Below are 115,343 nucleotides of genomic sequence, written 5' to 3'. Positions count from 1 at the left end.
AATCGCCCATTGGGCCGCCAATAACAAAACGTCCGGTTGGGTTAATGAAGTACTTCGTGTCTTTATTTAACCATTCCGCAGGTAATACAGGTTTAATAATGACTTCTTGTACCGCTTCGATTAAGTCTTTCTGGTTCACTGAGTCGCAGTGCTGAGTAGACAATACAACGGCATCAATACCAACAGGTTTACCGTTTTCGTAGGCAAACGTGACTTGGCTTTTGGCATCAGGCCGAAGCCAAGGTAAAGTGCCATTTTTACGAACTTCAGCTTGGCGTTTCACCAATTTGTGCGAATAAGTAATTGGAGCAGGCATCAGCTCTTGAGTTTCGTTGCTCGCGTAGCCAAACATTAAACCTTGGTCGCCGGCGCCTTGTGAGCGCGGGTCATCGCGATCAACACCTTGTGCAATATCAGGAGATTGTTTACCAATCGCGTTTAACACTGCGCATGAATCTGCGTCGAAGCCCATATCTGAATGGGTATATCCAATTTCACGAACCGTTTTACGAGCAAGCTCTTCAATATCGACCCAAGCTTCGGTAGTAATCTCGCCGCCAACCATCACCATGCCGGTCTTTACATAAGTTTCACAAGCTACGCGAGCTTTCGGATCTTGCTGAATAATAGCGTCGAGTACGGCATCAGAAATTTGATCGGCTATCTTATCCGGATGTCCTTCAGAAACTGATTCTGAGGTGAACAAGTGTTTTGCCATGAGTATGCATCCCAATAATTAGAAGTTTATACGTATTTACGTCTAGACGTCTATTCTAGTTATATCCTCCCTAAATTACTAGGTGTTTATCATTTGGTAAATATCAAAGGACATTGATACTCAAGCGCTTGGTTTTAAAGGTTGAAGTGTTGTTTTGTAACGAATTAATGACGACTGGTCTGATGCCTATATTGAGAGTTTGCAGCAAGGCTGTTGCACTTTATTATATAGCGCGGGTTGATTTATAATGTTTAACCCCAAGATTAGTAAGCAAATTAACATTTGATCCGAACCAAAGTGTGATACATCTCTGATGTAAATCAATTACGATTTTGTTCATTTGTAACATAATGCCGCCGTTAGCCATAAGATCTCGTATTACGAGAGCAAATATTTTCACTGCGCTGTCATCTGGTTCTACTAGACTAAGCTCTTTAAGTTGAACTCGGCGCAATAAAAAGGTGCAGCATTGATGCGCCAATACTTGATTTGAACCGCTTAGGTTCGCCCCCATAACGAAGCAATTCTAGAGGAACCATCATGTCCGTATTGAAAATGAGTGACTTGGATTTGGCAGGCAAGCGTCTGTTTATCCGTGCTGACCTAAACGTGCCAGTAAAAGACGGCAAGGTCACATCTGACGCACGTATCCGTGCATCAATTCCGACAATTCAAATTGCGTTAGACGCAGGTGCAAAAGTTATGGTGACGTCGCACTTGGGTCGCCCTACCGAAGGCGAGTACGCAGATGAGTTCTCTTTGCAGCCTGTGGTTGATTACTTAAATGAAGCGTTAGATGTTCCAGTGCGTCTGGAAAAAGACTATGTGAATGGTGTTGAACTTAACACTGGCGAAGTTGTTGTTTTAGAAAATGTTCGCTTCAATAAAGGCGAAAAGAAAAACGACGAAGCATTGTCTAAGCAGTATGCTGCATTGTGTGACATTTTCGTCATGGACGCATTCGGTACGGCTCACCGTGCACAAGCGTCAACTCACGGTGTTGGCATGAATGCACCAGTTGCTTGTGCTGGCCCACTATTATCAGGTGAGTTAGAAGCACTTGGCAAAGCAATGGACAATCCAGCGCGCCCAATGGTTGCAGTTGTTGGCGGTTCAAAAGTATCGACTAAACTTACAGTACTCGATTCATTATCTAAAATTGCGGATCAACTCGTGGTAGGTGGTGGTATCTCGAATACCTTCGTTGCAGCCAAAGGTCATAACGTAGGTAAATCGCTGTACGAAGCAGACTTGATTCCTGAAGCTCAACGCTTAATGGCAAGCTGTGATATTCCAGTTGCAACAGATGTTCGTACGGGTACAGAGTTCTCTGAGACTGCGCCGGCAACAGTGAAGTCAGCGAGTGAAGTTCAAGATAACGAAGAAATCATGGACTTAGGCGATGATTCAGCACAAGCAATGGCTGATATTTTAAAAAATGCTAAGACGATCATTTGGAATGGTCCAGTAGGTGTTTTTGAATTTCCTAACTTCCGTAAAGGTACTGAAGTGGTTGCTCGCGCAATTGCTGAGTCTGACGCTTTCTCAATTGCTGGCGGTGGAGATACGCTCGCAGCAATTGATATATTTGGTATTGAAGATCAAATTTCTTACATTTCTACCGGTGGCGGTGCTTTCTTAGAGTTTGTAGAAGGCAAAACGTTACCAGCAGTAGCGATGTTAGAAGAAAGAGCAAAAGGTTAACTGCTTCTGATTGAACGGGAGCTTGACTCCCGTTTTTCTATTTTAGAGGTTGAAAGTAGCGCTCTAAAATAGAAAGCTAAGCAAATTATAAGTAGTGAGCTGTGCAAATCGTTATGCAAAAACTTCAAGGTTCTCAGCGTGGATTTACGTTGATTGAACTAGTCGTTGTCGTCGTTATCTTGGGGATCTTGGCAGTGGTTGCTGCCCCACGCTTTATCAATATTCAAGATGATGCCACTTTATCTACGCTGGAAGGGTTTAAAGGAGCCATTAATGGCGCTAACTCTCTCGTATTTGGTAAAGCCGTGTTTGCAGGGTTAGAAACAAATCCGAATACACCCATTGATATCGATGGCACAACGATTGAAGTCCGATATGGTTTTCTTGAGGCTGAAGTCGAAGAAATGACATTCGCGTTGAACATCAATGAAGACGATTGGATTATGGAAGAGGACTTCCCGAATAACGATAGCATCACTATTTGGCCAGCAGGGCAGGACAAGAACACGTCGAATTGCAGTTTGACGTACATTCAAGTGACTACTCTGGGCGGAATACCTGAAATTGAAATTAACGCTGATGACGCGTCCGATTGTTGATTATTCAGCACTTTCGGTCACAATATTGACTGAATACGTCACTGTGATTTAGTTGATTTAAAGGTTATCGCAGTATGATCAAGAACACGATATTGGTTTGGCTCAAAGAAGTTTAGGTTTTACTGAAAGCTTTCGACTAAACTAGTTTCAAAAATACACAATTTATATTTATCAACCCAACAGGATAAACATCATGTCACAGAACATTTTTGATGTTGTTAAACCAGGCGTATTAACTGGTGATGACGTAAGTAAAGTCTTCGCAATAGCAAAAGAAAAAGGTTTCGCACTACCAGCAGTGAACTGCATTGGTACAGATTCAGTTAACGCAGTATTAGAAGCTGCCGCAAAAGTTAAGTCTCCTGTTGTGGTTCAGTTCTCAAACGGCGGCGCTGCGTTCTTTGCTGGCAAAGGTTTTAAAGGTGAAGGCCAACAAGCGGCGATCTTGGGTGCTATCTCAGGCGCTAAGCATGTTCACAATATGGCTGAAGCGTATGGTGTACCAGTTATCTTGCACACCGACCACGCGGCTAAGAAATTATTGCCTTGGATTGACGGTATGCTTGACGCGGGTGAAAAACACTTTGCAGAAACAGGCAAGCCATTGTTCAGCTCTCACATGATCGACCTTTCAGAAGAAAGCCTTGAAGAGAACATTGAAACATGTGCTAAATACCTCGCTCGCATGAGCAAAATGGGTATGACACTAGAAATCGAACTCGGTTGTACTGGTGGTGAAGAAGACGGTGTTGATAACACAGATATGGATGAGTCTAAACTTTACACTCAACCATCTGAAGTTGCTTATGCATATGAAACATTGAATGCGGTTAGCCCTAACTTCACGATTGCTGCATCTTTCGGTAACGTTCACGGCGTTTACAAGCCAGGTAACGTGAAACTGACTCCTACTATTCTTCGTGATTCACAAACTTATGTGTCTGAGAAGTATGGTCTTGAGAAGAATGCATTGAACTTCGTATTCCACGGTGGTTCAGGTTCTTCACAAGAAGAAATTCAAGAGTCTATCGGTTACGGTGTGATAAAAATGAACATCGATACAGATACTCAGTGGGCTTGTTGGAACGGTATTCGTGAATACTACATCGACAAAGAAGCATTCTTGCAAGGTCAAATCGGCAGCCCAGATGGCGATGATTCACCGAACAAGAAATACTATGATCCACGCGTTTGGTTGCGCCATGCTCAAGTATCAATGGTGACTCGCTTAGAGCAAGCATTCTCAGATTTGAACGCTGTAGACGTACTGTAATCATATGTGTAGGGCTGACATAGCCCTCTAAAAATACTGAGTGAGCCTCGCCATTTCGGCGGGGCTTTTTTATGGGTGCTTGGGAAGGGGAGGTAGATGAGGGTATGGCGCTAATTTAGCCTCTGCTCTTGAGTCAAAGACAAAATTAAGGCCTGGCAGGTTTGTTGTTTGGCTTGAGATAACAAGATTGGATGAAGCCACAACTGCGGTATCAGGATTTTTTAAATGCAGTAAGTTGTTCTTACCATCGCGCTCTAGAATGATGATGTTGTCACGCATTTTGATTGTGTTTAATGAGTATTTTTTACCCTCTAGCCCGTAACCAATCGCCGTTTCATTGACTGAACGTGGGCCCTGTTCAAGTATCGATTCCAAAATAAACAACTCGCCACCATTTGGAATATCAATTAATCGACTGTCGAACCCTGATAGCGATGCAATAATGCTTCGTTGAATCAGAGTACGTGATGCGCGTGACTTGATTTCATGGCCTTGATCTTTGGCACCTAAAAATACCGAGTCAGAAATATAGAGCTCCGTATCGCTACCCACGTAAATACCATGTGCTCTTCCACTCTTTCCAAGGTTAATAAACCAACTGTCTTCAATGATGATCTTACCGGCTTTATTTGATGTCAGAAGGCCTTGTTGGCCACTATGAAAGTAAACATGCTCTAACGATAAATTTTTACCGTGAAACCGAACACAAGCGCCATTTTGTGCTTTTGCTTTAATATTTCGGCATTCGATATTTCGGATAGTGAGATTGTTAGCTTTGGAAACAATTGCGCCTTTTCCATCAACGATGGCTGATTCCAAAACAACATGTCCGAGCCCCTCAATTGTGACGTTATTTGCTTTGACAATAAATGCCTGTTGATATGTGCCTTGGCTGATCTGGAGAGTATCGCCACTTGATAATGCATTTGAAGCGGCTTGGAGTGACTTAAATTGATCGGAACGAATGATGTTGGACGATGTTGGAAGCGCGGGTTTTGGGCTCCATTGATCAAATCCAAGTTGTTTTAGATCATCCTTAAGTGAATAGCGGATGACTTCTCCAAAGATAACATTGGCTACTGGGGGAGCGGTCTTACGTAGATTTTTTTCAACGGACTTTTGTAGACCCCAGTAAAAATCAGGCTTAGCGAATACAACCCACAATAGTGAGATGTTAATCAGAATGCCTGTGACGACTAAGTACTTCTTGATAAAACCTGCCACGCTAAGAACTCTCTTCCTTGAAGGTGTTTGCCACTGTTTGATGTTTGCCATGAAAGCTGTTGCTCAACATAGCATAAATTCGATGTTGTTCCTTTCAGGAAATGCAGCTTAGCCGCGTGCTTTAGACACAAAAAAGCCGCCATAAAGGCGGCTTTTTCAGAGAGACTAAGTAGAGTCAGGAATTAAGCTTTACGACGACGAGCTGCGCCAGCAAAACCTAAAAGACCTAAACCTAACAAAGCGATAGAAGCTGGCTCTGGAATAGATTGGCCAGAGAAGCTACCAGTACCTTCAGAAACAACTACACCACCAGTCACGCTGTTGTTAGGGAAAGCAACTGTTGTTTGAAGATCAGAACCGTCAAACTGAGTATCAGTGTCGAAGTTGCTTGCAGCCAAGCCGCCAACTACGTCTAAGATACCGCGACCCAACAAGAAGATTGGGTTACCGTTGATTGTAGCCAAGTCGCCGATGAAAGAACCCATCACGCCTGCAAAACCTAAGTCAGTCAAGTCAGTTGAGTGACCAGCAAGTTCCAACCAAAGGTCGCCGTCTTCTGATTTAGAAGAATCACCTGCAGAGAAGTTTTCTGCATAATCAACGTAAACTTTCAGGCTGAAAGAAGCATATGCGTTTGAAACATTACCGCCGTCTACTTTAGTGCCAACAACGTTAGCGCCGCCTGCAGCAGATGCAACGAAAGTTAGTTCACAACCAACACAGTTATAATCAGTTTCGTCAATCAAACCCCAAGTAGTGAAAGAACCATCTGGATTCAATTCTTGGAATACTTGACCTGATGAAATGTTGTTGCCGCTTGGTTCAAACTCAACGCCACCAATGTTGATCACGCTTGCTGATGCTGTAGCGCTTACTGCTAAAGCGAATGCTGCTGTCATTATTTTCCGTAACATAATTTACTCCACTATCTTTTTAGTCAGTTCGAGAAGCAGTGACTGCTTCTTCAAGAAATTTGTTAATGCTCGGTTAACTTAAAGCATTGTGCGTGCCAAGTTTTTAATGTGTTGTTTATTAAGGGTAAATTGTATTCTTCTGGTTTTTGGTCGTGAGCTGCGTATAAAACTTGTAAAATATTTTGACATCGAATAGTGATCGAATTCTGCGAGTGCTACAGTTAATTAACAATGTTATTAAGTATTTAACATTTATGAGCTCAATTACATGCCACAATATATGAAACATAAGGAAGTAGGAGTCATCAGGTAGATGAATAAAAAGCTCAAGCGGTACGCGGCCATGCCCATCATCGGACCATTGGTTAACATTGCGATTAAAGTTATGATTAATCGTGAAGGTACCCGAATAGCAAAGCACTTTTCAGAATTTCTCTTACCCCAAGTCGCTTATAGAAAAGATACAGTGTCGGCTGTATACCGTATTCGGCATCAAGTTTACTGTGAGGAGCTCGAATTTGAGGCTCCTAGAGATGATGCTAAAGAATCGGATGAATTCGACAAGTACAGCCGCTATTGTTTGATGCAGCACAGGTCATCAAAAGATTATGCTGGAACGGTACGGGTGGTTGCTCCGCAAGAAGAAGATGAGTTGCTGCCGATTGAGAAGTATTGTGCTCATGCTTTTGAGGGGGCCGATTTAAAGCCAAGCGACTTTGCGCGTAAAGATATCTGTGAAATATCCCGATTGGCAGTACCTGCTCAATTTAGGCGTCGTAATACCGACCGCTTCAAGGGCGCAGCTACCGGTGCTATTAACGAAACAAGCTACTCTGCTGAAGAGTTGCGCTGTTTTCCATTCTTAGCGATTGGTTTATATCTGGCAGCTGGATCATTGGCGATTCACAGTGAACATAAACATGCTTTTGTAATGATGGAACCTCGTCTGGCACGGAGTATGGCTTTCATTGGTGTTAAATTTCGCCAACTGGGGCCTGCCATCGAGTATCACGGTAAGCGTGCACCTTATTACATTAATGCTGAAATGCTGCATCGTTCCTTGCCTGATGGGTTTAAGAAGTTGTATGCCGTGATCGATAAGCATATTGAAAAAGATGGTCGGGAGGCGCGCCTTAGTGTCAAGCTGGACTCGGACGATGTAGATGCTCGGCAGGTACGCTTATTTAAATAAAAATGCAAAGACCACAAAAAAGCCGCTTGGAAAGCGGCTTTTTTGTGGTCTTAAGAATGTGTCACAGCTTATAGCTGGCTCATTAATTCCGCTTTAAGCGTTTCCAGTGCTTCTGTAGGAGGAGTCGTGGTGCTTAGAACCTGCTTGGCTTGAGTTTTTTGGCTGTTAGCAACTAGAGCCGCAGCATAGTGGATGGCAATTTCTTGGTTACTGCTATCTGCTTCATATGCTGTTTGTAAAACTTCCAATGCTTTTGCACTGTTGCCCGTCTTAAGCAATGCAAAGCCATATGTATCAGCAATTGCGGGGTGTTTCCCTGCCGCTTTATAAGCTCGTTCAGAATATTCTTTGGCAGGGCCAAATTGACCTTCCTCTAAGTGCAGCCAAGCCAAGTTATTCAGTGCCATGACGTTACCAGGGTTTTCGGCTAACACCGCTTCATAGTGTTGTGCTGATTTTGCGCTATCAGTCCCCATGTACAAATGGGCTAACTTCAAGTGAGATGGGGTGGTATTTGTAAAGTTCCCCATATCTGCTTCGATCACTTCAATGGCTTTTTCTGAGTTGCCTGTAAGTTCATAAACATCCGCCAGAGACGTCAAATTACGAACCGTAGGACGCATTTCGTAATATTGTCTCCAAAGCTCAATACCCTTGTCGAAATCTTTTTGATGAAGCGCAATACGAGCTTGTAAGCGCACTGCAACTGGGTGCTGTGCAGTCTCATCATCCATGTCTTCAATCGCAAGGCGAGAAGCACGAACTTGATCGTTCTCAAACAGCATGGTTGCCAGTATCAACTGAAATGATGAGTCAGCAGGAAATTCTCGAATTGCGGCTTTTGCATTTTGTAGCGCGTCAGAATAGTCGTGCTGTAATTCATTTGATGCAATCAAGCGTTGGTGTGCCTGTTTACTATCTGGGTTGAGCTCCACCCATGTTTTGTAAACATCTTCGGCTTTAATTAGCTGGTTGGTTTGAATATACAAATCACCTAGTAACTGACGTGTTGGCGGAATTTGTTTTTCTTCTGGAACGGATGTTAACAATTCGATGGCTTGTTCTTTTTGGTTGCTTGCTGCAAGTCCAACACCGTATGCCCATAGTAGATTCGCGTTGTTGGAGTCTGCATCATAGAGTTGCTTCACCCACTCGGTAGCTTCGGCACCACGGTCGAGTTGTCCCGCTGCAGCCATAAAGTTGCGAACAACATAGGAGCGTTCTGCGTTGTACTGGATGTTTTGCTTTGCAATGGCAAAAGCTTCTTCGGTTTTGTCTTGCTCCATGTAAACGTTAGATTTACTCAGTAAGGCAATCGGATCATTGGCAGAAATTTCGAGCGCCTGGTCCAGTAAGGCAATCGCTTGATCACCATTTCCTTGTAACTTCTCGACTAAGCCTTTGAGTGTGTAACCTCTAGAGTCGTCCGGATGTAATTGGATTAAATCATCGGCCGCTTTGCGAGCTTCATCGGGCTTGTTTTGGTTGAGTAAGCTATATACCAAAGCTAAGCGAGCTTCGATTAGGTCAGGGTTGGTATTCAGCGCACTTTCGAGCTCTGTAATACCCGACGAATCTTGATTGGCTAATTTCAAGATACCCAACTTCACCGTATTCGCACCGGTTTCATCCAATGAGGCCGCTTTCTCTGCGTATGAGAGGGCTTTTTTCTCTTTACCGGCTTTAGTGAGCTCTGACGTTGCTGTTGCGAACAGCATGGCATCGGAGTCTTGCAAGTCTGTTAGACGATCGAGTGTTTCGGTGGCTTGATCAACGTAGCCCAACTGTAATTGAAGATAGGCATACAAGCGATTGATCATGTGGTCGTCTGGCAAGCTGCCTTGAACGCGAGACAAGTAGCGATAAGCTTGCTCATACTGGTTGTCTTTCATCGATGAAATACCAGCAATAACAAATGCCGTCATGTTGGTACTGCCATTCTGCACCGCCATTTCTGATGCGGCTTTGGCTTCGCTAAAGTCTTGGCGCGCGTATGCAATACGAGCTTTGAATTCGTTGATGAGAGGGTGTTGAGGCGACAACTTCAACAACTTGTCGACATAGGGTTCGGCTTCATCAAATTTATTTTGTTTGATGAGACTTTGTGCCAAGTAGAGCTGGTTTTGTACCGCTTCTGGAACAAGTTCAACCACTGTTTCAAATGATGTTTGTGCACCTGCAAAATCGGCTTTCGCCATTTTGAGGTGGCCAGCAATGAGGTTTGCTTCAACATTGCTTGGTTCCACTGCCAAAACTTCATTCACAGTATTAATTGCTATATCGACGCGTTGCTCACGATCTTCTTTTGAAGATGTTGAAGCCTGCAGAGCGGCTTGGCCAAGCTTGGTATAAATGTTCTCAGATTGTTGTTGCTCGGCGATTAACAGCGCATCTTCTGCTTTTTCGACATCGCCACGGTTAAAGTAGCTTAATGCGTGAATCGCAGAAAGAGTGGCACTTGGGCCTGTATCTAGTCGAGGCGTGTCTTGGATAAGGTTATCCAATTCTTTATTTTTACCGAGTTTGTAAAAAGTGAGCGCCAGTTTGGGAGCTAGTTCGTTTGAGTCTGCCTCGTCAGTTAAGGCTTTACGGTATTCTTTTTCCGCTGCGAGATAAGAACCTTGGGCATAGTAGATATCGCCCAAAATAGTTCGCGCTTCTACGTTTTCCGGTGATTGCTTTACCGCATTTTTCAATTCGATGACCGCTGCTGCGGTGTTGTCTGACGCAAGGTAGCTGTTGGCGCTTGCCAAGTACTCTTCCGTTGATTTTTCTGCACCACAGCCAGCAAGGCCAATGAGTACTGCTGCTGCGATGGGTTTGATTAGTCCTTTCATGACCTTGCCTCAATATTTCCTAATTTGCACAACGCGTTCGACGTTAAGAAGTCTATTATGCACTTAATTAAAGATTGTTTAAAAATTGTATTCGAGAATGTATGGTCAGCGTTTTCAAAAGTTGTCACGCTCACATTCTCGGGCTGAGTATCGAGCCAGCTTTGAAGCTGGTTTTTTGCTTGTGTCGCAGTAAAGTCGTTGCCGCTAAAACCCAGTAAACATGGGTTCGAAAAGCGAGCCATGGCTTCCAATATTTGAACGGTTTGAGGGTTAGTGGTGCCGCGTTTGGACGAGCACCATTGTTGTATCAACCCTAAAATTTTACCGGGGAGTCGCCATGGGTGTTTCAAATGGCTCATCAGAGCCTCTTTGTTGGCTAATTGAGGTAAATAATGCTGATTCAACACGGCTTTGGCGTGTTCTGATTCATCCCTAAAATATGGGTTCAACAGAATTGCGCCAGCAACTGGCAAGTCTTTCATAGCGAAAATGCTCGCTGTGGCACCATCACATAGCCCAAAAAACACAATAGGGATCTTGCTGGGGTGAGTCTCCACTAGCCAACGATGAATGGCTTGGATGGAATCGCCAATGTTGGAATATGCTTTTGCTTCGCCTGTGCTATCACCCCAGCCTGCAATATCGAATCGAATCGAAGAGACACCAATATCGGCAAGTTGGCGGGCTATATGAACAAAAAGCCGGTGAGGACCGACTTTAGTCTGAGGCTGCCCAGCAATAAAAACAACGGAGCAGCTAGGGTTATCAACGGCGTGATGAATCCCTGCTAAGTTAGCCTTGCCGCACCGTATAGATACGGCGATTTCCTTCGCCGTAACTGCCATTAACCAAAAATACCTCGGGTATCAATGACCATCGCTTGCTTGGTGTCGGCAGCTTGAAGCTTCTTAAATTCACGGTGATCAACCAAAACGGCTAAAACATTACATGATTGTAAGGCTTCATCAAGCGACACTAAACGAGCGCCTGCATCGACTAAGCTTGCAGGAAGCTCAGTGATGTTAGGCTCTACAATCAGCACTTCGCCAGCGCCACTTGCAGTGAGTTCTTCTGCAATTGCTTTTGCTGGGCTTTCGCGCAAGTCATCAATATCTGCTTTGAAAGCGATGCCAAGGCAAGCAATCACGGGGCGCTTAAATTCGTCGGCTGCAGATTTGATTTGATGCATCACATAGTGCGGTTTGTGATCGTTAATCTCACGAGCTGTGCGGATCATACGTGCCGTTTTAGGGCTTGAATCAACAATGAACCAAGGGTCCACCGCTATACAGTGGCCGCCCACGCCAGGGCCTGGGTTGAGAATGTTGACTCGTGGGTGACGGTTCGCTAAACGAATCAATTCCCACACGTTGATATCAAGCTCATCACAAATCATTGAGAGTTCATTGGCAAATGCAATGCTGACGTCCCGAGAAGAGTTTTCGGTCAGCTTCGCCATTTCTGCGGTGCGCGCATTAGTCACGATGCAGTCACCGCGTACGAATGTTTTATATAATTCAATTGCGCGTTCAGCACAGTGGGTAGTGATCCCGCCAATAATGCGATCATTACTCACTAATTCTTGTAGCACTTTGCCTGGCAATACACGCTCTGGGCAGTGGGCAACTTGGATGTCGGCTTGTTCGCCTTTATCGGTTGGGAAGCTCAAGTCTGGGCGTTCTTTTTGCAACCACTGACATAACTTTTCAGTGGCGCCAACAGGTGAAGTTGATTCCAAAATCACCAAGTTGTCTTTTTCCAACACAGGAGCGATGGCTTGAGCCGCCTTTTCGATATAGGTCAGATCTGGCTCTTTATTGCCTTTAAATGGAGTTGGAACAGCAATCATAAACGCATCAGCTGGCTCTGGAGTCAACGTCGCGCGCAGTTTACCAGTGGTTACAGCGGCTTGAACCACCATGTCCAAATCCGGCTCTACAATATGGATCTTCCCTTGATTAATGGTGTTGACTGCATTTTCTGATACATCAACGCCAATGACTTCCATGCCACGAGAGGCGATTACTGCTGCGGTTGGCAATCCAATGTAGCCTAACCCAATTACTGAAATACGTTTGAATACCATATCGTTCGCTTCTTTCTTATTTATTGTTTTTAAGTGCCGCTGCAATGCGTTCGCACGCATGGCCGTCCCCATAAGGATTGTGAGCAAAGCTCATGCTGTTGTAAATTTCTTCGTTATCCAATAAAGCCGTGGTTTGGTTCACGATGACATCGGTGTCTGTACCCACTAACGCAACAGTACCGGCCGCAACCGCTTCTGGGCGCTCAGTCGTATCTCGCATTACCAGTACGGGCTTGCCGAGTGATGGTGCTTCTTCTTGAATGCCGCCCGAGTCAGTCAAAATAATGTGCGACTGATTCATCAGGTATACAAACGGTAAGTAATCTTGAGGCTCTAGCAAATGAACATTGCTCAAACCAGATAGGTAGCGATTCACCGGCTCTTGAACATTAGGGTTCAAGTGGACGGGGTACACGATCTCAACATCATCACGTTGCGCCAACGTTTGTAGTGCTTTGCAGATGCGCTCAAAACCACCACCAAAGCTCTCTCTGCGATGTCCGGTGACCAGAATCATTTTCTTACTGGAGTCGAGCATCTTAAAGCGAGACGCCAGTTCGAGGTTAAGGGCTTTGTCTTCATCAATTTTTTGTTTCACAACCAGCAGAGCATCGATCACAGTATTCCCTGTGACGGTAATATCTGGATCCGCCACATTTTCACGCGTTAGGTTTTGTTTAGCAGTATCTGTGGGGGCAAAATGATATTTGGTAATTGCGCCGGTAAGTTTTCGGTTGCCTTCTTCAGGCCAAGGGCTATAAATATTGCCCGTACGCAAGCCTGCCTCAACATGTCCCACTGGAATTTGATGATAAAAAGCAGCCAGGCTGCCACAAAATGTAGTCGATGTATCCCCGTGAACTAACACACAATCAGGCTTAGCTTGCGCCATCACATCGTACAAGCCTTGCATGGCTCGGCTGGTGAGTTCAGGTAGTGACTGACCTGGTTTCATGATGTTCATATCGAAATCAGGTGTGATATCGAATAACTCCAGCACCTGATCAAGCATTTCTCGATGTTGTGCAGTGACACATACCTGGCAATCGATGTCTGCATCATTTTCTAGGACTTTGACCAAAGGTGCCATTTTAATGGCTTCAGGGCGAGTGCCGAATACAACGAGTACTTTTATCATGAGTTTGTTGACGTTCCTGTTCTTAATCGTTCCTATCATACACAGCTTATTTAACATTTTGTGATCAAAAATGCAGCGCTACATCACTGATATGATGTGAGATGTGTAATTGTTTGTTCAATCCAAGCGGTATAGTCGCGATCTTCTAATTCTTGGTGTACCCAAAATGGTGACGTATGTACCTGAATAGAGCCTAATGTGTCGGAGTTTTGGGGAGCTAAATCATCAATGTAAAATGTGTGCTGAGCATCGACATCTGCGGTTTTATCAAGTTTTGACATCGACTCTAACAATGCTTTTGGGATGGCGTACCCAGCATATTCAAGACACTGCTTTTCTGCGTCTTGCTGGCTGAGTAGTGCCGCTGTTCGCTGGATTGGTTTTGCCCAATGCCTGCCTTTGAGAATCGGATGCCATGCCCAAATTTGACTGTTGTTAGGCAGCGACGACGGCGCGAGCAATGCGCCAGCTCTAAGAGCAATAAAATGGATTGGAGCGACTGATTGCGTCTGCGCGTACGCAGAGATATCGGTGATATTTTGTTGCCAAAGTTCGAGCGTAGCGTCTTGCAAGTCTCCGGAACTATCGCCAGTGCCAAATAAATCAAATTGAATGCAATGCAGGCCGTGAGAAGCTAGCTCTAATGCAGCAAGGCTAGACAAATGCCGGCTGGCATTCATTTCCTCCAATAGTGCAGGAATGAAAATTACGGTGCCTAGAGTGTTGGAACTCGAGAGCGTTTCACTCATATACAAGGAGGCTTCGCCCGACGAAATAAACGAAAATTTGCGAGTCGGGCTGCTGGTCATGTTAGGCGTCCAGTAGTCGACGGGTGTATTGCTTTAGGCTACCCCAGGTCGCAAAGTCATCAAGCGACAACGCACTTTCGTCAATCTCCACATTGAAGACATCTTCAATCGATGTGAGTAAGTTGGTTAATGTCATGGAATCAAACTCAGCAATGTCGCCAATTAAGCCCGTGTCATCTTGCCATTGAGCGATGGCATGCGACGGCAGTAGTTGCTGCAAAATCGCTTCTAAACGTTGCTGTTGAGTTTGCTCAAGTGTTGTCATCTTAGTAATCGCTGCTTTAGTCTTGGTAAAATATCGTATCGAATTCGCGCAAGTGTGCCAAAAAAGCTGCGATTATTAAAGGCTGTTACCGTATAACACTGTTCAGAGATGTTCATCCAATCTTGTTTATAGGGCTCGTCGCCCATGCCAAAATCAACCCATTTCACGCTATCTTGCTCTAAAACGTGGCGCATTAGGAACTCTGTTAATAAAGTTCCGGCCGAATAATTTTTAAATTTCGGGTGATAAGCCAGCTTGAAAATATTGGTCTTACCCTGATAGTTGAACCAAATTTGCGCGGCTGCCGGTTCATTATCAATATAGAGCAACGCCATCCGCAGCCAGCCTCGCTCGGCCGCTAGTTTTGAAAACTCTTTGATGAACGATATGTTTTCTTCAACAGGTTTCCAGCTGGCATCATAAATGCTTTTGTAGTCCGCAAACCCCCGCTCAAAACTTTCAACGCTGGACACAAGCTGGCAGTGCCATTGCCTCTGTTCACGGAGGAGCTTGTTCTTTTTCCGCTTGAGCGTATTTTTCAGTTGGGAAGGGCGTTGGGCAAAGTATTCTTCTGGGCTGACATCGAGGCGCAGTTGCCAGTTGGTAAATTGTGGTTCTAACTTAAATGGGATGCGTTGCGCTTTTAAGTAGCTTTGAATCTGCTGAATGAACTCATTGTTTTTGCTGGCTAAACCAATGGTTGCCATATGCCAAGGCTGTTCCAATAATGAATTGAACAGGGGCATTGTTTGAGAAGGTGAGAGTGGGGTTCGCGGTGCTGCATGGGTGACAAAATAGTTTCGCAACGGTGCTATTCGCTTTAAACCACTGTTTGATATGGAGCGAACGTAGGCATAACGCGTCTCTTTGTCTCCCGTAAAGCTTCTCGCATAGTGCAGCACTTGCGAAGGTGAAAAGCAGTGCTTATAAAGGCACTGTTGCCACGCATCGGTAAGTTCTATGTTGGTTGCTTCTGAGGCGTTAGTGTCCAGCATGTTCACCTTACATTGGCTTGATTAAACGGCCAGCGCTCCAGTTTTTGCTCTGATATGCCCAAGTCAGTGAGCACCGAATGTAGCAATTGCATGCTCTTGGGCTGGGTATAAATGAGCCACAAACAATAGGAAAGTACGCCAACAGCAACTTTTACGCACAACATGATGAAGTCATTTACATTGAGCCAAGTGTTGAGCGCAAATTCAATCCCCATAATTGCCACTGCCATTGCCAGACATGCACTCACAGGCGCGGCTAGGTGCTGCGCATATTGGCGCATGGATAATGCATAATAGCGGCGCGTGATCAAAAGAAGCACAACCATTAATACCGGGTAAGTGATAGCCAGTGCAGCTGAAGCACCGACGATATCCCAGTTCACCGCACCGATATAAACACCTAATGGAATCATCACCGCACACAACGTGGTATAGCGTGCTGTAATGTCGGCGCGGCCAATCGAAATTAGGGCTTGTGTCAGCAAGGGGTCGATGGACTTACACGCGCTCATGACACATAGCAATTGCAGTGGCAGCGTTACTTCTGACCAATCTGGCCCCAACAATACAGAGACTAATTCATCGGCGGTTAACACCATGCCCATTAACACTGGGAAAGCGATTAAAGCCAGTCCTGATGTTAGTTTTAAAATTGCTGCGTTAAGCGACTTGGTATCCTCCTGTAAGCGAGCAAATAGTGGCGAAGCCACTTGAATCACCAGTGTTGTGATGTGTTGGGACGGCAGGAACGCAAGCGTTTGAGCCATAGTAAAAACACCAGTGGCGCGATCGCCACTGACTTTACCTAGAATCAATGTTTGCGCATTGCTATAGATGTACCAAGTAATCCGCGAATAAGTCACTGTGGCGCCAAATTTCATGAGATCAATAGCTTCCGATAGTTTACCACCGTTGGTGGGCAGCCACCTCGACGCAGCGAACATGGCGATCGTTCGAAATAATTCACCTGCCAACATGCCGTACACCAACGACCATGTTTCCCAACCCATGAGCGCTAAGGCCAAGGTGGTGCCGCAGTGAATCAGAATCGACACAAACTCAATGGCCGAAATGTGCATGAATTTCATTTCTCGGCGCAACAGTGCTTCGGGCACCGTTTTAACCGCACCTAAGATGAATCCTAAAGCAATGACTTGTAGTAAAGCGCCCACTTTATCGTTGTCATACAAGTCATTGGCCAACGGTGCCGCCCAATAGGTTGCAAAGTAAAGCAGTACACTAATGACCATCGCTATGTAAAAGCAGCCGACTAATTGAACTTGGCTGACTTGTTTGCGCTGAACAATAGCGCTGCCCAAGCCTATTTCATTGAAAAAGGCGACAAAGCCCGACACCACCATTGCCATCGCCATGAGACCGTAGTCTTCAGGTGACAGGATTCGCGCAAGAACCAGAGTGTTTACAAATGAGATGATACGTCCAAAGCTTTTTCCCGCACCTAAAAATGCGATGCCTTTGACCGTTTTCTGTTTTAAATCAGACATGTTCTTAATTACTCAATTGTTGTCGCGAAGGCTGACAACATTAGATGAACCTGGGTGCGGTATTACCCCCATCACTAGCTCAGCCAGTGCTTCAGATAAAATTTAGTCAGATGAAATGCGCTAATCGATGTAGGAAGCTCAATCCGTTTGAGCATAAATTGGTCGCGCCCATCGAGTTTAGATATTCCATAATTTGCGCTCACCGCATGTTCATAACCCGCTTCTTCCACAAAGCCTTTGTGAAGATCTAAGAAATCTCGGTTGTGCCAGCCATTGGGATAGGCAAAAGAACGAGGAGAGCGCCCCAGGATCTTAGCTAAACGTTGCTGGTCGCTTATAATTTGTTGGTGTGCGTCTTCGGCTGATTCTTGCGCCAAAATCGGGTGGCTTACTGTGTGTCCACCCACTTCCATGCCGAGTTGGTGGAGTGCGCGAATCTCATCGGTATTAAGCAGTTCAATGGCCGAACGCAGCTCGAGTGTGCGAGTATCGTCACTGAGCCCAAATTGTTGTTGAAACGATTGGATAAGACCTGCTCGTTGTTTGAATGGACGGTACTTAATGGCGCGTTCAAGCGCCTTAAGAAATTCAGGCTGATGCGAACTGGTCTGTTTGAATTCAATTTGGTAACGGCTGAGAAAGTCTTTTGCCAATGTGGGCGTGAGTTGTTTGTTGTGAAGGCAGCTCACCAGAATTTGATCATTCCACATCAACTGCTTGTCTGATGATAAACCGGTACACACGTAAAATGAGGCTTGTGCATCCATATCAACCAATATGGGCGCAATATCTTTCAAATAAGACTGATAACCATCATCAAAGCTAATAGCGATGGCGCGGCGGTCACCGTTTTGGCAACGGTTCAAGGCCTCAGATACTGTGCATATATCGTAGCGTTTCGATAAGCGTTTAATAAATAGACGAAAACCTTCGAGCACCTCATCTTTGGAAAGGCCTGCTAAAAGTCCATCGCGTACCAAATTATGGTACTTAAGAATCGGTAAAGTCGCTGTTCGCGTCATGCTCAAATACTCTAGATAACCGCTCTGAGCAGAATCCTTGATCACTCAGTCCTAAATAATCAGTGCTTAGTTCCAGCTTGCCACAAAAATTAGGCAATGCTTTGGAAAACTCAATGGTTTGAGCATTAGCGCTGTGCTTCCCTTCGTTTGAAGTTGAAAAATCAAGCTGACTCGCAGACTCGATCGCCTCAAATGAATAATCTTTGGCCGTGACGGTACTCAGCTTGCGAATTAAATTCGCTGAGGCGTCGAAGTGACCTCCATCGCGAGAGAGAATTCTACCCGTGATGATATTGTTTCGAAACAGTGCAGAACTTACGGCATAACGAACGTCGATACCACTAGAACTGAGTACGATGTTGTTGGCAAGCGTTATGTCTTGGCCTTTATTAATGTAAATGCCTACATCTGTTGTGCAATTTAACACCAGATTGTGATTCATCACAGTGTCTTTATATTCATACCCACGCGAACCTTGGCGCCGGTATTCTTTACCCGTTCCGCCGCCGCCAATAGACAGACCGATTTGAACACCTTTGCTCTTGTTCTTTGCATCACAGACCACAAGGTTGCCGCTGATATTTGAGCCTTGACCGCCCCCTTTGACGAACAAGCCGTAACTCGTGCCATTGCTGCCCACTTTGTGAAAATCGAAAATCGTATTGTTGGAGATATCCCATTCGTTTGCTGCAACGATATCAATGGGAGTCACCGAGCGTTTCGAACGCCGAACCGTCGTGTTGAAAATGATGTTCTCAGAAATAATGCCTTGATCAGGATACTGCTTGCCCAGCCCGTTCACTTTGATCGCGGCATTTGCATTCACCAGTACATTATTATGAAGCACGGTGTGTTTGGCTTTTCCAACCACGTGGAAGATATGGTCGCAATAATCTGATTTACACACACCTTCAATGCGAAACCCAGAAAAGTTAATGTGGGGAGAGCTAATGTAAATGCCCTCTTCACTGAGAAGGCGGATCACGGCATCGCCACCCGCTTGAATGATGCGATGACTGCCAGCCACTTTAATGACTCGTTTTTTCAGCGTGTAGGTGCCGGGTAGTACAATTGTATTCTTGCAGTGTGGTTTCTTTTCTAAAGTTTCGAGAAGCTTTTTACCTGAGTCAACGAAGCAAGCACCTGCCGTATTCATGGCTTTGCTTTGTACGGGCATAATATTGGTGCGAGGCGTTAGCGGTATGGTTTGATCAAGGCGCGTGTTTGCCAGTGCCTTCAATGCGGGTTTTAAAGCTTGCTCGACAACCGTGCTACTTTTTTCCATATGCCGTAGTTTTTGTTCTGCAAGAATAGAAAGTGGCACGCCTGTATCTAGCACAGTACTGGTGCTTTTATATGCCCAAATACCAATAGCGGCATGCACGATGACACTGCATGCAATCAAATAGCCTATAAGTATTTTCTTACTGAGCATTGCTTCTCAAGTCCCTCGAGTGTGTTGGGTATCCCTCTTTGCTGCATTATGATGCCACAATTCAATGCCTATAAAAGCTTGGTGTTAAGGTTTTGCTGAAACTTTGTTAGGTTAAGCTTCGCGTTTAAATAAATGATCGGTATCATAACGCCATCGTGCTTTATCTGTTTAGAGCTTACTTTACCTATATCAGGGACGTCGCTAGGTATGATTGAATCGCTGTTGTTTCTCGTTGAAGTTGCGGCCATGTGCTATGTCGCCTTTCTGTACGACCAGCATGAACGTACTCAGAAGAAAGAGAAGAAATAATGCGCGACCCGATTTTCTTAGCGGCATTCATTTATCTATTATATCTTGGCCTTAAACACCCCTCTGTAGCCGTTTCTACTTGGCTTTGGGTTGCTATGGTGATGCCTAAAAATGCGCTGTATGGCTTCGGCTCCAGCATGCGCTTTAATGCTTTTATTGCACTGGCTACTATTGCAACCACCGTCCTAAACAATAAAAAAGTGAAAGGTTGCTTTGATGCCATTTCCTTCATGGCCGTTGCCTTCTTTGTACAGATGACCCTATCGTCTATTTTCGCAGAAAATGACCCCAAACCGGTGTGGGTCGCATACGACAAAGCGGTTAAAATTTTACTGCTCTATTTCTTCGCGACGGCATTGATTAATACTCGAAAACAGCTCGAATTGTTTGTATTGGCCATGCTGATTGGCTTGTCTTATCACGGTGTGATTGAAGGGCTTAAGTTTGCAGCCAGTGGGGGGGGGCACCGAATTCACACTGGATTCATGGGCGACAACAACATGTTGGCCTTAGCGTTATGCATGGCCATGCCACTGTTTGGATATTTCATGGCTCAGGCCCCTAACAAAATCTATCGCTGGGCGGCAGCGGGGTGCATGCTGCTATTCGCACTGTCGATTATGGGGACCAATTCCCGAGGTGGTTTTGTCGGAATGGCTTTTTTGCTGCTGATGAATTTTGTCTTTGCTAAAAAGAAGTTAGGCCTAGGTGTTATTTACACCATCGGGATTATTTTCGCGGTCTCGTTAATGCAAGATCAGTATATTGATCGACTAAATACCATTGATAACGCAGCCGAAAGTGATGGGAGTTTCATGGGGCGGCTGGTGGCTTGGAAGGTCGCAACCTTGCTTGCTCTGGAACACCCCTTTTTGGGCGTGGGATTTTATGGGTTGCAAAATCATGGCTTGTTCTTTGGTCAGGCTGAAAACTATGACAACCTGAGCTTCATTCCCGCGCCAGATATCTATTTTGCTACCTTTGCAAAGGCCGCTCATTCCATTTATTTTCAGGTGTTGAGTGATCATGGATTTGTTGGCTTCTTTATTTATTTTGGCATGATCGGGATTGCCATTATAAAGGCTATGAATCTGATGATGTCGGCGACTTCTGAAGAATGGATGCGCAACCTTGCTAAGTATGTGCTGGTGGCCTTGATGGTGTTCTGTTTAAGTGGAGCAGCCTTAAGCTTTGCCTATAACGATGTAAGTTTTGCCTTACTGGCCATGGTGACCATTATGGGTAAAATCAAACGCACTCAACAACAAGAGCAGCATAAAATTAAAATGCGCGAACGCGAATTGCGATTAGCAGGGAAATTGTAATTTTATGGCCATTCAACAAAAGCCAAGCCTATTAATGATTGCCCTTGAAGTACCACCGTGCAGAAGTGCCGGCGTGCAACGCACGTTGAAGTTTGCTGAATACTTGGTGCAAAAAGGGTGGCGGCCCATTATTTTGACCGTTGAGAGCGACATCTACAAAAATACCGATGCCGAGCCTTATCAATGGCCTGAAGGGGTTGAAGTGGTGCGAACCAAGGCGCTAGACAGCTCTAAAGCCTTTTCAATAAAAGGTAAGTATTTTGCTTGGTCGGCCATTCCTGATAAATGGTGGACATGGTTATTTAGTGCCATTCCTGCTGGCAAGCGTCTGATCCAACAGCATAACCCTGCGTTAATTTGGTCGACGTATCCGGTTTCAACTGCTCACTTTATTGCTTGGCGTTTATCGAAAGCATCGGGCTTACCTTGGGTCGCCGACTATCGAGACCCATTGCAAGTGCGTTATGACCCCGCGGTGGAACGTTACTCGACGATTGCCAAGTGGATCGAGCGTAAAGTTATGCTCAATGCCACTCGCGTGGTATGTACGGCTGACAAGTCAAAGCAGCTCTATCAATCTATTTACCCTCAATTGCCCGACAACAAATATGAGGTGATTCAGAACGGTTTTGATGAAGGTAACTTTAATCAGTTAACGACTCGCGATCCATCGGTCAATCACGGTAAATTCGTGTTTTTGTATAGCGGAGCCTTGTACCCACGCGGACGAGATCCCGTGCCTTTATTTAAGGCGATTCAAGCGCTTAAAAAGAGCGGGGTTGTTTGTTCTGAGCAGGTTGAATTTAGATTCCGAGGGGCAGGTGATGGTGCTGGCTATCAAACCGTGATGCAGCAACTTGATGTGGCTGATTGTGTGCGCTTTATGCCACCGGTGAGTTATCAAGAATCCTTGCAGGAAATGCTCAATAGTGACGCCTTATTATTGATCCAAGGTGAGCTGTTTAATAATCAAATCCCCGGAAAACTGTACGAATACATTCGCGTAGGGCAGCCAATTTTGGCGCTAACACCTGAACAAAGCGCCACCGCACAAGTGGTGCAAGACAGCCAACGAGGTCTTGTTGCAGAAAATGCTGAAGGCTTAGAGCAGGCGATATCCGCTATATTAGCGGGCTTTGATGTTCCTGATTTAAACGCCTTTGACTATAGCCGAGAGCAAAGAGCCGATGAGCTCGATCAGCTATTTACAGGTATCATCAAAGGCACACATTAAGCGAACCCGAAGCGATTCGCTTGAAGAACACTTCATGACAATGACATGAAGTTGTTATAACTTACGTACATTATTTTAATAAAATACTGATTTCCATCTTACGGATTATATTGCTGGTAACGGAAAACTAATGAAACTGATTGTTCAAATCCCATGTTATAACGAGGCAGAAACTCTGCCGGAGACTTATGCGGATATTCCTAAAGAAATTCCTGGCATTGATAAAGTTGAAGTGCTGATTGTTGATGATGGAAGCACCGATGGCACTTCAGAAGTGGCGAAAGAGCTCGGCATTGAGCACATCATTCGCAATAAAAATAATAAAGGCTTGGCTCGCACATTCCGCATAGCGTTGGAAGAGTCCATCAAACGTGGCGCAGATATTATCGTCAATACCGATGGTGACAACCAATATGCAGGTGCTGATATAGCGAAGCTTGTGGTGCCTATTCTAGCGGGTGAAGCTGACATCGTCGTGGGCGACCGCGAAACTCATAAAATTCAGCACTTTTCCAAATTTAAGAAATTACTGCAATATGTAGGCAGTGCCGTGGTTCGCAAATTATCGGGCACACGAGTGCCAGATGCGGTCTCAGGGTTTAGAGCCATCAGCCGAGAGGCCGCAATAAAAACCAATATTGTGTCGCCTTTTAGCTACACCATTGAGACTATTATTCAGGCGGGTAAAAAGCATTTAGCCATCAGCTCAGTGCCTGTCGATACCAACCCAAAAACACGGGAAAGTCGTCTTTTTACGAATATTCCAAAATTCGTTCAGCGCCAACTGTCGGCTATGGTGCGGATGTATGCCATGTATCAGCCGATGCGTTTTTTCTTCTACATTGGCATTGTGATGGGGTTGATTGGTGCAATTCCAGTGATTCGATTCCTATTTAAATACATGATGGGCAATGGTGATGGCCACATTCAATCTCTTGTTTTAGGTGGCACATTCCTACTGATGGGATTTTTAGCCTTCCTCGTGGGATTACTGTCTGATTTGATTTCGCACAATCGCCAACTGCTCGAAACAACGTTGGAAAAGACCCGCAATCTTGAGCTTGAGTTGCTCAAGTACAAAAACAAAGAAGATTAAATGAAAACCGCAGCGTGTCTGCGGTTTTTTATGTCAGAGAGTTCCAAGGAGTAAGTATGCGATCCATAAATCACCTCGTGTGGTTGTCGTTACTTTTGGCGAGCTGTACTTCCACTGCTCCGCCTGCTCCTGCTGAGTCCTCTGTTTCGAATCCAACCATTGCAGCACCGACTCAGCCAGTAGAAGCGCCTGCTGAGCCTTTCCCCGCACCCGTTGATATCATGCCCGGAGCCACTGCTGCGCAGCTTCGTACTCAAATTGAAGCACAACAAATTGAACTTGATATATTGCTGGTGGATTACACCGAACATCACCCTTCCGCTCGAATTGTGGCAAAACGTTTAGCAGCTTTAAAAGCTCAATTATCGCGCATGTCGCCAGAACAGGTTGCAGATGCTGCGGGGTGGGTTCCCAAAATACTCCAACAACATGAAGTATACCTGCCAGATTTTTCATTTGCGGGCTATCAATGGGGAGAGATCACCCCCAAAACCAATGCCACGCAGATTATTGATGTCACTGATTTCGGTGCCATTGCGAATGACCGGCAAGATGATAGCGACGCGATTATCGCCGCGCTCGATTATGCTGACACTGTACCTGGCGCTGTGATTGTTAGCTTTCCATCAGGCTTGTTTACGGTGAATCGTATTATTGCGATTGAGCGCAGTCATATCGTGCTGCGTGGGCAAGGCAGTTCAGGCCAATCTGCGACCACGTTGTACATGCCTCAAGCGCTGAGGGACTTGGCGCAAAGCGAACAAGAGCAGCATAACGTACCGAATCTGATCAGCAATAATCTACGCGCAACTGACAACAATACATCGCCGGTGTCGTGGAAGGGCGGGTTTATTTGGACTCGAACCGATACTTTGGCACACCACTCCCCCCTGCAAGGGCAAGCGATAAAGGGCGAACAAGGCGGTCACTCGCTACACATTGAGGGAGCCGCAGGGTTTTCTATAGGACAAACCATTATGCTGAATTGGTGTGATACCGGATGCGAACGCGCCAGTTTTACACACCACCTTATGGGCAATACGAATACTCCGCTCGGCACTGCGTTTGCTAATCATCATGGGCTAGTGAAGCAATACCTCACCATCACGCAGGTCAATGGCACAAGTATTCAGGTCAAAGAGCCGCTTTTGCATGATGTGAAGCCGCAGTGGAAAGTGTCATTCTCACAACCGCAATTTCTAACAGAAGTGGGTTTTGAAGACTTTCGCGTTGAATTCCCAACTTTGCCTTACGCAGGGCATCATAAAGAACGAGGCTATAACGGCCTGTTCCTAACCGAATTAAAGCATTCTTGGGTGAAAAATGTGACTGTCGTTAACGCTGACAGCGCCTTTCTTGTCGATAAATCGGCAAACGTGACACTCGATGAAATTAGGGCAAGCGGTCGTCAAGGTCACTACTCAATGACCATTACCAATTCTAACTATGTGTTGGCGCAGCGTTTTTCATTCACTGCCCCTTCTCTGCATACCCCCGCGGTAGGCTGGAATGCTGAACTCAATGTGTACTCTGGTGGCACTGTGCGCAGTGCTAAATTTAACCTGCACAGAGGCTTAAATCAGCAAAACTTATTTGACAATATTGCAGTGCAGCTGAGCGGCATCAACGATCTATTTACCGGTGCGGGCAATCCGGCCTCTGGCCCCCTCGCAGCGGCTTACACTACTTATTGGAACATTCGAACTCAGGGCAATCCGCGAGGTATGATTGACGTTGAATCGCCGGAAATGAGGCTGGTGGGATTAACAAATTCAGCCCCCATTGGTTTGGCTTTCAACTTCAAAGCATATGTAGAAGGGTTAAACCAAGAAGGGGTAGAACCAAGCTCTTTGTATCGATATCAGTTAGCGCAACGAAAGCACTGACCGAGACATAAGCGCACGCGCTAGGTACAATGGGCTCAGTATGAGTGAATATGAGAATAATTCGATTTCACACTGCTGTTCGTTAGGATAATGAAATAAACAGGGACGATACTCGTGAAATTGCTGTTGGTCACTTCAAATTACCCTCGCTGGAAAGGGGATTCCACAACCCCTTTTGTTCACAATCTGGCCAAAGATTTGGTGGCAAAAGGCCATGAAGTAACCGTACTTGCCCCGCATTTTGTGGGAGCCGAGCGCCGTGAAGTGATGGACGGCGTGACGGTGAAACGCTTCTACTATTGTTTTCCGCTAAGTGCTCAAACCGTGTGCTACCAAGGTGGCGCACTGGTGAATTTGCGTAAGAAACCACATGAGAAATTAAAGCTGCCTATTTTTGTTTTGGCAGAGTGCTTTGCAGTGTTTAAAGAGCTCGTCTTGAACCGATACGATGTGATCAATGCGCACTGGATTGTACCGCAAGGGTTTGCCAGTGTTGTTGCCTCATGCTTTTTCAAAACGCCCGTTGTAACCACTGTTCATGGCGGTGATATTTTTTCACTCAAAGGCAAATTCATGGTGAAACTCAAGCGTTGGGTGCTTCGCCATACGCGAGCCGTGAGCGTGAACTCATCATTTACAGAAGCCGCTGTGAAAGACATCATGGCTTGCCAACCAACCTCGGATCATGTTGAACGGATCCCGATGGGCGTGAAAGTCGGCTCATTACCTCCTGCACATGAAGTGGCTGAAATTAGAGCCAAGTTCGTTGATTCTCCAACGCAAAAGCTAGCCGTATTCGTGGGGCGCGTGATCGACGAAAAAGGAATCTTTGAGGCGGTTGATGCAATCCGAGCGTTGCGTGAATCTAAAGTGGACGTGAAGTTGCTGGTGATTGGCGAAGGGCAAGACAAAGCCGAGCTCGAAGCGCGCATTAAACTGCACAAACTCGAAGCCTACATTAACCCCGTTGGTTGGGTCGATCACGACATGGTGCAGCATTATATGGCTGCAGCAGATGCCTTTGTCGGCCCTTCTAAAGAGTCCGACACTGGGTGGGTTGAAGCGCAAGGATTGACCTTTCTTGAAGCCATGGCTGCAGGCGCAATTGTGGTAGGAAGTCGCTCTGGAGGCATTGTCGATTCGATTGTGGACGGAGAATCAGGTTTTCTGTGTGAACCTGCTAATAGTCAGAGCCTTGCTCAAACGCTTGAACAAGCATTTGCTTTAAGTGATTCAGACCGTGAACAAATGACACTCCATGCGCGCGAACGAGTGCAGCAAATATTCTCGCGTGAAATATCGGCCAACTCATTTGAGGCCTTGTTTCAAAAGCTCAAGGAACAGCGTTAATGGTTCTAAATGCATTGCAAACGCCACTTGTCAGCGTTTATATACCCACAAAAAACCGGCCTGAATTATTGCAACGCGCGATTAATTCGGTCCTTGCTCAAAGCTACCCAAATGTAGAAATCCTTGTTAGTGATGACGGCTCTACCGATAACACCCCTGAGTTAATCGCGCAATGGCAAAGCAAGCACAGCAACATCGTGTATTTGCGAGAAGAGACTTCCAAAGGCGCTTGTCATGCTCGCAACAAAGCGATTCGTGTGGCCAAAGGCGAGTTTATTACCGGGCTGGATGATGATGATCGGTTTGCGCCAAACAGAATCGAAGACTTTGTGGCGGCTTGGAAAGGCGATGCTTCATTTCTATGCTCATTAAAATACGACTTTGATGGCAAGCGAAATCGACCAAGCCACTACTATCAGCGCACCATAAGATTTGATGATCTCGTGCGTCGAAATTATGTGGGTACCCAAATATTTGCCCACCGGCAGACATTGCTCGATCACGACTTACTATTCGATGAACGTTATCCCGCCTGGCAAGACTACGACTTCTTCACCAATATTTTGCATACGCTTGGCCCAGCTAAGCGGGTGTATAACCGCTCGTACATTCAACACATCGACCACGAGCAAAACCGCATTACCAATCCGTTACGAATTTTACGCGGATACCGTTTGTATGTGACTAAGTACAAAGCTCATATGTCGCCTTCTCAAAGGCTTTCGTTGTTAGTGAACGCCAACATACTGCGGCAGCATCAAATGGGCGACCGAGTGCTTAAATTGTGTTGGAAGCATTTAAACCTGTGGGATTTATTCCGTATCTATAAAAAGCAGCGGATGAAGTAGAGTTGGCTATGAAAGTTTTAATTGTGGGCAATCGCTATTCGTCCAATATGGATGTGCTTAACAATCCTGAGTATCGAACATTTAAGATCGCACAGGCTTTTAAAGACAATGGCATTGATTGCCAAACTTGGCTGATTAATTACAAAAGCGCAGGCGATGAAGAATGCCCAGAAGGTCAGTACTTTTCGCCATCAGCGCGCACACTTAACCTTCCAAAAGTTCGGCAGCAGCTCAATCGGCGTTTGCAGCAATTTCAACCCACACATGTATGGTTTACTAATGGCCCTATTGTGGGATTAGTCGCACGTATTTTGTGCCCTGCATTGTTAAAAACACGAGTCATTTATGAAGTGCTCGACAACTATGCGACCTATTATCCACAATGGCTGGTGCCGTTCAGTGCATTTGATCGTCATATTCGTCGCAATAGCGAGTTGTGCTTGTACGTCACACAAGAACTGCTTGACGCTGACAGCATCGCCCAAAAAGCGCAATTCGTGTTCCCCAATGGCTATGAACCCGCGCTATTTAAACCGCAGGATCAGCAGGTATGTCGGCAGCGCTTGAACCTAAAATCGAACGCCTACTGTGTTGGGTACACAGGGTCGCTAGATGTGCGAGTGAATGATAACTTATCGCACATATTAAACCATGCAAAAGAGACCAACATTGAATTTGTAGTGGCATCGAACAGCGAGCCGCCAGAGTGGCTGTTGAACAATAAAAAAGTCACATGGTTAGGCGGCAAAAAGATTAGTGAAGTGCCAGAAGTGATCAATGCATGTGATTTAATGCTGATCCCCAATCGCCAAGATGATTTCACCCAATTTTGTTTTCCAAGCAAACTGTTGGAATACATGGGCTGTGGCAAACCATTTCTCATTACGCCCATCAACCAATTAAACGGCATGGTGCCTGCGCACTTTATTTCGAGTTTCGACATGAGCCAATACACCCAAGACATATTGGCCGCCGAAAAAGCCAGCTATTGTGCAGTAGATTGCTCTCAATACACTTGGAAAGGCATGGTTGAAGGCGTGATCACACGGTTGAAGAAAATATCATGAATACATACACCTCGACTGCTCGAATGCACTTAGGAGTCTAACTGTGAAGCTTTCTGTCATTATCCCCACGTATCGTGATTGGACTCGCCTCACGCTTTGTTTGAATGCCTTGGCTCAACAAACCTTCGACAACAGTCAGTTCGAAGTGATTGTGGCGAACAACGATCCAAGTGATATGCCGCCTGCCGACTTTCTGACTGCGTATGCATTCGATTGCCAAATTGTAGAGGCCCATCAAAAAGGATCGTATGCCGCCAGAAATGTGGGGGCCGCAATCGCAAAAGCGCCGGTGCTGTGTTTTACCGATGCCGATTGTGTACCCGATTCCAAATGGCTTGAGCGATCGTTTACGCAATTTTCTCAGCCGAACAGCAATACCTTGCTGTTGTCGGGCGATGTGGTCATGTTTAGTGAGTATAGGCCTGACTACCAATACAATTTTGCCGAATCATACGACTTCTTTTTTGGCATCAACCAAAAAGAATATGCCGCACGCAAAGTCGCTTGTACTGCAAACCTCATCATGCATATGGATGTATTTAATCGTGTTGATGGATTTAATGCCGAGTTGTTTTCAGGAGGCGATGTCGACTTTTGCTCACGAGCCGTGAATGCCGGTGCACGCTTTGAATTTGATGACACCTGTTTTGTGAAGCACCCGCTGCGCGATACATTTAAAGCGCTTACCATTAAATCACGCCGCGTGATTGGCGCGCGTATTAAGCGCCAAGGCTACGCCAAAAGCATCGGTACTTTGCTGCCACCCTTGTATCGCATTTATAAAATTTCCGGGGTCTCTACGGTACCGTGGAGCCTCCGATTAAAAGGCATTGCGAGTACATTTGTGATTAAAGTGGCACAAATCTCCGAATACTTAGCCCTGTTGTTTGGGCTTAAAAAAGCAGAAAACCGCTAACGTCTCGCGGTTTTTCAGCGGTAAATGAATTCAATTCGGGCGCTAACTTCGCTCAGCGTGTTTCACTAAACCTAAGTGGCAGCGAATTTTTTGCCAAGCAGCATATGCATTCACGTAGTAGTAATAGCCAATGGCTTTAATGCGTGTGGATGCACTCAATTCAGCAAAGCGTTGCCAAATGACTTGGCCTTTGCGAATTGGAGGCATTAGTCCCATTAAAATGCCCGACCAACCTACAAATTTTGCCGTGTTCGGATCCGTTTTACGTCGCGCATAAGCGCCATGAGCCACGCGTCTAGCCTTGGTTTCATGTTCTGCCAGCGAGGCACGGGCTGGGTGCAGTACTTTGGCCGTATCGCTATAAATTAATTGTCCGCCAGCGGCATGCAAGCGTCGACACCACTCTTTATCGCCCCCCGACTTGAGTGCGTCATTAAACCAACCCGTCATATCAAATGCGTGTTGTGTCATGACTAAATTTGCCGTGACTGCATAGTGCTGAGTTTCAACATAAGTACGTTGCGGAAACGCTTTAATGACATCTAGTATTTCAATGGGTTGAGGTTGCTTGGGATCTGCACAGAAAATACCAACAGCGCCACCCACGGCGTCGATTGAAGAATGAACCAAACCAGCCAAGGCATGCTCTAACCACTGAGGCTCAGGAATACAGTCAGCATCAGTAAATGCGTAAATGTCGGCTTTAATAAAGCTTAACGCCTTATTACGTGCGCTATACGACCCGGGCTTAGACTCATGTAACAGAGTGAAGTTAGGGTATCGCCCTTCTAAATGTGTTGGAGGCGTTTCAGAACCGTTGTCTACCGCCACAATATGAAAACGATGGGGAGCAAGAGTTTGTTGTTGCAGCGCGTTTAAACAGAGCTCGAGGCGATCGCCATCGTTGTATACCGGAATAATGACTGCAATTTCTGAGGTGATCTCTGCAGTACAGTGCCCATGACTCATTGTCGTTTCATCCCTGTCGAACATTGGTTACATACTGTGGAAGCGCCAGTGTATCAAAAAATCAGACCGATGAATGATCCCCTCACATTCATAAACAAAGTGACGAAGAAGAAACGGCTAAAACAGCGGAATAGTACATTCCGGTATCTTGCAGGTATTTGTTAGCGCATTGTTAGAAAGTACTGTATGAGACACGAAAACGATGGTAATTTGAGCGCAAATACACATTGAAGTGAGAAACGTTTCGTTTCGCGCCTCTTTCATGGATGGACCAAGTGGTGGTTAAACCTACGAGTAAGCAATACTTGCTGATTTGGCTTAGCGTGTTTTCGCTATTACTCGCATCGATGATGAGCCTTAATTGGCTAATGGATCCCTTTCATTTATTTCAAACCGACTCAGTGACTAAATCAGCAGAAGGCTTTTTGCGTGAATCCAAACCGTGGCAAATCGTTGAGCGAAAGCCTGATGTGGTTTTAATTGGAAATTCTAGAAACTTTTATGCAACAGATGTCAGTCAGATGACTGCAACGCACGCTTATAATTTTTCGTTGCGAGGAGCGAACATCGGGGCTTTATCTGTTGCTTTTGAGCACGCAAGGTATCACGCGAAACCTCGAAGGGTATTGCTGGCTGTAGATTCTATTTGTGATGCACCGGCAAATGGAAATATGGATTTTTTCTCAAGTAATACTCAGCAAGAAATAGAAGCACACTTCAAACGATGGACTTACCTCAGCTCGTTTTCAACATTAAAGAAATCGATCAAGTTAATTGTCGATTCAACGTCTAAATCTCAGCTTTTGTACAACGAACTGGGTCAGCGAACAGAATACCCATATAGCCAATACGGAAAACTACTGAGCCAACGCGTTGATAAAAAAGAATCAGAAAAGATTAAACGTTTGCCTTCAATCCCCCGGAGTAACAATGGCCAAGGGTGCCGGACTACGGTACTAGAAAAAATTCTACTCAATGCATATGAAAGTAATATCGAGCTCATTCTCTTTTTTAATCCGCTGCATCTTCGTTACGTTGAAATCGATTACTTATCCAAGGGAGTCATTCTCAATGAGAAGGTGAAGCGAAAAGCGGTTGAATTAGTACACCAAGTGGCGAGTGATTTAGGAAAAGAGCCTTTCACCATTTGGGATTTTTTAATCGTCAATGAAATAACCGCTGAGCTGTTCGGTAGCCCCGATGCGGCTGAAGCACAATATTGGTGGGAGCCATCACATCACAAACCAGTTGTGAGCGACAGAATGCTTGCTGTGATGTCATCGGTCAACAAAGACACATCGATCGGTGTGTCTATTGATTTAAATAATTTTGAAGCGCATGCGCTTGAACAGCGTCAAAGCTATTTGAATTGGCGAACGCAATACCCAAGCTCATCATTAGAGATCGCAGCCAAGCTTGCCGAGGCAGGTGCTTTCTTTCACCGTCACAAGGAGCCGATCGCGAAGTAGTTTGTCGATCGATAGTAAGGAAGGTTAGCCATGTTGTTTAATTCATACGAATTCATATTCTTCTTTTTACCAATGTGCTTGTCGCTTTATTTTATTATTGGGCGATACAGCGCGCGCGCGGCCATCTGTATGTTGGTGGTGGCATCTTTGGGCTTTTATGGCTGGTGGAAGGCAAGCTATTTGGTGCTCATCGTTGGTTCCATGGTGGGTAACTTTTGCATTGGGCGGTTCATTGAACAAGCGTTGAAGCGGTCGGGCAGTTCGGCAAAATTGGTGCTGACGGTGGGTGTCACACTTAATCTAGCGTTGCTCGGATACTACAAATATTTCAACTTCTTTGTTGATCAAATTAACCTGCTCACAGGCAGCAATATTTACATTGCCAAAATAGCTTTGCCACTGGCTATCTCATTCTTTACTTTCCAACAAATTGCTTATTTAGTCGACACCTACCGTAAAGAAATCGAAGAGCACAGCTTTTTGCAGTATTGCTTGTTTGTCACTTTCTTTCCCCAGCTTATTGCGGGCCCCATTGTTCACCACAAAGAAATGTTGCCGCAATTTGCCAAAGCAGAAACATTTCGGTTTAACTGCTTTCATGTGTCGGCTGGGCTCACTCTATTTAGTATCGGTTTATTCAAAAAAGTAGTGTTGGCGGATGGTGTCGCCGTGTATGCAAGCCCAGTATTCGGCGCGGCCGACGCGGGGCAAACGCTCACCATGTTCGAAGCATGGACCGGCACCTTGGCATATACGCTTCAGCTTTACTTTGATTTCTCTGGGTATTCAGACATGGCGCTAGGTTTGGCGCGACTATTCGGTATTCGCCTGCCTGAAAACTTTAATTCTCCCTACAAAGCAACCAGCATCGTCGATTTTTGGCGGCGTTGGCACATGACGCTCAGCCGCTTCTTGCGCGACTATTTATACATTGCTTTAGGCGGTAACCGCAAAGGCCCTAAACGACGCTATGTGAACTTAATGCTGACGATGGTGTTGGGCGGTCTTTGGCACGGGGCAGGATGGAATTTTATTATTTGGGGCTTCTTACATGGCACATATTTAGGAGTGAATCACGCTTGGAGCGGTTTACGTAAGCGTGTGACAGAGCACCCAATCGGTAAGTTTGAAACGAGCTGTTATTGGTTAGTGACCATTGTGGCTGTCATGGTGTCTTGGGTATTTTTCCGAGCTGAAACTACAGAAGGGGCGGTGAGTATGTTGGCATCAATGACCGATGTTAGCTCAATGCTCCAACTCGATACCAAACTCGTGTCGGCGAATTGGGCCATGCTATGGTGTGCAAGCCTTATATTGATTGCTGTATTCGTGCCCAACTCGATGCAAATTACGCGTTACTTAGAAGGGAAGTTAGCCGCCTCCAACGAGAGCGGACAACTGCAATGGCCTTTGCCTGCAATGTCGGTGATTTCTGGTGCTGCAGCTTTATTTGCCATTAGTCAGATTGGCCAGTTTTCTGAATTTTTGTATTTTAACTTCTAGGTTGTGGGCAACGTATGTCTGTTTTTAAACAATACATCATTGTAATGGCGGGGGCGTTTGTCGGACTTGCATCAATGCTAATGGCTTTTAACTACCACCATGACATTCACTTTCTTTACCACTTTGGTGAAGTGAGTTCTTACAATCGAGGCTATGAGCGAGAATTCAAGCCTTGGCATGTTCGGAATGCTAAGCCAGAAGTTGTGGTGATTGGTAATTCAAGGCCCTTGTATAGCTTTGATACCACACGAATATCCAAAAAAAATTCATATAATTTCGCTATCGCGGGGGCCAACACATGGGAAACGGTTCGAAACTTTGAGCATATCCTATATACATCAGCTCCCAAACTAGTTTTTCTAAGTGTGGATAACGTGTGTTCCAATATTGCAGATAAAACTAATGTGCATGTGATGGGGAATGCCCTAAGAGAAATGCGCGCTCACTATTATAGAATATTGGCACTTCTCAACACTGAAGCATTTAATGCATGGTTGACCGACAAATTACCTAGTAACGATGAACTGTATGATAGGTCTGGAAGGAGGACTAGGTTTGAGAGCAATCGAACCATGGCTGAGGGCTTTCGGTTCAGAGAAAATAATAAAATTAAAAATAGATTTAAATCTCAATGGAGTGAGTCGTGCAATGTAAGAGCTATAACCCGCTTGTTAACACTAGCTCACGAAAACAATGTAGATTTGAAAATGTTCATTAACCCCATTCATATCCGTTACATCGAAGTAGATCATCAATTTAAATACACAGAGCAATTATTAAATATCCGTAAGAAACGCTTTGTGGAGCTGAATGAGCTGGTGGCGCAGCAGTTCGGGAAGAAGCCTTTCACAATCTATGATTTTTTAGAGATTAACGATGTGACGACTGAATTTGTTGACTTATCAAGCACTGATTTTCCCAAATATTGGTATGAATCGTCTCATTATAAAAAGAATGTTGGAGACATGATGATCGACCGGATGATGTCCAATCGTCCTGAAGGAGGTACGGCATTCGGTACTGAAATAAACACCTCTAACATCGATGCACACATACAGCAACAATGGGCCTTGTTGTCGGAGTGGCGCACCAAGTCACCGCACGTAGTGAACGATATTCGTCAAAGTATGGAACGCATAGGACAGGAGCTTGGAAAGCAAGTACCTCAAAAGCCAAATTAAAATAATGTTAGAAATTAATAGCGCGTCAAAACCAAGATTACCTGCTTTGGCAGGAAAATAATGCTGATATTGTTGACGCAATTTCGAGTAAAATGCTGCAAGCCAAACGTTCACTTCAGCAGTGAGCGTGATAATACCAAGGAGCTTAGGTGTGCCAAAAGTCTCAGTCGTGATCCCCGTTTTTAATGATCGAAGTGCCATAGAACAAACGATGGGGAAGTTGCGAGCACAAACGTGTTGCGCTGAAGATTTCGACGTTTTTGTAATCGACAATGGCTCCACTGACGGTTCAATTGCTTGGTTAGAGCAGCAGTCAGATCTTACTTTAATTAAAGAGCACCAACACTTAGGCAGCCCTTACTCGTGCCGAAATCGCGGCATTGAACAATCATGCAGTGCCGTTATTGCTTTGCTGGATTCTACCTGTATTCCCGACGAAACTTGGATTGAAAAGGGCCTCGCTTACTTAGACTCTCAACCAGAATGTGATTTATTTGGTGGGCAAGTATTGTTCAACTATGAAGATAAAATCACCGCAGGCAAGTTTTACGATTCGGTCACCAACGTCCAAATGGAAAGTGCAATTAGAGGCCGCCAAGCCGCTAAAACAGCAAACTTGTGGGTCAGGCGTACAGTATTTGATCGCATTGGAATGTTTGAAGAAAGTGTGCGCTCAGGCGAAGATATGCGCTGGACCGGTTTTTGTTCAGAGCAAGGACTCCGGTTAGATTACTGTGAGACTTGCACCGTGTATAAATACGCGCGCCCAACCATGGAGCTACTGAAAAAGCAGGTTCGTGTGGGCAAAGGCCAAATACGACTGTGGCGTGAACAAAACAAAGTAAAGCCGATGGTATTGAATGCGTTAAAGCGCGTATTTCCGGCAAAACAAAAGAACATTCGCAAGCTGGTGGCTAAAAATAAACAAGTTGAATGCACTGGTAACCTGTATTTTCGAGTTTATTGTGTGGCCTATTTCAGCGGTCTTGCAACGTTATTCGGTAACCTCCTTGGGTTATTCAAAAAGTAAAAGGATTTAAGTCATGATGGATTCCATCCTTCATCAAGTGGCAGACAAAGCATTAGACCAATTAAGTGCTCAGGGCTACGTCGAAGGCGGCCACAACGGTCCCTACTTCGACCCAGAAACCCCGGTACGTAATACCGCGCACTGGGCCACTACATTTGCCGTGTTGTTTAAGAAACAAGGTGACGAGCGTTATCGTAAAGCGGTTGAGCAATGTATTACATATCTAAAATCTAATGCCGCTCGGCCTATGCAGTCGGCTTTTTTTTGCCGCACTAGTGTGCGTAAAGACTTTTCCAATGGCACTATTGGCCAGGCGTGGGCAATTGAAGGTTTGGTGTCGGGTTACCAAGTCACAGGCGATGAAAACTGTTTAGAATTGGCCAAACAAACTTTTTTGTTACACGTGTTTGATGAGCGCCTTAACATCTGGAAAATTCGCAATGTGGACGGCAGCGTCCGTGGCTTTGACATGACATTCAATCACCAATTGTGGTTAGCCGCTGCGGGTTATGTGTTGTTGTCGGTGGTGGATGATACTGAAATTCGACGCCAATGCGATGCCTTTATGAGCGCCTTACCCGAACGTTTGCGAGTCTATTCCAATGGGCTGATCAAACATGATTTGGTCAACACGCCTACAACCATTAAAAAAATTCGAGCGGTGGTCGATCAGGTGCAGCAAAGTTACCGCCTCAAGAAAGCTGGGAAAACCAAACAATACAAAGAGAATGGGTATCACCTCTTTAATATTTACGCGTTTGCCTTAATTAAGGAATTTGGCGGCAATGTAGAGTTTATGAAGTTACCTGCATTTCAAAAAGCGCTGGCTTATTGTGGATCCGATGAACTCTACGCGTGGCAAGAAGAATCCAACCGCAAAATTGATTACAACAACATGAAAGGTGTCTCACACGATACCATTAATATATATGGTTATTCATACAATGCGCCGGGCTTCGAATTGCCTTACATTGCGAAAGTGTTTGCCACTGAGCTACCCGCTCAGAATGACCGAATTAAAACCATTATAGAAAAACAAATCGAGTGGACTTACGATGCCGAAAAGGCATCTTTTAGTCGCAACACCGAGGATGAAAACACGCTCAACGCGCGACTTTATGAATACGTGCGAGCACTATAAAAAGGCTGACCAACCTGAAGTGTAGGTAAGTAGTAGGCAGCTGTTGAATTTGTTAAGGACTACAAAGGAAGCAGACTATGTTGCCAGACATAATTGTGATTGGAGCGATGAAATGTGGAACGTCTAGCCTTCATCGCTATTTAGATGTTCACCCAGATATTTCAATGTCTAAAAAGAAAGAAGTCGACTTCTTTATCGACCGAAAAAATTGGACGAAAGGGCTGTGTTGGTACCAAAACCAATTTCACGGAGAAGCCAAGCTGTATGGTGAAAGCTCTCCGAACTACACCATGTACCCCACATTTCAGGGGGTACCAGAGCGCATGCACAGCGTGGTACCCAATGCCAAATTGATTTACGTGGTACGCGACCCCATCGAACGATTAGTGTCGCATTATCAGCACCAATGGTATGACGGTCGTAAGAGTCAAACGTTGGAGCAAACGTTGAATAGCAAAGAACGGAATCACTATTTAGCAACCTGCAGCTACTACAACCAGATTGAACAGTTTTTAAAGTTTTATCCGGCATCGCAGTTGTTGGTGTTGTCAGTGGAACAATTAAAGTTAGATCGCGACCTAACGATGCATCAAGTGTTTGAGTTTTTGGGCGTAGACCCAAATGTCACCTTGGATAATTTGGAGTCGGAGTACCACAAAACATCCGACAAAGTTCGTGTGACGGGGCCATTGAGCTTCCTGCAATCGAAGTCAGGCGCAGGGCAAGTGTTTCGCAAAACCGTTCGTGCCATTGTGCCGAGCAGTATGTTGAAAAAAGCAGGCCAAATACTGACTAAAAAGCCCGATGTGGCACTAAGCGAAACCACATTGCAAAGCTTGAAAGACGAGCTAAAGCCCGACGTGGAAAAGCTCAGAGCTTATTCAGGACTATCGCTTGATAAATGGAGTGTCTGAGCTTGGAGAACACCAAGTGAAAGGCAAAATGACTCACTTGAGATTTGAGACTGAATTATGTTGATGTTGGGAACCGTAAAATGGAAGCTGCGCAGGTGGATGCTCAACCATGGAGATTTGTTTCCCTATCGCCGTTATATGACGCAGCACTCATGCATATTTGTGCATGTACCTAAAGCAGCGGGAACTAGCGTTTTAACTGCCTTAAGCAAGCCTGGGCAACAAATTCGACGGGATCATTGCACAGCAATCGACTTTCTAAGAGCAGATCGAAAGGCGTTTGAAGCATCGTATAAATTCGCTTTTGTTCGGCATCCGGTATCGCGGCTTTATTCTGCCTTTCAATACTTACTGACTGGCGGAAATGGCACAACAGATGCTCAAATAGCCAAAACTCTCAACGACCAATATCCAACATTTGAATTGTTTGTAATTCAGTATTTAACACCACAAATGCTTCATAGCCATTTGTTGTTACGGCCTCAATTTGCTTTTTTGTGTGATGAAAACTTAAACATCATGGTGGATTACATTGGGAAGTTTGAGCGTCTCAGTGGCGATTTTGAAGTGATTCAAAAGCGACTCAAGCTTTCACAGGGTGTGCCTCACGTGAATAAAGGCAAAGCGGATAAGTCAAAGGAAACAATTTCGCCTGAAGTTATTCAACGAATTCAGACCCTTTACCAATTGGACTTTGAGATTTTTGATTACGCGATGGAGGGCTAATATGGCAACGGCTAGTTTTTCACGTACGCCAATCAAGTGGATTTTTGGTATTGCTAGCTTGTTTGTTGTGTTCGCTATCGGAGCGATTATTTATAAGGTGATTAATGAGGGGCTTGGACAGCAACTCGTTGAGCGAGAATCTCGCTTGTTCATCAAATATTTCTGGACCAATACGTTTGGAAGTTGGCAGCTATACGCGGCATTTGCGATCGTGTTTTTGGTCCAAAAAATTATTCCTGTGCAGAAGGGAGAGCTTTTTGGACGTCACATGAAAATGGATCTGTGCTGGACCTTAGTTTGGGTCGCAAACATGTGTATTTTGATTCCGATCTATTGGTACGGGTTACAGAAAGTGTTTCATCCTTTGGGTGTTTGGTTTGCATCTTTGGAGATCGGTTTGAGCGGTTGGATTGCCATCGTGTTGGGCTTCTTGGCGGCTGATTTTATGGGGTGGCTGCATCATCTTATTCGACATAAAGTGCGAGCATTTTGGGAGTTTCACAAAATTCATCACTCGCAAACCTATATGAATCCATTGACGACCACGCGTGTTCACCCTATTGATCAAGTGGTGGCTCGGACTATTAAAATCATTCCAACACTATTTTTTGAAAACGGCTTAGGTATTGCCTTAGGGTACTTGGCATTTCATGAATTGCATGATCGCTTAGTCCACTCCAATATCAAAACGAACTTAGGACCCCTGAAGTACGTATTTGTGACTCCTCAAAGTCATCGCGTGCATCATTCGGGAGAAAAAGAATACTATGATATGAATTTTGGAGTGTCGCTCAGTGTTTGGGATCACCTATTTGGTACTCAGTGTCGTAATTATGATGTTTATCCGACGACCGGCATCCCAGATCCCAATTTCCCGTGTGAAAGCAAATCCGAAAAGCCGTTATACAAACTTCTTTGGCAACAATTTGTCTATCCATTCAGCGGTAAAACAGAAAAGCTCAACTGAAGAGCCTAATTGACAGTTGATTTCCTGCTTTTGATATAGCGCCGCACTTTTTCTACAGGATGATCAATACCGTAGATTAAGAATAGGCTTACAAAACATAGCGGAATAAGCGAAATGGCCATTAGCTCTATACTCGGCCGAGCGAGAAGAATATCGAATTGTGATGCTATGTAAACTACAGCAAGCCCAACTTGGTAATGAGTTAAGTAAATCGGGTAACTAAAGTCTCCCATGACTTTATCGATCTTCGGACGGATGCCTTTGATTGATTTTCTGTCCACTAATGACAGGAGCATCAGAAAACAGAGCCAGAAATTCGTACCAAAAAATAGCCCCTTTTGGTCGTTCATTAGAAAGCCCAATAGCCAGTTCACCAAGATACCGGTGAAAATCAAATGAGGAGCATATGTTGCCTTGAATAGCGGTTTAAAAAGGTCAATGGAGCTGAATTTGCGCTTGGTATGATAAATAAGTGCACCGGCTGAGAATGGCAATGAAGCCGCAAAAATTGAAAAGTAGCGATGCTCCCATGACCAATTGTTCACATATGCGATCACGTGATAAATAAGGCTCAGTACGAACCAGGCATAAACGATTCGCTTAGAGCGAGACAAGCCTAGACCAATCAAAATATAAAAGAATATTTCAACTGTTAGAGCCCATGCTGGCGGCGTGAGCCTTGGTGCCTCTTGAAAAGGGAAAAACAAAAAGATATTTCTAAACCAATCGGCTGCATTGCCTGGCATATCAAGAGATTTTAGGTAATTCGTGCTGAACTCGTTACCCACAATAGCGATCAAAGCGATAGACAGAGCGACGGAAAACCAATAACTAGGAAAGATCCTTAAAAACCGGTTGGCTGCGTATTTGCGAACCCCTTGGATTGAGTAGCCGTATGACTCTTGCATGATCAATGTCATCAAGTAACCGCTGAGCATGTAAAAGCCAAAAACAGCGTAACCGCCCATCACTTTAAATCCGCCCAAGTGAAGAGCGACTACCATCAATGCGAGAAGAGTTCTGTAGGTTCCAAACATACTTTTACTGGCTCACTTCGTTATATAGTTTTTGAATCAACTGACCCGTTCGTTCCATATTATTCAAACCTAAGACGGTGTCACGAAATGCCATGAAATCTTGTTCAGAGTAATCTTCCTGATGGTGTAGCCATTGTTGAATCGATTCTGCTAAGGCCTTTGGAGATTTTTCTTGGACAACTTGAGCAAATTGGGGGTGCGGTGAAGGAATGATTTCTTTCATACCTCCGGCGTTTGTCATGATGACCGGAAGACCAATTGCGATAGCCTCCAAAATAGCAACTCCAAACGTTTCGGCTTGCCCATTCTTCCCCGTTGAGGAAGGGTGTACATATAAATCGGTTTTGCGCAGTGTTGATGCTACCTTTTGATGTGAGACAAGACCTAAGAATCGAACCCGATCAGAAATTTGTAATTCTTGAGCGAGATTTTTCATTGAATTAAATGCCTCACCATCTCCAATGAGTTGCAAGTACACATTACTGACTCCGACTTTATCAAGCTCGCTGATTGCTCGGATTAAGTCTTCTTGGCCTTTCCAGTTTTCAAATCGACCTACGTGAGTGATGACAATTTGATTTGAGTCCAGAGCCTTGTTTGTGCGTAGTTGAAATAATTCGGGGTTAAATCCATTGGGAACCACTCGGACTTGAGATTCAGGTAAAGAAAACACTTTGATAGCATGTCGGGCCAAATAATTACTAGGGCAGGTAAACAACGTCTTTGCTTTGGCGAGGGTTTGAATTGTTGTGATGTAGTCGGGTGCTATTTTATTCGCTAAGAAGACATCGTAACCATGGAAAGAAACCAGCGTTGGAATTGATAGGTTATGCGCATCTAGGAACTTTTGATGGAAGTATGCTGAATTACCGAAATGGCAATGTACGACGTCTGGTTTACGTTCGGAGATTGTTTTGAGCCAATGGCCAAAATGCAAGTTAGGGGCTCTGCCGCGCAACTTACTGATGTAATTTTGAATTTTTCTGCGCCATACGGGGAGACCTGTCAGCGATACCTGTTTTATTGGAATATTTGTTTTATCCGCGTTGCCCATTAGACCGTGAGTTACGATCAATGACTCATCTAAACGCTTATCTAAATATTCGGTTAAATCGAAGATAAAGGTTTGAGAAGGCGGTAAATACTTCGCTGTGTGGTGTATGACTCGCATGTGCAATACCTTAGAAAGAGTAGTCGAAATGCTTCAAGTCGTCTTGATACATTGTGCTGACCAACTCTTGCAACTCACTATCGTAAAATTCTTGATAGCTTATTTTTTTTGCCTTCTGTTGCATGCCCAAACTGCTTTTTACTTGCAGCCAAATAGATTTTTGTTTGGCTTTGGATTTATTGTTATGAGGCAACTCTAATGAAGGTAAGTTAAGCGCACTACATACCTTTGAGAAATCACTTTGAATGCTTTCAAACTTACCCACAAAATCAACAAGACAGTTTCCTTCTGAGTCATATACATAACGTGACTGTGGAACAATATGCCTAAAGTCATTGGTCATTTCACCTGCAGGTAAGTGCTTCAATACAAAATCTTTGAAATTGTATTGTGAATCTAAGTTACGGTATCTGTATTCCGATACGAGGCGATCAAAAGGATTTCTAACAAAGGCGAACTTGTAGTATTGGTCAAATGCGTCTTGCTCCATGTAATCAAACTTTACGTACTCATCAGCATATAAATGTGCGAGTCTCTCAGGCCCTTTGCTCAAATCGTCATTGGGTCTAAGCAACAGGGGTGCGCGGCCTTCCCACGTCAGTCCGTTTTGCTCTAAAAATACATGTTCAACACTTTGTCCTGCGGTTTTAGGAATGTGAACAAATACGCACTTGTGTTTGTGACTGATCATGGAATGACTCCGTTCATTGGATCGCGTTTTTTAGTGAGTTCGCGGTTTGAGTAATAGGGTTTGATGTTTTTAGAGCAATGCCTAATATGCCAATCCAGATAATCGCCAAGCCCGTAGCTTGAAACCCAATGTGAGTTGGCAACAGCCATAACGCGAGCAATGCAACAGCGCTTAGCACGACGCAAGGAACGACTAAAGACGCAATTAGTCGTGTGACTGAAACTGGAATAATGCGACGGACAAGCATCACTTGAGAAAGTGGAAATAGTATTGCTTGAAGCGCTATTAAGCTAACGCACACCGTAAAAATTCCGTATTGAGATGAAATTGTCATGACCACTGCACTTAAAGGCAGTAGGCAGGCGTTCCATACAAAACCGTACTTGGTGCGGCCAGATGACTGAGTGACAGGGCCAATGAGTGTGGCTCCAGCAACTCGAATTAACCAGAATGTTGCGAGCAAAGATAGAATCATGTGGTGATCGACATACTTGTCGCCATATACCACCGAAACAATCGGCTCTGCAGCGATAATTAGAGGTATATATACAACTGCTAGTGTTGCTGAAAGTAGCAGGAAAAATCCCTCATACATGGCTTTCGACTGCTGAATCGAATCTCGCACATGTCCTAATGCAGGCAGCGCAATGCGATTGATGATCGGCTGAATTGATTTCGCTGGACGAGAAGCTAACTGTTTGATGACGTGGTAGATTCCAAAATCAGAAATCGATAAGGTGCCTGCTAAAATGATGCTGTCGAGTTGACGACGAGTAATGTTCATCATTTGTCCGCCAACGGCATATACACCATAGCGTGCGGCGTCTTTGCCAATGGTGCCGTCCCACGTCGCGGTAAAGTTAGCTTTTCTACTGAATAGTATTAAGCATCCCAGAAAGCGCAGCAGAGAATAAGTTAAAGCCGATACTACGAGACAATACAAGCCGAGCTTAATGGTCATCATAGCGACGCTGAAGGCAATGATGCGGCAAGCAATTTCGAGCTTTGCGAGCACAGCATGTTCAAAATTCTTTAATGCAATAGCTTGGTACTGTGACGAAATTGCAGATGTAATGAATAGTATACTCATGATGAGCAGTGGTTGACCAAGCTCGGGGTAACCGTACAATTTCAGTAGCACAGGGCTCAAAAGATTGAATAGCAAAAAGCAGCCAACACCAAATAAAGCGGCTAGCCAAAATACAGTGCTTCTCTGCTCGGCTGTGAGGTCTTTGCGGTAAATGAGGTAACTCGAAATACCACCCGTGGCAAATGCGGTAAAAATCTCTACGAAGAGGTTAATGACGGCAAATTGGCCAAAAATTTCAGATTCAAAAAAACGCGTCAGGATTGAAAGCTGAAGTAACACGAGCCCCGAATTGATAATTGTTGAAATGGTGGTCCATTTCGTTGAGCGGCCAAGCTTACTGCTCATACAACCTCTTTGCATGCGCAACAATGCGTTCAGCGTTTGAATCCCATGTGAGCTTTTTCTCAGTAATGGTCTCGGCTGCTCGGATTGCGAGTTGTTCGCGCAGTGTGGCGTCCTCGCATAACTTGGCGAGTCCTTCACCGAATGATGCTGGCGTTTCTATATCAAACAGCAATGCATTGTCTTCATGCGTCAGCAGTTCTTTAATATTGGGCGAGTTGGGAGCAAGAATAACTTTTCCCATAGCTAGATACTCAATCATTTTTAAAGGTGAAGCGTACGCGACTACATCGGGCTGCAAGGCAATTTCGATGGTATTGAGGTATTTGGGCATATCAGCACGTGATACCAAGCCTGTTGCATGCATTTGATCCGACAGCCCCAAAGCTTGAGCTTGTTGTTTTAACGGCTCGATGGCGGGACCATCGCCAATCACAATGAATACTAAATTCGGGTTGTTCATGGCTGCCATTGTGTCCAACACGCGATCTAGACCATGCCACTCGCGGCAAAACCCAACAAACCCAATGACCAGCTTGCCTGCTAAGTTGATGGGCAGATTAGGGGCCGCTGTGACTTCGCCAAAGGAGTCTAAATTGATACCGTTGGCTATCACATCAATTCTGTGTTCGGGAACATTCACTTCGCGGAGACTGTCGGCCAGTACGTTGGTCACCGGCAACGTGATGTCGGCTTGGTTCCAACAGTATTGTTGCGTCCATTTAGCCAATGCATCGAGACTGATGCCGTTGAATTTCTTACGCTCTTGATATAAGGGTGCGTTTACTTCCAAAATCAGTGGCACTTTGAACAATTTGCTGGCCCAAATGCCAGACGGCAAGAACAGGTTATAGCGTTCGTAAATAACGTCGGGCTTGTGTTTGATAATGGCGGCTGCGAGTTTGAAAAAGTCGTAAAACGCATATGCGAATTCGAGTAGCTCGTATACAAAACCGGGTAACTTGGCTTTTAAATCGTCGACCCAACCGCCACTACTACCGAAGTCAGAGCCTTCAGCAACTTCCGGTGCGACCATAACAATGTCATGCCCCTGCTTGGTGAGAGAATTGATGATCTCTTCAATATGCACGTATTGCCCATCTTTAGAGGCAATACGATGGTGGTAGAGAATCTTCAATGCGTTCATGCTTACAGGGTCCTTGTTCATTCTGCGGGTGTTGCGTCGAGGTACGTGAGGCGGTCGGTATGTTCGCGGTTCACATCAATTAACAACATATCTTCGGGGTCGAGTGCTTCATCGGCGGTATGCACTACTTTTTGCCCAATATAATTTTGCTCAAGCCCTAGCAGTATCACAACTTGTTTAATGGTATTGAGAATACCGTAGCTGATCGATGATGCAGGGTTGGCCACCAGTATTTGCTTGTCGCCATTGATGGCCATACTTTCAAGCGTAGGATACTGAACCTTGTAACGGCGGTTGTGATAAAGGTATCGGTTTTTGTGGATGAGCGCGTAGCCACCTGCCCATATGAAATCGGGATTCACCTTGGAGCGGCCCGACTGCATATTGTGATGCACGATGGGTTGTACACTGAGGTGTTCCAGTTCACCAAACTGCTGTACAGAGCGAAGGTAGGTGTACGTGGCTCTATCGGTATACACCACTTTGATATCGGGTTGGTCAGAGAGTTTCTTAACCGCTTGCTGGTATGTGAGTCCCACTTCGTTGCCAATATCGTTCAGTGGTAAAAACGCCACCATCGAAAGTACGAGTATGGCTTGCGGAAAATATTGTTTGAACTTACTGCTGTAGCTGATTTGAGCTAGAAAGTACGCCACAAAAATAGAGCAAAATGGCGCAATCATGATTAAGTAACGCGCCAGTTGAGATTTGTTGTTGAGCTTGCCGGTGGTGAGGAATTTAATCAGCCCTTTGGGACTTGTACCAAACTGTAGCCACCCATAAAAAATAGCCGAAGACACCAATGCGATGATAATCACAGCAGGCAATTTTTTCTTTTGCAGCAGCAAGCCAATCACTGCCGCAACAACAAAGTAGAAATACAGGCCAAAGTTATAGAAGGTGACAAACATCGCCTTCAGATATGTCCATAACTCGGCATGACCGTAGGCTTTATTGACCGCCATTTTAGTTGATTTGGCGGTGACCATATCGGCGCGGTTAAAGAACTTACCCGTTTCTGAGTAGTACACCAATATGTCTTCGTATAGGAAGAACAACAGTACGAATAACAACACCCAGGCCATGTCTTTCCAGCGTTTCAATAAGGCGAACGCAAAGGCATAACCAAAACAAATAAACACAGCTTCAATTTTCACCATATAGGCAAAAAACAAGCTCATAAACAACAAGCCCAAGATTAGGGGGGAAAGGCTATTACGGTCTTTGTTATGAATGGCGCAGACTAAAATAAAGAAAGATACGGCCACCCAAAAAGCAAAGTAAATTTCTGGGTAGTTACTGGCTCCGTATTGAACAAACACCGGCATTAGGGTGGTCATTGCTGCGGCAAATAGGGCGAATGAGAGACTTAGTCCTATTCTGCGAGCGGTGAGATAACACACGGTGGTAATACCCACGGATAGCGCAATGGGTAGAAGCGATATTTGTTGTAAGCCAATGCCAAATACGGAAAAGACGCCAGCGATAGGCATAATCATGCCAAACCGCGCATTGTAGTGGCCCGTAGGAAGATACATGCCTTCATTCAAAAGTCGAATCGCATTGGTGATGATGACGGCATCGTCTGAACCGGCAAAGCCTAGCGCATAGGTTGAGCGGAGCACAATGCAGAGCAATGCAAGTCCGAGCAGGGCAAACCAGTCGTTTCGACCTAGGCTGAGCGACTGAGCGCTAAGAATGTTGGGCGTTGTCATAGTTAATCCATTAAGAAACAGTTTTTTTGCCGCTGGCAATGGTGTTCTCGAACACGCCTTTGAGCAAGTCTACGGTTGCTTGCCATGAAAATTTTTCAGCGTGTTGACGATAATAAGCGCGATTAGACGGAGCACTGAGACGTTGTTGAATGGCGTGGCCAAGGGCGTCGCTTGAGCGAGGCGCTAAATATTGTTGATCGGACTCGGGTAAAACCTCGGGCGTTCCCCAAATATTGGTGGCGACCACCGGTGTGCCGCAGGCCATTGCTTCGAGCAATACGTTGGCCCAACCTTCTCGGCTTGAGGCTAGTACCAAGCAATCAGCCGATTGATAGTATTGAATCATCTCAGGTTGGGTCATTTCACCCAGTAACTTGACTTTGTGCTCCAAGCCTAGCTTTTTGATTTGTTGTTCAAGCGAATTTCTCATTTCGCCTGCCCCTAAAATCCAAAGCTCACAATCGTCAATGTGTTGCATGGCGTCAACAATCAGGTGATGCCCCTTGCGCTCAACGAGGTGACCTACCGACAAAATCATCTTGCTAGATTTGAGCCCCAACTTTTGTTGCTGCGCTGTTTGCTGATTCTCATCGGCGTAGGCAAATAGCTCTAAATCAACGCCATTGCGAGCCACCACAGCATTGTGTTTTGGCGCACCTAAGTCGTCTTGCATGGTGTCCATCAGCGCTTTGCAAACCGCCAGATTATGAGTGGTTTTTTGCAATACGAGTTCGATTTTTTGACGTGCAGCGGGAGACTGCTCTGGAATGAAATTGATATCAGTGCCACGGGCTGTCACGTTAAAAGGTACTTTAAGTGTGCGGCACGCGCGTTCGAGAGCAACGCCGTCGGGGTAGTAGTAGTGGCCGTCGATCATTTCAAAATCAAAACCGTCTGCTTTGATTTGTTCAGCAGTGGTTCGTATGGCGCGGGCAAAGCTTAAAGGCGTCAGCTGCATTCCTACCTTAGGTACCACCAAATATCGAGGATGATAGACCTCGATTCCGTCAATGACTTCAAATGCAGCTGCTTTGGCAAAGCGGCCGTACTCGCCAAACGTATCAGATGCGATTGGAAACCATGGTACAGGTGCAATGACTTTAATCTCAATCTCGGGATAGTGTGCCCGGAGTTGTTTCATGCGGTGATGCACAAAGATGCCATGTTTTAAATTAGCGTTGTTCGGATAGAGTGAGCTGACGACCAAGACTTTCATGATTAATCTGCCTTCTGACGAAGGAAACCTTCAAACATGTAAAGTTGCCAAAGCATGGTTTCGTTATTGGCGACTCCTGATTGGTGGTCGGCAATGGCTTTTTTAATGGTGTCGGCTTGGAAGTGACCGCTATCGAGCATTCTTTCGGATAGTAGGCGCTTACTTAGTTCGCCCTTTAATTCATTTCTAAACCATTTAGAAACCGGCACACTAAAGCCCATTTTCTTACGATACAAAGTGTCGTGAGGTACGTGAGGTTCAAGCTGCTTTTTGAACAAGGCTTTGCCTTCGCCGTCTTTTAAGTTCATCGATGAGGGAATGCGCCATGCCCATTCAATCAATTTATGGTCTAGCAGCGGTACCCTAACTTCTAATGCGTGCGCCATGCTTGCGCGGTCAACTTTTGTGAGAATGTCATCGACCAACCACGTTTTGAGATCTAAGTACTGCACCATTTTCAACGGGTCATCGGTGGGCGCTTGCTCAGCATACTTCGTGAAATGCGAGCTCATGTGGTGACCATTTAATTTGTTTTTCAATGATTGTGAGTACAGCTTACTGCGGTTAGCGTCTGATATTTTCGACACGCTATGGCAATACGCGGATGCGCTGTCCATGGCTAACGACTGAAACGTGGTTTTTGCGCGGAATATTTGCGGTGCCCAATCGGCTTTTGGATAGAGTTTGCCGAGCGGTCCAAATACGGCTTTGCGAAAGCTATATGGCATTTTCGAGCGTAGCTTTTCTTCTGCCATATGAAATTTATGGCGTCGATAACCCGCAAAAATTTCATCACCACCATCGCCAGACAAAGCCACAGTGACGTGTTTACGAGCAAGTTCACACACGCGATAAGTGGGGAGAGCTGAAATATCGCCATAGGGTTCGTCGTACAAGTCGATTAGCCGATCGATGATCGAGAAGTCGTTTGAGTCGACCACTTGCACATGGTGGTCGGTTTTATAGCGATCTGCGACTTGCTGAGCAAATTCTGTTTCGTTGAATTCAGGTGAATCAAAGCCAATTGAGCACGTTGTAATTGGCGCATCCTGACTTTGCGCCATCATCGCAACGACTGCACTGGAGTCTACGCCTCCCGACAGGAATGACCCAAGTGGCACATCTGCAACCATTCTAATTTGAACGGCTTCTTTGATGCGCTCCATGATTTCTTCTTGTGCTTCTTTTTCGCTCAGTTCAGGATCGGAGCTTGGCACGTCCCAATACTGGCTTATGCGAGGGCGCTTATCGGCTTGCAAGAACATGGTGTGTCCTGCAGGCAATTTGTGCACGTTTTTGAAAATAGTGTCGGGCTCTGGAATATAACCAAGACCAAAAAAGTCTTCGATAGCGCTAGGGCGAATTTCTTTATCAAGTTCTGGGTGCGCCAAAATGACTTTAAGCTCAGACGCAAAATACAATTGACCGTTACTCAATTGGGTATAGAACAAAGGCTTGATACCTAGGCGATCACGGGCAATGAATAAGGTCTTTTTGAGCTTGTCCCATACGGCAAAGGTGAACATGCCTCTAAAGCGCTCCACGCATGACTCACCCCAGGCAAGCCATGCATAAACGATGACTTCGGTATCGGATGAGGTGACAAAGCGAAAGCCATACTGCTCTTGCAGTTCAGTGCGTAGTTCTCGGTAGTTGTATATTTCACCATTGAATACGGTGACAATATTGCCGTCTTGGCTGAAGATCGGCTGGTGGCCACCGGCCAAATCAATGACAGAAAGTCTGCGGTGGGCTAAGCCGATATTCGGAGCGACGAAGAAACCTTCATCGTCTGGGCCACGGTGTGATTGTTCGCGTGTCATTTTGGCAAGCAGATCTTGATCAATGACAGGATCGCGACGACTATCTAGTTGGAATACTCCGGCAATACCGCACATAATTCATTGCTCTCCATGATAAATTTTTTGATACGCGCCAATCATTGCGATTTCGCTGAAATCGCGAACAACTCGTTCTCGGCTATGCTGCCCTGCGGCCAAGCGATCTTGATGATTCTCAAGCAGGTTCAGCCAAGCGTTTGCTAACGCTTGTGGATCTTGAACTGGTACCAGTGTACCGTTGTTTGATACCAGCTCGGGCAGCCCTCCAACGTGGGTTGCAACAATGGGTAAACCTGACGCCATTGCTTCTAGTACCGTCATTGGAATGCCTTCGGCTAACGACGACAAGGTGAATATGTCGAAGCTATGATAATGCGGCCGCATGTCTGTTTGATGACCTAAAAATACCACATCATCAGTAATATTTAACTGCGCAGCTTGTTGTCGTAGCGCGGGCATTAACTCGCCGTCCCCTGCAATATTCAATTGAGGTTTGAGCTGTTCACTTGGCCATTGCTCTAGCAATAAAGCAAAGGCGTTGAGCATGCTCGCTTGGTCTTTAATGGGTGACAATCGAGCTACACTGCCAATGACTAAAGGCAAATGGTTTTCGGCTTGGGGTGCAAAATGGTCGGTATCGATTCCGTTGTATACCAGCCTTACTTTTGAAGCCGGTAGCTTTACAACATGCAACAGCCATTGGTTGAGTTCATCTGATACGGCAACCACTCGGTGCACAAATGGCGTGATGAGGCGCCTGAGCCACTGATATTTCTTGTTAGTACCTTGTGGATCATAAATGTCGCGGCCATGCTCAACATGAATACGCTTTTTTACGCCCGCCATCATCGCTGCTGGATGATATTCCATGGTCGCTAAGTTGTAACTGTGCAAAACATCGGGCTTGCACTGACGTAGCAGTTGATAGAGCTTTTTATGTGACGACAAGTCTTTGCCGGCTGCTTTATGTAGGGCAAACGTGTCGACGTTGGCTGGCAACTGCTGGGCAAATTCGCCAATGTCAGTGAGAGCAATAATACTATGACGATAGTCGGACTCGGGCAGCTTCTGCACGCAATTCAATAGTACCCGCTCTAATCCACCGACATCGAAGCGATAGACTAAATGACAAATATGCAGTTGTTTTGACTCAACCACCGTGCCACGCCTCATCAATATTTCGGATGGCGGTAGCGGCTTGTGTCAGAGCCGACTGACTCTCATTTGAGTGCGGTGTTGCGAGAATGACCACCATGCCTGAATTGGATTCAGAGCGAAGTGTGCGTATTGCTTGCTCGATTTTAATTTTACTTTTCGCTGGCGACGCAAGTCCGTCAAGCTGATACCAATATGCTAAGTCGACTTTGTCGGAAAACGCTGACGTTAAGTTGATGAATCCAGCGTCGATGTCACCCAACTGCACACGACGATGACGTTCTGGTGTCCATGCTTCGTGATTAAAAATGAGGTGGGTGGCATTAATCAGCTCTTTGTCTTGGCTGCTATGCCCAAAAAATGCGATATAGACTTGAACTTCCTGCTCAGCAAAATTGCCTTTGCCTTCAAAGTAACTGTCGGCATTTAAAAATTTAGGCTGCCAAGATGTCAGCGAGGATGCGGTGAAATATTGGTTCAACGCTGTAGTATTTAAAACATGCGCAGGCGGTTGCTGGCTTTTAATATGATTTTCATATGTTACACCCGCGACCAGCGTAATCATCACTACAACACCAATGGTTAGCCGTTGAATCGGATTGGCGAATTGGGCGAGCGAAGTGGCGCATTTTTTCGGTTCAGCCGTGGGTTGCTGCCAGTAGCTGCCAAACCAAAATAACAAGAACATGACTAAGCCGAAGAATAACCACCCGTAAATGAGGTGGTCGACGCCTGTTGCGAGTGCCATGTCACTGGCGTAGGCCAAAATGACAATAATGTACGCACGAATACCGTTGGCAATAATAGGCACAATGGCCGACAGCAGTACGAATAAGAATTGGCGCTTGATGGAATGAAATTGCAGGTGAGCGTACAGCGTGCCCAATGCAATGGAGGCAATGAGATAACGAATGCCAGAACAAGCAACGGCGACCTCAAATAAACCTCCGGGAACTGCAATATATAAACCGTCTCGATAGACCGCAATGCCAGTCAACTGCAGTAAAAATACCGTGATGTCGGCTGTGATAATTTGCAGTTGCGGGATTAGCTCTTCGCCCATGGGAACTGCAAAAATCAGGTAACATAGCGGAAACCAGATAATTTTAATCAGTGCGTTGCCGAAGAGGGCCCACAATGCAAATGGCAACCAAGCGACCGCTGCGAGTTGTGCTAATACCTGAATGCCAACTACTTCTGCGGCTAACCAAAGGGCGGAGCAGCCCATCAAAGGGATCAGTGCTAACCAATTGGTGTTATACGTAGCTTCTTGCAATAAAAAGCGTCGTCGCCAAATTAAATACAACGAAATAGGATAAACAATGTAGCCATGAGCAAAGGTGTCTGAGCGATCCCAAATGGCCACCATACTGAGCAAAGCATCAGAAAATGCGGCAAGCCAAACGCTGATTAGGATAACGACAAACGAAAGTGCTTTGGCCGATTGTTGATTCATTTCGAACACTCCAACAAATCATGCAATAAAGCGAGTTGTGCGTTCCATTGATAATGTTCTTCGACCCACTTGCGGTTTTTGGCCGAAGTCGTCCGTTGTTGCAGTCGTTCAACCACCGCATCTGCAAACTCTTGTGGCTCGTCGGCAACGGCCACATCGCAACCTGTTGGCTGTTCAAGGCCCTCCATTGCGAGTGACGACGCCACAACGGGCACTTCCATCGCCATGGCTTCAAGGACTTTATTCTGAACGCCACGAGCGATTCGCATGGGCGCAACTGAGACCCAGCCCGCTTGAATATACTGGCGAATGTCTTTTACGCGTCCGGTGACTTCTACGCCGTCGAACGCTTCCAATTCTTTGACTTTATCGGTGGGATTACCACCCACAATCATCAAACGAGGGTTGCGCACTCGCTTCGTGATGAGTGGCCACACGTGTTTTACGAACCAGCGTACTGCATCCACATTGGCCCAATAATCCATGGCGCCGGTGAAAACGATGGTCGGGTGTCCACTGCGCAAAGAGGGGTCGAAGTTGGTGACCTTCGGATCAAAAAACGCTAAATCAACACCGTTGCCCACCGCATGAACCTTCGCGTTGCTATGGGCACCACTGAGCTCATTAAATAAATCTACCTCGAGTGATGAGATGAACACGCTGGCATCGAAATTTGCCGACGTGTCCTGTTCATATTTCAACAGCTTACGGTATTCGCGTTGATAAACTTGGCGCATTGGAAATACTTTGTTGTCGGCGTATTGGCGCCACTTGTCAGAGTCAAGATCAACAAAGTCAACTACGCGATGCAGCATGTCGTATTGAGGGCTGTCTACGTACTGAGCCATAGATGAGCTAAACACCAAAATATTTTTGATTTGGAAGTTCGCCAGCGTATTACTGACCCAAAGCGACATGCGTTGGTCAAAGTAATACGGCAATGTAATCGGATCGCCCGTGAAGAAAGACGTTAAGCCACGAAACGTGGCTTGACGTTTGCTGAGCGGCAGCACGTTCATGCCTTGAACGTACTGGGAAAGTTCGCGCATGTACGCCATGTCACTGGGGTCATCAACAAAGCAACCCAAGTAGATTTCGTAGTGCTTTGCTAGGTAAACAAGCTGGTTAAATGAGCGAATCTTATCGCCTTTATTCGGCGGATATGGAATTCGGTGACATAAATAGAGTAGTGGTTGTTTCATTGAGATTACCCCAAGTACTTAGAGATCATTGGGCCAATCATTCGGCTGATGAAAACGGGCAATTTCTGCCATGTGTTAATCAGCAATTTATATTTGGGATTGTTCGGCGACAAATTTGGCAGCGCATCGGCTTTAATGAGCGCAAAGCGATAGTGCAATGTTTGTTCTGGCATGCCCCAATGTTTTTTGTATTTATAAGAGCCAGAATCGAGCTTACTCCGACCAAAATCAAAGTAGTCGCAGCCTTTGGTTTGAGCATGACACATGAGTTGATAGTACATGTAGTCATTGCTTTTTAGACCGCGAGCTTCGAATAAGCCGCCGCCGTAATAGGGCAAAACTTGGTTTTTATAATAAAAGCTAAGCACGGCCGATACCGCTTTTTGTTCTTTGTTGCGCACCACAAGCGTCTCACTACGCTCTGGAAAAACGTCCATAAGCGCACTAAACAATTTGTCGGTAAATACTGGAGTCCCTAGGTTGCGAACACTTTCGGCATAAATGTCATAACAGGTATCTGCATCCGGCGTAACGCTGAAGCTGAGTTCATTTTTCATAGAGTGACGAAGGACCGCACGTTGCTTCTTCTTTACTCCGGCCAAAATAGCGTCTGGCGATTCAGCAATGTCACAGCCAATCGTGACGTGCTTACAATGTATCTGCCACGGTGCGCGTATTTCCGCAGCGTAGCGATCTCGCAGTTCAACAAAGTCCACGCCAAGCTGGTGACCCAACTCAACGGATTTGTCTTCAAGCGCTTCTCGAATCGATTCATCGTTAGATAGAATGCCGCCGTACACACAAAATGGGGTTGAGATCAGAGCGTGACCAAATAGGCGACTCTTTTGTTCAACTAAAGGGAGTACGCCAACAATCGCGTCATGGTCTAATGCAACAAGATAGTGTGGTGTATGGCCAAACACTTCGCGTGCAATGCGCTGCCAACCACTTAAGTGAAAGAAGGAGCCTTGGCTGTGCTGATCGACGTAGGCATCCCATGCGTCCATTTCATGTTGTTGCATCGTCCTGATGAGTAGTTGCTGCATTTGTTACAAACCTATCTGATAAGCATCCTTCATGGTTGACCAACGAAAATCGGTCAGCAACCGACTGAGTCGGGACTCCATGCGATGTAGATTTAAATAGTGACGAAAGCGAGACTTTAGGGGCGCTCCTTCCATACGGGGTTGATCGGGGTCGAGTTCCCACGGATGAAAATAAAAGCTATATGGCTGTTGTTCGGTGTCGATAAACCGATGAATAAGCTTATTACTTAATGCATAGGGATACAGCCGGAAATAACCGCCGCCGCCAATAGGGATGGAGCGTTTACCGAGATAAGTCGTCGGGATAGGCACTTCAGTGATGCCTTCTGGGCGTTCATGTTTGAAGCGCGGCCAATCTGGCACACCATATAAGTCGTGTTTCACTGGGTAAGTGCTACTACTGTAAGTAAACCCTAACTCACGGAGCACGTCGAACGCCCATTCATTGGTGGTGTCGAACGAAAAGCTTGGAGCCCGGTATCCGACTACTTTTTGCCCAGTCAGCTGTTCGAGAAAGTTTTTACAGCGCGCTACATCTTGGGTAAATGTTTCGCGATCTTGCTGTGTTGCACGTTGATGGGCGTAGCCGTGACATGCAATTTCATGGCCTTGTGCGGCAATGTCTTTGATTAAGTCTGGGCAGCGCTCCGCCACCCAACCTAGAATGAAAAATGTCGCTTTCACATTGTGCTTTGCGAACAAATCGAGCGTTTTGCGCGTGCTGGCTTCGACACGAAGCGGGAAGCGATCGCCCCAGTCTTTGATGTCAACTTGGCCTGCAAATGCCGAAACGTGGAAGTAATCTTCCACATCGACTGTCATGGCATTAATCATGGATGGTTGCTGCTTCATCATAGACCTGAACTTAAATGCCTTTACCAAAGATTACGATTTCGAGAGTTCGAACCAAAATGAGTAGGTCGAGTAGAAAGCTACGGTGTTTGATGTAATACAAATCAAACTTCAGCTTCTCTAGCGAATCTTCCTCGGTACTCCCATAAGGATATTTCAGCTGAGCCCAACCGGTGAGGCCGGGTTTAACGTTGTGGCGTTGGTTGTAATAAGGAATGCTGAGCACTAACTCGCGCACAAAGTACGGACGCTCTGGACGCGGCCCAACAAAGCCCATTTCTCCGCGGAGTACATTATAAAGCTGGGGTAACTCGTCAATTCTGTATTTGCGAATAAAGTTACCCACACGCGTGACACGAGCGTCGCCTTTGGTGGCCATTTGAGCACCGTTCTTTTCTGCGTCAGTGGTCATACTGCGGAATTTAACTATTTTAAACGGGCGTCCATTCAGGCCGATTCGTTCTTGCGAATAAAACACCGGCGAGCGTAGGCCATCTTCTATTTTGATGAGAATGGCGGTGAGTAACATAAACGGCCACGTGATGGCGAGTAAGAAAATTGCCAACACGCCATTGAACAACCAATCGAATGCATTGCGTAAGTAGTTGTTGCTTTGAAAGCCATTGCTGTAAATCACCCAAGATGGGTAGATTAAATTAACCGCGATTTGACCAGTTTCTCGCTCAATGAAGTCAAGAATATCGGTAATTTCTACGCCATGAAGCTTACAGTGAAATAAGCTGTCTACCGGCAGGTTGGAACGGCGTTCGTCAGATGCGACAACAATTTCATCGACCTTATTCTCAAACACATAGGCTTCAAGCGATGTGTTGAGTTCGATGATTGGATCGCTCTCAATGCCTTTTTCGGCATCGCCACGCATTTTCACAAAGCCAACCAGATCAAAGCTTACACGGTCGGCACGGCGGCGCATACGGCGTTCAATGATACTTGCACGCTCACCTGCACCCAGGATTAGAACGCGTTGGCGGCCCATATGTTGGTAGCGCAAGGTCACAGCCATGTAGCGGATCAAGACCAAGCTTATAAAGGCGGCTAAGCATGACCACTCGCGAACATTACCGGGCAATACTTCTGCTGGCGTGAGTCCGTAAATGGCAGTTGAAATGAAATATCCCAATGCAATAGAGACAAACATACGGCGAATTACGCCGCGAAATGTCTCGCGCATTTTGCGGTTATAGAGTCCTACAGATAGGATACTGAGCTGAATTGGGAATACAAATAGGGCAAAGTGAAGTACTAATTTGCCTTCCCAATATTTTGGAATAGCGTCTGGAAAGTACGTTCTATCTGCTTCTAGTCCAACCAAGTAAATGGCTGTAAGTACGATTAACTCTACGATAAATAGAAGTCGGGTACCTGAGTGTATGTCATGAAATCGGGCGCTCGTCATTCTCTTCCCTGGTTCTTATGGCGACGTTTGCAAGCACTAGTATAAAGATATTTGATCATTGTTAAAGCATTGTTGTCATCATCGGTGGTATTGGCGTCAGCGCAAAAATTCATACATATTTGATTTACATTTTTAACCCGAGGGCATTAACATGGGCGCACTTAGGAGTATTTTGACCCTGAGTCACTCAATCAAAGCGTGATGGAATTCGCCATGAAAATTAAAGTTCTAAACAAAACAGTAGCTATTATTGCTGGTTTTATTGCACTAACAGGTCTTGTTGGTTGCGCCACAAGTGACAAGCCGTCACTTCCTCAAGCGTCAACTCATGCATCGTTGACGACTAACATCGAGAATTATCGTTACCTGATTGGCCCAGGGGATTCGCTGAACATTTTTGTATGGCGTAACCCTGAAATATCGGGTGGCTTTCAAGTTCGTCCTGACGGAATGATCAGTACTTCGCTAGTGGAAGATATTCCTGTTTCTGGGCGCACGCCAACTCAGTTGGCACGTGAATTAGAACAATCGTTAGCAAAATACATACGTGATCCAATTGTAACGGTTACTGTGGGTGGCTTTGTTGGGCCATATAGCGAACAAGTTCGCGTCATTGGTGAAGCTCTTCAGCCCAAAGCCGTGAATTACAAGCAGCACATGACCCTACTTGATTTGATGATCAAAGTAGGTGGTTTAACTGACTTTGCGAATGGCGATAAAGCGACCTTGATTCGTGTTGAGAACGGTGTTCAGAAAGAATACAACGTCCAACTCGACACCTTAGTGCGTGATGGCGACATCGCAGCGAACGTAGATTTGCTTCCGGGTGACATCATTATTATTCCTGAAGCTTGGTTCTAAACCACGCAAGAGAGCAGTTTGAACCATGCAAGATATTTTTGATGAATTGTTTCAGTACCTTCGTGGTATCTGGCTGAAACGACGCTACATACTGATTGCAACTTGGATCATCTGCCCTTTGGGGTGGATGTTCGTGTCAATGATGCCTAATCAGTATTCTTCTACGGCGAAAGTATTCGCAGACACTCGATCAATGCTAAAGCCTTTGCTGCGCGGTATTGCGATTCAAACCGATCCTAATCAGGAGTTGAGTTTGATTCTTAAAACCATTACCACACGTGATAATTTAGAAAAGATTGCGCGTGCAGCAGATGCAGATTTAGAAACTAGCTCAAAAGCAGAATATGACGCGTTGCTGAGAACTATTAAGTCGGGCCTTCGAATTCGTTCCTCCGGGCGCCAGAATATATACACTGTTTCGTTTAACGGTGCAGATCCTGTGCAAGCTCAAAAGCTTGTTGAAGGCGGTATTAGCGTATTCATTGAAAATACGTTGGGTGAAAAGCGGTTGGATTCCGACCAAGCTCAAAAATTCTTAGACGAACAAATCTCTGATTATGAACGCCGCTTGGTTCAAGACGAACGACGTTTGGCCGAGTTCAAAAAACAGAATGCTGCGTTCATCGTGAATAATCAAGGCAGTTACTACAACGAACTTGAAAGTGCGAAATCACGCTTGGAGCAAGCTGAGTTAGTGTTGCAAGAAACGCAAACAGAACTTAAGTCAGCCCGCGCTCAGCTTGATGGTGAATCTGAGATTGTCGCGTCTGACATGAGCTCTGTGCGCACTCAGTATGATGACCGTATTGCTTCATTGCAGCTTCGTTTGGACGACTTAAGTGTGCGATTTACCGATCAGCACCCCGAAGTATCGGAAACTCGGAAACGTCTTGAAGGCTTAATGGCGCAGAAGAGAGATTATTTAAGTGGTCGTCTGAGCAGTGGTTCAATGGAGTCTAATCCGTACTTCCAAGATTTAAAAGCCACGGTGAACAATCTTGAGAATAAAGTTGCGGCGCTTGAAGTTCGCCGAGACAAATACGTAAGCCAAGTAGAAGAGCTGACAAGTAACTTGAACGAAGTGCCTGATGTTCAAGCTCGTTTAACCGGTTTAAACCGTAGCTACGGCATTACCAAAGATAAGTATTACGAGTTATTGAGTCGTAAAGAATCGGCCATGATGTCGGAAAAAGTCGATCAGTCGACAGAGTCCATCTCGTTCCGTGTACTTGAACCTGCCAAACTCCGCCTAACGCCATCCGGCCCAGCTCGGGTTCCAATGCTTGTGGGTGTATTAGTGTTGAGTATTGTTCTTGGCGGAGCGTTGTCATTCGTGTTTAGTATTTTGTCGCCTGTTGTGACTAGCCAACGCCAACTTACGAAGCTTACTGATTTGCCGGTATTGGGCATGGTTTCAGCAACAGAAAACTCGGGTCTACAAGTCTGGGAAAAACGTAAAACGAGAATATTTATTGCTGCCAACGTGGCATTGATTTCGGTCTTTGTTTTATTCGTTGTTGTGAATTCAAATCACAGCTGGCACGACAAAATCTTCGTTAATGGGTTGGGGGCACTGTGAGTACAATTGAAAAAGCCTTAAATGCAATGAAGGCAAAGCAAAAATTGGCTCAGCAAGGCCAACCTGAATCAGAAGCTCAGACTGCGACTGCAACTAGTGCTTCGGAATCTAGCGTGGTAGTACCGCAAGGTGGCCAGACTGAAACACTGCAAATTCAAGAGCAGCAGCTCGATGAGTTGGGCATGATCACCACGTCAGCTTCGGCGCGCCGCATTCGTGACGAGTTCCGAAACATTAAACTTAAACTGCTCACCAATGCGTTTGGTTCGGGCGCGGCATCGCATAAAAATGGCAACTTGATCATGGTGTCTAGTGCGAATCCAAACGAAGGTAAGACCTTTACCGCCATCAATCTTGCTTTGAGTATCGCGTTAGAGAAAGACAAGACGGTGTTGCTGGTTGACGCCGATGTTCTCAAGCCGAGCGTCATGAATACGTTTGAAATTCCGCCCAAGAAAGGCCTCATGGAGTACTTGAGTGGCGAAGTAAACTCTGTTGCAGACGTGATTTACCCCACCACAATTGACAATTTGCGTGTGATGCCAGCAGGCATGCCTCACGACTTAAGTAACGAATTGTTGACCAGTGAAAAAATGATGGTGCTGGCACAAGAGTTAGCAGAACGTTACACCGATCGCGTGGTGGTGTTCGATTGCCCGCCATTAATCGGTATTAACGAAACGCAAGTGTTGGCGCGTCTTGTGGGTCAAGTGATCGTTGTTGTAGAGCAAGACAAAACAAAAATGTCTGAAGTAAAAGACGCAATTAAAGATCTAGACCGAGACTTAGCCATTGGCTTTGTGGTTAATAAGATGGTTCGCGGGGCGTTTAGTAACTCCGGATATGGTTACGGGTATGGCTATGGGTATGGACACAATGAATCTAACGCCGAAAAAGATAAACGCTCTTAAACCTTTAGCTGCCGCGGTACTGGGCAGCTTATCTGTGAGTGCATACGCTGCCAAGGTAGAAGTGACTCCGCTGGTTGATGCTGGAGTGACCTACACTGACAACGTGAATCTTGAAGGTTCCGACACTGAGACTAGCACCGTGGGCACAACCTCGGCTGGCCTTAAAGCGAAAGTGAAAGGTAACGGCGGAAGCGTTGATTTAACTTACAAAGGCACCCAAGCCTTTTATAGCCACGACTCTGATCGAAACGATTTTTTTAATGAGCTTAATTTTTCTGCTAAAAATAAACTCGGGCGCAGTGGTTTCTCCGGCAAGGTCAATGCCGACATCAGTGAAGTCGCTCGTTCTCAGGCTCGAAATGCAAACAACGATTTCTTAACCGGCGATACGGTTTCTAACCGTAATGCAGGTGTGGGCGTGGATTATACCAATGGTAACCGTGGCAATGTGGGTATCAAAGGTGGAGTTGATGCGAAAGTTCGTGACGCAGCCGATGACGAAGGGAATAGCTACAGTTACGGTGCCAATTTAGATTTGTCCGATGGGCGACAGGTCGACAACTACTTTTGGTCGGCCAACTACGATTACGATCGTGATGAATCGCGTGAAGATGACCGTTATAACCAATCCCATCGTATTCAAGGTAAATTGGGGCTTGCACAATATGAAGGTTTTGCTCCATTCCTAGATTATCGCGGTGAGCAGTATGATGAGAAGGGCCGTGATGGAGATGCAGACCGAGAGCGCAAATATGCGTCGGTTGGCCCCGGTTTGAGATACTACATTGATCGCCGCTCGTACTTCGAACTCACCTATAACCACGTTGTTGAAGGCGACCAAGATGACTACTGGGGCGGTAAGGTCAACCTTAAACCGACCCCAAGAACCACTATTTACTTTGAATACGAGCAACGCTTCTTTGGTGATTCATATACCTTTCGTTTGAAGCACCGAAGCAAGCGTTGGACCAATTCCATTAATTATCGTGAAACGCCGTCGAGCTTCGACCGTGAATTCTTTTCTGGTGATGAAGATTTAGCCAACTACTCGATTAACCGAACGTTGGACTGGACGTCTAGTTTGGCCTTAAAGCGCGGCTCGTTCAGTGTTTCAATTCGTGCTCAAGAGAAAGAGCGTGATGATAATGACGACGGTAAAACCACCAATGACGATTCGTACGGTGTGAATGCGAAATACTCGCATCAGCTGACGCGTACGACCCGATTATCAGCGTCTGCGAATTACGACCAATATAAATTCGATCGAACAGTTGGTGATGATCAAAAAGACTATTATCGAACTTTCGAATTGAGAGCGAATCATTCGTTCCGAAAATCGCTGTCGATTGATTATGGTTATCGTTTTGCAAACCGGAGTTCGAACATAGAGAACTTCAAATACGACGAAAATAGGGTCTTTGCTAACCTCACCAAACGGTTTTAAAACATGTACGAAGAACACTTTGGCTTGAGTGACAAACCATTCAAGTTAAGTCCTGACCCTAAATATTTCTTTTCTAGCGCACATCACGATAGAGCCGTTGCTTATCTTCAATACGGCCTTTCTCAAGGGGAAGGGTTTATTGTTGTGACTGGGCCAATTGGTACCGGCAAAACCACCATTGCGCGCAGCCTTCTTGCATCACTCGATAGCTCTATCGTAGCAGCTCAAATCGCGACAACACGCTTGAACCCTGATGAATTAGTTCGTTTAGTGGGGGCGCAATTCAACATTGATGTTGAGGGTTTAAGTAAGGCCGACATTCTTAAACGCTTGGAAGATTTCTTACACCAACTGAATCGGCAGGGTAAACGAGCCTTGCTGGTGGTGGACGAAGCACAGAATCTTCCGGCCGAAACGGTCGAAGAGTTGAGAATGTTGTCCAATTTCCAAATGAATGATCGCCCATTGATTCAGAGCTTCTTGTTAGGTCAGGAGGAGCTGAAACCGATCATTGAGTTACCGGAGATGGAACAATTTAGACAACGTATTATTGCATCGTGCCATTTGCGTCCGTTTTCTTCAGAAGAGGTTCATGGGTATATTGAACATCGTTTAACCCAGGCCGGTTGGAGCGGACGCCCTTCGCTAGAGACTGGCATCTTCGATAAAATCACAGAATATACCGGTGGGGTACCGCGCAAAATTAACATCTTTGCAGATCGCCTTTTCTTGTATGCCTTTCTGGAGGATCTTTCAGAAATCACAATGAAAGATATTGACGCTGTGATTGGTGAGATGGGCGAAGAACTTTCTGGTTCACTACAAAGTGGCCGAGCCGCTGCTGCTAGCGTAATAGCACAGACAGAAAACTCTGAGTTGACTGACAGCGATGAAGTATCAGCGAATGCTCTCTCAGGCCTCTCTGAGGACGATATTAAACGTATTCTAGGTGATGTCACGCACGTGATGGATCAAGTGATTCAGCGCAAGATTAAGATTATTCGTTACTTGGATAAGCTGATTGCGAGTAAAAAATCAGAATCTAAAAAAGATTAAAGAGGCAGGGGCCCCTTTTGAACCCGCTGCGTTACTGCTCATCAAACATCGATCCGATGCTCTTTTCTTCTTCCTCAAATATTTTGCGCCATGACTTTTTCAGCAAGTGAGGTATGAGTCTGTACCACGGCATTCGTTTGAGATGTCCGCGCCAATACAAAACAGCTTCAGCAACACTGTGAAGCGGCAACTGATGCTTAGGATAGTAACGGCAAAAAACGCGGATAAAACTCCAATCAATGAGCGATTGAACAGGTTCATTGTATTTGTATTGCTCATAGTGAGCACTGACCTCTGCTGGCACCTGAACACCAAAGACACGATGACAGTAGCGAAGCGCTAAATAAACGCAGTCACCATTGCGAGCTTGTTGGTCCAACGCCATAAGATCTTGCCAAAACGAGTCCGATTCAAAATGTTCTATGAGCAATTTTAAATCATAAAGATCGCGAATACCTTTGTGGTACTCACTCTCGAAAAACAGATGAACCATGCTATGAAAGGTCAATGCTGAGGGCTTTAAATGCGATGCGTTGGGGTAGTCTGGCAACACTTGCGTTTGCGATAAGAGATACGATGCATCAGGCGCATTTTTTAAAATTGTAGGCAATATGTTGAAGTGCACATCCAATTCAGTACCGCGCTCGAAATGACGCATTGGAGGGATTTCCTGGGACCACTCGCGATAAAACTTATCATCGTAGTCGGTCACAGATGAACTCATCCACATATTGCTGAGCAATATTTGCTCGGCCTTGGCAAGGTCTTGTTTGGCGACAAGAACATCAATATCGGCCATCAATCGACCGGTAAAGGGTTTGAGGTGCATTAGTTGATATGCAGCACCTTTGAGGTATGTGAAGGTGATATTGGCTTGCGTAAAGATAGTCGACAACTCACGGGCTTCAATTTCTAGCAACCTTCGCTGATTTTTGGAGGTGTATATATCAGACTGTATCGCGGTTTTAGCGGCGTTTGGAATTTCATCCCAGATGCCCGCACCGGTAAATACGGAACGCAGCTGTGAGAGCATGGAGAAAAATCGAGCTTCGCTAACAAGTTCTGACCACTGATTTAAGGACAGCCCCTGACTTTGGTGCGGATCTCTCAATATGTCGACGAGCTTTATGGACATGCGAGCCTCTGTGTTAGCAATGCTTGAGAGATAGCCTCTTCACAGGATTCGAAACTACTATATTCGATGTAGACAGCATCCGTTTTGTCGACGAGTCGTTTCGCCGTTTCAAAGCCCTCCGTTCCTAACAAACCAAAATTGAAGGTGTTGCCAATAATTTCAGTAAGAGCCTTTGCTGGGCTAATCATTTCTGAGTAGCACGCCTCATTGGCTTGATAGCTGACAAACACGAGGAGTTTAGGTTCTGCCGGAATATTGCAGAGCTCAGCACTTTCTTGCGGTGCTTTGAGCAAACATACGGTGCCTTTGTGGGTATCTGTAGCGACGGCACTAAACTGATCTGGCGCATAGTATTTACGCATCAACTCAATGGACTTGTTTTTCATGTTCATGGGGCGAGCTAGGCCATAAACCTTGAGCGTTTTGGGATCGACCAATGCAAGTTCGTCTGATAGTAAGCGCCAGCCATTGGATGCTAAGTAGGCACAAAGCGTGCTTTTCCCTGAGCCAGGAGGCGCTGAAATAATGATAGCTTTGCCATCTTTCTCTAGCGTTGCGGCGTGAATAATTAGGTATTGATTAGCGGTTGATGAAATAACCCAGTTCATCCCCCACTCAAGCATGGCGTGGGCTTGATCTAGAGGTAAAGGCTTAAATGGACTGCGCTTGTTAAATAGAAAGACGGCTTGGGGGGCAAATAGTCTGCGATACAGCGGGCCGTGTTCGACCGCGACATCATAATCGATAAATACATCATCACTAGGGCTTACAAATTGATTGTGATAATGATTTTCAAGGTAACGCTGAACCCCTTTGATGGGAGTTTCGATGTTGAAAATGAAGGGGCCTGATTTAAAGAGATAGTGCTTGCGACTCATTATAGCTGAGGTATCCGTTCGATAATCTGCATATGTTCGAGTTTGTCGATGATTTGCTGGCTGAGTTCTGGATCGGATTCGAGTGAGCTTAATGCTTTGTCGAAACACCCACTGTGTTGCCATTGAATGATCACATCAACAACTTTTGAGTGGCATAAAAGAGTTTGTAACGATTGAGGACTGAATAAAACGGCTTCTTCGCCAGAAACAAATGAGCACCTCTCGATGGAGAAGTGCTCATTTAATTTGAATGCGTTCGTACTCATAAACGAGTGATGGACTCGAGGGTCATTATTACCAACGGTTTAGTTCGTCTCGAAGAGCTTTCAACGAATTACCAACGTTTCTAAAGTTGCTAAATCTACCCGCTTCCAGTTGTGTCATAACATTATCGATTTCATTAGCAATGGCTGTATCAAGAGCTGTTTTCACTTGATCAGACGTCAACTGGTAATCGATAAATTGTGGGTAAAACAAACTGTTCAAAAAGCCTGAGACAATAAACTTATGAACGTTTGAACGTCGTTTAGTTATATCGACACGAACTTCTCTTGGACCTGGTGTTGTACCTGCAACGTAATTTTTGCGAACGAACTTCACAATCAATTCAATTTTGTTGTCAGCGAGCGCCGAACGTAACGAAGGGTCTTCACTTCGTTGAGCGTCAAAAACAAAGTTCCAAGATGCATTTAAGTCGATGCTTGTCGTTGCAATTGGCGCCAAAAAGCTTGAAGAAAACTTCATGTCCTCAGGGTAGCCAAATGATTTAAGAGCGGTTAGAACAAGTTTCTTACCTTGATCAGAGGAGTTATTGTCATACACGCTTTTCCAGTAGCCAGGTGACTTCACGTCTGCCGTACAACCATTGTGTGGATGAGAGCCATTGCCCGACAACAAGACTTGAAGGCTACAGTTTGCGCTGGAACCGTTAGTTGCCCAAGCCGTTGGGCTTTTCATAGTTAAAAGCAACGGAGAAGCCGCGACAGAAGTGCGAAGAAAGCGGCGTCGATCAAAGCGCGATTCAGATGCTGGCGCTTCAGATTGATGGTCCATATCTTTTGAATGTTGGTCTGTCATAGTCTTTTTTGCCTAATAAAGGTGATTGGGCTTACGTCCGCTTGTATAGCTAACACCAATAAATCATTATCTAGTTCTATAGAACTGCAATAAGCACGCCAACTCGATTTATTACCATCTAAGTGAATGATAAATAGCCTTATCTTGTGCTTTGTTACAGTAGCTTTAAGACGAAAAAAGCGATTTATTCCCGTCAAATGTAAAGAAACTCGACAGCATCGTGTGAGTTTGATAACACTTAGGTTACTTCTGTATCGAGTACTTGTCCATCAGTGAATAGAGCGTTGGTCGAGTGACTCCGAGTAATTCTGCTGCTTTAGACATATTGCCAGCCGCGATTGAAATCGCTTTTCTAATGGCAGATTTTTCCGCATCTTCGCGAACTTGGCGAAGGTTCAGAGCTAACGTTTGGCTCTCTTCACCTTGTTTGGGTATCAGTGCTAGGTCGAATGAGCTGACTTGCTTTCCGTCGGCCATAATCACAGCGGATTTGATTTTATTCTGTAATTCGCGAATATTGCCCGGCCACGAATGTGTCATTAGCGCTTGAATTGCATCATCACTAAAACTTGTGATGTTGCGCCCGAACTGTTTGCTAAACGACTGTAAAAAGGCTCGTGACAACAAAAGAACATCTTCGCCGCGTTCGCGCAGCGGAGGAATGTTAATGGTGATTTCACTAATACGATAAAATAGATCTTCGCGGAAACTCTTTTCCGACACCATGCCTTGTAGGTTCTGGTGTGTTGCACAAATAACTTTAACGTCAACGGCTATTTCTTGTCGTCCGCCCAAGCGCTCAATAATCTTTTCTTGTAAGAAACGAAGAATTTTTGCTTGGAGTGGGTAGGGCATGTCGCCGATTTCATCAAGGAATAGGGTACCGCCATCGGCGCATTCGATTTTACCTTTGGTTTGTTTATGTGCGCCGGTGAATGCGCCTTTTTCAAAACCAAACAGCTCGCTTTCAAGCAGTGTTTCTGGAATGGAAGCACAGTTAATCGCAATAAACGGTTTGTCTTTACGAGGGCTGCGTTCATGAATCGCTCGTGCAAGTACCTCTTTGCCAGTACCACTTTCACCTAATAGAAGTGTGGTGACTTCGGTGGGGGCAATACGTTCCACCATCCGGCTTACTTGTTGCACCTGAGGGCTATTACCGATAAATCCATTATCGTCTAGAGATGAACCTTTTAAACGCTCATTTTCTTCCTCAATGCCCGAGACAAAAAACGCTCTGGAAACGATTGTATTGAGGGTGTCGCCATCGATAGGTTTTTGATAAAAGTCCAATGCGCCTATTGCAATTGCTTTGAGGGAGTTTTCTTTATCGTCATTGCCGGTGATCACAATGACTTTAGTCGCGGGGGCTAACTCAAGTATTTCTTTGAGCGTTGCAAGCCCTTCGCTCGCGTTTGTCTCATCGGGTGGCAGGCCCAAATCAAGGGTTACTACTTTAGGTTCATAGCGGCGCAACGCTGCGATGGCAGTGTTGCGGTCGGATGCCAATACCACTTCAAAATCTGTGAAAGTCCATTTCAGTTGTTTTTGAATACCTGGATCATCTTCAACTACTAGCAAAGTTTCCATGTGTTTTCCGTATGTGTCCTTGTTGTGTGCGCATTATGTAACAGAATTAATCATTGTGTATAGGAAGTTTCAATTCAAAGCGAGAACCTTCCCCAAGCACACTAGTCACATCTAGGTTGCCCCCGAGTTGCTCCACAAATTTACGAGCATCGTATGCCCCAATGCCCATGCCTGCATTACCTTTGGTGGTATCAAATGGCTTGAATAGCCGTTTTTTGATGAAATCGTCGGTCATACCTGACCCGGTATCTGTGATTGAAATTGTGTAGCAATCGTCATCTGTTGCGGTTGATACGGTCACTTTACCTTCATTGGAGGTTGCTTCCTGAGCGTTTTGTATAAGGTGTGTCAATACATTCTCGAAACGTTCGCGGCTGGTATGAATGCTAAATGGTACTGAATTTTTAAGAGTGGCGGCTGGTGTTCGGTTTGAACAAGACGTTAACACGTTCTGAACCACTGCTAGCACATCTACATATTGTGTGACTTCGCCTTCGGCACGCTTTTGTCGGAGTTGAGAAAGAACTTTGTTTAACCGCGTTGCGGCGGCATCCACCGTTTCAAAGGCGTCTTCTACAAATTCGGGATTGTGTTTGTGCTTAATCGCATTTTTGCTCAGCAATTCTAATTGTGCCAAGACGTTTTTTAAATCATGCACTAAAAACGCAGACATTCGATTGAAGGTGTCGAACTGCTGGTTCTCGGCTAATTGTATATTGGTATGGTGAAGCTTCAAATGCACGGAAAGCTGTCGGCTAATCACCTTCATTAAATCGCGATCTTCCCAATCCACTGACTCAGTAGAGCTAGGGCTGGACAATAAGCAAACACCATTGACACCAACTTTACTCGTGAGCGGCACTATATAGGCGTAACGTTTAATATGACCAAGCGCATCGGGCGGAAATTCAAAAGGAAGCTTGCCCTCTCCTGCACGGGTTTCCTTAATGTCGATCACCCAGTCATGGTTGGTGGCTTGAGCGCCCAACTGTTCCAAAAGAAATTTGGCTTCGCCATCAAAGTCTTCTTCATTGCGACTTGCCACAATTTTAAATTGCTTGCCTTCTTGAATAGCGAGTACAGCGTGCTTGCAACTAAATGGCTTCACCATGGCTTTGAGTGCTACTTCATACGGAGTGCCATCTCCTTCTTCTAAAACAGCAGCAAACTTCATCCACTCTTCACGATATTCGTATTTGTTAGCGAAGAAATGCTTAGCGATAAAGACTTTGACGTTGCGGCGTAATTTGTCGGATAAAAATAAACTGGCGAGAACAAGCCCTCCAAGCACAAAGAACACCAGTTGCGCCATGTTGCCCCAAGCGCCGCCTACATATCGAATGTAATAGCCGGCTAGCGCCATGACTAAGAGATAACCGCCAGCAGCCAGTAATAAAGTGCTATGAAAAATGACTTCGCGTGAGACAAATATACGAGTGGACCAGTCTTGCACTCGTCGCGCAGTGAGCAGAATTAATGGCAACGCAAGCGCATTCACCCAGCCGCGTAGGTACCAAAAATCCAACGATAAAGATTTGGTGAGCATGGCGTTTGAATACAACACAAAATCAAACACGTAGATCATGCCTAAACCTAAACAAATAGGTTTAATGGTCCAACGAGCTTCAATGTCGGTCCGGCGATAGAGGTGCTCTAGCATCCATAATGCCAATACGCATTGGCCAAGGTGCAGTAACAGCAATGTGCTGCTGTCGAACCATTTCAACCGTAGCATGGTGAAATCTAAAATGACGGTGGCGGCTAAGATAAGTGCCACAGCCATTTTTTGTGGCGAATTAAGTAAGTGCCTAAAATTCGATTCGTTGGATAGGGCCACATTCAATAGAACGATCCAACAAATGTTACGAAGGCTGTCGGCTGCTAGCGCCATGCCCATTGCTGAACCTTGATAAATTTGAAGGGTCAGTATCACCCCCCAAACAACACCAATCACACTGGTAACGATGAGTGCTGTGCGTTGAGGCGTGGGTTGCCGTGTGGTGAGCAACAGCAAAAACAAAAATGCATAGCTAGTGGCAGAAAATGCGTAGCCCAAAAAGCCTATGGTTTCACTCATTACTACTTTGACCCTTTACAACAAACCAAGTGAGAATTGGCAATATAACTAAGCTGGAGATAGTCGACAAACTGAGCCCGCCAATAATGACCCACCCCAGTGGCTCCCAAAGCTTACCGCCAAACAATGTCAGCGGTATTAAGCCCACAATGGTCGTGAGTGTTGTGAGCAGAATCGGTGTGAGTCGTGTTGAGCTCGCTTGGACCACCGCCTCATGAGGCGTCATTTTTTGCGCCAAATTGTAATTCACGGTGTCCACTAGAATAATGGCGTTGTTGACCACAATACCAAATAGGCTGATCAAGCCAACGAAGGCCATAATTGAAAAGCTATTGCTGGTGATGAATAGCCCCAAAATGGCGCCACCGATCGCAAATGGGATGGATGCAAAAATAACGATCGGCTGAATCACACTGCGGAATTGGAATACCAGCGCTGCAAAAATACCTAGACTGGCGATCATCATGACGTGACTAAGGCCTGAGAAATTTTCCTGTCGTGACTCTTCCTCTCCGCCAACTTCAAATCGCATGCCCTGCGGCATCGGGTACTGTTTCAAATAATCGATAACTTTTGTGGTCAGTGCTGCCACTGAGTAACCACTTGCTGCGTCTGCTGAAATTTTGGAATTGCGAACCTTTTGAAAATGATAGAACTTTGGGTGGCCTGCAACTAATCGAGGCTGAATGTATTGGTTGATGGGCACCAATGCACCTTGCTCACTGGCAATATCTATTTGTACTAATTCATCAAACGATGATGTGAGGCCTTTGACCTTTACGGGATAATCGTTGCCTTGATCATCTTTGAGAGTGCCCACGGCGTTTCCGGTTAACACTGTTTTTAGAGTTTGGTCGAATGCGCTCACCGGTACATTGGTCAATGCCAATAGGTCATATCGAATATTGAGGTCGACCTCGACTTGCGGATCGCCAATGTCGTTGCGGATATTGATGGTGCCTTCTAAGGAACGCATGAACTTTTCAACATCAGCTGATACAGTCACAAGATCGTCGATGTTGTCGCTGACTAAGCGAAAAGTGATCGGTGGATCGGTCACTGGACCTTGCTGGAATTCTTTGATTGAAATTTTTGCTTTTGAGTAATCGCCAAAATGAGAACGCCAGTCTACCAACAGCTCATCCACTTCAGTTGGATCATAGTTCTCAAGCAACACTAGAATTTGGGCGTAATTACTATGCCCTCGGCGAGGAATTTCATTGTAGTAAATGCGCGGGTTTGCATTGCCCACATTTAAAGCCACTGAATGCACAAGCTCAGAGCGCTTTAGTTGCTGAGCTACGTCTTGAGTGATCAGATCGGTCTCAAACAGAGCCGTGTTTGGCGGGGCCTCAACATCGACTAAGAGAATCGGTTTTTCAGCTTTGGGAAATAACGCAACACCAATTGAAGGGAAAATCGACAAACTACCTGCCAGTACAAATAGGCCTGCGATGAGCACTAAAAAGGGGTGTCGCAGCATTGGCGCGAGCCAATGCTGATAAGTCGATTCAGCAAAGCGGTTGAGGCTATTTTGAAACGACCATTTGGGCGCTTCCGTGACCATTAGCTTGCTGGCCAAAAGCGGTGTGAGTGTGAGCGACAAAACCAGAGAAGCAATGAGCACTAGGCTTACTGTAATTGGCATTGAACGCATAAAATCGCCACTGGAACTTTGCAGCAATAGCATGGGTAAAAATGCGAATACAGTGGTAAAGGTGCCAATGCTACTGGCCATGCCAATGCGATTTGCACCCTGCCGTGCAGCTTCTATAGCCGACATGCCGGGACGGCGTGTTCGATGAACACTTTCGGTCACTACAATGGCGTCATCGACCAGCAAGCCCAACGCAATAATTAATCCGACAATCGACATTTGTTCGAGACCAAATCCCGTAATGTCGAGTAAACCAATGGCAATGGTAAATGATAAGGGAACCGTGAGTGTGATTAACACCGATGCACGTGGCCCCAAAAACAGTAAGGACAAAATTGCAACCAGTACAAGGCCCTGCGCTAAGTTGCTAAAAAAACCATTCACTCGGTCCGAGACGCTGTCGGCTTGTTTGAAAATTAAGTCTACGTGCACGCCCTTGGGGGCTATTTTTTTAAACGCTTCTACTTCCTCTAACAAGGTTTCTGTCAGGGTGAAAATATTTTCGCCAGTGGCTTGCTGAACTGTAAGAAAAACAACGGGCTTTTCTTTGTAGTAACTCAAGTAGGTGGGTTCGTCGGAGGCGTAATCGACATGTGCGACATCCCCAATTTGAATCGGTGAGTGTTGGCCCTTAAGAACAATTGTTTCGCGCACCTCTTGCAAACTCTTGTAATTGCCACTGGCATTGACATTGAATCGACGCTGCTCTGCATCGACAAATCCTGGCGTAATATTTTCGGCTCGTGATGCCAGAGCATCAGTCACTTGATTCATATTCAGGCCATATTGTTTGAGTAAACTTGGAAGAACTGATACTTCAATAATTTGTGTGGGCAAGCCCCAACGTTCAGCCTTTCGGACTTCAGGAAAACGCTCAAGGCGCTTTTGCAAGCTCTCAGATGCAACATCAACCGTTTTGTAATCCATGGGATCGGTCCAAACGGCAAACTGAAGAATATTGACGCTGGTGGGCGAAGCTTTTTGAATGAATAACTCAGTTTCGATCGGCAACTCTGCCTTGACCGACGATATAGCTCGATTTACATCATCAAAGCCTTCGTCAGGGTCGGTACCATAGCGAAACGTGACTTCGATACGAGAGCCGCCATTGTGAATGCTGGTGGCAATCTTCTTTATATCTTCTAATTCACCAATAGCGGCTTCGAGTGGATCAACCACGAGAGTTTCAACATCAAGCGGAGATGCGCCCGGGTACACAGCTTCGACCAGGGTAATAGGGAGATCGAACTGTGGGTCTTCTGAACGCGGCATAATGGAATAGGAAATAATACCCAATACCACCATGAGTAAAATCAAAATCATTGAGAACTGCGGGTGACGCAAAGCTGAGTTAGGTAGCCACATAATTATTGACTCAACTGATTGACCAAGCGATCCCAACCTCGAGTGACCACTTTGATGCGCGATCCTTCGGCGGGTACGTAGATGAATTGCTGATCCATGTGCAATATTGGAAATGCTTGAATGGAATATTTCCCTTGGTCATGTACCACAAAATTAGCGTTGCCGTTGACAATGCCAGCCAGCGCCAACATAGGAATTTGGTAGACTTGTTGCGATCTTGAAATGCCTATGGTGACTTTCACCCATTGCCCTGGAAAGGCCTGATTACCATGCAGCTCCGGTGCTATTTCAACTTCGTATAAGCCTGTTTCAGCATCGGCCACTGCACCAATGGTGATAATGCGCCCAGATATTTGATGCTGATTTGCAAGCGTAATGGATACCTTCATTAGACGTTCGATTTTATCGATTTCTTGTTGGGTGAGGTTTAGTCGTACTACTAAATTAGATTCTTTAATCGACGCGACTGAAAAAACCGGAGAGCCTGCAGATACTTGTTCGCCCGGTTGAACGAGTCGCTCAACTACGATGGAGTCAAATGGGACGGTAATTTGAGCTTTGTTAATGTCGTATTCGACCTTCTCTAGGTCGCTTTGTGCCTGAACGGCTTCTATCTCTGCTTGTTCGAGAAAATCTTTTGACACCGTCTTGTCGCGATAGAGCTTTTTCGCTCGGCCTAAATCTTGCTGGGTTTTGTTGTATCGGGCGAGCGCTGTGTCTTGTCCGGCTTTTAGATCGGTTAACTCCATCGTTGCAATACTGTCATCGAGGTAAACGCGTTGTCCCGCATCTGCGAATAATTGATCGACAAAACCATTAGTTTTAAACGATAAATTTGTAATGTAACGATAATCGATTCGGCCGGTACGCGATAATTCAATGTAAAACGGCTCGGGTTTGAGGCGGATCGTTTGAACAGGTAGGCTGTCAGCGTAAGATGGCTGGCTCAGAATGACCAAGCTGCTGATAGATATGAAAACCAAGCGAAACCATGTGCACACTGGATAATGAATATTCACAAGAGCGATAACCTGAGCTGTAACCAATATGTTAATAATTTAGCATATCATCATTTCGCTCATTCGGTACCGATGCGGCGATAAATGCTGGCTTATAGATCACGTCCTTGAGGATTGACCTGAAGTGACTCCGTTCGGAGCTGTTTTAGGTATAATGTCGGCGACTCTAAAAAAACAGGATTGTCTTTTGAAGACTTTGCAACCCGCAGAACTTTCTACATTTCATACGTTTTCGATACCAACGCAAGCGCACCATTTGGTGGTATTAGATAGTGCTAACGAGCTGAAATCTCTGCGTCAGCAGCAACCGAGTTGCCCAATGCTGATAGGGCAGGGCTCAAACCTACTGTTTGTAGAAACGCGCAAAGCTCCGTTGATGAAATTCGACTTTTCGGCTGTGTGCATTAAAGAACACCAAAATGATTACTTGATTCGTGCAGAAGCAGGAAAAAATTGGCATGAAATGGTGTGTGAATTATGCGAGCGCGGCATCGGAGGCTTAGAAAATTTGGCGCTTATACCCGGTACCGTGGGCGCGTGTCCTGTGCAAAATATTGGGGCCTACGGTGTGGATGTGAGTCAAATCTGCCAATCTGTTGAAGTATTTGATTGGGCATCAGGGCATTCATTTGAGTTGGATTTCGAGCAGTGCGAATTTGCGTATCGGCATTCTGTATTCAAAACTTCAAAGGCTGAGTCTTGGGTCATAGTGGCGGTGAACTTCAAATTGACTAAATCGTGGCAGCCACAAATTGATTATCACGGCCTTGCCGAACAACTTGATGTGACAGATCCCTCGCCTAAAGACGTGATGAAAGCAGTGGTGACTGTGCGCCAATCAAAGCTTCCAAATCCGGAAGTGTTGGGCAATGCAGGTAGCTTCTTTAAAAATCCGACTGTTTCAATGCAACTAGCGCAGCACCTGAAAAACCAGTACCCAACAATGCCGCAATTCCAAAATCAAAGGGGCGTTAAAATTCCAGCGGCTTGGCTGATTGATCATCGCGGATGGAAAGGCCGTGCAGTGGGAGGCGCATCGGTACATGCTAAACAAGCTTTGGTCATTGTGAATCACGGCCAAGCAAAAGCGTCTGATGTAGTGCAGCTGGCTCATGATATTCAACAAGATATATTGACGGCGTTTGGTATTTTGCTCACGCCTGAGGTGAGATTCGTCGGGCAAGAAAAAGAACTTACATTGGAGCAAGCTTATGCGCAAAGCCGCGTTTGAAACGAAACGTAGATTGCTGGTGGCGCTCAGAGATGACTGTTTTATATCAGGTCAAGAGTTGGCGGAGCAATTTGACATCAGCCGAGCGGCTATCTCCCGTCATGTAAAAGAGTTGGAAGAGCTAGGAGTCGACATATACTCGGTCAAAGGCCGTGGTTACAAATTGGCGAAGCCATTGGATCTGATTGAAGCGCCTGCGCTTGCAGCATTAACCGGTGCGTACTTGCCACTTGGTGCGGAATTGCTTTTGTTTCCTGTTATCGATTCAACCAACCAACATTGGATGCAGCAAAATCATGCAGACTTGGTATCAGGCAGTGCATGCTTTGCTGAATGCCAGACCGCGGGACGAGGGCGTAGAGGGCGAACATGGCAGTCACCTTTTGGCGCTTCGTTGTATTTTTCCATGTGGTGGCAGTCGCAAAACAACTTGTCTGAAATGATGGGGTTAAGTGTTGCTGTGGGCGTTGCACTTACCCGTTGGATGAATCGCTTGGGAGTAAATGCAAAGGTTAAATGGCCGAATGATATCTACATCGAGCACAAGAAAGTGTCGGGAGTATTGGTTGAGTTAGATGCTCAGTCTGATGGGCGAGGCCTGGCTGTCGTTGGCATCGGACTTAATGTGAGTATGCCCTCTGCTGCGGGAGCTTTGATTGACCAAGCTTGGACAGATTTAAGTTCGCACTTGCCTATTGCTATGTCTAGAACCGAGCTAGCAGCGGGTCTTTATCAAACTATTTTGAATTGCTTAGAGCAATTTGAACAAGGCGGCTTACAAGCGTGCATCCAAGACTGGGATGACTATGATGAATTTGCCGGTCAAAGCGTTCGACTATCTATGGGGCAGCATGATGTCGAAGGGATTTGCCGTGGTGTAGATGGGCATGGCGCATTGCAGGTTGAAGTCGGCGGTGTGGTCAAAAGTTATTTTGGCGGAGAAATATCTGTCCGAGGTTGCGACAATGGAGCGAGCTAATGCTGTTAGCTGATTTAGGAAATACGCGAGGAAAATTTTGCCAATTGAATGACGGTGCGTTTGGTGACCAATTTCACTGGAACTACGATGAACCTGTCGCACCGTTGCTAGAGCATTGCGAAGGCTGCACGATTGTTGTGGCTGCGGTGGCCAATGAAACGCGTAAGCAGGCATTAATTGATGCAGCTCTTGGGCTGTCCATCCGATTGCTGTGGGTTGAAACACCGAAATGGGATTTTGACGTGATTAACGGCTACATCGAACATCGCAAGTTGGGTGTGGATCGTTGGTTAGCGTTGGTGGGGGCACGTCATTTATGCCGTTCTCCAAGCGTTATTATCGATGCAGGAACCGCCATTACAGTGGATGTGCTCGACGAATTTGGCCAACACAAAGGTGGGTGGATCGCGCCTGGAATGCAATTAATGGCAGAGGCGCTGCTGAAAAATACGGCAAACTTAATGCAATATGAAGAAGGGCATTCGGTTAGGCTGGCTCATGGAACAGAAGCTGGTATTTCAAATGGCTCACTTGCTGCTGTTGTTGGTTTAACGCTGCAAGCACTAGAAACTGCGCGGTATGCTTTGAATACGCGTATCTCCCCTCAGCTCATTCTCACCGGAGGTGCGGCCGAAGCAATTGCGCATGCAATACAAGTCAGTGCCCGTGTTGAACCAAATTTGGTATTCTATGGCTTGTTACAATACGCTGCGAGAACACAAAAAAATGCCGAATAATTGGCCATTTTGAGCGGAGCGTGAACGAACAGGCACTATTTTCGGAAAATATTCAAAAAGGTGTTGCGGAGCCAAAATCGTTTATATAGAATGCGCTCCGCACTGAACGACTGGTGGTTTTCAAGTCAGATACTTGATTCGCAGCAAAATCTGCAACCTGAGCATTAGCTCGAAACCAGTTGGCGCGTGGAGGGGTTCCCGAGTGGCCAAAGGGATCAGACTGTAAATCTGACGGCTCCGCCTTCGAAGGTTCGAATCCTTCCCCCTCCACCATTTTTGCAGATTGAGGTAGTCTCAAAAGCACATGCGGGTATCGTATAATGGCTATTACCTCAGCCTTCCAAGCTGATGATGTGGGTTCGATTCCCACTACCCGCTCCAAGTTTAGATTCAGTGCTGATATAGCTCAGTTGGTAGAGCGCACCCTTGGTAAGGGTGAGGTCGGCAGTTCAAATCTGCCTATCAGCACCATCCTCTATTCTGAATAGACTTCCTCAAAACATACATTTTTCAATTAACAGACTAAGCTGTTGATTGCTGTTGAGACGTTTGTAAAATCAACTGTCGCTTAAACGAGGCTCCATATTATGGCTAAAGAAAAATTTGAACGTAATAAACCGCACGTAAACGTGGGCACTATTGGTCACGTTGACCATGGTAAAACAACGTTGACGGCAGCAATCACAAACGTACTTGCAAAAGTATACGGTGGTGAAGCGCGTGCATTTGACCAAATCGATAACGCACCAGAAGAGCGCGAGCGTGGTATCACGATTGCAACTTCTCACGTTGAGTATGACACTCCAAGTCGTCACTACGCGCACGTAGATTGCCCTGGTCACGCCGATTATGTGAAAAACATGATTACAGGTGCTGCTCAAATGGACGGTGCAATCTTAGTTGTAGCGTCTACAGACGGCCCAATGCCACAAACACGTGAGCACATCTTGTTGTCACGTCAGGTTGGCGTACCTTTCATCATCGTATTCATGAACAAATGTGACATGGTAGATGACGAAGAGTTGTTGGAATTGGTAGAGATGGAAGTTCGTGAACTTCTTTCAGAATACGATTTCCCAGGCGACGATTTGCCAGTGATTCAAGGTTCAGCGCTTAAAGCGTTGGAAGGCGAAAAAGAATACGAAGACAAGATTGTAGAATTGGCGGAAGCGTTGGATTCATACATTCCAGAGCCAGAGCGTGATATCGACAAGCCATTCTTGTTGCCAATCGAAGACGTATTCTCAATCTCAGGCCGTGGTACAGTGGTTACCGGTCGTGTAGAGCGCGGTATTATCACAGTTGGTGATGAAGTTGAAATCGTAGGTGTTAAAGACACAACGACAACGACTTGTACTGGTGTAGAGATGTTCCGTAAGCTTCTTGACGAAGGTCGTGCGGGTGAGAACTGTGGTGTGTTGTTGCGTGGTACTAAGCGTGATGACGTACAACGTGGTCAAGTATTGGCGAAGCCAGGCTCAATCACTCCACACACGAAGTTCGAATCAGAAGTATACGTGTTGTCTAAAGATGAAGGTGGTCGTCACACGCCATTCTTCAAAGGCTACCGTCCACAGTTCTACTTCCGTACAACGGACATCACAGGTACTATCGAATTGCCAGAAGGCGTAGAGATGGTGATGCCAGGTGATAACATCAAGATGGTAGTTGAGTTGATCAACCCAATCGCGATGGACGAAGGTCTACGTTTTGCGATTCGCGAAGGCGGTCGTACAGTAGGTGCTGGGGTTGTTGCTAAAATCGTTGAGTAATTAACGAAAAAATAGTGTATAAAAGGAGCCCCTCTAGATGGGGCTTCTTTGTATGCCATCTAGGGTAGTAGTTCGAATTGGTAGAACAGCGGTCTCCAAAACCGACGGTTGGGGGTTCGAGTCCCTCCTGCCCTGCCAAAGATTTTTCCAACCTCGCCATGTGCGGGGTTGAGTTGTCTGTTTATGTATTAAGGTACGAGTAATGAGTGCGAACACTGAAACCACGACCAGCTCAATGGACCCATTGAAGTGGGGTGTGGCAATTATCTTGCTGCTAGCGGCTGTCGTCGGTAACTACATGTTATCTGACTTGTCTGTCGCCATTCGTGTGGCTGGCGTTATTGTTGCTATCGCTGTTGCGTTAGTTGTTGCAGCGCAAACAACAAAAGGTCAGACCGCAGTGGCATTTGCACGCGAGTCTCGTACCGAAGTTAAAAAAGTCGTATGGCCGACACGCCAAGAGGCGATCCAGACCACTCTGATCGTTTTCGCTGTGACTGCAATTACTGCATTGCTCCTGTGGGGTCTTGATGCGGTATTGATTCGTGTTGTTGCCTTCATCACTGGAGTGAGTGCGTAACATGACAGAACAAGAAGCACCTAAACAACGTTGGTACGTTGTACAAGCATTCTCTGGTTACGAGATGCGCGTTCAGAAATCTCTTCTTGAACACATTCGCATGCACGGCATGGAAGAAATGTTTGAAGAAGTCCTCGTTCCGACTGAAGAAGTGGTTGAAATGCGTGCAGGCCAAAAACGCCGCAGCGAACGCAAATTTTTCCCAGGCTATGTGCTTGTTAAGATGGTGATGAACGATGAAACCTGGCATTTAGTGCGCAATATCCCTCGCGTACTCGGTTTTATTGGCGGTACAAGTGATCGCCCAGCACCGATTAGCCAAAAAGAAGCTGACGCCATTCTAAACCGTTTAGAAGAGGGCACAGACAAGCCAAAACCAAAAACACTGTTCGAAGTTGGCGAAGTTGTTCGTGTCAACGATGGTCCTTTTGCGGATTTCAATGGTGTTGTTGAAGAAGTGGATTACGAAAAGAGCCGTGTAAAAGTGTCGGTTTTGATTTTCGGACGTTCAACTCCTGTCGACTTGGAATTCATTCAAGTAGAAAAAAGCTGATTAAATATTCATCAGGTACTTGTTCATGGGCGCGGATATAGCTATAATCCGCGCCCTACTTTTAGGGGAGCCCGTCATTAAGATTGGCGCCTGAACCCAAAAAACAGAGGTATATCATGGCTAAGAAAGTCGAAGCGTATATCAAGTTGCAAGTTGCAGCTGGTATGGCGAACCCAAGTCCACCGGTAGGTCCGGCATTGGGTCAACATGGTGTGAACATCATGGAATTCTGTAAAGCGTTTAACGCGAAAACAGATTCTCTTGAGAAAGGCGCACCAGTTCCTGTTGTTATTACTGTATATAACGACCGTTCATTCACATTCGAGACTAAGACTCCACCGGCGTCTTTCTTGCTGAAAAAAGCAGCAGGCATCAAGAGTGGTTCTGGCGTACCTAACAAGCAAAAAGTTGGTACTGTCAATCGCGCTCAACTCGAAGAAATCGCAAAAGTTAAAGAAGCCGATCTTACTGCAGCCGATATGGACGCTGCCGTACGTACTATCGCGGGTTCTGCACGTGCGATGGGCTTGAACGTAGAGGACTAATCAGATGGCCAAATTATCTAAGCGTATGAAAGTGGTTCGCGAAAAAGTGGACCCAATTAAAGATTATGATATCAACGAAGCTCTTTCTTTATTGAAAGAATTAGCGACAGCTAAATTCGTTGAAAGCGTAGATGTATCAGTAAACTTGGGTGTAGACCCACGTAAATCTGACCAAAACGTTCGTGGTGCAACTGTGTTGCCACACGGTACAGGCCGTACTGTTCGTGTTGCTGTGTTTACACAGGGCGCGAATGCTGAAGCTGCTAAAGAAGCTGGCGCTGATTTAGTAGGTATGGAAGATTTGGCAGCGCAAGTGAAGAAAGGCGAGATGGATTTTGACGTCGTTGTCGCTTCACCTGATGCAATGCGTGTTGTTGGTCAATTAGGTCAGGTACTTGGTCCTCGCGGTCTTATGCCTAACCCTAAAACTGGTACTGTAACGCCTAACGTTGCAGAAGCAGTTAAAAACGCGAAAGCGGGCCAAGTTCGTTATCGCAACGACAAAAACGGCATTATCCACAGCACTATCGGCAAAGTTGACTTCTCTGAAGTACAACTTCAAGAAAACCTTGAGTCGTTGTTGGCAGCTCTTAAGAAAGCTCAGCCTGCTTCAGCAAAAGGTCAGTTCATCAAGAAAGTTAGTCTTTCTACTACGATGGGCGCGGGTGTTGTTGTTGACCAAGCGACTTTGACGCTAGGTTAAAAAATTGGCGAAGTTCGACGTTATGGTTATAATGTCGGGCTCGCAAAGGGTTGGAGCAACTTTGTTGCTCCCATCCAAGACCGTAGGTGTTTGAAAAAACTTAATTTCCTACGCAGATGGTGTGACCCCAGGACAAGACATCTTGCGCCTGGTTAACACCGGAGTTGCTCTTCAATGGTTGAAGAGCTCTTTAGTAACCGGCATTTTTCGCCGGAAAAACCAGGAGTAAAGCCAATGGCATTAAATCTCGAAGGCAAAAAGGCGATTGTCGCCGAAGTCGCCGAGGCAGCCAAAGGCGCTCAATCAGCTGTTGTTGCTGACGCACGTGGTGTGACCGTTGACGCGATCACTGCTCTGCGTAAAGAAGCTCGTGAAGCTGGCGTAACTATGCGTGTTGTTCGTAACACGTTGGCACGTCGTGCGCTTCAAGGTACCGATTATGAGTGCCTAACTGAGTCTTTCTCAGGCCCAACATTGATTGCTTTCTCTGCTGAGCACCCAGGTGCCGCTGCACGTATCTTCAAAGACTTTGCTAAGCAGCAAGATCAATTTGAAGTGAAAGCAGCTGCCTTTGAAGGTGCATTGGTAGACGCGGAATTGTTGGCATCACTGCCTACATACGACGAAGCAATCGCCAAACTGATGAGCGTTATGAAAGAAGCCTCTGCAGGCAAGCTGGTTCGCACTATTGCGGCCGTTCGCGATCAGAAAGAACAAGAAGCTGCTTAATCAGCTTTGCTGTTACAGATTTAACGAACTATTGTTCAAAAGAATTTAGGATTTAAGAGTATGTCTATCACTCAAGAACAAATCATCGATGCAGTAGCAGAGATGTCAGTAAAAGACGTAGTTGAATTGATCACTGCGATGGAAGAAAAATTCGGTGTTACTGCTGCAGCTGCTGTTGTAGCTGGCGGCGCTGCTGGCGGCGAAGCTGCTGCTGAGCAAACTGAATTCGACGTAGTATTGGCTAGCATCGGCGGAAACAAAGTTTCTGTGATTAAAGCAGTACGCGGCGCGACTGGCCTTGGCTTGAAAGAAGCGAAAGGTTTGGTTGAAAGTGCTCCAACACCGATCAAAGAAGCTGTGTCTAAAGACGAAGCTGAAGAACTCAAGAAGACCCTCGAAGAAGCGGGTGCTGAAGTTGAGATCAAATAAGCCGTTTTACGACAGCTTAGCCGCCTGAAAAGGCGAGGGCTGGTGACTTTTGGGTCACCGGCCTTTTTGCGCTCATGGATGGTGTGAATTTCGCGACATTTCGCATACCGTCCGCCGGCTCGACCGGCATACAAAATGTCGCACGTCTAGGCCGCCTTTTAACTAATGGCGGAATTGGGTCACTTATCAGCGAGCTGAGGAACCCTATGGTTTACTCCTACACTGAGAAGAAACGAATCCGTAAGGATTTCGGTAAACGTCCGAAAGTACTTGATGTACCGTTTCTGTTGTCAATACAACTAGATTCGTTCCGTAAATTTATTGATATGGACACGGATGGGCAGTACGGCTTGGAAGCAGCATTCCGCTCCGTGTTTCCGATTAAGAGCTACTCCGGCAATTCTGAGCTGCAATATGTCAGTTATCGCCTTGGAGAGCCTGTTTTTGACGTCAAAGAATGTCAAATCCGAGGTGTAACTTATTCTGCTCCTTTGAGAGTTAAGTTACGCTTGGTGCTTTACGATCGTGAAGCAGCACCGGGTACAGTCAAAGACATCAAGGAACAAGAAGTCTACATGGGAGAGATCCCACTGATGACCGATAATGGTACCTTTGTGATCAACGGTACTGAGCGAGTCATCGTTTCTCAGTTACACCGTAGCCCTGGTGTGTTCTTTGACCACGACCGTGGTAAGACTCACTCATCAGGTAAGGTATTGTATAACGCGCGCGTTATCCCTTATCGCGGCTCATGGCTGGATTTCGAGTTTGACCCGAAAGATAACTTATATGTACGTATTGACCGTCGTCGTAAATTACCTGCGTCGATCATCCTGCGTGCATTAGAATACAGCACAGAAGACATTCTTGAGGCATTCTTCGAGACTACGAAAATTCGTATCTCGGGTAAAAAAGTCTTAATGGCGATTACGCCAGCCCAATTACGTGGTGAGACTGCGACTTTCGATATTCTTGGTAAAGATAGTGAAGTGATTGTTGAGAAAGGCCGCCGTGTGACTGCTCGTCACGTACGCGAAATGGAAAAACAAGAAATCGCTGAACTAGAAATTCCATTGGAATATCTGGTTGATAAAGTTTCTGCCAAAGAATATGTCAATAAAGAAACTGGCGAAGTCATTGTCAACGCGAATGATGAACTGACGCTGGAAAGTGTTGCTGAACTGTCTCAATCTGGTATTAAGTCATTTGAGGTGTTGTACACCAATGAACTTGATAGCGGTGCGTACATGTCTGATACCGTGCGTATCGATTCCACTAATAGCCGTATTGAGGCATTGGTTGAAATCTATCGCATGATGCGTCCTGGTGAGCCACCAACGCGCGAAGCTGCAGACACTTTGTTCGAGAACTTGTTCTTCTCAGAAGAGCGCTACGACCTATCAACGGTAGGCCGTATGAAGTTCAACCGCCGTTTGAACCGCGAAGAAATCGTAGGTCCAGGCGTATTGAGCAAAGACGACATTGTTCAAGTGATGAAGAAGCTCATCGATATCCGTAACGGTAAAGATGATGTGGATGATATTGACCACTTGGGTAACCGTCGAGTTCGTTCAGTTGGCGAAATGGCAGAAAACCAATTCCGTGTTGGTCTCGTTCGTGTAGAACGTGCCGTACGTGAGCGTTTGAGCCTTGGTGATCTTGATGCGCTGATGCCGCAAGACTTGATCAACGCTAAGCCAATTAGTGCTGCTGTTAAAGAGTTCTTCGGCTCTAGCCAGCTCAGCCAATTCATGGATCAGAACAACCCGCTTTCAGAGGTCACTCATAAGCGTCGTATTTCTGCATTAGGTCCAGGTGGTTTGACGCGCGAACGCGCAGGCTTTGAAGTTCGAGACGTTCACCCGACTCACTACGGTCGTGTATGTCCGATTGAAACGCCGGAAGGGCCAAACATTGGTCTGATTAACTCATTGTCTTCATATGCACGGACTAACGACTACGGTTTCTTGGAAACTCCTTACCGTAAAGTTGTTGACGGCGTGGTGACAGATGAAGTTGATTACTTGTCAGCGATTGAAGAAGGTAGCCACGTTATTGCACAGGCAAACGCCAGCACTGACGAAAATGGCCGCTTGACGGATGATTTGGTAACGGCTCGTTGTAAAGGCGAGACAGAGCTTCATCCTGCTGCTCAAATCACTTATATGGATGTGTCTCCACAGCAGATCGTATCTGTTGCGGCGTCAATGATTCCGTTCCTAGAGCACGATGATGCTAACCGCGCATTGATGGGCTCGAACATGCAACGTCAGGCTGTTCCTACATTACGTGCTGATAAGCCGTTAGTTGGTACAGGTATGGAGAAAACGGTAGCCGTTGACTCTGGTGTGACTGTTGTAGCGAAACGTGGTGGTGCCGTCGAGTACGTTGACGCCAGCCGTATCGTAATTAAAGTAAATGAAGCAGAGTTGGTACCAGGCGAAGCCGGTATCGATATCTACAACTTGACGAAGTACACCCGTTCTAACCAGAACACATGTATCAATCAAAAACCAACGTGTAAAGTTGGTGAGCCGATTGTACGTGGCGATGTGTTAGCGGATGGACCTTCTACAGATATGGGTGAGCTCGCGCTGGGTCAAAACATGCGTGTGGCATTCATGCCTTGGAACGGTTACAACTTCGAAGATTCAATCTTGATTTCTGAACGCGTAGCCGAAGAAGACCGTTTTACGACGATTCATATTCAAGAACTATCTTGTATTGCACGTGATACTAAGCTCGGTACTGAAGAAATTACAGCTGATATTCCAAACGTAGGCGAGTCTGCTCTGTCTAAATTGGATGAGTCGGGTGTTGTTTACATCGGTGCTGAAGTGAAGGGTGGCGATATTCTGGTAGGTAAGGTGACGCCTAAAGGTGAAACTCAGCTGACCCCAGAAGAAAAACTCTTGCGTGCCATCTTTGGCGAGAAAGCGTCTGATGTGAAAGACAGCTCACTTCGAGTTCCAAACTCAGTGTCTGGTACCGTATTAGATGTACAAGTCTTCACCCGTGACGGTGTTGAAAAAGACAAGCGCGCCTTAGAAATCGAAGAATTGCAACTCAAGCAAGTTAAGAAAGACTTGGATGATGAATTTGCTATCTTCGAAAACGGCATTTATGGCCGAGCTCGTCAGTTGTTATTGAACAACGGCTTTGATGAAGCGAACTTATCGAGCATGTCTCGTGATAGCTGGTTAACTCAGTCGTTGAGCGATGAAACTGCTCAAACTGAACTTGAGTCAATTGCAGTTCAGTTCGGTGAATTGAAAGAAGAGTTTGATGCCAAGTATGACCTTAAGCGTCGCAAGATCACTCAAGGTGATGACTTGCAACCTGGCGTACTCAAGATTGTTAAAGTTTACCTTGCTGTTAAACGTCGCCTACAACCAGGTGACAAAATGGCGGGGCGTCACGGTAACAAAGGTGTAATTTCAACCATTCAACCGGTTGAAGATATGCCACATGATAAGAACGGCGTGCCGGTCGATATCGTGTTAAACCCATTGGGTGTACCGTCACGGATGAACGTAGGGCAGATCCTTGAGACTCACTTAGGTATGGCTGCTAAAGGCATCGGTGAGAAGATCAACGAAATGCTCGAAGAACAACGTGCCGTCGCTGAAATGCGCGAATTCTTGAAGAAAGTCTACACCTTAGGTGAAGTGCTTCAGGAAGTTGATATCGACACGTTCACTGACGACGAAGTGATTCGCTTAGCCGGTAACCTCAAAAAAGGTCTACCGATTGCGACGCCTGTGTTCGACGGTGCGAAAGAATCGGAAATCAAGGCATTGTTGGCTCTGGGTGGTATTCCTGAATCAGGACAAATCACCTTGTTCGACGGCCGTACAGGCAACCAGTTTGAGCGACCAGTAACCGTAGGTTATATGTACATGTTGAAGTTGAACCACTTGGTTGACGACAAGATGCACGCACGTTCAACAGGCTCGTACAGCTTGGTAACACAGCAACCTCTGGGCGGTAAAGCTCAGTTCGGTGGTCAACGTTTCGGTGAGATGGAAGTATGGGCATTGGAGGCATATGGTGCCGCTTATACCCTACAAGAAATGCTCACTGTTAAGTCGGATGATGTGAACGGCCGTACGAAGATGTATAAAAACATCGTCGATGGCGACCATAGAATGGAGCCTGGCATGCCAGAATCGTTCAACGTATTGTTGAAAGAAATCCGTTCGTTGGGTATCAACATCGAGCTTGAGTCTGAGTAAGTTCAGACCCGACACAAAACACCGGGGCGCGATATCATTTGATATCGCGCCAGTAGGGCCACTCCAGACTGGAGAGATAAGGTGAAAGACTTACTTAAGTTTTTTAAACAACAGACTCAAACAGAAGAGTTCGATTCGATTAAGATCGGACTTGCATCAGCAGATCAGATTCGAAGCTGGTCTTTTGGTGAAGTAAAGAAGCCTGAAACCATTAACTACCGTACTTTCAAGCCTGAACGTGATGGCTTGTTCTGCGCACGTATTTTTGGTCCAGTAAAAGATTACGAATGTTTGTGCGGTAAGTACAAGCGTTTGAAGCATCGCGGTGTGATCTGTGAAAAATGTGGCGTTGAAGTCACCGTCACTAAAGTACGCCGTGAGCGTATGGGTCACATTGAACTGGCAAGTCCAGTTGCACACATCTGGTTCTTGAAGTCGCTGCCAAGCCGCATTGGTTTGCTGCTCGACATGACATTACGTGACATTGAGCGCGTATTGTACTTCGAATCATTTGTTGTGACAGAACCAGGCATGACAACTTTGGAACGCAGCCAGCTGTTAACCGAAGAAACGTATTTAGATGCGCTTGAAGAGTACGGCGACGACTTCGAAGCTAAAATGGGTGCAGAAGCAATTCTGGAACTGTTGAAAGCTATCGATCTCGGTGCTGAAATTGACCTCATGCGTGAAGAGTTACCTGCAATTAACTCTGAAACTAAGCGTAAGAAAGTCACTAAACGTCTGAAGCTAATGGAAGCTTTCCACTTGTCGGGTAACAACCCACAGTGGATGATCATGACAGTACTGCCAGTATTGCCACCTGATCTGCGTCCGTTGGTACCATTGGACGGCGGCCGTTTTGCCACGTCTGATTTGAATGACTTATATCGTCGCGTGATTAACCGTAACAACCGTTTGAAGCGTCTGTTGGATTTGGCTGCGCCAGATATCATCGTGCGTAACGAAAAACGTATGTTGCAAGAAGCGGTTGATGCATTGCTTGATAACGGCCGTCGTGGTCGAGCGATTACCGGTTCTAACAAGCGCCCATTGAAATCTCTTGCCGATATGATTAAAGGTAAGCAGGGTCGCTTCCGTCAGAACTTGTTGGGTAAGCGTGTTGATTACTCAGGTCGTTCAGTAATTACCGTTGGTCCTACACTGAAATTGCACCAGTGTGGTTTACCGAAAAAAATGGCTTTGGAATTATTCAAGCCATTCATTTACGGCAAATTAGAAACTCGTGGTCTAGCTACGACGATCAAAGCCGCTAAGAAAATGGTAGAGCGTGAATTGCCTGAAGTATGGGATGTGTTGGACGAAGTAATTCGCGAACATCCAGTACTGTTAAACCGTGCACCTACGTTGCACCGTTTGGGTATCCAAGCATTTGAACCGGTATTGATCGAAGGTAAAGCGATTCAGCTTCACCCTCTCGTTTGTGCGGCATACAACGCCGACTTCGATGGTGATCAGATGGCTGTTCATGTGCCGTTGACCATTGAAGCGCAATTAGAAGCCCGTTCTTTGATGATGGCTTCTAACAACATTTTGTCTCCTGCGAACGGTGAACCTATCATCGTACCTTCTCAGGATGTTGTATTGGGTCTGTACTACATGACTCGAGACAAAGTGAATGCCAAAGGCGAAGGCATGATTTTGGCCGATTATAAAGAAGCCGAAAAAGCGTACCGTACAGGTAATGCAGAATTGCATGCTCGCGTGAAGGTTCGTATCCGAGAAGTATTGGTTGATGAAGAAGGTAATCGTTCTGAATCTACCGTCGTGAAAGATACAACCGTTGGCCGCTGTATTCTTTGGAACATCGTTCCAGATGGCCTACCGTATGAATTGGTAGACCAAGCGCTGACTAAAAAGTGCATCTCTAAACTGATTAATGCTTGTTACCGTAAATTGGGTCTGAAAGACACAGTGATCTTTGCTGACCAATTGATGTACACCGGTTTCCATTATGCAATGATCTCAGGTTCTTCTGTTGGTGTGGATGACATGGTTATCCCTGATGAGAAGACTGAAATCTTGAACGAAGCTGAAAGCGAAGTTGCAGAGATCCAAGACCAGTTCCAATCAGGTCTGGTAACAGCCGGTGAGCGTTACAACAAGGTTATTGATATCTGGTCTTCAGCGAATGAAAAGCTGTCTAAGGCCATGATGGACAACTTGAAAACTGACACTGTTATCAACGCTAAGGGCGAGCCTGAAGATCAAGCATCGTTCAACAGCATCTACATGATGGCAGATTCAGGAGCGCGTGGTAGTGCCGCACAGATTCGTCAGTTGGCCGCAATGCGTGGTCTGATGGCGAAACCAGATGGTTCTATCATTGAGACGCCAATTACAGCGAACTTCCGTGAAGGTCTTGACGTACTTCAGTACTTCATCTCAACTCACGGTGCTCGTAAAGGTTTGGCCGATACCGCACTTAAAACAGCAAACTCGGGTTACTTGACTCGTCGTTTGGTTGACGTAGCGCAAGATTTGGTGATTACACAAGACGATTGTGGCACTGAAGAAGGCCTTGTCATGAAGCCACTGATTGAAGGTGGTGATGTTGTAGAACCATTGCGCGAACGTGTATTGGGTCGAGTACTGGCTGTAGACGTTGTTAAACCAGGCGGCACTGGTGAGGTTCTTCTCACTCGTAACACGCTTCTCGATGAGAAAATGTGTGACCTGCTTGAAGAAAACAGCGTTGATGAAGTTTGGGTTCGTTCTGTTATTACGTGTGCCAATGACTTTGGTGTATGTGCCAATTGTTACGGGCGTGACCTTGCTCGTGGCCATATGGTCGGTTCAGGTGAAGCCGTAGGCGTTGTTGCCGCTCAATCAATTGGTGAGCCAGGCACACAGCTTACGATGCGTACGTTCCACATTGGTGGTGCTGCATCGCGTGCTTCTGCAGAAAACAGCATTCAAATTAAAAACTCAGGTACGGTTAAGTTCCACAATGCTAAATACGTTGTAAACGATGAAGGCAAAGTGGTTATTACCTCTCGTTCGACAGAGCTCACCATTATTGATGAGTTAGGTCTTGAGAAGGAGCGCTACAAGCTTCCGTATGGTTCTGTCTTAGGTAAGACTGAAGGGCAGAGCGTTGAGGCGGGTACCGTCATCGCAAATTGGGACCCGCATACTCACCCAATTATTACTGAGGTTGCCGGTACAATTAAGTTCGTTGACATGATCGAAAGCGTGACTGTTAGCAAACAAACCGACGATTTAACGGGCTTGAGTAGCATTATCGTAATTGACCCACAGCAGCGCCCAACGGCCGGTAAAGAAATCCGTCCAATGGTGAAGTTGGTTGATGATAGCGGTAATGACATCAACATTGCAGGGACCGAAATTCCTGCACAATACTTCTTGCCGGGTAACGCGATTGTTAACTTGAGTGATGGTGCTAAAGTTGGCGTGGGTGATGCGCTTGCTCGTATCCCACAAGAAAGCTCAAAAACTCGCGATATTACGGGTGGTTTGCCACGTGTTGCTGACTTGTTTGAAGCTCGTAAGCCTAAAGATCCAGCTATTTTGGCTGAGATTTCAGGTACGATTTCTTACGGTAAAGAAACCAAAGGTAAGCGTCGTTTGGTGATTACACCAAATGAAGGCGATGCCTACGAAGAGATGATTCCTAAATGGCGTCAGCTCAACGTGTTCGAAGGTGAACAGGTTCAACGTGGTGAAGTGATTGCTGACGGTCCAGAAGCGCCTCACGATATTCTACGCTTACGTGGTATACCGGAAGTGGCGAACTATATCGTCAATGAAGTACAAGACGTTTATCGTCTGCAGGGTGTGAAAATCAATGACAAGCACATTGAGGTCATCATTCGTCAGATGTTGCGTAAGTGTACGATTTCTTCGGGCGGCGATTCTCAGTTCTTAGCAGGCGAACAACTTGAAGTTGCGCGTGTTAACATTGCGAACCGCGAGCTAGAAGATGCTGGGAAACAACCAGCAACTTATGTTCACGATCTCTTGGGTATTACTAAGGCGAGCTTGGCAACTGAGAGCTTTATCTCGGCAGCCTCGTTCCAAGAAACAACCCGAGTGCTTACAGAAGCAGCAGTTAGCGGCAAAGCCGATGACTTGCGTGGCCTGAAAGAAAACGTGATTGTAGGTCGCTTGATTCCAGCAGGTACTGGTTTTGCTTATCATCAGAAGCGTCATGAAAAACGCCCTTCTGCTGAGGAAACTGCGGTACCAAGTATGGATGAAGCAAGTATTGCTCTTGCAGAAGCATTGTCTTCTACAGGTGACAATTCGGACGCTTAGCGTAAAGCTAAGTGAACGATTGCTCGATAGTTCACGGCCTGAGGGTGTAAATTACAGTTCTCAGGCCATGTACACTTGACAGCTCAAAAACTGCTCATTACAATTCCGCGGCCCACTAGGGCGCGGATTTTTCATTTTTGAGTAAATAAAACTAACCAGGAGCTAGTAGTTCATGGCAACTATTAACCAGTTGGTCCGTAAACCACGTCGTCGTCCAGTCGAAAAGACTAACGTACCGGCGCTGGCTGCGTGTCCACAGAAACGTGGCGTATGTACTCGCGTATATACTACCACCCCGAAAAAACCTAACTCAGCGTTACGTAAAGTTTGTCGTGTACGTTTGACGAATGGTTTCGAAGTGACTTCCTACATTGGTGGTGAAGGTCACAACTTGCAAGAGCACAGTGTTGTTCTGATCCGTGGCGGTCGTGTAAAAGATTTGCCAGGTGTTCGTTATCACACAGTACGTGGTGCCTTGGATACAGCCGGTGTAAGTGACCGTCGTCAAGGTCGCTCTAAGTACGGCGCCAAGAAGCCTAAGTCTTAACGGTACTCCGTTAGTAAGGCCAAACTAAACCCAAGATATTGTTTTGGAATATCCTGAATTAATCGGAGAATTGTAAAATGCCAAGACGTCGCGTCATCGGTCAACGTAAAATACTGCCAGATCCTAAGTTTAAATCTGAGCTGTTGGCCAAATTCGTAAACATCCTTATGTTGGATGGTAAAAAATCTACTGCCGAGAAAATCGTATACGGTGCTCTCGACATTATCGCTGCTAAGCACGCAGACAAAGATCCTTTGGACTTGTTCGAAGTTGCATTGGACAATGTGCGCCCAACAGTGGAAGTAAAAAGCCGTCGCGTAGGTGGTTCTACCTACCAAGTGCCTGTCGAAGTACGTCCAGTACGTCGTAACGCACTTGCAATGCGCTGGTTAGTTGAATTCTCGCGTAAGCGTGGTGAAAAATCCATGGCTCAGCGTCTAGCAGGTGAAATGCTTGATGCGGCTGAAAATAAAGGCGCATCGGTGAAAAAACGTGAAGACGTTCACCGTATGGCCGACGCGAACAAGGCGTTCGCGCACTACCGCTGGTAGTAAATACTGTAGACGGCGGCCTTCGGGTCGCTGTCTGCTGTTTCCTGTACAGCTAATTCAGAGGATATCATGGCTCGTACAACTCCAATTGAGCGCTACCGTAATATCGGTATTGTGGCTCATGTGGATGCAGGTAAAACAACAACTTCCGAGCGAGTTTTGTTCTATACCGGCTTATCTCATAAGATCGGTGAAGTCCATGATGGCGCAGCCACAATGGATTGGATGGAACAAGAGCAGGAACGTGGTATTACCATCACCTCTGCAGCGACAACCACCTTTTGGCGTGGTATGGAATCGCAATTCCAAGAGCATCGCATCAACATTATTGACACCCCTGGTCACGTCGACTTTACGATCGAGGTTGAGCGTTCTTTACGTGTACTCGATGGTGCAGTGGTTGTGTTTTGTGGTGCATCAGGCGTAGAGCCGCAGTCTGAGACTGTATGGCGTCAAGCCGACAAATATCATGTACCCCGCATTGTTTTCGTCAACAAAATGGACCGCACTGGTGCAGACTTTATTCGAGTTGTAGAACAAATCGAAGAGCGTTTAGGCGCTACCGCAGTTCCAATTCAATTGAATATTGGCGAAGAAGAGCACTTTAAGGGCGTGATCGACCTGATCAAGATGAAAGCTATCAACTGGAGCGAAAAAGACCAGGGGACAACTTTTAGCTATGAATCTATTCCCGCAGATCTGCAAGAGCTCGCTGATGAATATCGCGAGAAGCTTGTTGAAAGTGCAGCAGAAGCTTCCGAAGAACTCATGGACAAATACCTTGAAGAGGGTGAATTGTCTGAAGCTGAAATTAAGCATGGCCTCCGCGTGCGCACTTTAAACAACGAGATCGTTTTAGCCACTTGTGGTTCTGCATTTAAAAACAAAGGTGTCCAAGCTGTGCTTGACGCCGTGGTTGAGTACTTGCCTGCACCTGTGGACGTACCGGCCATTCGTGGCGTTGATACCAACGACAACGAAGTTGAGCGTCCCGCTGACGATAATGCCCCCTTTGCTGCCTTAGCATTTAAAATTGCCACTGACCCATTTGTGGGTACGCTGACATTCTTTCGCTGTTATTCTGGCGTTGTTAGCACCGGCGACATGGTTTTTAATTCAGTGAAAGGCAAGCGTGAACGCTTTGGTCGTATCGTGCAAATGCACTCGAACGATCGAAAAGAAATTAAAGAAGTTCGCGCCGGTGATATTGCCGCGGCAATTGGCTTAAAAGAAGTCACTACAGGTGACACATTGTGTCACGCTGACCACAAAGTCGTGCTCGAACGTATGGAGTTTCCAGAACCTGTTATTTCGATAGCAGTGGAGCCCAAAACGCTTGCCGACCAAGATAAGATGGCTATTGCGCTAGGTAAATTAGCGGCGGAAGACCCATCGTTCCGTGTGGAAACAAACGAAGAATCTGGACAAACAATCATCTCAGGAATGGGCGAACTTCATCTTGACATCATTGTCGATCGGATGAAACGTGAATTTACTGTGGATTGTAATGTCGGCACGCCTCAGGTAGCTTATCGCGAAGCCATTCGTGGTAGCACGGAGGTGGAAGGTAAGTTTATTCGCCAAACAGGTGGTCGTGGTCAATACGGTCATGTTTGGTTGAAGATAGAACCCTTAGACTTCGATGACGAAGATTCAGAATCTTTTGTATTCGTTAACGAAGTTGTGGGCGGAGTTGTACCGAAGGAATATATTCCTGCGGTATCCAAAGGCATCGCCGAACAAATGCAGCAGGGTGTATTGGCTGGATATCCTCTTATGGGGGTGAAGGTAACTCTGTTTGATGGTTCATACCACGATGTTGACTCCAACGAGATGGCGTTTCAAATCGCAGCTTCAATTGGTTTTAGAGACGGGGCGCTTCAAGCGAACCCTGTGTTACTTGAACCCGTAATGAAGGTTGAGATTACAACGCCTGATAACTTCATGGGTGATGTTGTAGGTGACCTTAATCGTCGCCGAGGCATGATCGATGGTATGGAAGACGGTGTAGCCGGCGCAAAAGTAATTAAAGCGCAGGTTCCATTGGCTGAAATGTTCGGTTACGCAACTGATCTGCGTTCTCAAACGCAAGGTCGTGCGTCCTATTCTATGGAATTCCTGAAGTACAATGACACCCCAGCGAATGTCGCGAAGGTTGTTATTGAAGCGCGTCAGGGTTAATGAAGTTCGGTCCGGTCTCATTTGATTCCGACCGGACTTTTTAACTAAAGGTATACGAAAGTGGCTAAAGAAAAATTTGAACGTAATAAACCGCACGTAAACGTGGGCACTATTGGTCACGTTGACCATGGTAAAACAACGTTGACGGCAGCAATCACAAACGTACTTGCAAAAGTATACGGTGGTGAAGCGCGTGCATTTGACCAAATCGATAACGCACCAGAAGAGCGCGAGCGTGGTATCACGATTGCAACTTCTCACGTTGAGTATGACACTCCAAGTCGTCACTACGCGCACGTAGATTGCCCTGGTCACGCCGATTATGTGAAAAACATGATTACAGGTGCTGCTCAAATGGACGGTGCAATCTTAGTTGTAGCGTCTACAGACGGCCCAATGCCACAAACACGTGAGCACATCTTGTTGTCACGTCAGGTTGGCGTACCTTTCATCATCGTATTCATGAACAAATGTGACATGGTAGATGACGAAGAGTTGTTGGAATTGGTAGAGATGGAAGTTCGTGAACTTCTTTCAGAATACGATTTCCCAGGCGACGATTTGCCAGTGATTCAAGGTTCAGCGCTTAAAGCGTTGGAAGGCGAAAAAGAATACGAAGACAAGATTGTAGAATTGGCGGAAGCGTTGGATTCATACATTCCAGAGCCAGAGCGTGATATCGACAAGCCATTCTTGTTGCCAATCGAAGACGTATTCTCAATCTCAGGCCGTGGTACAGTGGTTACCGGTCGTGTAGAGCGCGGTATTATCACAGTTGGTGATGAAGTTGAAATCGTAGGTGTTAAAGACACAACGACAACGACTTGTACTGGTGTAGAGATGTTCCGTAAGCTTCTTGACGAAGGTCGTGCGGGTGAGAACTGTGGTGTGTTGTTGCGTGGTACTAAGCGTGATGACGTACAACGTGGTCAAGTATTGGCGAAGCCAGGCTCAATCACTCCACACACGAAGTTCGAATCAGAAGTATACGTGTTGTCTAAAGATGAAGGTGGTCGTCACACGCCATTCTTCAAAGGCTACCGTCCACAGTTCTACTTCCGTACAACGGACATCACAGGTACTATCGAATTGCCAGAAGGCGTAGAGATGGTGATGCCAGGTGATAACATCAAGATGGTAGTTGAGTTGATCAACCCAATCGCGATGGACGAAGGTCTACGTTTTGCGATTCGCGAAGGCGGTCGTACAGTAGGTGCTGGTGTTGTTGCTAAAATCGTTGAGTAATTAACGGTTTTAAAAACACTGAACAAGGTCGCTTCGGCGGCCTTTTTTGTGTCTGCTATTTAAAAAATAAAGGGGTAATTGAAAGGGCCGAACACGATCGACCCTCAAAGGCAAAATGGCATGAATGATTTAAAGTGAGAAAATCGTTGAGAATAAAATCACATTTTTGTCGTGAGAAATTAAATCACGATTGGAATCCACATTGCGGTACTTCCAACTCATTTGCAATGTCAGCCAATTAGTGTAGTCGTAACCTATTGAAGCGTAACTCTCAGTTACCTTATCGACACGGTTATCAGCAGTTCCTTCAAAATCTTCGTTTGAATATCCTCCTGCCAATTCTGTATTGACTTTGTCATTCCAGTCATGAGTCCAGCGCAGGCGAATGCTCTCGCGGTCCACAACATCTCCGTCAAGATCAGGCTCCATTGCACGTTTACTACTGGATAATGTAAATACCGAATAGCTTTTGAGCTCCCAGTTCACACCTAAATCCCAACTGAACCCGTCGTAGCTATCAATGTCAGGGCGGTCGAATTCTTTTTTCTCGTAACCGGCTTTGGCAAAACCGGATGTTCGAGCGGTCAAGTCCCAGGTCATCCCTGCGAGCGCACCATATTTGTGATTATCGCGAGTGACAGCGCCAGCCGGAGTATATTTGTAATCGATGTCTTCTCGAAAACCGTCGAAAGTCAATTTAGTTGCTGGACTGACCCGAATATACGCAGTGCCACCGTATTCGAGGACTTCATAATTACTGGTTTTGAGGCGTTCTTTAAAATTAGTGTATTCAAAGTCTTCAACACGTAGGTGCAGATCTAGATTGAATAAGGCGTCCTTCACACCAAACTGATATTCAAAATACCCGTAGTGGTCGTCGAATTTTGGAGGACGCGGGTAGCTATCTTGTTGCCCTTCTGAAACGCCTAAACCTCGCTCGATATGACCATGCTTGTATTGGTAACGCGCAATCAGTTTATGGCGAGCGCTAAACTCGTGATGTGCATAGAGTTGAATAGCATTGTCCCAGTAGTCATCGTCTGAATTGTCTTGATACCAACCGGCATAGGAGTGGTAGTTGATACCAAAGCGGGTGTGTTCGCGTTTTAATGCAACACTGGCTTGAGGTTCAACACGATATGATGTGCTGCTGATTTCATCATTTTCTAGATTCGACACGTTATCATCGTGGCCTGCACTGAATGCAATGGAGCCAGAGACTCCGCCATAATTAGAATCTTCTAAATCTGATATATGATAGGCCACGCCGGCTGCCATCAATGGCGCAGATACAACTAGGGTCAAAAGACCGATAAGGCTTTGCTTAAACAACATAATAACTTGGCTTCGGTGAAAGATTAACAACTGACTTACAATTGCATAAAAATTCATTATTGCCAATAAACCACCGACACAGTTTGATCAATTTGTCATACGAATAGATATCAAACTATACGAGCGTCTATTGCATATATATCAATATCGGGGACAATACAAACATACCCGCGATTGAAAAGCGGACATGACCCAAGGACGTTTGAGACACAATTATGATTCATCCCGTTATTATGGCCGGTGGCAGTGGCAGCCGACTGTGGCCTCTATCTCGTAAACATTACCCTAAACAATTTTTGTCTCTACATGGTGAACAGACCATGTTGCAGGAAACTGTCGCCCGTTTAGATGGGGTGACGAATAACAAACCTGTTGTCATTTCAAATGAAGACCACCGATTCATCGTCGCAGAACAGTTGAGTCAAATTGGTCAACTTGGTCCCGTTATTCTAGAGCCCGATGGCCGTAATACTGCGCCTGCAGTTGCGCTCGCGGCATTGGCATTGCAGAAAAGCGAAGGCGACGAAGCCGTGATGTTGGTTCTTGCTGCTGATCATGTGATTGAAGATGTCGAGGCATTTCATGCCGCTATTGCCAAGGCAACGCCTATGGCCGAGCAAGGTAAGTTAGTCACTTTTGGTATTGTTCCAACCGGCCCAGAAACTGGCTACGGATATATCAAAGCAGGAGCAACTCACGGTGAAGCGTTCTCAGTGGGTGAGTTTGTAGAAAAACCCAACTTAGAAACAGCCGAAGCATACCTCGCCAGTGGTGACTACTTCTGGAACTCCGGTATGTTCGTGTTCACCGTTGGCGCTTACCTTTCAGAGCTGCAAACGCATTGCCCCGAAATCCTCAAGGCCTGCAAAGCGTCCATGAGTGATGTCAGTCATGATTTAGATTTCATTCGTATCAGCAAAGAAGAGTTCGTTAAATGCCCGGACGACTCAATTGACTATGCTGTGATGGAGCATACGTCTGATGCAGTCGTGATTCCGCTCGATGCCCAATGGAATGATGTAGGATCGTGGTCAGCATTGTGGGATGTAAATCAGAAAGATAATCATGGCAACGTTACCCGCGGTGATGTGATGACACATGACTCGCATAATTCGTATGTGAATACGCAAGAAAAGCTTGTGGCGTTAGTTGGACTAGACGATGTTATTGTGGTTGAAACCAAAGATGCGGTGTTGGTTGCTGCCAAAGATAAAGTGCAAGATGTTAAATCGATTGTAAACGAGCTTAAATCTCAAAGCCGAAGTGAGTATTTGCATCAGCGTTTTGTCTACCGTCCTTGGGGAATGTACGATTCCATCGATAATGGTGAACGCCATCAGGTTAAACGCATTACAGTCAAGCCGGGTGCTAAGCTTTCAGTACAAATGCACCACCATCGCGCTGAACATTGGATTGTTGTTAGCGGCACAGCGAAAGTGACCAATGGTGAGCGCACATTTTTAGTGACAGAAAATGAATCGACCTATATTCCTGTGGGTGTTGTGCACGCTTTAGAAAACCCAGGCATGGTTCCTTTGGAGTTGATTGAGGTGCAATCAGGGTCGTATTTGGGCGAAGATGATATTGTTCGATTTGAAGATCGTTATGGACGAATAGAGTAAACGGAATGGCAGAATTAACCTGTTTTAAAGCGTACGACATCCGAGGGCAACTCGGTACGCAACTGAATGAAGATATAGCATACGATATTGGGCGCGCCTACGGAGAGTTCTTACAACCAGAAACTGTGGTTGTTGGTGGCGACGCGCGTGAAACCAGCGAAGCATTAAAAAATGCCTTGGCCCAAGGCTTGATGGATGCAGGTACGCACATCATCGATTTAGGCCTTGCAGGAACTGAAGAAATTTATTTTGCTACATCCCATCTTGGGATCGATGGCGGTGTTGAAGTGACGGCAAGTCACAACCCTATTGACTACAACGGCATGAAGTTAGTATCCAAAGGTAGTCGCCCCATTGGAAATGATAGCGGCCTGTTGGATATTAAGCGCATTGCCGGCGAAGCTCCTTGGCGTGAAGGTAGGCTGGAGTCCGACCGCCCCAAAGGTCGTTATCAACAAAAAGATTTATTAGTGCCGTATGTTGAGCACCTGATGTCTTACATTGATACGGCTAAATTAAAACCATTAAAGCTTGTCGTAAATGCGGGTAACGGTGCCGCGGGCCATGTCGTCAATGAAATTGAACGTCAGTTTGCCGCGGCAAATGTACCGCTGACACTGATTAAAATATTCAATGATCCTGATCCGACGTTTCCAAACGGCATTCCTAATCCGCTGCTACCTGAAAATCGAGCTTCGACAGCTAACGCCGTTAAAGAACATGGCGCCGACATGGGGATTGCATGGGACGGAGATTTCGACCGCTGCTTCTTATTTGACGAGCGTGGCGAATTTATTGAGGGGTACTACATTGTAGGACTCTTAGCTGCGGCATTTTTAGCGCAGAAGCCGGGTTCCAAAATCATTCATGATCCTCGCCTTACTTGGAATACCATTGACGTGGTCAATCAGTCCGGTGGCGTTCCTGTAATGAGTAAAACCGGTCATGCATTTATTAAAGATATTATGCGTGAGCAAGATGCAATATATGGTGGAGAAATGAGTGCGCACCACTATTTCCGTGATTTTGCATATTGTGACAGTGGCATGATCCCTTGGTTGTTAATTGCTGAATTGGTCAGTGTGAAGGAGGCGAGCCTGTCATCCTTGGTCGAGCAACGAATTGCAGCCTACCCATCTTCCGGTGAGATCAATCAAAAGCTTTCAAATCCAGAGCAATCGATTGCCAACGTGCTGTCGCACTATGAGAAAGACGCAGAGCTGATTGATCGGACGGATGGTATTAGCATTGAGTTTAGTCAGTGGCGCTTTAATCTTCGAAAGTCTAACACTGAGCCTGTGGTTCGATTGAATGTTGAAAGTCGAGCTGACCATGCTTTGATGGAAGCGAAAACCAAAGAACTGATTGCTTTGCTATCTGATTAAATGAGTTCGCATCGTGTGATGATAAAGGCCGCCTTCTGAGCGGCTTTTTTAATTGCTTTGTTCAGGTGGTCCTTCAATCTCTTCGTCTGTGTCTTCGCGACCATCTGATGTGATGCCTTTAAACGGATCAGAATATCCAACCCGCTGATACTTCTGACTTGAGCGCCGACTTTTACCGAATTGTAATTCAATGCCAGCAATCAGAACGCCATTGGTGTTGTAGTTGTATTTTCGTGGGAAGGTCAATTGGGGTTCGATTTCAAAGAAAAACCAAGGGCGCCAGACGCTTTTACGGAAGTTAAAGCCAATTTTGTATGTTTCGGAAGGATCATCAACTGGATCGCGAGACGCACCCTCAACGGTAGCAAAATAAGCTATCGCAGCCCGGTTACTGATTTGATCAACGCGCGCGGCTGTGAGTCGCCACTCCATGCCATCTGTATCTCGACCATACTTACCTTGGCTATAAAATCGGTACACGGTGTTATAGTCAGCGAAGTGGTCTAAGGTAAAGCGACTTGTTTCATACCAGCCGTCTTTCGATTCCACGGTATAATCTTGGGTGAACTTACCCACAGTCTTCTTATTGAAAGCGTGAAAAAATCGCGCGCGGGCCCGTGTATACACACCGCCACTGAAATTTGCCCCTACATCGAAGCTTACATCCCAATTATCAATGCTAAAGGCACTATATCGCACAGCAGCGGAGCCTCTATCTGTATTGCTGTCGGATACATTATCCCCGGTGCCTCCAATGGTGCTTTCATCATTGCCTTCGATAATAAGCTGCAAACGTTTTTCTGTGTTTGGCAGATACATAGCTGCCAGTACCCTAGGGCGGAACCGATCGGCCTCGCGTTCGGTCACCACGTACTGCATGTTTACGCGAACCAAACTCGAAGCGAGATCTTGTTCTACGCCTGGTTCGTCGCTACCAAAGAAGTTATCAAACCATAGTGCCTGTTGGCACACAGAATCTGATAACAACAAGTGGGCCTTATCAAACCATGGGTAGTCTTCCTGCGCGGAGACCTCACAGGGGCGTTTTTTCTCCAGCGCAGCTTCCCACTCATCTTCGAGCTGCTCGTCAGTTTTGTCTGGCGTTTCAATCTCGGTAAGCGCAGGGTTGGTGCTGAGGCCTACGGCAAGGACTAATATTTCCAACATAAACGATATGGTTAACACTTCACTCACGAATCACACTCTTAGTAAACATCAGAGTGGCTGAATTGTCATGAACTTAATTGAACTAACTATAGGGGTTGCGCTGTATCTCGTATTGTGTATAATACGCCTCCACCCGCACTTGTGTGGGGGATAAAAAGGGGCTCGGAACAATTGAGTCGCCTTATACAGCAACTTCGATTTGAAGTTGAATGAATTGTGATACACATCCACCACCTCATTAGTAGGTAGGGCGGTTTTGTGTATTTGTGTGTCAAACATTTTTGGAGCGTTGGTCTGATGCAGAACCAAAGAATCCGTATCCGCCTAAAAGCTTTTGATCATCGTCTTATCGATCAATCTACTGCAGAGATCGTAGAGACGGCGAAGCGCACGGGTGCCCAGGTACGTGGTCCGATTCCGCTGCCAACCCGCAAAGAGCGTTATACCATTTTGACTTCGCCGCATGTAAACAAAGATGCACGAGATCAATATGAGATTCGTACCCACAAACGTATGGTCGACATTGTTGAGCCTACTGATAAGACTGTGGATGCGTTGATGCGTTTAGATCTTGCCGCGGGTGTTGATGTTCAGATCAGTTTGGGTTAACCCCAAGCAGATGACGATAAGAGGTTTGTAAACCATGGCTATCGGATTAGTCGGTCGTAAAGTAGGTATGACTCGCATCTTCAATGAAGATGGCGTTTCAATACCTGTAACGGTTATTGAAGTCGAAGCCAACCGTGTTACGCAGGTGAAGACTCTTGAAACTGACGGTTACCGTGCAGTTCAAGTCACAACTGGCTCGAAAAAAGCCACGCGTGTCACTAAACCAAGTGCTGGTCACTTCGCGAAAGCAGAAGTTGAAGCAGGACGCGGTTTGTGGGAATTTCGCTTAGAAGACGGTGAAGGCTCTGACCTGGAAACAGGCAATGACTTAACTGTTAATCTACTCGCTGAAGCGAAAAAAGTAGACGTGACCGGTACCTCAAAAGGTAAAGGCTTCGCTGGCGTTGTAAAACGCTGGAATTTCAGTACTCAAGATGCCACTCACGGTAACTCTTTGAGCCACCGTGCACATGGTTCGATTGGTCAAAACCAATCACCAGGTAAAGTCTTTAAAGGCAAAAAAATGGCTGGTCACTTGGGTAATGAACGCGTAACAGTCCAATCATTGGACGTTGTTCGTGTAGACGCTGACCGTAACCTCATCTTAGTAAAAGGTGCGGTTCCTGGTGCAACAGGCGGCGATGTAATCGTCAAGCCTGCTGTTAAAGCGTAACTGGAGATTGTTGATGGAATTAGTATTGAAAGACGCTCAAAGCGCGCTTGAAGTAAATCCTACGATCTTCGGGCGTGACTATAATGAAGCGCTAGTTCATCAGGTTGTTGTCGCTTACGGTGCAGGGGCTCGCCAAGGTACTGTTAAGCAAAAAACTCGCTCAGAAGTGAGCGGTGGTGGCAAGAAGCCATGGCGTCAAAAAGGTACGGGCCGCGCTCGTGCTGGTACTATCCGCAGCCCAATTTGGCGCAGCGGTGGTGTGACGTTTGCAGCTCGTCCACAAGACCACAGCCAGAAAGTGAACAAAAAGATGTATCGTGGTGCTCTTCGCAGCATACTCTCTGAGTTGGTACGTCAAGAACGCTTGATTGTTGTTGAAAAATTCGGTGTTGAAACACCAAAAACTAAAGAACTTGTCAGCAAGTTGAAGCAGTACGAAATGAACGATGTTCTGATTGTTACTGACACACTTGATGAGAACTTGTTCCTGGCAGCCCGCAACCTTTATAAGGTAGACGTTCGTGACGTCGCAGGCATTGACCCAGTGAGCTTGATCGCTTTTGACAAAGTTTTGATCACTGCAGCAGCAGTTAAACAACTTGAGGAGAGCCTGGCATGATCAGTGAAGAACGTCTGCTTAAAGTTCTCTTAGCACCTGTTGTCTCTGAAAAGAGCACAATGTCAGCTGAAAACAACAACACGATTGTTTTCAAAGTTGTCAATGACGCTGATAAGCGTGAGATCAAGGCTGCTGTAGAGAAGCTGTTCGAAGTTGAAGTCACTGACGTTCGCACTTCGAACGTTAAAGGCAAAACCAAGCGCACCGGTGCCCGTTTCGGCCGTCGCAGCGACTGGAAAAAAGCCTATGTAACTCTTAAAGACGGCAGCGAAATTGATTTCGTTGGCGGCGCTGAGTAAGAGGAGTAGGAATTATGGCTATTGTAAAATGTAAGCCAACGTCTCCGGGTCGTCGCCATGTAGTGAAGATCGTTAATAAAGATCTTCACAAAGGCAAGCCGTACGCCCCATTGCTGGATAAAAAGTCTAAGTCTGGTGGCCGCAACAACAATGGTCGCATTACCGTGCGTCACATTGGTGGTGGTCACAAGCAGCATTACCGTATTGTTGACTTCAAACGCAACAAAGACGGTATTCCAGCAAAAGTTGAGCGCTTGGAATACGATCCAAACCGTAGTGCAAATATTGCACTCGTACTGTATGCAGACGGTGAGCGTCGTTACATCATTGCTCCGAAAGGAATGCAAGCTGGTGACCAGATTCAATCTGGTGCAGACGCCCCGATCAAAGCTGGTAACACGTTGCCACTTCGCAACATCCCTGTAGGTTCTACAGTTCACAACATCGAACTGAAACCTGGCAAGGGTGCTCAAGTCGCTCGTTCTGCTGGCGCATATGCGCAAATCATTGCCCGTGAAGGCGCTTACGTTACATTGCGTTTACGCAGTGGTGAAATGCGTAAAGTGTTTGCTGAGTGTCGTGCGACACTTGGTGAAGTAGGTAATGCCGAGCACATGTTGCAGCAGTTCGGTAAAGCAGGTGCCTCCCGCTGGCGCGGTGTTCGTCCGACAGTTCGTGGTGTAGCCATGAACCCGGTAGATCACCCACATGGTGGTGGTGAAGGTCGTACATCTGGTGGTCGTCATCCTGTGACGCCATGGGGTGTTCCGACTAAAGGCTTCAAGACGCGTAAGAACAAGAGTACTGATAAGTACATTGTTCGCCGTCGTTCTAAGTAACTGAGGTAGATATCCATGCCACGTTCTCTCAAGAAAGGTCCTTTTATTGACCTGCACTTGCTGAAGAAGGTAGAGAAAGCGGTGGAAAGCGGGGATAAAAAACCAGTGAAAACCTGGTCCCGTCGCTCAATGATCATTCCAGATATGATTGGTTTGACCATCGCTGTCCATAATGGTCGCCAGCACGTTCCTGTCTATGTAACTGACGAAATGGTCGGTCATAAACTGGGCGAATTTGCACCGACTCGTACTTATCGCGGTCATATCGCTGATAAGAAAGCCAAGAAGCGTTAAGGAGTAAATGATGGAAGCACTAGCTAAACATCGGTTTGCAAGTACCTCAGCGCAGAAAGCTCGCTTGGTAGCGGATCAAATCCGCGGCGAATCTGTAGCATCAGCGCTGGACATTCTTAACTACAGCACCAAGAAGACTGCTGTTCTGATTAAGAAAGTTCTCGAGTCAGCAATTGCAAACGCCGAGCACAACCAAGGCGCAGACATTGATGAGCTCAAAGTTGCCAAAATCTTTGTAGATGATGGTCCAACGATGAAGCGAATTATGCCGCGTGCTAAAGGTCGTGCAGACCGCATCCTGAAGCGTACCAGCCACATTACTGTGGTTGTGTCCGACAGCTAACGGAGACAGGTAAATGGGTCAGAAAGTACATCCAAACGGTATCCGTTTAGGCATTGTTAAACCATGGAATTCAACATGGTTTGCTAACAAAGCCGATTACGCGGATAACCTACACAGTGATTACTTGGTTCGTAAATTCCTGACTGAGGAATTGAAGAACGCTTCAATCTCACGCATTGAGATTGAACGTCCTGCGAAAAGTATTCGTGTGACCATTCACACTGCCCGTCCAGGTGTTGTGATTGGTAAAAAAGGAGAAGATGTTGAGAAATTGCGTCAGAAGGTCGCCAAATTGGCTGGCACTCCTGCTCAAATCAACATCTCAGAGGTGCGTAAGCCTGAACTCGACGCACAACTGGTAGGCGATAGCATCGCTAGCCAACTTGAGCGCCGTGTTATGTTCCGTCGTGCTATGAAGCGTGCGGTACAAAATGCTATGCGTCTCGGTGCCAAAGGCATCAAGGTAGAAGTAAGCGGCCGTCTGGGCGGTGCAGAAATTGCACGTACAGAATGGTACCGTGAAGGTCGTGTTCCATTGCATACATTGCGTGCGGACATTGACTACGCAACTTCTGAAGCCTTGACTACTTACGGCATCATCGGCATCAAGGTATGGATCTTTAAAGGTGAAGTCCTTGGTGGTATGGAACAGGTCGAGAAGCAGGCGCAAAACCCGCGTCCAGCTAAACGCGGCCGCAAAGGTACTAAGTAAGGAGTAAGCAATGCTACAACCGAAACGTACTAAGTTCCGTAAGATGCACAAAGGCCGTAACCGTGGTGTTGCGATTGCCGGTGGTAAAGTAAGCTTTGGTTCTTACGGTTTGAAGGCGGTCGGCCGTGGTCGTATCACAGCGCGTCAGATTGAAGCTGCGCGTCGTGCGATGACTCGTCACGTAAAACGTCAAGGTAAAATTTGGATTCGGGTATTCCCTGATAAACCAATTACCGAAAAGCCGTTGGAAGTTCGTCAAGGTAAAGGTAAAGGTAACGTTGAATATTGGGTCGCCCAAATTCAGCCTGGCCGTGTACTTTATGAGATGGATGGTGTTCCAGAAGAGTTAGCTCGCGAAGCTTTCTTGCTGGCATCACGTAAACTTCCAATTAAAACAACCTTTGTTATTCGGACGGTGATGTAATGAAAGCGAGTGAACTGCGTGAAAAAAGCGTGGAAGAGCTGAATGCTGAATTGCTAGAGCTGTTGCGTGAGCAATTTAACTTGCGCATGCAAAAGAGCACTGGCCAGCTGGCTCAGACTCACACGCTTAAAGTCGTGCGTCGCGATATAGCGCGCGTTAAAACCATCCTGAACGAAAAGGCAGGTGCGTAATGAGCGAAGCTAATATTCGTACGCTGCAAGCTAAAGTAATCGGTAACAAGATGGACAAGTCCATTACTGTTGCGATTGAACGTAAGGTGAAACACCCAATTTATGGGAAATACATCAAGCGTACTACTAAGCTGCACGTGCACGATGAGACTAACCAATGTTCTGTTGGTGACGTGGTCAGCATTAAAGAATGCCGTCCATTATCTAAGACTAAGTCTTGGACGCTAGTAGAAGTGGTTACTAAAGCTTAATTTTATTAATGCTTTAGAGAATAAAAGGCTCCCTCGGGAGCCTTTTTTATTATTGGACTATCCATTATCAAGAAACGTTGGTATAATTCCGCGCCCTTGATACAAGGGAGTCCTGATTTGTACTCATGAAGAGTATGAATTTTTCTTTTAAGTTAAGAGTAGCGGAGCACTGAAATGATCCAGATGCAGACCCTGCTGGACGTTGCCGACAACAGCGGCGCGCGCAGCGTGATGTGTATTAAGGTTCTCGGTGGGTCTCACCGCCGCTATGCCGGTATTGGTGACATCATCAAAGTCAGCGTAAAGGAAGCAATTCCACGCGGCAAAGTTAAGAAAGGTGAAGTCCTTAATGCTGTTGTAGTTAGAACCAGAAAGGGCGTTCGTCGTCAGGATGGTTCTCTGATTAAATTCGATCGTAATGCAGCCGTTCTTTTGAACGCGAACCATGCGCCGATCGGTACTCGTATCTTCGGTCCAGTGACACGTGAACTTCGTAATGAAAAGTTCATGAAAATTGTCTCACTGGCTCCTGAAGTACTGTAAGGAGAACTAAAATGGCAGCGAAAATCCGCAAAGGCGATGAGATTATCGTGTTGGCAGGTAAAGACAAGGGCAAGCGCGGCGAAGTCGAGCAAGTTCTAGTTGAAGCTAACAAGGTAGTTGTAAAAGGCGTTAACCTCGTCAAGAAACACCAAAAGCCAAACCCATACCAACAGGTAGAGGGTGGCATTATTGAGAAAGAAGCACCGCTTCATATCTCAAATGTTGCGATCTATAACGCCGAAACTGGCAAAGCAGATCGTGTTGGATTCCGAGTTGAAGATGGCAAGAAAGTACGTATCTTCAAATCGAATGATCAAGTAATTAGCTAATTCGGAGTATTTACGATGGCGAAACTGCATGAGTACTACAACGAGACTGTCGTACCAACTCTTCAAAAAGAGTTCGGTTACAGCAGTATCATGCAAGTCCCTCGGATTGAAAAAATCACACTCAATATGGGTGTTGGTGAAGCTCTTACTGATAAGAAAGTTTTGGAAAATGCTGTATCTGATATGGCAACAATTACAGGCCAAAAGCCTGTAGTAACCAAAGCTCGCAAATCAGTAGCTGGCTTTAAAATCCGTGAAGGCTACCCAATTGGTTGCAAGGTTACCCTGCGTGGCGAACGTATGTGGGAATTCTTGGAGCGCTTAATTTGTATTGCGATGCCTCGTATTCGCGACTTCCGTGGTGTGAGCGCTAAGTCGTTCGACGGTCGTGGCAACTACAGTATGGGCGTACGCGAGCAAATCATCTTCCCAGAAATCGACTTTGATAAGGTTGATAAGGTACGCGGTATGGATATTACTATCACTACCGGTGCAAGTTCTGACGAAGAAGGCCGCGCTCTGCTGGCCGCATTCAATTTCCCATTCCGCAAATAAGGACAGGGTTATGGCTAAGAAATCCATGAAGGCTCGTGAAGTTAAACGCGCCAAACTTGTAGCCAAGTACGCTGAAAAGCGTCAGGCACTAAAAGCATTGATTGCTAACCCTACGACTTCTGAAGAAGATCGTTGGGATGCAGTTTTGAAACTGCAAGCTCTGCCTCGCGACAGTAGCAAATCACGTCAACGTAACCGTTGTCGTGTTACCGGTCGTCCGCACGCATTCTTACGCAAATTCGGTTTAAGCCGTATTAAATTGCGTGAAGCAGCGATGCGCGGCGAAGTTCCTGGCCTGCGCAAGGCGTCTTGGTAATCCAGTCGTTCACGGGAGTATATTGATATGAGTATGCAAGATCCGATTGCGGACATGTTCACTCGAATCCGTAACGGCCAGGCGGCCAAGAAAGTTGCGGTAAAAATGCCGTCTTCAAAAGTAAAAGTAGCGATTGCGAAATTACTTCAGGAAGAAGGCTACATCTCTGGTTACCAAGTAACGAGCGATGTTAAAGCAGAGTTGGAAGTAGAATTAAAATATTTCCAAGGCAAAGAAGTTATTGAAACCATCCAACGCGTAAGTCGCCCTGGTCTTCGTATTTATAAGAAGAAAGGTGAATTACCTAAAGTATTGGCTGGTCTCGGTGTTTCTATCGTTTCCACTTCTAAAGGCGTGATGTCCGACCGTGCTGCTCGTAAAGCAGGCATGGGCGGTGAAATCATCGGCTACGTAGCTTAATCGGAGGTAGAGAATGTCTCGTGTAGCAAAAGCTCCTGTTCAGCTCCCTGCCGGCGTTGAAGTTACGCTTAAAGGCCAGGATATCACCGTAAAAGGTGCTCAGGGCTCGCTGACTCGCACAGTAAACGCAGCAGTTGAAGTAAAGCAGGAAGATAATGCTGTTACTTTCGCTGGTCGTGAAGGTGTAAGTGGTAGTTGGGCGCAGGCAGGTACTGCGCGCGCACTGGTAAACAATATGGTTACTGGTGTTAGCCAAGGGTTCGAACGCAAATTGGTACTGAATGGTGTTGGTTACCGTGCAGCGGCTAAAGGTAAGGTTGTAAACCTCGCTTTGGGCTTCTCACACCCAATTGACCATGAATTACCAGAAGGCGTTTCGGCAGAGTGTCCATCCCAGACTGAAATCGTGCTGAAAGGCGTTGATAAGCAGTTGGTTGGCCAAGTTGCGGCAAACATTCGCGCATATCGTAAGCCAGAGCCTTATAAAGGCAAAGGTGTACGTTACGCTGACGAACATGTTCGTCGTAAAGAAGCTAAGAAGAAGTAAGGTACTGCGATGGACAAGAAAACATCTCGTTTGCGTCGTGCTACTCGCGCTCGCAAAAAAATTCAAGAGTTGGGTGCTACCCGCTTAGTTGTACATCGTACAGCTCAGCACATCTACGCCCAACTGATCGCGCCGAATGGTTCAGAAGTTATCGCTGCTGCCTCAACAGTTGAGAAAGCAATTGGCGAAGAACTGAAATCTACTGGTAACGTCGAAGCAGCTAAAGCAGTGGGTAAAGCCATTGCAGAACGCGGCTTAGCAAAAGACGTTTCTTCAGTAGCGTTTGACCGCTCTGGTTTTAAATATCACGGTCGTGTAGCTGCTCTTGCTGATGCAGCGCGCGAAGCCGGTCTGCAGTTCTAAGGAGTCGATCATGGCAAAAGCTGAATTGCAACAAGGCGAATTTCTGGAGAAATTAATCGCGGTTAACCGTGTAGCGAAAACCGTTAAAGGTGGTCGCATCTTCAGTTTCACAGCCTTGACTGTTGTTGGTGATGGTAAAGGTCGCGTAGGTTTTGGCTACGGCAAAGCCCGCGAAGTACCTGCAGCTATCCAAAAAGCGATGGAGAAAGCCCGTCGCAACATGCAGAATGTTGAATTAAATGGCAACACGTTGTGGCACCCTGTAAAAGGTCGTCACACAGGTTCGCGCGTTTATATGCAACCTGCATCTGAAGGTACCGGTATTATTGCCGGTGGCGCAATGCGTGCTGTATTGGAAGTGGCTGGCGTACAAAACGTACTGTCAAAAGCTTATGGTTCTACGAACCCAATCAACATCGTTCGCGCAACTATCGATGCTCTAGTGAACATGCAGTCACCTGAGCAAATCGCCGCTAAACGTGGCTTGTCTGTAGAAGAAATTCTGGGGTAAGACATCATGGCGAAAAAAACAGTAAAAGTGACTCAGGTAAAAAGCTCTATCGGCCGTTTACCTAAGCACAGAGCATCCCTGGCAGGTCTAGGTTTGCGTCGCATTGGCCATACCGTTGAAGTTGAAGATACTCCTTCAGTTCGCGGCATGATCAACAAGGTTTACTACATGGTTAAAGTGGAGGGTGAATAATGCGTTTAAATAATTTGTCACCTGCTGCTGGCTCAAAAACTGCTGGTAAGCGCGTTGGTCGTGGTATCGGTTCTGGTCTTGGTAAGACCGGTGGCCGTGGTCACAAAGGCCAGAAGTCGCGTTCTGGCGGTAGTGTTCGTCCAGGTTTTGAAGGCGGTCAAATGCCTTTGAAACAGCGTCTACCTAAGTTCGGTTTCACTTCACGTAAGCAGTTGGTACGTCAAGAGGTTCGCCTACATGAACTGGCTAAAGTAGAAGCAGAAGTAGTGGATATGAATGCTCTGCGCGCAGCTAACTTGATTAAAGGCACAACTAAGATCGTTAAGATCGTGCTTTCAGGTGAACTGAACAAAGCAGTTAATGTCAAAGGCATTGCTGTAACTAAGGGTGCACAGGCTGCAATTGAAGCAGCTGGCGGCAAAGTCGAGGAATAGGGATCAATGGCTACACCAGGATTGGACTTAAATAGTACGAAAGGCGGGTTGGGTGAATTACGCAGCCGTCTGCTGTTTGTGTTGGGAGCCATCCTTGTGTTCCGGGCCGGCTCATTTGTGCCGATCCCGGGTATTGATGCCTCGGTTCTCGCTGACTTATTTGCCCAACAGCGCGGCACTATTGTGGAAATGTTTAATATGTTTTCCGGTGGTGCTTTGGAGCGAGCGTCTGTTTTTGCATTAGGAATCATGCCGTACATTTCGGCGTCGATTATCATGCAGCTGTTAACAGTCGTTCATCCAGCGCTAGCTGAAATGAAGAAAGATGGGGAAGCTGGTCGTCGTAAGATTAGCCAGTATACCCGCTACTTCACGCTTGTACTTGGTACGTTCCAAGCCGTTGGTATTGCCACCGGCTTACCAAACCTGATGCCAGGTTTGGTTGTAGACCCAGGCTTCGGTTTTTACTTTACAGCCGTTGTGAGTTTGGTCACAGGTACAATGTTCTTGATGTGGCTCGGTGAACAAATCACCGAGAGAGGTATCGGAAACGGTATTTCTATCCTGATCTTTACCGGCATTGTTGCCGGGTTGCCTTCGGCAATCGGTCAAACGATCGAACAAGCTCGTCAAGGTGAAATGAACGCGATTGTCTTATTATTGATAACCGCAATTGTTTTCGTCGTGACGTTCTTTGTAGTGTTCGTTGAACGTGGTCAGCGCCGCATCGTAGTGAACTATGCTAAGCGTCAGCAGGGCCGTCAGGTGTTTGCTCAGCAAAGCACGCATTTACCGCTTAAAGTAAATATGGCTGGTGTAATTCCACCTATCTTTGCTTCAAGCATCATTCTGTTCCCTGCCACAGCTGCAAGCTGGTTTGGTTCTGGAGATGGAATGTTGGCTGAATTTCTGCAGCAAGTGTCAATGACACTGCAGCCAGGTCAGCCGTTATATGTAATGCTTTATGCTGCTGCGATTATCTTCTTCTGCTTTTTCTACACGGCATTGGTTTTCAATCCGCGTGAAACGGCAGATAACTTGAAGAAATCGGGAGCGTTCATCCCAGGCATACGCCCAGGAGAGCAAACATCGCGCTACATTGACAAAGTGATGACTCGACTCACTTTGGCCGGTGCACTGTACATTACACTAGTTTGTCTGGTTCCTGAGTTCATGCTCATCACCATGAATGTGCAATTCTACTTCGGTGGAACATCATTGCTCATTATTGTTGTTGTCATCATGGATTTCATGGCCCAGGTGCAGACTCATTTGATGTCAAGTCAATATGAATCTGTACTTCGCAAAGCCAACCTTAAGAACTATGGCCGATAAGGCCATGTTGTTGGTAACTCAACGGAGTTAAAGAATGAAAGTTCGCGCATCCGTAAAGAAAATTTGTCGGAATTGCAAAATCATCAAGCGCCGCGGCGTTGTCCGGGTGATTTGCGATGAGCCTAAGCACAAACAACGCCAAGGCTAATTCGGCATCTAAAGAGATTGACCTGCTGTTTGCAGGTCAATCGTATTTGCAAACAGGGCATCGGTTGAGTATCCTTACGGGCTTTTCAAATCGATGACCTATAAAGAAAGGAGTGCAGTTGATGGCCCGTATAGCCGGCATTAACGTCCCTGACAATAAACACGCTGTAGTTGCGCTAACCGCAATCTACGGCCTAGGCAAGACCCGTGCGCAAGCCATTTGTGCTGCCACCGGCGTTGCTGAAGATGCAAAAATCGGTCAACTGGATGAGTCCACGATCGATACGTTGCGTGAAGAAGTTGCTAAGTACACCGTTGAAGGTGACCTTCGTCGTGAAGTAACGCTGAACATCAAACGTTTGATGGATCTGGGTTGCTACCGTGGCATGCGCCACCGTCGTAGCCTACCACTTCGTGGTCAGCGTACTAAGACTAACGCCCGTACCCGCAAGGGTCCGCGTAAGCCGATCAAAAAGTAATCGGGAAGGTATAAACAATGGCTAAACAACCAACTCGCGCGCGTAAACGCGTCAAGAAGCAGATACCTGACGGCATGGCTCATATCCATGCTTCTTTCAACAACACCATCGTGACTATTACCGATCGTCAAGGTAATGCGCTGTCATGGGCAACTGCGGGTGGCTCAGGCTTCCGTGGTTCGCGTAAGTCTACACCGTTCGCTGCTCAGGTAGCTGCTGAACGTGCAGGCACTGCAGCACAAGATTATGGCGTGAAGAATTTAGAAGTGTTCGTAAAAGGCCCAGGTCCAGGACGTGAGTCCGCGATCCGTGCATTGAACGCTGCCGGCTACCGCATCACCAACATTGTTGATGTTACGCCGATTCCTCACAATGGTTGTCGTCCACCGAAAAAACGTCGCGTATAACGCAGCGTTTAGGGATATTGGAGAAAGAACATGGCAAGATATTTGGGTCCAAAACTCAAGCTTAGCCGTCGTGAAGGCACTGATCTGTTTTTAAAAAGTGGTGTTCGAGCGATCGACACCAAGTGCAAGATCGACAATCCACCTGGTCAACATGGTGCGCGTAAGCCACGCTTGTCTGACTACGGTGTTCAGTTACGTGAAAAGCAAAAAGTTCGTCGTATGTATGGCGTGCTCGAAAAGCAATTCCGTAACCTTTATAAAGAGGCTGCACGCCTGAAAGGTAATACAGGTGAAAACCTATTAGTATTACTCGAAGGTCGCCTTGATAACGTTGTATACCGCTTAGGTTATGCTGCTACTCGTGCTGAAGCACGTCAGTTAGTTAGTCATAAAGCTATCGTGGTTAACGGTGGTGTTGTAAACATCCCATCATTCAAAGTTTCTGTTGATGATGTAATTACCGTTCGCGAAAAAGCTAAAACACAAGCACGTATCAAAGCTGCTCTTGAGCTGGCTGGACAACGTGAAAAGCCGACTTGGCTGGAAGTGGATGCTGGCAAAATGGAAGGCACTTATAAGCGCCATCCTGAGCGTAGCGATTTGTCAGCCGACATTAACGAACAGCTGATCGTCGAGCTTTACTCGAAGTAAAGCGTAACGCTTAAGTCAAAGAGAGGACACAAATGCAGGGGTCTGTTACCGAGTTTCTCAAACCTAGGTTGGTGGATATCGAGCAAGTTTCTACTTCTCGAGCCAAAGTGACTTTAGAACCATTAGAACGTGGTTTTGGTCATACCCTAGGTAACGCTCTTCGTCGTATTTTACTTTCGTCTATGCCAGGTGTGGCTGTGACTGAAGTAGAAATAGATGGTGTACAACATGAATACAGCACAAAAGAAGGTGTGCTGGAAGACATCATCGAAATCCTGCTTAACCTTAAAGGTTTGGCCGTTAATATGGCCGGCAAAGACAAAGCAGTACTGACCTTGTCCAAGAGCGGTGCAGGTCCTGTAGTCGCAGGCGACATCACCCACGACGGTGATGTCGAGGTCGTCAATCCTGAACATGTCATTTGTACATTGACAGGTGAAGGCGAAATCAGCATGAGCATCACAGTTGAACGTGGTCGCGGATACGTACCAGTATCAGCGCGCGTAGACAACGACGAAGATGAGCGTCCTATTGGCCGTTTACTCGTTGATGCCTCGTTCAGTCCAGTACGTCGTATCGCTTACAATGTTGAAGCGGCTCGGGTAGAGCAACGTACTGACTTGGATAAGCTGGTGATCGATATGGAAACTAACGGCACTTTGGATCCTGAAGAAGCGATTCGCCGTTCAGCAACCATTTTGGCCGAACAACTTGATGCCTTTGTTGAGCTGCGTGATATCAGCGAGCCAGAGCAGAAAGAAGAGAAACCAGAATTCGATCCGATCCTGCTTCGTCCTGTCGACGATCTGGAGCTAACCGTTCGTTCTGCCAACTGTTTGAAGGCAGAAGCGATCCACTACATTGGTGATCTGGTTCAACGCACCGAAGTTGAGTTACTTAAAACCCCTAACTTGGGTAAAAAGTCACTCACTGAAATCAAAGATGTCTTGGCATCACGTGGTTTGTCTCTGGGCATGCGCCTAGAGAACTGGCCACCTGCTAGCATCTCTGATGGTGAGTAATCAGGTTCCGAAGTAACTAGAGTTAGAAGGATAAGATCATGCGCCATCGCAAGAGTGGTCGTCAACTTAACCGTAACAGCAGTCATCGCCAAGCTATGTTTCGTAACATGGCATGCTCGCTGATACGTCATGAAGTGATCAAGACAACCCTGCCTAAGGCCAAAGAGTTGCGCCGAGTGATCGAACCATTGATCACACTGTCTAAAACAGACAGCGTTGCAAACCGTCGCCTAGCCTTTGCTCGCACACGCGACAAAGAAGTGGTTGGTAAATTGTTTAACGAAATGGGACCGCGTTATCAAGAGCGTCCAGGTGGTTACACTCGTATTTTGAAGTGTGGCTTCCGCGCCGGTGATAAAGCACCTATGGCTTATATTGAATTAGTAGATCGCCCAGAAGTTGCTGAAGAAGCAATAACTGAAGCTGCTGCTGAAGAATAAGCAAAGCGTTGAATAGAAAAAGCCGGGTTACGACCCGGCTTTTTTGTGCGTGCTATTTAGAGGTCGCCCAATAGTTACGATCGCTTGTTGTCCTCTCCCGCGCGGTCATAAGGTAAGTACAAATGGCCGACTCGCAGTCCTAGCGTCGCAATGACCATAACTAGCATAGCCATCGCGATCCAAAACACACTCAGTGCTTCCATCTCTTTAGTTGCGAGTGTTAGATATCTAGATAAAGCAATAATCGCAATATAGATTGGATACCTCACGGGTACACGGCCCAGTTCAACGTAAAGGCGCGACATCGCCAGCACTTCTAAATAAATAAACAATAATAAGATGTCACTTAGATGAACGGTCTTCGCATCAACGACGTGTTGTATCTCAAGAGCAATTGCAACTAATGTTGCTAGCGCAATGAACAATAACAGCGCTTTTTCCACAAACAAAATGGCAAATCTGAAGTAATGTCTTAATCGACTACTTAGTTCCATGTATCTCTCCTTGAATTTGAAATCGAGTTACAGCGATAGAGAGGGACCTATACTCCTATACTGCCGTGGCATTATGAATAACTTATCAAACTCCGGAAGGAAGGCAATTTATGGCGCTAATTTAACCAATTTAGACGGTTTCTGTGCGTTAAATAATCAATTATAAAATAATGATCGAAATGATCGAAAAAGGCTTGATCGGATCTTAATGTTCCCTATAATGCGCCTCACTGAAACGGGCAAGGCGGCAACGTTAGAAGTTAAGGCTTCAGCCCGAAGCGGTGAAGAAAATCGGTTAGCAAAAAAGATTCATTGAATCGCTTGACACTAACCACCGGAAGCGTATTATACGCCTCCCGCAACGGCAACGCCGAAGCGACGCTCTTTAACAATTTAGCAAGACAATCT

At 46.0% G+C, this 115,343-nt stretch carries 111 protein-coding genes and 4 tRNA genes (1 of these 115 running past the window's edge); 76 read left to right on the top strand and 39 right to left on the bottom strand.

What is annotated here, in order from left to right:
• Nucleotides 1–718, bottom strand: the 5' portion of a protein-coding gene (gene metK / locus NAF29_RS17875; RefSeq protein ID WP_251262996.1) for a methionine adenosyltransferase. It extends 431 nt beyond the left edge of the window; 718 of the gene's 1,149 nt are visible here — the first part of the coding sequence; it begins with the start codon at nt 716–718; its stop codon lies off the left edge, out of view.
• A gap of 540 nt (nt 719–1,258) precedes the next feature.
• On the opposite strand from metK, the gene pgk reads away from it, so the two are divergent.
• From pgk to fbaA, 3 genes are all read left to right on the top strand, one after another.
• Nucleotides 1,259–2,422 carry a phosphoglycerate kinase gene (gene pgk, locus NAF29_RS17870; protein ID WP_251262995.1) on the top strand — a complete coding sequence of 388 codons (1,164 nt, stop codon included), beginning with the start codon at nt 1,259–1,261 and terminating at the stop codon, nt 2,420–2,422.
• Nucleotides 2,423–2,535: 113 nt separating this feature from the next.
• Nucleotides 2,536–3,021 (top strand): prepilin-type N-terminal cleavage/methylation domain-containing protein, encoded by a 486-nt coding sequence (locus NAF29_RS18365; RefSeq protein WP_285817845.1) that lies wholly within the window; start codon nt 2,536–2,538, stop codon nt 3,019–3,021.
• A 193-nt stretch (nt 3,022–3,214) separates the two neighbouring features.
• Complete coding sequence (gene fbaA, locus NAF29_RS17860; protein WP_251262994.1) at nt 3,215–4,294, top strand: class II fructose-bisphosphate aldolase; 1,080 nt, start codon at nt 3,215–3,217, stop codon at nt 4,292–4,294.
• Nucleotides 4,295–4,363: 69 nt separating this feature from the next.
• Here fbaA and NAF29_RS17855 read toward each other — a convergent pair whose 3' ends face one another.
• A complete protein-coding gene (locus NAF29_RS17855; RefSeq protein WP_251262993.1) occupies nt 4,364–5,518 on the bottom strand; it encodes a right-handed parallel beta-helix repeat-containing protein in 1,155 nt (384 codons plus the stop codon).
• A gap of 182 nt (nt 5,519–5,700) precedes the next feature.
• Nucleotides 5,701–6,432, bottom strand: coding sequence for a PEP-CTERM sorting domain-containing protein (locus NAF29_RS17850; RefSeq protein ID WP_251262992.1), 732 nt, complete (start codon nt 6,430–6,432; stop codon nt 5,701–5,703).
• A gap of 313 nt (nt 6,433–6,745) precedes the next feature.
• Here NAF29_RS17850 and NAF29_RS17845 point away from each other — a divergent pair, with 313 nt between their 5' ends.
• Nucleotides 6,746–7,624, top strand: coding sequence for a PEP-CTERM/exosortase system-associated acyltransferase (locus NAF29_RS17845; RefSeq protein ID WP_251262991.1), 879 nt, complete (start codon nt 6,746–6,748; stop codon nt 7,622–7,624).
• A gap of 68 nt (nt 7,625–7,692) precedes the next feature.
• Here the strand turns inward: NAF29_RS17845 and prsT are convergent, their stop codons facing one another.
• From prsT to NAF29_RS17795, 10 genes are all read right to left on the bottom strand, one after another.
• Complete coding sequence (gene prsT / locus NAF29_RS17840; protein WP_251262990.1) at nt 7,693–10,461, bottom strand: XrtA/PEP-CTERM system TPR-repeat protein PrsT; 2,769 nt, start codon at nt 10,459–10,461, stop codon at nt 7,693–7,695.
• Nucleotides 10,458–11,306: a hydrolase 1, exosortase A system-associated gene (locus NAF29_RS17835; protein WP_251262989.1), complete on the bottom strand. Its 849-nt coding sequence runs from the start codon at nt 11,304–11,306 to the stop codon at nt 10,458–10,460. The genes prsT and NAF29_RS17835 overlap by 4 nt, the downstream gene beginning before the upstream one ends.
• On the bottom strand, nt 11,306–12,547 hold the full coding sequence (gene wecC / locus NAF29_RS17830) for a UDP-N-acetyl-D-mannosamine dehydrogenase (protein WP_251263004.1): 1,242 nt from the start codon (nt 12,545–12,547) through the stop codon (nt 11,306–11,308). The genes NAF29_RS17835 and wecC overlap by 1 nt, the downstream gene beginning before the upstream one ends.
• A 16-nt stretch (nt 12,548–12,563) precedes the next feature.
• The gene (gene wecB, locus NAF29_RS17825; RefSeq protein ID WP_251262988.1) at nt 12,564–13,685 is read right to left on the bottom strand and encodes a non-hydrolyzing UDP-N-acetylglucosamine 2-epimerase; all 1,122 of its coding nucleotides are present in this window, start codon (nt 13,683–13,685) and stop codon (nt 12,564–12,566) included.
• Nucleotides 13,686–13,768: 83 nt separating this feature from the next.
• On the bottom strand, nt 13,769–14,494 hold the full coding sequence (locus NAF29_RS17820; RefSeq protein WP_251262987.1) for an alpha/beta hydrolase family protein: 726 nt from the start codon (nt 14,492–14,494) through the stop codon (nt 13,769–13,771).
• A gap of 1 nt (nt 14,495) precedes the next feature.
• Complete coding sequence (locus tag NAF29_RS17815; protein ID WP_251262986.1) at nt 14,496–14,759, bottom strand: phosphopantetheine-binding protein; 264 nt, start codon at nt 14,757–14,759, stop codon at nt 14,496–14,498.
• Complete coding sequence (locus NAF29_RS17810; protein WP_251262985.1) at nt 14,756–15,754, bottom strand: GNAT family N-acetyltransferase; 999 nt, start codon at nt 15,752–15,754, stop codon at nt 14,756–14,758. The genes NAF29_RS17815 and NAF29_RS17810 overlap by 4 nt, the downstream gene beginning before the upstream one ends.
• A 2-nt stretch (nt 15,755–15,756) precedes the next feature.
• Nucleotides 15,757–17,259, bottom strand: a complete 1,503-nt coding sequence (locus tag NAF29_RS17805; RefSeq protein ID WP_251262984.1) for a lipopolysaccharide biosynthesis protein — start codon at nt 17,257–17,259, stop codon at nt 15,757–15,759.
• Nucleotides 17,260–17,333: 74 nt separating this feature from the next.
• On the bottom strand, nt 17,334–18,281 hold the full coding sequence (locus NAF29_RS17800; protein ID WP_251262983.1) for a polysaccharide deacetylase family protein: 948 nt from the start codon (nt 18,279–18,281) through the stop codon (nt 17,334–17,336).
• Nucleotides 18,250–19,716, bottom strand: a complete 1,467-nt coding sequence (locus tag NAF29_RS17795; protein WP_251262982.1) for a right-handed parallel beta-helix repeat-containing protein — start codon at nt 19,714–19,716, stop codon at nt 18,250–18,252. The genes NAF29_RS17800 and NAF29_RS17795 overlap by 32 nt, the downstream gene beginning before the upstream one ends.
• A gap of 132 nt (nt 19,717–19,848) precedes the next feature.
• Here NAF29_RS17795 and NAF29_RS17790 point away from each other — a divergent pair, with 132 nt between their 5' ends.
• From NAF29_RS17790 to NAF29_RS17750, 9 genes are all read left to right on the top strand, one after another.
• Nucleotides 19,849–20,025 (top strand): hypothetical protein, encoded by a 177-nt coding sequence (locus tag NAF29_RS17790; RefSeq protein ID WP_251262981.1) that lies wholly within the window; start codon nt 19,849–19,851, stop codon nt 20,023–20,025.
• Nucleotides 20,025–21,350, top strand: a complete 1,326-nt coding sequence (locus NAF29_RS17785) for a putative O-glycosylation ligase, exosortase A system-associated (protein WP_251262980.1) — start codon at nt 20,025–20,027, stop codon at nt 21,348–21,350. Before NAF29_RS17790 ends, NAF29_RS17785 begins: the two co-directional genes overlap by 1 nt.
• A 4-nt stretch (nt 21,351–21,354) precedes the next feature.
• Nucleotides 21,355–22,584: a glycosyltransferase gene (locus NAF29_RS17780; protein ID WP_251262979.1), complete on the top strand. Its 1,230-nt coding sequence runs from the start codon at nt 21,355–21,357 to the stop codon at nt 22,582–22,584.
• Between the two features lie 130 nt (nt 22,585–22,714).
• Entirely contained in the window at nt 22,715–23,680 is a 966-nt protein-coding gene (locus NAF29_RS17775) for a glycosyltransferase family 2 protein (RefSeq protein ID WP_251262978.1), read from the top strand.
• Between the two features lie 56 nt (nt 23,681–23,736).
• Entirely contained in the window at nt 23,737–25,566 is a 1,830-nt protein-coding gene (locus tag NAF29_RS17770; RefSeq protein ID WP_251262977.1) for a glycosyl hydrolase family 28-related protein, read from the top strand.
• Between the two features lie 114 nt (nt 25,567–25,680).
• Nucleotides 25,681–26,916: a glycosyltransferase family 4 protein gene (locus NAF29_RS17765; RefSeq protein WP_251262976.1), complete on the top strand. Its 1,236-nt coding sequence runs from the start codon at nt 25,681–25,683 to the stop codon at nt 26,914–26,916.
• Nucleotides 26,916–27,764: a glycosyltransferase family 2 protein gene (locus NAF29_RS17760; protein WP_251262975.1), complete on the top strand. Its 849-nt coding sequence runs from the start codon at nt 26,916–26,918 to the stop codon at nt 27,762–27,764. Before NAF29_RS17765 ends, NAF29_RS17760 begins: the two co-directional genes overlap by 1 nt.
• Nucleotides 27,765–27,772: 8 nt before the next feature.
• A complete protein-coding gene (locus NAF29_RS17755; protein ID WP_251262974.1) occupies nt 27,773–28,831 on the top strand; it encodes a glycosyltransferase in 1,059 nt (352 codons plus the stop codon).
• Nucleotides 28,832–28,874: 43 nt separating this feature from the next.
• Nucleotides 28,875–29,747, top strand: a complete 873-nt coding sequence (locus tag NAF29_RS17750) for a glycosyltransferase family 2 protein (RefSeq protein ID WP_251262973.1) — start codon at nt 28,875–28,877, stop codon at nt 29,745–29,747.
• A 42-nt stretch (nt 29,748–29,789) separates the two neighbouring features.
• On the opposite strand, the gene NAF29_RS17745 is transcribed toward NAF29_RS17750, so the two are convergent.
• Nucleotides 29,790–30,716, bottom strand: a complete 927-nt coding sequence (locus tag NAF29_RS17745) for a glycosyltransferase family 2 protein (RefSeq protein WP_251262972.1) — start codon at nt 30,714–30,716, stop codon at nt 29,790–29,792.
• Nucleotides 30,717–30,994: 278 nt separating this feature from the next.
• Between NAF29_RS17745 and NAF29_RS17740 the strand changes: the two genes are divergently transcribed.
• The 8 genes from NAF29_RS17740 to NAF29_RS17705 all read left to right on the top strand — a co-directional run bounded on the left by NAF29_RS17740 (nt 30,995) and on the right by NAF29_RS17705 (nt 39,647).
• Nucleotides 30,995–32,185: a hypothetical protein gene (locus NAF29_RS17740; RefSeq protein WP_251262971.1), complete on the top strand. Its 1,191-nt coding sequence runs from the start codon at nt 30,995–30,997 to the stop codon at nt 32,183–32,185.
• Between the two features lie 30 nt (nt 32,186–32,215).
• Nucleotides 32,216–33,688, top strand: coding sequence for an MBOAT family O-acyltransferase (locus tag NAF29_RS17735; protein ID WP_251262970.1), 1,473 nt, complete (start codon nt 32,216–32,218; stop codon nt 33,686–33,688).
• 14 nt (nt 33,689–33,702) lie between these two features.
• Nucleotides 33,703–34,869, top strand: a complete 1,167-nt coding sequence (locus NAF29_RS17730) for a hypothetical protein (RefSeq protein ID WP_251262969.1) — start codon at nt 33,703–33,705, stop codon at nt 34,867–34,869.
• 151 nt (nt 34,870–35,020) lie between these two features.
• Complete coding sequence (locus NAF29_RS17725) at nt 35,021–35,899, top strand: glycosyltransferase family 2 protein (protein WP_251262968.1); 879 nt, start codon at nt 35,021–35,023, stop codon at nt 35,897–35,899.
• A 13-nt stretch (nt 35,900–35,912) separates the two neighbouring features.
• Nucleotides 35,913–37,040, top strand: a complete 1,128-nt coding sequence (locus NAF29_RS17720; protein WP_251262967.1) for an AGE family epimerase/isomerase — start codon at nt 35,913–35,915, stop codon at nt 37,038–37,040.
• A gap of 77 nt (nt 37,041–37,117) precedes the next feature.
• Entirely contained in the window at nt 37,118–37,954 is an 837-nt protein-coding gene (locus NAF29_RS17715; RefSeq protein ID WP_251262966.1) for a sulfotransferase family protein, read from the top strand.
• A gap of 99 nt (nt 37,955–38,053) precedes the next feature.
• Nucleotides 38,054–38,680 carry a sulfotransferase family 2 domain-containing protein gene (locus NAF29_RS17710; protein ID WP_251262965.1) on the top strand — a complete coding sequence of 209 codons (627 nt, stop codon included), beginning with the start codon at nt 38,054–38,056 and terminating at the stop codon, nt 38,678–38,680.
• A 1-nt stretch (nt 38,681) separates the two neighbouring features.
• A complete protein-coding gene (locus NAF29_RS17705) occupies nt 38,682–39,647 on the top strand; it encodes a sterol desaturase family protein (RefSeq protein ID WP_251262964.1) in 966 nt (321 codons plus the stop codon).
• Nucleotides 39,648–39,652: 5 nt separating this feature from the next.
• Here NAF29_RS17705 and NAF29_RS17700 read toward each other — a convergent pair whose 3' ends face one another.
• The 14 genes from NAF29_RS17700 to NAF29_RS17635 are packed head-to-tail and all read right to left on the bottom strand — an operon-like array spanning nt 39,653 to nt 57,025.
• A complete protein-coding gene (locus NAF29_RS17700) occupies nt 39,653–40,684 on the bottom strand; it encodes an acyltransferase family protein (RefSeq protein WP_251262963.1) in 1,032 nt (343 codons plus the stop codon).
• A gap of 4 nt (nt 40,685–40,688) precedes the next feature.
• A complete protein-coding gene (locus NAF29_RS17695) occupies nt 40,689–41,855 on the bottom strand; it encodes a glycosyltransferase family 4 protein (RefSeq protein WP_251262962.1) in 1,167 nt (388 codons plus the stop codon).
• Between the two features lie 10 nt (nt 41,856–41,865).
• Nucleotides 41,866–42,546, bottom strand: a complete 681-nt coding sequence (locus NAF29_RS17690) for a sulfotransferase family 2 domain-containing protein (protein ID WP_251262961.1) — start codon at nt 42,544–42,546, stop codon at nt 41,866–41,868.
• 13 nt (nt 42,547–42,559) lie between these two features.
• Nucleotides 42,560–43,981, bottom strand: coding sequence for an oligosaccharide flippase family protein (locus NAF29_RS17685; RefSeq protein ID WP_251262960.1), 1,422 nt, complete (start codon nt 43,979–43,981; stop codon nt 42,560–42,562).
• Nucleotides 43,971–45,125 (bottom strand): glycosyltransferase family 4 protein, encoded by a 1,155-nt coding sequence (locus NAF29_RS17680; RefSeq protein ID WP_251262959.1) that lies wholly within the window; start codon nt 45,123–45,125, stop codon nt 43,971–43,973. The genes NAF29_RS17685 and NAF29_RS17680 overlap by 11 nt, the downstream gene beginning before the upstream one ends.
• 17 nt (nt 45,126–45,142) lie before the next feature.
• A complete protein-coding gene (locus tag NAF29_RS17675) occupies nt 45,143–46,840 on the bottom strand; it encodes a phospholipid carrier-dependent glycosyltransferase (RefSeq protein ID WP_251262958.1) in 1,698 nt (565 codons plus the stop codon).
• A gap of 10 nt (nt 46,841–46,850) precedes the next feature.
• Nucleotides 46,851–48,056: a glycosyltransferase gene (locus tag NAF29_RS17670; protein ID WP_251262957.1), complete on the bottom strand. Its 1,206-nt coding sequence runs from the start codon at nt 48,054–48,056 to the stop codon at nt 46,851–46,853.
• Between the two features lie 2 nt (nt 48,057–48,058).
• The gene (locus NAF29_RS17665; protein ID WP_251262956.1) at nt 48,059–49,954 is read right to left on the bottom strand and encodes an XrtA/PEP-CTERM system amidotransferase; all 1,896 of its coding nucleotides are present in this window, start codon (nt 49,952–49,954) and stop codon (nt 48,059–48,061) included.
• Between the two features lie 3 nt (nt 49,955–49,957).
• A complete protein-coding gene (locus tag NAF29_RS17660; RefSeq protein ID WP_251262955.1) occupies nt 49,958–51,055 on the bottom strand; it encodes a TIGR03088 family PEP-CTERM/XrtA system glycosyltransferase in 1,098 nt (365 codons plus the stop codon).
• Complete coding sequence (gene xrtA, locus NAF29_RS17655; RefSeq protein ID WP_251262954.1) at nt 51,048–52,508, bottom strand: exosortase A; 1,461 nt, start codon at nt 52,506–52,508, stop codon at nt 51,048–51,050. Before xrtA ends, NAF29_RS17660 begins: the two co-directional genes overlap by 8 nt.
• Nucleotides 52,505–53,710, bottom strand: a complete 1,206-nt coding sequence (locus tag NAF29_RS17650) for a TIGR03087 family PEP-CTERM/XrtA system glycosyltransferase (protein ID WP_251262953.1) — start codon at nt 53,708–53,710, stop codon at nt 52,505–52,507. The genes xrtA and NAF29_RS17650 overlap by 4 nt, the downstream gene beginning before the upstream one ends.
• A gap of 5 nt (nt 53,711–53,715) precedes the next feature.
• Entirely contained in the window at nt 53,716–54,756 is a 1,041-nt protein-coding gene (locus NAF29_RS17645) for a FemAB family XrtA/PEP-CTERM system-associated protein (RefSeq protein WP_251262952.1), read from the bottom strand.
• A gap of 3 nt (nt 54,757–54,759) precedes the next feature.
• The gene (locus NAF29_RS17640; RefSeq protein WP_251262951.1) at nt 54,760–55,611 is read right to left on the bottom strand and encodes an XrtA system polysaccharide deacetylase; all 852 of its coding nucleotides are present in this window, start codon (nt 55,609–55,611) and stop codon (nt 54,760–54,762) included.
• Between the two features lie 10 nt (nt 55,612–55,621).
• The gene (locus NAF29_RS17635; RefSeq protein WP_251262950.1) at nt 55,622–57,025 is read right to left on the bottom strand and encodes a TIGR03013 family XrtA/PEP-CTERM system glycosyltransferase; all 1,404 of its coding nucleotides are present in this window, start codon (nt 57,023–57,025) and stop codon (nt 55,622–55,624) included.
• 213 nt (nt 57,026–57,238) lie between these two features.
• Here NAF29_RS17635 and NAF29_RS17630 point away from each other — a divergent pair, with 213 nt between their 5' ends.
• Genes NAF29_RS17630 through NAF29_RS17610 form a run of 5 tightly spaced genes read left to right on the top strand, consistent with a single transcriptional unit; the run spans nt 57,239 to nt 62,876 of the window.
• The gene (locus NAF29_RS17630) at nt 57,239–57,886 is read left to right on the top strand and encodes an XrtA/PEP-CTERM system exopolysaccharide export protein (protein WP_251262949.1); all 648 of its coding nucleotides are present in this window, start codon (nt 57,239–57,241) and stop codon (nt 57,884–57,886) included.
• 25 nt (nt 57,887–57,911) lie between these two features.
• Nucleotides 57,912–59,465, top strand: a complete 1,554-nt coding sequence (locus NAF29_RS17625) for an XrtA system polysaccharide chain length determinant (protein WP_251262948.1) — start codon at nt 57,912–57,914, stop codon at nt 59,463–59,465.
• Nucleotides 59,462–60,376: an XrtA-associated tyrosine autokinase gene (locus tag NAF29_RS17620; protein WP_251262947.1), complete on the top strand. Its 915-nt coding sequence runs from the start codon at nt 59,462–59,464 to the stop codon at nt 60,374–60,376. The genes NAF29_RS17625 and NAF29_RS17620 overlap by 4 nt, the downstream gene beginning before the upstream one ends.
• A complete protein-coding gene (locus tag NAF29_RS17615) occupies nt 60,333–61,820 on the top strand; it encodes a TIGR03016 family PEP-CTERM system-associated outer membrane protein (RefSeq protein WP_251262946.1) in 1,488 nt (495 codons plus the stop codon). The genes NAF29_RS17620 and NAF29_RS17615 overlap by 44 nt, the downstream gene beginning before the upstream one ends.
• A gap of 3 nt (nt 61,821–61,823) precedes the next feature.
• Complete coding sequence (locus tag NAF29_RS17610) at nt 61,824–62,876, top strand: XrtA/PEP-CTERM system-associated ATPase (protein ID WP_251262945.1); 1,053 nt, start codon at nt 61,824–61,826, stop codon at nt 62,874–62,876.
• Between the two features lie 31 nt (nt 62,877–62,907).
• On the opposite strand, the gene NAF29_RS17605 is transcribed toward NAF29_RS17610, so the two are convergent.
• The 8 genes from NAF29_RS17605 to NAF29_RS17570 form a co-directional block, all read right to left on the bottom strand.
• Nucleotides 62,908–64,011, bottom strand: a complete 1,104-nt coding sequence (locus NAF29_RS17605) for a nucleotidyltransferase family protein (protein WP_251262944.1) — start codon at nt 64,009–64,011, stop codon at nt 62,908–62,910.
• Nucleotides 64,002–64,889: an HprK-related kinase A gene (locus tag NAF29_RS17600; RefSeq protein ID WP_251262943.1), complete on the bottom strand. Its 888-nt coding sequence runs from the start codon at nt 64,887–64,889 to the stop codon at nt 64,002–64,004. The genes NAF29_RS17605 and NAF29_RS17600 overlap by 10 nt, the downstream gene beginning before the upstream one ends.
• Nucleotides 64,889–65,155: a hypothetical protein gene (locus NAF29_RS17595; RefSeq protein WP_251262942.1), complete on the bottom strand. Its 267-nt coding sequence runs from the start codon at nt 65,153–65,155 to the stop codon at nt 64,889–64,891. The genes NAF29_RS17600 and NAF29_RS17595 overlap by 1 nt, the downstream gene beginning before the upstream one ends.
• Nucleotides 65,156–65,183: 28 nt before the next feature.
• Nucleotides 65,184–65,966 carry a hypothetical protein gene (locus NAF29_RS17590; protein WP_251262941.1) on the bottom strand — a complete coding sequence of 261 codons (783 nt, stop codon included), beginning with the start codon at nt 65,964–65,966 and terminating at the stop codon, nt 65,184–65,186.
• Between the two features lie 243 nt (nt 65,967–66,209).
• The gene (gene prsR, locus NAF29_RS17585) at nt 66,210–67,556 is read right to left on the bottom strand and encodes a PEP-CTERM-box response regulator transcription factor (protein ID WP_251262940.1); all 1,347 of its coding nucleotides are present in this window, start codon (nt 67,554–67,556) and stop codon (nt 66,210–66,212) included.
• A gap of 46 nt (nt 67,557–67,602) precedes the next feature.
• The gene (prsK, locus tag NAF29_RS17580) at nt 67,603–69,633 is read right to left on the bottom strand and encodes an XrtA/PEP-CTERM system histidine kinase PrsK (RefSeq protein ID WP_251262939.1); all 2,031 of its coding nucleotides are present in this window, start codon (nt 69,631–69,633) and stop codon (nt 67,603–67,605) included.
• Nucleotides 69,626–72,655: an efflux RND transporter permease subunit gene (locus NAF29_RS17575; RefSeq protein ID WP_251262938.1), complete on the bottom strand. Its 3,030-nt coding sequence runs from the start codon at nt 72,653–72,655 to the stop codon at nt 69,626–69,628. The genes prsK and NAF29_RS17575 overlap by 8 nt, the downstream gene beginning before the upstream one ends.
• A 2-nt stretch (nt 72,656–72,657) precedes the next feature.
• Nucleotides 72,658–73,674 carry an efflux RND transporter periplasmic adaptor subunit gene (locus NAF29_RS17570; RefSeq protein ID WP_251262937.1) on the bottom strand — a complete coding sequence of 339 codons (1,017 nt, stop codon included), beginning with the start codon at nt 73,672–73,674 and terminating at the stop codon, nt 72,658–72,660.
• 187 nt (nt 73,675–73,861) lie between these two features.
• Between NAF29_RS17570 and murB the strand changes: the two genes are divergently transcribed.
• The 20 genes from murB to tuf (NAF29_RS17470) all read left to right on the top strand — a co-directional run bounded on the left by murB (nt 73,862) and on the right by tuf (NAF29_RS17470) (nt 94,987).
• Complete coding sequence (gene murB, locus NAF29_RS17565) at nt 73,862–74,905, top strand: UDP-N-acetylmuramate dehydrogenase (protein WP_251262936.1); 1,044 nt, start codon at nt 73,862–73,864, stop codon at nt 74,903–74,905.
• Nucleotides 74,886–75,884 (top strand): bifunctional biotin--[acetyl-CoA-carboxylase] ligase/biotin operon repressor BirA, encoded by a 999-nt coding sequence (gene birA / locus NAF29_RS17560; RefSeq protein ID WP_251262935.1) that lies wholly within the window; start codon nt 74,886–74,888, stop codon nt 75,882–75,884. The genes murB and birA overlap by 20 nt, the downstream gene beginning before the upstream one ends.
• Nucleotides 75,884–76,621, top strand: a complete 738-nt coding sequence (locus tag NAF29_RS17555) for a type III pantothenate kinase (RefSeq protein WP_251262934.1) — start codon at nt 75,884–75,886, stop codon at nt 76,619–76,621. The genes birA and NAF29_RS17555 overlap by 1 nt, the downstream gene beginning before the upstream one ends.
• Before the next feature lie 188 nt (nt 76,622–76,809).
• A tRNA-Tyr gene (locus NAF29_RS17550) sits at nt 76,810–76,894 on the top strand.
• A gap of 33 nt (nt 76,895–76,927) precedes the next feature.
• Nucleotides 76,928–77,002: transfer RNA gene (locus tag NAF29_RS17545), tRNA-Gly, on the top strand.
• Between the two features lie 14 nt (nt 77,003–77,016).
• A tRNA-Thr gene (locus NAF29_RS17540) sits at nt 77,017–77,092 on the top strand.
• A 116-nt stretch (nt 77,093–77,208) separates the two neighbouring features.
• The gene (gene tuf / locus NAF29_RS17535; protein WP_251262923.1) at nt 77,209–78,393 is read left to right on the top strand and encodes an elongation factor Tu; all 1,185 of its coding nucleotides are present in this window, start codon (nt 77,209–77,211) and stop codon (nt 78,391–78,393) included.
• Nucleotides 78,394–78,454: 61 nt separating this feature from the next.
• Nucleotides 78,455–78,531, top strand: a tRNA-Trp gene (locus tag NAF29_RS17530).
• 64 nt (nt 78,532–78,595) lie between these two features.
• Complete coding sequence (gene secE, locus NAF29_RS17525; RefSeq protein WP_285817843.1) at nt 78,596–78,973, top strand: preprotein translocase subunit SecE; 378 nt, start codon at nt 78,596–78,598, stop codon at nt 78,971–78,973.
• Nucleotide 78,974: 1 nt separating this feature from the next.
• Complete coding sequence (gene nusG, locus NAF29_RS17520) at nt 78,975–79,526, top strand: transcription termination/antitermination protein NusG (RefSeq protein WP_251262933.1); 552 nt, start codon at nt 78,975–78,977, stop codon at nt 79,524–79,526.
• 116 nt (nt 79,527–79,642) lie between these two features.
• Nucleotides 79,643–80,071, top strand: a complete 429-nt coding sequence (gene rplK, locus NAF29_RS17515) for a 50S ribosomal protein L11 (RefSeq protein WP_251262932.1) — start codon at nt 79,643–79,645, stop codon at nt 80,069–80,071.
• A 4-nt stretch (nt 80,072–80,075) separates the two neighbouring features.
• A complete protein-coding gene (rplA, locus tag NAF29_RS17510) occupies nt 80,076–80,774 on the top strand; it encodes a 50S ribosomal protein L1 (RefSeq protein ID WP_251262931.1) in 699 nt (232 codons plus the stop codon).
• A 234-nt stretch (nt 80,775–81,008) separates the two neighbouring features.
• On the top strand, nt 81,009–81,503 hold the full coding sequence (rplJ, locus tag NAF29_RS17505) for a 50S ribosomal protein L10 (RefSeq protein WP_251262930.1): 495 nt from the start codon (nt 81,009–81,011) through the stop codon (nt 81,501–81,503).
• A gap of 60 nt (nt 81,504–81,563) precedes the next feature.
• On the top strand, nt 81,564–81,932 hold the full coding sequence (gene rplL, locus NAF29_RS17500; protein WP_251262929.1) for a 50S ribosomal protein L7/L12: 369 nt from the start codon (nt 81,564–81,566) through the stop codon (nt 81,930–81,932).
• Nucleotides 81,933–82,138: 206 nt separating this feature from the next.
• Entirely contained in the window at nt 82,139–86,167 is a 4,029-nt protein-coding gene (gene rpoB / locus NAF29_RS17495; protein ID WP_251262928.1) for a DNA-directed RNA polymerase subunit beta, read from the top strand.
• A gap of 81 nt (nt 86,168–86,248) precedes the next feature.
• Nucleotides 86,249–90,463 carry a DNA-directed RNA polymerase subunit beta' gene (gene rpoC, locus NAF29_RS17490; RefSeq protein ID WP_251262927.1) on the top strand — a complete coding sequence of 1,405 codons (4,215 nt, stop codon included), beginning with the start codon at nt 86,249–86,251 and terminating at the stop codon, nt 90,461–90,463.
• A gap of 172 nt (nt 90,464–90,635) precedes the next feature.
• Nucleotides 90,636–91,010: a 30S ribosomal protein S12 gene (rpsL, locus tag NAF29_RS17485; protein ID WP_251262926.1), complete on the top strand. Its 375-nt coding sequence runs from the start codon at nt 90,636–90,638 to the stop codon at nt 91,008–91,010.
• Nucleotides 91,011–91,087: 77 nt separating this feature from the next.
• Complete coding sequence (gene rpsG, locus NAF29_RS17480) at nt 91,088–91,561, top strand: 30S ribosomal protein S7 (RefSeq protein WP_251262925.1); 474 nt, start codon at nt 91,088–91,090, stop codon at nt 91,559–91,561.
• 69 nt (nt 91,562–91,630) lie between these two features.
• A complete protein-coding gene (gene fusA / locus NAF29_RS17475; RefSeq protein WP_251262924.1) occupies nt 91,631–93,742 on the top strand; it encodes an elongation factor G in 2,112 nt (703 codons plus the stop codon).
• Between the two features lie 60 nt (nt 93,743–93,802).
• The gene (tuf, locus tag NAF29_RS17470) at nt 93,803–94,987 is read left to right on the top strand and encodes an elongation factor Tu (protein ID WP_251262923.1); all 1,185 of its coding nucleotides are present in this window, start codon (nt 93,803–93,805) and stop codon (nt 94,985–94,987) included.
• A gap of 129 nt (nt 94,988–95,116) precedes the next feature.
• Here the strand turns inward: tuf (NAF29_RS17470) and NAF29_RS17465 are convergent, their stop codons facing one another.
• Nucleotides 95,117–96,322 carry an outer membrane beta-barrel protein gene (locus NAF29_RS17465; protein ID WP_251262922.1) on the bottom strand — a complete coding sequence of 402 codons (1,206 nt, stop codon included), beginning with the start codon at nt 96,320–96,322 and terminating at the stop codon, nt 95,117–95,119.
• 215 nt (nt 96,323–96,537) lie between these two features.
• Between NAF29_RS17465 and NAF29_RS17460 the strand changes: the two genes are divergently transcribed.
• Nucleotides 96,538–97,944: a mannose-1-phosphate guanylyltransferase/mannose-6-phosphate isomerase gene (locus NAF29_RS17460; protein ID WP_251262921.1), complete on the top strand. Its 1,407-nt coding sequence runs from the start codon at nt 96,538–96,540 to the stop codon at nt 97,942–97,944.
• Nucleotides 97,945–97,949: 5 nt separating this feature from the next.
• A complete protein-coding gene (locus tag NAF29_RS17455) occupies nt 97,950–99,329 on the top strand; it encodes a phosphohexomutase domain-containing protein (RefSeq protein WP_251262920.1) in 1,380 nt (459 codons plus the stop codon).
• A gap of 48 nt (nt 99,330–99,377) precedes the next feature.
• Here NAF29_RS17455 and NAF29_RS17450 read toward each other — a convergent pair whose 3' ends face one another.
• Nucleotides 99,378–100,523: a hypothetical protein gene (locus NAF29_RS17450; RefSeq protein WP_251262919.1), complete on the bottom strand. Its 1,146-nt coding sequence runs from the start codon at nt 100,521–100,523 to the stop codon at nt 99,378–99,380.
• Between the two features lie 270 nt (nt 100,524–100,793).
• On the opposite strand from NAF29_RS17450, the gene rpsJ reads away from it, so the two are divergent.
• The 28 genes from rpsJ (at nt 100,794) to rplQ (ending at nt 114,441) form a co-directional block, all read left to right on the top strand.
• Complete coding sequence (gene rpsJ / locus NAF29_RS17445; protein ID WP_251262918.1) at nt 100,794–101,105, top strand: 30S ribosomal protein S10; 312 nt, start codon at nt 100,794–100,796, stop codon at nt 101,103–101,105.
• A 34-nt stretch (nt 101,106–101,139) separates the two neighbouring features.
• A complete protein-coding gene (gene rplC / locus NAF29_RS17440; protein WP_251262917.1) occupies nt 101,140–101,778 on the top strand; it encodes a 50S ribosomal protein L3 in 639 nt (212 codons plus the stop codon).
• Between the two features lie 13 nt (nt 101,779–101,791).
• Nucleotides 101,792–102,397 carry a 50S ribosomal protein L4 gene (gene rplD, locus NAF29_RS17435; RefSeq protein WP_251262916.1) on the top strand — a complete coding sequence of 202 codons (606 nt, stop codon included), beginning with the start codon at nt 101,792–101,794 and terminating at the stop codon, nt 102,395–102,397.
• Nucleotides 102,394–102,696, top strand: a complete 303-nt coding sequence (rplW, locus tag NAF29_RS17430) for a 50S ribosomal protein L23 (RefSeq protein ID WP_251262915.1) — start codon at nt 102,394–102,396, stop codon at nt 102,694–102,696. The genes rplD and rplW overlap by 4 nt, the downstream gene beginning before the upstream one ends.
• Before the next feature lie 14 nt (nt 102,697–102,710).
• Nucleotides 102,711–103,535 carry a 50S ribosomal protein L2 gene (rplB, locus tag NAF29_RS17425; RefSeq protein ID WP_251262914.1) on the top strand — a complete coding sequence of 275 codons (825 nt, stop codon included), beginning with the start codon at nt 102,711–102,713 and terminating at the stop codon, nt 103,533–103,535.
• Between the two features lie 15 nt (nt 103,536–103,550).
• Nucleotides 103,551–103,829 (top strand): 30S ribosomal protein S19, encoded by a 279-nt coding sequence (gene rpsS, locus NAF29_RS17420; protein WP_220104357.1) that lies wholly within the window; start codon nt 103,551–103,553, stop codon nt 103,827–103,829.
• A 10-nt stretch (nt 103,830–103,839) separates the two neighbouring features.
• A complete protein-coding gene (gene rplV, locus NAF29_RS17415; RefSeq protein ID WP_251263002.1) occupies nt 103,840–104,172 on the top strand; it encodes a 50S ribosomal protein L22 in 333 nt (110 codons plus the stop codon).
• A 13-nt stretch (nt 104,173–104,185) separates the two neighbouring features.
• A complete protein-coding gene (gene rpsC, locus NAF29_RS17410; protein WP_251262913.1) occupies nt 104,186–104,884 on the top strand; it encodes a 30S ribosomal protein S3 in 699 nt (232 codons plus the stop codon).
• Nucleotides 104,885–104,894: 10 nt separating this feature from the next.
• Nucleotides 104,895–105,308 (top strand): 50S ribosomal protein L16, encoded by a 414-nt coding sequence (gene rplP, locus NAF29_RS17405; RefSeq protein ID WP_251262912.1) that lies wholly within the window; start codon nt 104,895–104,897, stop codon nt 105,306–105,308.
• Nucleotides 105,308–105,499, top strand: a complete 192-nt coding sequence (gene rpmC / locus NAF29_RS17400) for a 50S ribosomal protein L29 (protein ID WP_251262911.1) — start codon at nt 105,308–105,310, stop codon at nt 105,497–105,499. The genes rplP and rpmC overlap by 1 nt, the downstream gene beginning before the upstream one ends.
• Complete coding sequence (gene rpsQ / locus NAF29_RS17395) at nt 105,499–105,750, top strand: 30S ribosomal protein S17 (protein ID WP_251262910.1); 252 nt, start codon at nt 105,499–105,501, stop codon at nt 105,748–105,750. Before rpmC ends, rpsQ begins: the two co-directional genes overlap by 1 nt.
• Nucleotides 105,751–105,924: 174 nt before the next feature.
• A complete protein-coding gene (gene rplN, locus NAF29_RS17390) occupies nt 105,925–106,293 on the top strand; it encodes a 50S ribosomal protein L14 (protein WP_251262909.1) in 369 nt (122 codons plus the stop codon).
• Between the two features lie 11 nt (nt 106,294–106,304).
• Nucleotides 106,305–106,622, top strand: a complete 318-nt coding sequence (gene rplX / locus NAF29_RS17385; protein ID WP_251262908.1) for a 50S ribosomal protein L24 — start codon at nt 106,305–106,307, stop codon at nt 106,620–106,622.
• A 15-nt stretch (nt 106,623–106,637) separates the two neighbouring features.
• Nucleotides 106,638–107,177: a 50S ribosomal protein L5 gene (rplE, locus tag NAF29_RS17380; RefSeq protein ID WP_251262907.1), complete on the top strand. Its 540-nt coding sequence runs from the start codon at nt 106,638–106,640 to the stop codon at nt 107,175–107,177.
• Between the two features lie 10 nt (nt 107,178–107,187).
• On the top strand, nt 107,188–107,493 hold the full coding sequence (rpsN, locus tag NAF29_RS17375; protein WP_251262906.1) for a 30S ribosomal protein S14: 306 nt from the start codon (nt 107,188–107,190) through the stop codon (nt 107,491–107,493).
• A gap of 27 nt (nt 107,494–107,520) precedes the next feature.
• Nucleotides 107,521–107,913: a 30S ribosomal protein S8 gene (rpsH, locus tag NAF29_RS17370; RefSeq protein WP_251262905.1), complete on the top strand. Its 393-nt coding sequence runs from the start codon at nt 107,521–107,523 to the stop codon at nt 107,911–107,913.
• 13 nt (nt 107,914–107,926) lie between these two features.
• Complete coding sequence (gene rplF / locus NAF29_RS17365) at nt 107,927–108,460, top strand: 50S ribosomal protein L6 (RefSeq protein ID WP_251262904.1); 534 nt, start codon at nt 107,927–107,929, stop codon at nt 108,458–108,460.
• Between the two features lie 9 nt (nt 108,461–108,469).
• A complete protein-coding gene (rplR, locus tag NAF29_RS17360; protein ID WP_251262903.1) occupies nt 108,470–108,823 on the top strand; it encodes a 50S ribosomal protein L18 in 354 nt (117 codons plus the stop codon).
• A 10-nt stretch (nt 108,824–108,833) separates the two neighbouring features.
• Entirely contained in the window at nt 108,834–109,334 is a 501-nt protein-coding gene (gene rpsE / locus NAF29_RS17355; RefSeq protein ID WP_251262902.1) for a 30S ribosomal protein S5, read from the top strand.
• Nucleotides 109,335–109,340: 6 nt separating this feature from the next.
• A complete protein-coding gene (rpmD, locus tag NAF29_RS17350) occupies nt 109,341–109,526 on the top strand; it encodes a 50S ribosomal protein L30 (protein ID WP_251262901.1) in 186 nt (61 codons plus the stop codon).
• The gene (rplO, locus tag NAF29_RS17345) at nt 109,526–109,960 is read left to right on the top strand and encodes a 50S ribosomal protein L15 (RefSeq protein ID WP_251262900.1); all 435 of its coding nucleotides are present in this window, start codon (nt 109,526–109,528) and stop codon (nt 109,958–109,960) included. Before rpmD ends, rplO begins: the two co-directional genes overlap by 1 nt.
• Before the next feature lie 6 nt (nt 109,961–109,966).
• Nucleotides 109,967–111,295 carry a preprotein translocase subunit SecY gene (gene secY, locus NAF29_RS17340; RefSeq protein WP_251262899.1) on the top strand — a complete coding sequence of 443 codons (1,329 nt, stop codon included), beginning with the start codon at nt 109,967–109,969 and terminating at the stop codon, nt 111,293–111,295.
• A gap of 34 nt (nt 111,296–111,329) precedes the next feature.
• A complete protein-coding gene (gene rpmJ, locus NAF29_RS17335; protein ID WP_251262898.1) occupies nt 111,330–111,443 on the top strand; it encodes a 50S ribosomal protein L36 in 114 nt (37 codons plus the stop codon).
• Between the two features lie 121 nt (nt 111,444–111,564).
• On the top strand, nt 111,565–111,921 hold the full coding sequence (gene rpsM / locus NAF29_RS17330; protein WP_251262897.1) for a 30S ribosomal protein S13: 357 nt from the start codon (nt 111,565–111,567) through the stop codon (nt 111,919–111,921).
• Between the two features lie 17 nt (nt 111,922–111,938).
• Nucleotides 111,939–112,328, top strand: coding sequence for a 30S ribosomal protein S11 (gene rpsK / locus NAF29_RS17325; RefSeq protein WP_251262896.1), 390 nt, complete (start codon nt 111,939–111,941; stop codon nt 112,326–112,328).
• Between the two features lie 30 nt (nt 112,329–112,358).
• Nucleotides 112,359–112,979 carry a 30S ribosomal protein S4 gene (gene rpsD, locus NAF29_RS17320; protein WP_251262895.1) on the top strand — a complete coding sequence of 207 codons (621 nt, stop codon included), beginning with the start codon at nt 112,359–112,361 and terminating at the stop codon, nt 112,977–112,979.
• A gap of 32 nt (nt 112,980–113,011) precedes the next feature.
• Nucleotides 113,012–114,001 (top strand): DNA-directed RNA polymerase subunit alpha, encoded by a 990-nt coding sequence (locus NAF29_RS17315; protein ID WP_251262894.1) that lies wholly within the window; start codon nt 113,012–113,014, stop codon nt 113,999–114,001.
• A 38-nt stretch (nt 114,002–114,039) separates the two neighbouring features.
• Nucleotides 114,040–114,441: a 50S ribosomal protein L17 gene (gene rplQ / locus NAF29_RS17310; RefSeq protein ID WP_251262893.1), complete on the top strand. Its 402-nt coding sequence runs from the start codon at nt 114,040–114,042 to the stop codon at nt 114,439–114,441.
• A gap of 74 nt (nt 114,442–114,515) precedes the next feature.
• Here the strand turns inward: rplQ and NAF29_RS17305 are convergent, their stop codons facing one another.
• On the bottom strand, nt 114,516–114,935 hold the full coding sequence (locus tag NAF29_RS17305; protein WP_251262892.1) for a phosphate-starvation-inducible protein PsiE: 420 nt from the start codon (nt 114,933–114,935) through the stop codon (nt 114,516–114,518).
• Nucleotides 114,936–115,343: the final 408 nt, after the last annotated feature.

Source organism: Echinimonas agarilytica (assembly GCF_023703465.1).
Classification (GTDB): Bacteria; Pseudomonadota; Gammaproteobacteria; order Enterobacterales; family Neiellaceae; genus Echinimonas; species Echinimonas agarilytica.
This window is presented reverse-complemented; position numbering and strand designations above follow the sequence as displayed.

Excerpts from the sequence above, each read along its gene's own strand:
- pgk (WP_251262995.1), top strand. The coding sequence starts at position 1,259 with ATGTCCGTATTGAAAATGAGTGACTTGGATTTGGCAGGCAAGCGTCTG.
- NAF29_RS18365 (WP_285817845.1), top strand. The coding sequence starts at position 2,536 with ATGCAAAAACTTCAAGGTTCTCAGCGTGGATTTACGTTGATTGAACTA.
- fbaA (WP_251262994.1), top strand. The coding sequence starts at position 3,215 with ATGTCACAGAACATTTTTGATGTTGTTAAACCAGGCGTATTAACTGGT.
- NAF29_RS17850 (WP_251262992.1), bottom strand. The coding sequence starts at position 6,432 with ATGTTACGGAAAATAATGACAGCAGCATTCGCTTTAGCAGTAAGCGCT.
- NAF29_RS17845 (WP_251262991.1), top strand. The coding sequence starts at position 6,746 with ATGAATAAAAAGCTCAAGCGGTACGCGGCCATGCCCATCATCGGACCA.
- prsT (WP_251262990.1), bottom strand. The coding sequence starts at position 10,461 with ATGAAAGGACTAATCAAACCCATCGCAGCAGCAGTACTCATTGGCCTT.
- NAF29_RS17835 (WP_251262989.1), bottom strand. The coding sequence starts at position 11,306 with ATGGCAGTTACGGCGAAGGAAATCGCCGTATCTATACGGTGCGGCAAG.
- wecC (WP_251263004.1), bottom strand. The coding sequence starts at position 12,547 with ATGGTATTCAAACGTATTTCAGTAATTGGGTTAGGCTACATTGGATTG.
- wecB (WP_251262988.1), bottom strand. The coding sequence starts at position 13,685 with ATGATAAAAGTACTCGTTGTATTCGGCACTCGCCCTGAAGCCATTAAA.
- NAF29_RS17820 (WP_251262987.1), bottom strand. The coding sequence starts at position 14,494 with ATGACCAGCAGCCCGACTCGCAAATTTTCGTTTATTTCGTCGGGCGAA.
- NAF29_RS17815 (WP_251262986.1), bottom strand. The coding sequence starts at position 14,759 with ATGACAACACTTGAGCAAACTCAACAGCAACGTTTAGAAGCGATTTTG.
- NAF29_RS17810 (WP_251262985.1), bottom strand. The coding sequence starts at position 15,754 with ATGCTGGACACTAACGCCTCAGAAGCAACCAACATAGAACTTACCGAT.
- NAF29_RS17805 (WP_251262984.1), bottom strand. The coding sequence starts at position 17,259 with ATGTCTGATTTAAAACAGAAAACGGTCAAAGGCATCGCATTTTTAGGT.
- NAF29_RS17800 (WP_251262983.1), bottom strand. The coding sequence starts at position 18,281 with ATGACGCGAACAGCGACTTTACCGATTCTTAAGTACCATAATTTGGTA.
- NAF29_RS17795 (WP_251262982.1), bottom strand. The coding sequence starts at position 19,716 with ATGCTCAGTAAGAAAATACTTATAGGCTATTTGATTGCATGCAGTGTC.
- NAF29_RS17790 (WP_251262981.1), top strand. The coding sequence starts at position 19,849 with ATGATCGGTATCATAACGCCATCGTGCTTTATCTGTTTAGAGCTTACT.
- NAF29_RS17785 (WP_251262980.1), top strand. The coding sequence starts at position 20,025 with ATGCGCGACCCGATTTTCTTAGCGGCATTCATTTATCTATTATATCTT.
- NAF29_RS17780 (WP_251262979.1), top strand. The coding sequence starts at position 21,355 with ATGGCCATTCAACAAAAGCCAAGCCTATTAATGATTGCCCTTGAAGTA.
- NAF29_RS17775 (WP_251262978.1), top strand. The coding sequence starts at position 22,715 with ATGAAACTGATTGTTCAAATCCCATGTTATAACGAGGCAGAAACTCTG.
- NAF29_RS17770 (WP_251262977.1), top strand. The coding sequence starts at position 23,737 with ATGCGATCCATAAATCACCTCGTGTGGTTGTCGTTACTTTTGGCGAGC.
- NAF29_RS17760 (WP_251262975.1), top strand. The coding sequence starts at position 26,916 with ATGGTTCTAAATGCATTGCAAACGCCACTTGTCAGCGTTTATATACCC.
- NAF29_RS17755 (WP_251262974.1), top strand. The coding sequence starts at position 27,773 with ATGAAAGTTTTAATTGTGGGCAATCGCTATTCGTCCAATATGGATGTG.
- NAF29_RS17745 (WP_251262972.1), bottom strand. The coding sequence starts at position 30,716 with ATGAGTCATGGGCACTGTACTGCAGAGATCACCTCAGAAATTGCAGTC.
- NAF29_RS17735 (WP_251262970.1), top strand. The coding sequence starts at position 32,216 with ATGTTGTTTAATTCATACGAATTCATATTCTTCTTTTTACCAATGTGC.
- NAF29_RS17730 (WP_251262969.1), top strand. The coding sequence starts at position 33,703 with ATGTCTGTTTTTAAACAATACATCATTGTAATGGCGGGGGCGTTTGTC.
- NAF29_RS17720 (WP_251262967.1), top strand. The coding sequence starts at position 35,913 with ATGATGGATTCCATCCTTCATCAAGTGGCAGACAAAGCATTAGACCAA.
- NAF29_RS17715 (WP_251262966.1), top strand. The coding sequence starts at position 37,118 with ATGTTGCCAGACATAATTGTGATTGGAGCGATGAAATGTGGAACGTCT.
- NAF29_RS17710 (WP_251262965.1), top strand. The coding sequence starts at position 38,054 with ATGCTCAACCATGGAGATTTGTTTCCCTATCGCCGTTATATGACGCAG.
- NAF29_RS17705 (WP_251262964.1), top strand. The coding sequence starts at position 38,682 with ATGGCAACGGCTAGTTTTTCACGTACGCCAATCAAGTGGATTTTTGGT.
- NAF29_RS17700 (WP_251262963.1), bottom strand. The coding sequence starts at position 40,684 with ATGTTTGGAACCTACAGAACTCTTCTCGCATTGATGGTAGTCGCTCTT.
- NAF29_RS17695 (WP_251262962.1), bottom strand. The coding sequence starts at position 41,855 with ATGCGAGTCATACACCACACAGCGAAGTATTTACCGCCTTCTCAAACC.
- NAF29_RS17690 (WP_251262961.1), bottom strand. The coding sequence starts at position 42,546 with ATGATCAGTCACAAACACAAGTGCGTATTTGTTCACATTCCTAAAACC.
- NAF29_RS17685 (WP_251262960.1), bottom strand. The coding sequence starts at position 43,981 with ATGAGCAGTAAGCTTGGCCGCTCAACGAAATGGACCACCATTTCAACA.
- NAF29_RS17680 (WP_251262959.1), bottom strand. The coding sequence starts at position 45,125 with ATGAACGCATTGAAGATTCTCTACCACCATCGTATTGCCTCTAAAGAT.
- NAF29_RS17675 (WP_251262958.1), bottom strand. The coding sequence starts at position 46,840 with ATGACAACGCCCAACATTCTTAGCGCTCAGTCGCTCAGCCTAGGTCGA.
- NAF29_RS17670 (WP_251262957.1), bottom strand. The coding sequence starts at position 48,056 with ATGAAAGTCTTGGTCGTCAGCTCACTCTATCCGAACAACGCTAATTTA.
- NAF29_RS17665 (WP_251262956.1), bottom strand. The coding sequence starts at position 49,954 with ATGTGCGGTATTGCCGGAGTATTCCAACTAGATAGTCGTCGCGATCCT.
- xrtA (WP_251262954.1), bottom strand. The coding sequence starts at position 52,508 with ATGAATCAACAATCGGCCAAAGCACTTTCGTTTGTCGTTATCCTAATC.
- NAF29_RS17650 (WP_251262953.1), bottom strand. The coding sequence starts at position 53,710 with ATGAAACAACCACTACTCTATTTATGTCACCGAATTCCATATCCGCCG.
- NAF29_RS17645 (WP_251262952.1), bottom strand. The coding sequence starts at position 54,756 with ATGCAGCAACTACTCATCAGGACGATGCAACAACATGAAATGGACGCA.
- NAF29_RS17640 (WP_251262951.1), bottom strand. The coding sequence starts at position 55,611 with ATGATGAAGCAGCAACCATCCATGATTAATGCCATGACAGTCGATGTG.
- NAF29_RS17635 (WP_251262950.1), bottom strand. The coding sequence starts at position 57,025 with ATGACGAGCGCCCGATTTCATGACATACACTCAGGTACCCGACTTCTA.
- NAF29_RS17630 (WP_251262949.1), top strand. The coding sequence starts at position 57,239 with ATGAAAATTAAAGTTCTAAACAAAACAGTAGCTATTATTGCTGGTTTT.
- NAF29_RS17625 (WP_251262948.1), top strand. The coding sequence starts at position 57,912 with ATGCAAGATATTTTTGATGAATTGTTTCAGTACCTTCGTGGTATCTGG.
- NAF29_RS17615 (WP_251262946.1), top strand. The coding sequence starts at position 60,333 with ATGGACACAATGAATCTAACGCCGAAAAAGATAAACGCTCTTAAACCT.
- NAF29_RS17610 (WP_251262945.1), top strand. The coding sequence starts at position 61,824 with ATGTACGAAGAACACTTTGGCTTGAGTGACAAACCATTCAAGTTAAGT.
- NAF29_RS17605 (WP_251262944.1), bottom strand. The coding sequence starts at position 64,011 with ATGTCCATAAAGCTCGTCGACATATTGAGAGATCCGCACCAAAGTCAG.
- NAF29_RS17600 (WP_251262943.1), bottom strand. The coding sequence starts at position 64,889 with ATGAGTCGCAAGCACTATCTCTTTAAATCAGGCCCCTTCATTTTCAAC.
- NAF29_RS17595 (WP_251262942.1), bottom strand. The coding sequence starts at position 65,155 with ATGAGTACGAACGCATTCAAATTAAATGAGCACTTCTCCATCGAGAGG.
- NAF29_RS17590 (WP_251262941.1), bottom strand. The coding sequence starts at position 65,966 with ATGACAGACCAACATTCAAAAGATATGGACCATCAATCTGAAGCGCCA.
- prsR (WP_251262940.1), bottom strand. The coding sequence starts at position 67,556 with ATGGAAACTTTGCTAGTAGTTGAAGATGATCCAGGTATTCAAAAACAA.
- prsK (WP_251262939.1), bottom strand. The coding sequence starts at position 69,633 with ATGAGTGAAACCATAGGCTTTTTGGGCTACGCATTTTCTGCCACTAGC.
- NAF29_RS17575 (WP_251262938.1), bottom strand. The coding sequence starts at position 72,655 with ATGTGGCTACCTAACTCAGCTTTGCGTCACCCGCAGTTCTCAATGATT.
- birA (WP_251262935.1), top strand. The coding sequence starts at position 74,886 with ATGCGCAAAGCCGCGTTTGAAACGAAACGTAGATTGCTGGTGGCGCTC.
- NAF29_RS17555 (WP_251262934.1), top strand. The coding sequence starts at position 75,884 with ATGCTGTTAGCTGATTTAGGAAATACGCGAGGAAAATTTTGCCAATTG.
- tuf (WP_251262923.1), top strand. The coding sequence starts at position 77,209 with ATGGCTAAAGAAAAATTTGAACGTAATAAACCGCACGTAAACGTGGGC.
- secE (WP_285817843.1), top strand. The coding sequence starts at position 78,596 with ATGAGTGCGAACACTGAAACCACGACCAGCTCAATGGACCCATTGAAG.
- nusG (WP_251262933.1), top strand. The coding sequence starts at position 78,975 with ATGACAGAACAAGAAGCACCTAAACAACGTTGGTACGTTGTACAAGCA.
- rplK (WP_251262932.1), top strand. The coding sequence starts at position 79,643 with ATGGCTAAGAAAGTCGAAGCGTATATCAAGTTGCAAGTTGCAGCTGGT.
- rplA (WP_251262931.1), top strand. The coding sequence starts at position 80,076 with ATGGCCAAATTATCTAAGCGTATGAAAGTGGTTCGCGAAAAAGTGGAC.
- rplJ (WP_251262930.1), top strand. The coding sequence starts at position 81,009 with ATGGCATTAAATCTCGAAGGCAAAAAGGCGATTGTCGCCGAAGTCGCC.
- rplL (WP_251262929.1), top strand. The coding sequence starts at position 81,564 with ATGTCTATCACTCAAGAACAAATCATCGATGCAGTAGCAGAGATGTCA.
- rpoB (WP_251262928.1), top strand. The coding sequence starts at position 82,139 with ATGGTTTACTCCTACACTGAGAAGAAACGAATCCGTAAGGATTTCGGT.
- rpsL (WP_251262926.1), top strand. The coding sequence starts at position 90,636 with ATGGCAACTATTAACCAGTTGGTCCGTAAACCACGTCGTCGTCCAGTC.
- rpsG (WP_251262925.1), top strand. The coding sequence starts at position 91,088 with ATGCCAAGACGTCGCGTCATCGGTCAACGTAAAATACTGCCAGATCCT.
- fusA (WP_251262924.1), top strand. The coding sequence starts at position 91,631 with ATGGCTCGTACAACTCCAATTGAGCGCTACCGTAATATCGGTATTGTG.
- NAF29_RS17465 (WP_251262922.1), bottom strand. The coding sequence starts at position 96,322 with ATGTTGTTTAAGCAAAGCCTTATCGGTCTTTTGACCCTAGTTGTATCT.
- NAF29_RS17460 (WP_251262921.1), top strand. The coding sequence starts at position 96,538 with ATGATTCATCCCGTTATTATGGCCGGTGGCAGTGGCAGCCGACTGTGG.
- NAF29_RS17455 (WP_251262920.1), top strand. The coding sequence starts at position 97,950 with ATGGCAGAATTAACCTGTTTTAAAGCGTACGACATCCGAGGGCAACTC.
- rpsJ (WP_251262918.1), top strand. The coding sequence starts at position 100,794 with ATGCAGAACCAAAGAATCCGTATCCGCCTAAAAGCTTTTGATCATCGT.
- rplC (WP_251262917.1), top strand. The coding sequence starts at position 101,140 with ATGGCTATCGGATTAGTCGGTCGTAAAGTAGGTATGACTCGCATCTTC.
- rplD (WP_251262916.1), top strand. The coding sequence starts at position 101,792 with ATGGAATTAGTATTGAAAGACGCTCAAAGCGCGCTTGAAGTAAATCCT.
- rplW (WP_251262915.1), top strand. The coding sequence starts at position 102,394 with ATGATCAGTGAAGAACGTCTGCTTAAAGTTCTCTTAGCACCTGTTGTC.
- rplB (WP_251262914.1), top strand. The coding sequence starts at position 102,711 with ATGGCTATTGTAAAATGTAAGCCAACGTCTCCGGGTCGTCGCCATGTA.
- rpsS (WP_220104357.1), top strand. The coding sequence starts at position 103,551 with ATGCCACGTTCTCTCAAGAAAGGTCCTTTTATTGACCTGCACTTGCTG.
- rplV (WP_251263002.1), top strand. The coding sequence starts at position 103,840 with ATGGAAGCACTAGCTAAACATCGGTTTGCAAGTACCTCAGCGCAGAAA.
- rpsC (WP_251262913.1), top strand. The coding sequence starts at position 104,186 with ATGGGTCAGAAAGTACATCCAAACGGTATCCGTTTAGGCATTGTTAAA.
- rplP (WP_251262912.1), top strand. The coding sequence starts at position 104,895 with ATGCTACAACCGAAACGTACTAAGTTCCGTAAGATGCACAAAGGCCGT.
- rpmC (WP_251262911.1), top strand. The coding sequence starts at position 105,308 with ATGAAAGCGAGTGAACTGCGTGAAAAAAGCGTGGAAGAGCTGAATGCT.
- rpsQ (WP_251262910.1), top strand. The coding sequence starts at position 105,499 with ATGAGCGAAGCTAATATTCGTACGCTGCAAGCTAAAGTAATCGGTAAC.
- rplN (WP_251262909.1), top strand. The coding sequence starts at position 105,925 with ATGATCCAGATGCAGACCCTGCTGGACGTTGCCGACAACAGCGGCGCG.
- rplX (WP_251262908.1), top strand. The coding sequence starts at position 106,305 with ATGGCAGCGAAAATCCGCAAAGGCGATGAGATTATCGTGTTGGCAGGT.
- rplE (WP_251262907.1), top strand. The coding sequence starts at position 106,638 with ATGGCGAAACTGCATGAGTACTACAACGAGACTGTCGTACCAACTCTT.
- rpsN (WP_251262906.1), top strand. The coding sequence starts at position 107,188 with ATGGCTAAGAAATCCATGAAGGCTCGTGAAGTTAAACGCGCCAAACTT.
- rpsH (WP_251262905.1), top strand. The coding sequence starts at position 107,521 with ATGAGTATGCAAGATCCGATTGCGGACATGTTCACTCGAATCCGTAAC.
- rplF (WP_251262904.1), top strand. The coding sequence starts at position 107,927 with ATGTCTCGTGTAGCAAAAGCTCCTGTTCAGCTCCCTGCCGGCGTTGAA.
- rplR (WP_251262903.1), top strand. The coding sequence starts at position 108,470 with ATGGACAAGAAAACATCTCGTTTGCGTCGTGCTACTCGCGCTCGCAAA.
- rpsE (WP_251262902.1), top strand. The coding sequence starts at position 108,834 with ATGGCAAAAGCTGAATTGCAACAAGGCGAATTTCTGGAGAAATTAATC.
- rpmD (WP_251262901.1), top strand. The coding sequence starts at position 109,341 with ATGGCGAAAAAAACAGTAAAAGTGACTCAGGTAAAAAGCTCTATCGGC.
- rplO (WP_251262900.1), top strand. The coding sequence starts at position 109,526 with ATGCGTTTAAATAATTTGTCACCTGCTGCTGGCTCAAAAACTGCTGGT.
- secY (WP_251262899.1), top strand. The coding sequence starts at position 109,967 with ATGGCTACACCAGGATTGGACTTAAATAGTACGAAAGGCGGGTTGGGT.
- rpmJ (WP_251262898.1), top strand. The coding sequence starts at position 111,330 with ATGAAAGTTCGCGCATCCGTAAAGAAAATTTGTCGGAATTGCAAAATC.
- rpsM (WP_251262897.1), top strand. The coding sequence starts at position 111,565 with ATGGCCCGTATAGCCGGCATTAACGTCCCTGACAATAAACACGCTGTA.
- rpsK (WP_251262896.1), top strand. The coding sequence starts at position 111,939 with ATGGCTAAACAACCAACTCGCGCGCGTAAACGCGTCAAGAAGCAGATA.
- rpsD (WP_251262895.1), top strand. The coding sequence starts at position 112,359 with ATGGCAAGATATTTGGGTCCAAAACTCAAGCTTAGCCGTCGTGAAGGC.
- NAF29_RS17315 (WP_251262894.1), top strand. The coding sequence starts at position 113,012 with ATGCAGGGGTCTGTTACCGAGTTTCTCAAACCTAGGTTGGTGGATATC.
- rplQ (WP_251262893.1), top strand. The coding sequence starts at position 114,040 with ATGCGCCATCGCAAGAGTGGTCGTCAACTTAACCGTAACAGCAGTCAT.
- NAF29_RS17305 (WP_251262892.1), bottom strand. The coding sequence starts at position 114,935 with ATGGAACTAAGTAGTCGATTAAGACATTACTTCAGATTTGCCATTTTG.